At 54.1% G+C, this 115343-nt stretch carries 101 protein-coding genes and 1 pseudogene (1 of these 102 only partly in view); 64 read left to right on the top strand and 38 right to left on the bottom strand.

The features are described 5' to 3' along the window. Positions 1-69: 69 nt before the first annotated feature. Entirely contained in the window at positions 70-375 is a 306-nt protein-coding gene (locus tag I2123_RS23630) for a YdgH/BhsA/McbA family protein (RefSeq protein ID WP_112164552.1), read from the bottom strand. A gap of 534 nt (positions 376-909) precedes the next feature. Here I2123_RS23630 and yncE point away from each other — a divergent pair. Next, positions 910-1977, top strand: a complete 1068-nt coding sequence (gene yncE / locus I2123_RS23625; protein WP_420834355.1) for a 7-bladed beta-propeller protein YncE — start codon at positions 910-912, stop codon at positions 1975-1977. 55 nt (positions 1978-2032) lie between these two features. On the opposite strand, the gene I2123_RS23620 is transcribed toward yncE, so the two are convergent. After that, positions 2033-4318: a TonB-dependent siderophore receptor gene (locus I2123_RS23620; RefSeq protein WP_213052641.1), complete on the bottom strand. Its 2286-nt coding sequence runs from the start codon at positions 4316-4318 to the stop codon at positions 2033-2035. A gap of 279 nt (positions 4319-4597) precedes the next feature. Here I2123_RS23620 and fes point away from each other — a divergent pair, with 279 nt between their 5' ends. From fes to I2123_RS23605, 3 genes are read left to right on the top strand one after another with little or no spacing between them, the layout of a single operon-like run. Then, complete coding sequence (gene fes, locus I2123_RS23615) at positions 4598-5932, top strand: enterochelin esterase (protein ID WP_213052640.1); 1335 nt, start codon at positions 4598-4600, stop codon at positions 5930-5932. After that, a complete protein-coding gene (locus I2123_RS23610; RefSeq protein ID WP_274611828.1) occupies positions 5919-6161 on the top strand; it encodes an MbtH family protein in 243 nt (80 codons plus the stop codon). The genes fes and I2123_RS23610 overlap by 14 nt, the downstream gene beginning before the upstream one ends. Positions 6162-6201: 40 nt before the next feature. After that, positions 6202-10104: an enterobactin synthase subunit F gene (locus tag I2123_RS23605; RefSeq protein ID WP_213052936.1), complete on the top strand. Its 3903-nt coding sequence runs from the start codon at positions 6202-6204 to the stop codon at positions 10102-10104. Positions 10105-10108: 4 nt separating this feature from the next. On the opposite strand, the gene I2123_RS23600 is transcribed toward I2123_RS23605, so the two are convergent. From I2123_RS23600 to fepD, 3 genes are all read right to left on the bottom strand, one after another. After that, entirely contained in the window at positions 10109-10924 is an 816-nt protein-coding gene (locus I2123_RS23600) for an ATP-binding cassette domain-containing protein (RefSeq protein WP_213052935.1), read from the bottom strand. Next, positions 10924-11892 (bottom strand): iron-enterobactin ABC transporter permease, encoded by a 969-nt coding sequence (fepG, locus tag I2123_RS23595; protein ID WP_420834362.1) that lies wholly within the window; start codon positions 11890-11892, stop codon positions 10924-10926. The genes I2123_RS23600 and fepG overlap by 1 nt, the downstream gene beginning before the upstream one ends. 62 nt (positions 11893-11954) lie before the next feature. Continuing rightward, positions 11955-12929, bottom strand: a complete 975-nt coding sequence (fepD, locus tag I2123_RS23590; protein WP_244879960.1) for a Fe(3+)-siderophore ABC transporter permease — start codon at positions 12927-12929, stop codon at positions 11955-11957. A gap of 234 nt (positions 12930-13163) precedes the next feature. On the opposite strand from fepD, the gene entS reads away from it, so the two are divergent. Continuing rightward, positions 13164-14432 (top strand): enterobactin transporter EntS, encoded by a 1269-nt coding sequence (gene entS, locus I2123_RS23585; protein ID WP_213052636.1) that lies wholly within the window; start codon positions 13164-13166, stop codon positions 14430-14432. Here entS and fepB read toward each other — a convergent pair. Continuing rightward, entirely contained in the window at positions 14419-15387 is a 969-nt protein-coding gene (gene fepB / locus I2123_RS23580; protein ID WP_112169534.1) for a Fe2+-enterobactin ABC transporter substrate-binding protein, read from the bottom strand. The two genes, entS and fepB, sit on opposite strands and share 14 nt — an antisense overlap. A gap of 199 nt (positions 15388-15586) precedes the next feature. On the opposite strand from fepB, the gene I2123_RS23575 reads away from it, so the two are divergent. The 6 genes from I2123_RS23575 (at position 15587) to I2123_RS23550 (ending at position 22448) form a co-directional block, all read left to right on the top strand. Continuing rightward, positions 15587-16807: an isochorismate synthase gene (locus I2123_RS23575; RefSeq protein ID WP_213052635.1), complete on the top strand. Its 1221-nt coding sequence runs from the start codon at positions 15587-15589 to the stop codon at positions 16805-16807. Between the two features lie 11 nt (positions 16808-16818). Further along, positions 16819-18465 (top strand): (2,3-dihydroxybenzoyl)adenylate synthase, encoded by a 1647-nt coding sequence (locus I2123_RS23570; protein ID WP_213052634.1) that lies wholly within the window; start codon positions 16819-16821, stop codon positions 18463-18465. Positions 18466-18468: 3 nt separating this feature from the next. Then, positions 18469-19338 (top strand): isochorismatase family protein, encoded by an 870-nt coding sequence (locus I2123_RS23565; protein ID WP_213052633.1) that lies wholly within the window; start codon positions 18469-18471, stop codon positions 19336-19338. Further along, positions 19338-20096, top strand: a complete 759-nt coding sequence (gene dhbA, locus I2123_RS23560; protein ID WP_213052632.1) for a 2,3-dihydro-2,3-dihydroxybenzoate dehydrogenase — start codon at positions 19338-19340, stop codon at positions 20094-20096. The genes I2123_RS23565 and dhbA overlap by 1 nt, the downstream gene beginning before the upstream one ends. Continuing rightward, positions 20071-20793 carry a 4'-phosphopantetheinyl transferase family protein gene (locus I2123_RS23555; RefSeq protein ID WP_213052631.1) on the top strand — a complete coding sequence of 241 codons (723 nt, stop codon included), beginning with the start codon at positions 20071-20073 and terminating at the stop codon, positions 20791-20793. The genes dhbA and I2123_RS23555 overlap by 26 nt, the downstream gene beginning before the upstream one ends. 377 nt (positions 20794-21170) lie before the next feature. Further along, on the top strand, positions 21171-22448 hold the full coding sequence (locus I2123_RS23550) for a PTS ascorbate transporter subunit IIC (RefSeq protein ID WP_112163928.1): 1278 nt from the start codon (positions 21171-21173) through the stop codon (positions 22446-22448). A gap of 78 nt (positions 22449-22526) precedes the next feature. On the opposite strand, the gene I2123_RS23545 is transcribed toward I2123_RS23550, so the two are convergent. Beyond that, positions 22527-23786, bottom strand: a complete 1260-nt coding sequence (locus I2123_RS23545; RefSeq protein WP_213052630.1) for a glycoside hydrolase family 10-like protein — start codon at positions 23784-23786, stop codon at positions 22527-22529. Between the two features lie 490 nt (positions 23787-24276). On the opposite strand from I2123_RS23545, the gene I2123_RS23540 reads away from it, so the two are divergent. Together I2123_RS23540 and I2123_RS23535 are read left to right on the top strand one after the other, a co-directional pair. Further along, positions 24277-25929: a methyl-accepting chemotaxis protein gene (locus I2123_RS23540; RefSeq protein WP_213052629.1), complete on the top strand. Its 1653-nt coding sequence runs from the start codon at positions 24277-24279 to the stop codon at positions 25927-25929. Between the two features lie 19 nt (positions 25930-25948). Then, positions 25949-27268, top strand: a complete 1320-nt coding sequence (locus tag I2123_RS23535) for an ABC transporter substrate-binding protein (protein WP_112163931.1) — start codon at positions 25949-25951, stop codon at positions 27266-27268. A gap of 69 nt (positions 27269-27337) precedes the next feature. Here the strand turns inward: I2123_RS23535 and I2123_RS23530 are convergent, their stop codons facing one another. After that, complete coding sequence (locus I2123_RS23530) at positions 27338-28711, bottom strand: aldehyde dehydrogenase family protein (protein WP_112163932.1); 1374 nt, start codon at positions 28709-28711, stop codon at positions 27338-27340. Positions 28712-28812: 101 nt separating this feature from the next. Here I2123_RS23530 and ptrR point away from each other — a divergent pair, with 101 nt between their 5' ends. Continuing rightward, positions 28813-29697: a putrescine utilization regulator PtrR gene (gene ptrR / locus I2123_RS23525; protein ID WP_213052628.1), complete on the top strand. Its 885-nt coding sequence runs from the start codon at positions 28813-28815 to the stop codon at positions 29695-29697. 517 nt (positions 29698-30214) lie between these two features. Next, positions 30215-30628, top strand: coding sequence for an H-NS family histone-like protein (locus I2123_RS23520; RefSeq protein WP_112163934.1), 414 nt, complete (start codon positions 30215-30217; stop codon positions 30626-30628). A gap of 383 nt (positions 30629-31011) precedes the next feature. Here the strand turns inward: I2123_RS23520 and panE are convergent, their stop codons facing one another. After that, complete coding sequence (gene panE / locus I2123_RS23515) at positions 31012-31935, bottom strand: 2-dehydropantoate 2-reductase (protein ID WP_213052627.1); 924 nt, start codon at positions 31933-31935, stop codon at positions 31012-31014. 156 nt (positions 31936-32091) lie between these two features. Between panE and I2123_RS23510 the strand changes: the two are divergent. Then, positions 32092-32862 (top strand): annotated as a pseudogene (locus I2123_RS23510) (Fic family protein); the annotation flags it as partial. Between the two features lie 80 nt (positions 32863-32942). Here I2123_RS23510 and I2123_RS23505 read toward each other — a convergent pair. The 4 genes from I2123_RS23505 to rhaS (I2123_RS23490) form a co-directional block, all read right to left on the bottom strand. Then, on the bottom strand, positions 32943-33905 hold the full coding sequence (locus I2123_RS23505; RefSeq protein WP_413535610.1) for an ABC transporter permease: 963 nt from the start codon (positions 33903-33905) through the stop codon (positions 32943-32945). A 44-nt stretch (positions 33906-33949) separates the two neighbouring features. Beyond that, positions 33950-34963 (bottom strand): ABC transporter permease, encoded by a 1014-nt coding sequence (locus I2123_RS23500; protein ID WP_213052624.1) that lies wholly within the window; start codon positions 34961-34963, stop codon positions 33950-33952. Beyond that, positions 34960-36471: a sugar ABC transporter ATP-binding protein gene (locus I2123_RS23495; protein ID WP_213052623.1), complete on the bottom strand. Its 1512-nt coding sequence runs from the start codon at positions 36469-36471 to the stop codon at positions 34960-34962. Before I2123_RS23495 ends, I2123_RS23500 begins: the two co-directional genes overlap by 4 nt. Before the next feature lie 62 nt (positions 36472-36533). Continuing rightward, positions 36534-37526 (bottom strand): rhamnose ABC transporter substrate-binding protein, encoded by a 993-nt coding sequence (rhaS, locus tag I2123_RS23490; protein ID WP_213052622.1) that lies wholly within the window; start codon positions 37524-37526, stop codon positions 36534-36536. A 411-nt stretch (positions 37527-37937) separates the two neighbouring features. Between rhaS (I2123_RS23490) and rhaS (I2123_RS23485) the strand changes: the two genes are divergently transcribed. The 4 genes from rhaS (I2123_RS23485) (at position 37938) to I2123_RS23470 (ending at position 42281) form a co-directional block, all read left to right on the top strand. Further along, positions 37938-38756, top strand: a complete 819-nt coding sequence (rhaS, locus tag I2123_RS23485) for an HTH-type transcriptional activator RhaS (protein ID WP_213052621.1) — start codon at positions 37938-37940, stop codon at positions 38754-38756. Positions 38757-38963: 207 nt separating this feature from the next. After that, entirely contained in the window at positions 38964-40403 is a 1440-nt protein-coding gene (aldA, locus tag I2123_RS23480; protein WP_213052620.1) for an aldehyde dehydrogenase, read from the top strand. 74 nt (positions 40404-40477) lie between these two features. Continuing rightward, positions 40478-41059 (top strand): LUD domain-containing protein, encoded by a 582-nt coding sequence (locus I2123_RS23475; protein WP_213052619.1) that lies wholly within the window; start codon positions 40478-40480, stop codon positions 41057-41059. Between the two features lie 145 nt (positions 41060-41204). After that, complete coding sequence (locus I2123_RS23470) at positions 41205-42281, top strand: coiled-coil domain-containing protein (RefSeq protein WP_213052618.1); 1077 nt, start codon at positions 41205-41207, stop codon at positions 42279-42281. Between the two features lie 20 nt (positions 42282-42301). Here the strand turns inward: I2123_RS23470 and I2123_RS23465 are convergent, their stop codons facing one another. The 4 genes from I2123_RS23465 to I2123_RS23450 form a co-directional block, all read right to left on the bottom strand. Continuing rightward, positions 42302-43057 carry an alpha/beta hydrolase gene (locus tag I2123_RS23465; RefSeq protein ID WP_112163945.1) on the bottom strand — a complete coding sequence of 252 codons (756 nt, stop codon included), beginning with the start codon at positions 43055-43057 and terminating at the stop codon, positions 42302-42304. A 159-nt stretch (positions 43058-43216) separates the two neighbouring features. After that, positions 43217-45706, bottom strand: a complete 2490-nt coding sequence (locus I2123_RS23460) for a fimbria/pilus outer membrane usher protein (RefSeq protein WP_213052617.1) — start codon at positions 45704-45706, stop codon at positions 43217-43219. Positions 45707-45716: 10 nt separating this feature from the next. After that, entirely contained in the window at positions 45717-46415 is a 699-nt protein-coding gene (locus tag I2123_RS23455; protein ID WP_213052616.1) for a fimbrial biogenesis chaperone, read from the bottom strand. 49 nt (positions 46416-46464) lie between these two features. Beyond that, the gene (locus I2123_RS23450) at positions 46465-46950 is read right to left on the bottom strand and encodes a hypothetical protein (RefSeq protein WP_213052615.1); all 486 of its coding nucleotides are present in this window, start codon (positions 46948-46950) and stop codon (positions 46465-46467) included. A gap of 725 nt (positions 46951-47675) precedes the next feature. On the opposite strand from I2123_RS23450, the gene pqqU reads away from it, so the two are divergent. Together pqqU and I2123_RS23440 are read left to right on the top strand one after the other, a co-directional pair. Then, complete coding sequence (pqqU, locus tag I2123_RS23445) at positions 47676-49829, top strand: TonB-dependent receptor PqqU (RefSeq protein ID WP_112163949.1); 2154 nt, start codon at positions 47676-47678, stop codon at positions 49827-49829. 184 nt (positions 49830-50013) lie between these two features. Beyond that, positions 50014-52407 carry a glucose/quinate/shikimate family membrane-bound PQQ-dependent dehydrogenase gene (locus I2123_RS23440; protein WP_112163950.1) on the top strand — a complete coding sequence of 798 codons (2394 nt, stop codon included), beginning with the start codon at positions 50014-50016 and terminating at the stop codon, positions 52405-52407. Positions 52408-52477: 70 nt separating this feature from the next. Here I2123_RS23440 and I2123_RS23435 read toward each other — a convergent pair whose 3' ends face one another. Beyond that, positions 52478-53899: an MFS transporter gene (locus tag I2123_RS23435; protein ID WP_213052614.1), complete on the bottom strand. Its 1422-nt coding sequence runs from the start codon at positions 53897-53899 to the stop codon at positions 52478-52480. Positions 53900-54034: 135 nt separating this feature from the next. Here I2123_RS23435 and I2123_RS23430 point away from each other — a divergent pair, with 135 nt between their 5' ends. Further along, on the top strand, positions 54035-54973 hold the full coding sequence (locus I2123_RS23430; protein WP_213052613.1) for a LysR family transcriptional regulator: 939 nt from the start codon (positions 54035-54037) through the stop codon (positions 54971-54973). A gap of 12 nt (positions 54974-54985) precedes the next feature. Here I2123_RS23430 and exoX read toward each other — a convergent pair whose 3' ends face one another. Further along, positions 54986-55645: an exodeoxyribonuclease X gene (gene exoX, locus I2123_RS23425; RefSeq protein WP_112163953.1), complete on the bottom strand. Its 660-nt coding sequence runs from the start codon at positions 55643-55645 to the stop codon at positions 54986-54988. Positions 55646-56071: 426 nt separating this feature from the next. On the opposite strand from exoX, the gene I2123_RS23420 reads away from it, so the two are divergent. The 6 genes from I2123_RS23420 to I2123_RS23395 are packed head-to-tail and all read left to right on the top strand — an operon-like array spanning position 56072 to position 62501. Continuing rightward, positions 56072-57226: a mandelate racemase family protein gene (locus tag I2123_RS23420; RefSeq protein WP_213052612.1), complete on the top strand. Its 1155-nt coding sequence runs from the start codon at positions 56072-56074 to the stop codon at positions 57224-57226. Positions 57227-57278: 52 nt separating this feature from the next. After that, positions 57279-58925: an ABC transporter substrate-binding protein gene (locus I2123_RS23415; RefSeq protein ID WP_112163954.1), complete on the top strand. Its 1647-nt coding sequence runs from the start codon at positions 57279-57281 to the stop codon at positions 58923-58925. Next, positions 58922-59965: an ABC transporter permease gene (locus I2123_RS23410; RefSeq protein ID WP_112163955.1), complete on the top strand. Its 1044-nt coding sequence runs from the start codon at positions 58922-58924 to the stop codon at positions 59963-59965. Before I2123_RS23415 ends, I2123_RS23410 begins: the two co-directional genes overlap by 4 nt. Then, positions 59962-60867, top strand: coding sequence for an ABC transporter permease (locus I2123_RS23405; protein ID WP_112163956.1), 906 nt, complete (start codon positions 59962-59964; stop codon positions 60865-60867). Before I2123_RS23410 ends, I2123_RS23405 begins: the two co-directional genes overlap by 4 nt. Next, positions 60839-61705, top strand: a complete 867-nt coding sequence (locus I2123_RS23400; RefSeq protein ID WP_112164077.1) for an ABC transporter ATP-binding protein — start codon at positions 60839-60841, stop codon at positions 61703-61705. Before I2123_RS23405 ends, I2123_RS23400 begins: the two co-directional genes overlap by 29 nt. Positions 61706-61730: 25 nt before the next feature. Further along, positions 61731-62501 carry an ABC transporter ATP-binding protein gene (locus I2123_RS23395; RefSeq protein ID WP_213052934.1) on the top strand — a complete coding sequence of 257 codons (771 nt, stop codon included), beginning with the start codon at positions 61731-61733 and terminating at the stop codon, positions 62499-62501. Positions 62502-62567: 66 nt separating this feature from the next. On the opposite strand, the gene I2123_RS23390 is transcribed toward I2123_RS23395, so the two are convergent. The 6 genes from I2123_RS23390 to I2123_RS23365 form a co-directional block, all read right to left on the bottom strand. Continuing rightward, the gene (locus I2123_RS23390) at positions 62568-63047 is read right to left on the bottom strand and encodes an HTH domain-containing protein (RefSeq protein ID WP_112163957.1); all 480 of its coding nucleotides are present in this window, start codon (positions 63045-63047) and stop codon (positions 62568-62570) included. A gap of 162 nt (positions 63048-63209) precedes the next feature. Continuing rightward, on the bottom strand, positions 63210-64166 hold the full coding sequence (locus I2123_RS23385; RefSeq protein WP_112163958.1) for an HpcH/HpaI aldolase/citrate lyase family protein: 957 nt from the start codon (positions 64164-64166) through the stop codon (positions 63210-63212). After that, complete coding sequence (locus I2123_RS23380; protein ID WP_213052611.1) at positions 64166-65245, bottom strand: cysteine protease StiP family protein; 1080 nt, start codon at positions 65243-65245, stop codon at positions 64166-64168. The genes I2123_RS23385 and I2123_RS23380 overlap by 1 nt, the downstream gene beginning before the upstream one ends. A gap of 1 nt (position 65246) precedes the next feature. Continuing rightward, on the bottom strand, positions 65247-66041 hold the full coding sequence (locus I2123_RS23375; protein WP_112163960.1) for an HAD family hydrolase: 795 nt from the start codon (positions 66039-66041) through the stop codon (positions 65247-65249). Beyond that, a complete protein-coding gene (locus tag I2123_RS23370) occupies positions 66041-67186 on the bottom strand; it encodes a phosphoribosyltransferase domain-containing protein (protein ID WP_213052610.1) in 1146 nt (381 codons plus the stop codon). Before I2123_RS23370 ends, I2123_RS23375 begins: the two co-directional genes overlap by 1 nt. Next, on the bottom strand, positions 67183-68271 hold the full coding sequence (locus I2123_RS23365; RefSeq protein WP_213052609.1) for an ATP-grasp domain-containing protein: 1089 nt from the start codon (positions 68269-68271) through the stop codon (positions 67183-67185). The genes I2123_RS23370 and I2123_RS23365 overlap by 4 nt, the downstream gene beginning before the upstream one ends. A 322-nt stretch (positions 68272-68593) precedes the next feature. Here I2123_RS23365 and I2123_RS23360 point away from each other — a divergent pair, with 322 nt between their 5' ends. From I2123_RS23360 to I2123_RS23330, 7 genes are all read left to right on the top strand, one after another. Next, on the top strand, positions 68594-69184 hold the full coding sequence (locus tag I2123_RS23360; protein ID WP_112163963.1) for a TerD family protein: 591 nt from the start codon (positions 68594-68596) through the stop codon (positions 69182-69184). Further along, positions 69184-70350: a TerD family protein gene (locus I2123_RS23355; protein WP_213052608.1), complete on the top strand. Its 1167-nt coding sequence runs from the start codon at positions 69184-69186 to the stop codon at positions 70348-70350. Before I2123_RS23360 ends, I2123_RS23355 begins: the two co-directional genes overlap by 1 nt. 43 nt (positions 70351-70393) lie before the next feature. After that, the gene (locus I2123_RS23350; protein WP_056779881.1) at positions 70394-70849 is read left to right on the top strand and encodes a tellurite resistance TerB family protein; all 456 of its coding nucleotides are present in this window, start codon (positions 70394-70396) and stop codon (positions 70847-70849) included. Between the two features lie 28 nt (positions 70850-70877). Continuing rightward, a complete protein-coding gene (locus I2123_RS23345; RefSeq protein WP_213052607.1) occupies positions 70878-71921 on the top strand; it encodes a TerC/Alx family metal homeostasis membrane protein in 1044 nt (347 codons plus the stop codon). A gap of 50 nt (positions 71922-71971) precedes the next feature. Continuing rightward, positions 71972-72550, top strand: coding sequence for a TerD family protein (locus I2123_RS23340; RefSeq protein ID WP_112163966.1), 579 nt, complete (start codon positions 71972-71974; stop codon positions 72548-72550). A gap of 79 nt (positions 72551-72629) precedes the next feature. Next, positions 72630-73205, top strand: coding sequence for a TerD family protein (locus I2123_RS23335; protein ID WP_112163967.1), 576 nt, complete (start codon positions 72630-72632; stop codon positions 73203-73205). Between the two features lie 109 nt (positions 73206-73314). Further along, on the top strand, positions 73315-74562 hold the full coding sequence (locus tag I2123_RS23330) for a VWA domain-containing protein (protein ID WP_213052606.1): 1248 nt from the start codon (positions 73315-73317) through the stop codon (positions 74560-74562). A gap of 254 nt (positions 74563-74816) precedes the next feature. On the opposite strand, the gene I2123_RS23325 is transcribed toward I2123_RS23330, so the two are convergent. From I2123_RS23325 to I2123_RS23310, 4 genes are all read right to left on the bottom strand, one after another. Continuing rightward, entirely contained in the window at positions 74817-75488 is a 672-nt protein-coding gene (locus I2123_RS23325; RefSeq protein ID WP_213052605.1) for an oligogalacturonate-specific porin KdgM family protein, read from the bottom strand. Positions 75489-75839: 351 nt separating this feature from the next. Then, entirely contained in the window at positions 75840-76511 is a 672-nt protein-coding gene (locus I2123_RS23320) for an HAD family hydrolase (RefSeq protein WP_112163970.1), read from the bottom strand. A 188-nt stretch (positions 76512-76699) separates the two neighbouring features. Then, positions 76700-79180, bottom strand: coding sequence for a membrane-bound PQQ-dependent dehydrogenase, glucose/quinate/shikimate family (locus I2123_RS23315; protein WP_213052604.1), 2481 nt, complete (start codon positions 79178-79180; stop codon positions 76700-76702). A 425-nt stretch (positions 79181-79605) separates the two neighbouring features. Next, positions 79606-80496 carry a LysR family transcriptional regulator gene (locus I2123_RS23310; protein WP_213052603.1) on the bottom strand — a complete coding sequence of 297 codons (891 nt, stop codon included), beginning with the start codon at positions 80494-80496 and terminating at the stop codon, positions 79606-79608. A 138-nt stretch (positions 80497-80634) separates the two neighbouring features. Between I2123_RS23310 and I2123_RS23305 the strand changes: the two genes are divergently transcribed. The 9 genes from I2123_RS23305 to I2123_RS23265 all read left to right on the top strand — a co-directional run bounded on the left by I2123_RS23305 (position 80635) and on the right by I2123_RS23265 (position 90701). Further along, positions 80635-82197, top strand: coding sequence for an ABC transporter substrate-binding protein (locus I2123_RS23305; protein WP_213052602.1), 1563 nt, complete (start codon positions 80635-80637; stop codon positions 82195-82197). 93 nt (positions 82198-82290) lie between these two features. Continuing rightward, complete coding sequence (locus tag I2123_RS23300; RefSeq protein ID WP_213052601.1) at positions 82291-83175, top strand: dihydrodipicolinate synthase family protein; 885 nt, start codon at positions 82291-82293, stop codon at positions 83173-83175. Continuing rightward, positions 83172-84122, top strand: coding sequence for a nucleoside hydrolase (locus I2123_RS23295; RefSeq protein ID WP_213052600.1), 951 nt, complete (start codon positions 83172-83174; stop codon positions 84120-84122). The genes I2123_RS23300 and I2123_RS23295 overlap by 4 nt, the downstream gene beginning before the upstream one ends. A 4-nt stretch (positions 84123-84126) precedes the next feature. Further along, complete coding sequence (locus I2123_RS23290) at positions 84127-85089, top strand: nucleoside hydrolase (protein WP_112163976.1); 963 nt, start codon at positions 84127-84129, stop codon at positions 85087-85089. Next, complete coding sequence (locus I2123_RS23285) at positions 85086-86060, top strand: ABC transporter permease (RefSeq protein ID WP_112163977.1); 975 nt, start codon at positions 85086-85088, stop codon at positions 86058-86060. Before I2123_RS23290 ends, I2123_RS23285 begins: the two co-directional genes overlap by 4 nt. Then, a complete protein-coding gene (locus tag I2123_RS23280; RefSeq protein ID WP_213052599.1) occupies positions 86060-86977 on the top strand; it encodes an ABC transporter permease in 918 nt (305 codons plus the stop codon). Before I2123_RS23285 ends, I2123_RS23280 begins: the two co-directional genes overlap by 1 nt. Positions 86978-86979: 2 nt before the next feature. Beyond that, positions 86980-88782 carry an ABC transporter ATP-binding protein gene (locus I2123_RS23275; protein ID WP_213052933.1) on the top strand — a complete coding sequence of 601 codons (1803 nt, stop codon included), beginning with the start codon at positions 86980-86982 and terminating at the stop codon, positions 88780-88782. Positions 88783-89058: 276 nt separating this feature from the next. Continuing rightward, positions 89059-90270 (top strand): MFS transporter, encoded by a 1212-nt coding sequence (locus I2123_RS23270; RefSeq protein ID WP_213052598.1) that lies wholly within the window; start codon positions 89059-89061, stop codon positions 90268-90270. 182 nt (positions 90271-90452) lie between these two features. Beyond that, positions 90453-90701, top strand: a complete 249-nt coding sequence (locus I2123_RS23265) for a hypothetical protein (protein WP_213052597.1) — start codon at positions 90453-90455, stop codon at positions 90699-90701. A gap of 262 nt (positions 90702-90963) precedes the next feature. Here I2123_RS23265 and I2123_RS23260 read toward each other — a convergent pair whose 3' ends face one another. After that, the gene (locus I2123_RS23260) at positions 90964-91299 is read right to left on the bottom strand and encodes a nuclear transport factor 2 family protein (RefSeq protein WP_112163981.1); all 336 of its coding nucleotides are present in this window, start codon (positions 91297-91299) and stop codon (positions 90964-90966) included. A gap of 166 nt (positions 91300-91465) precedes the next feature. Between I2123_RS23260 and I2123_RS23255 the strand changes: the two genes are divergently transcribed. The 8 genes from I2123_RS23255 (at position 91466) to I2123_RS23220 (ending at position 100170) form a co-directional block, all read left to right on the top strand. Next, the gene (locus I2123_RS23255) at positions 91466-91897 is read left to right on the top strand and encodes an OsmC family protein (RefSeq protein ID WP_112163982.1); all 432 of its coding nucleotides are present in this window, start codon (positions 91466-91468) and stop codon (positions 91895-91897) included. A 199-nt stretch (positions 91898-92096) separates the two neighbouring features. Next, entirely contained in the window at positions 92097-93002 is a 906-nt protein-coding gene (locus tag I2123_RS23250; RefSeq protein ID WP_112163983.1) for a LysR substrate-binding domain-containing protein, read from the top strand. Positions 93003-93157: 155 nt separating this feature from the next. Continuing rightward, positions 93158-94621: a gamma-aminobutyraldehyde dehydrogenase gene (locus I2123_RS23245; protein WP_112163984.1), complete on the top strand. Its 1464-nt coding sequence runs from the start codon at positions 93158-93160 to the stop codon at positions 94619-94621. 36 nt (positions 94622-94657) lie between these two features. Continuing rightward, positions 94658-95815: a putative ABC transporter substrate-binding protein YdcS gene (gene ydcS / locus I2123_RS23240; RefSeq protein WP_213052596.1), complete on the top strand. Its 1158-nt coding sequence runs from the start codon at positions 94658-94660 to the stop codon at positions 95813-95815. Between the two features lie 147 nt (positions 95816-95962). Then, positions 95963-96988 carry an ABC transporter ATP-binding protein gene (locus tag I2123_RS23235; RefSeq protein ID WP_213052932.1) on the top strand — a complete coding sequence of 342 codons (1026 nt, stop codon included), beginning with the start codon at positions 95963-95965 and terminating at the stop codon, positions 96986-96988. 15 nt (positions 96989-97003) lie between these two features. Beyond that, on the top strand, positions 97004-97936 hold the full coding sequence (locus I2123_RS23230; protein WP_112164080.1) for an ABC transporter permease: 933 nt from the start codon (positions 97004-97006) through the stop codon (positions 97934-97936). Then, positions 97926-98732 carry an ABC transporter permease gene (locus I2123_RS23225; RefSeq protein WP_112163987.1) on the top strand — a complete coding sequence of 269 codons (807 nt, stop codon included), beginning with the start codon at positions 97926-97928 and terminating at the stop codon, positions 98730-98732. Before I2123_RS23230 ends, I2123_RS23225 begins: the two co-directional genes overlap by 11 nt. 16 nt (positions 98733-98748) lie before the next feature. After that, positions 98749-100170: a gamma-aminobutyraldehyde dehydrogenase gene (locus I2123_RS23220; protein ID WP_213052595.1), complete on the top strand. Its 1422-nt coding sequence runs from the start codon at positions 98749-98751 to the stop codon at positions 100168-100170. Positions 100171-100250: 80 nt separating this feature from the next. Here the strand turns inward: I2123_RS23220 and I2123_RS23215 are convergent, their stop codons facing one another. After that, a complete protein-coding gene (locus I2123_RS23215) occupies positions 100251-100613 on the bottom strand; it encodes a hypothetical protein (protein WP_112163988.1) in 363 nt (120 codons plus the stop codon). 300 nt (positions 100614-100913) lie between these two features. Further along, a complete protein-coding gene (gene tehB / locus I2123_RS23210) occupies positions 100914-101513 on the bottom strand; it encodes a tellurite resistance methyltransferase TehB (protein WP_213052916.1) in 600 nt (199 codons plus the stop codon). A gap of 201 nt (positions 101514-101714) precedes the next feature. Between tehB and I2123_RS23205 the strand changes: the two genes are divergently transcribed. Then, the gene (locus I2123_RS23205; RefSeq protein ID WP_213052915.1) at positions 101715-102347 is read left to right on the top strand and encodes a Vat family streptogramin A O-acetyltransferase; all 633 of its coding nucleotides are present in this window, start codon (positions 101715-101717) and stop codon (positions 102345-102347) included. A 7-nt stretch (positions 102348-102354) separates the two neighbouring features. Here I2123_RS23205 and I2123_RS23200 read toward each other — a convergent pair whose 3' ends face one another. Together I2123_RS23200 and I2123_RS23195 are read right to left on the bottom strand one after the other, a co-directional pair. Continuing rightward, positions 102355-102882 (bottom strand): GNAT family N-acetyltransferase, encoded by a 528-nt coding sequence (locus tag I2123_RS23200; RefSeq protein ID WP_213052914.1) that lies wholly within the window; start codon positions 102880-102882, stop codon positions 102355-102357. 28 nt (positions 102883-102910) lie between these two features. Then, positions 102911-103825, bottom strand: a complete 915-nt coding sequence (locus I2123_RS23195) for a LysR family transcriptional regulator (protein WP_213052913.1) — start codon at positions 103823-103825, stop codon at positions 102911-102913. 117 nt (positions 103826-103942) lie between these two features. Here I2123_RS23195 and I2123_RS23190 point away from each other — a divergent pair, with 117 nt between their 5' ends. The 8 genes from I2123_RS23190 (at position 103943) to chbG (ending at position 111286) form a co-directional block, all read left to right on the top strand. Beyond that, positions 103943-105319: an MFS transporter gene (locus I2123_RS23190; protein ID WP_213052912.1), complete on the top strand. Its 1377-nt coding sequence runs from the start codon at positions 103943-103945 to the stop codon at positions 105317-105319. Next, positions 105316-105705, top strand: a complete 390-nt coding sequence (locus tag I2123_RS23185; RefSeq protein WP_112163994.1) for a DUF4440 domain-containing protein — start codon at positions 105316-105318, stop codon at positions 105703-105705. Before I2123_RS23190 ends, I2123_RS23185 begins: the two co-directional genes overlap by 4 nt. A gap of 304 nt (positions 105706-106009) precedes the next feature. Then, complete coding sequence (locus I2123_RS23180) at positions 106010-106330, top strand: PTS sugar transporter subunit IIB (protein ID WP_112163995.1); 321 nt, start codon at positions 106010-106012, stop codon at positions 106328-106330. A gap of 126 nt (positions 106331-106456) precedes the next feature. Further along, entirely contained in the window at positions 106457-107815 is a 1359-nt protein-coding gene (chbC, locus tag I2123_RS23175) for a PTS N,N'-diacetylchitobiose transporter subunit IIC (RefSeq protein ID WP_112163996.1), read from the top strand. Between the two features lie 63 nt (positions 107816-107878). Further along, positions 107879-108226, top strand: a complete 348-nt coding sequence (gene chbA / locus I2123_RS23170; RefSeq protein WP_112163997.1) for a PTS N,N'-diacetylchitobiose transporter subunit IIA — start codon at positions 107879-107881, stop codon at positions 108224-108226. Positions 108227-108240: 14 nt separating this feature from the next. After that, complete coding sequence (gene chbR, locus I2123_RS23165) at positions 108241-109077, top strand: transcriptional regulator ChbR (protein ID WP_213052911.1); 837 nt, start codon at positions 108241-108243, stop codon at positions 109075-109077. A 62-nt stretch (positions 109078-109139) separates the two neighbouring features. Beyond that, positions 109140-110483, top strand: a complete 1344-nt coding sequence (locus I2123_RS23160) for a 6-phospho-beta-glucosidase (protein WP_213052910.1) — start codon at positions 109140-109142, stop codon at positions 110481-110483. Between the two features lie 44 nt (positions 110484-110527). Then, positions 110528-111286 carry a chitin disaccharide deacetylase gene (chbG, locus tag I2123_RS23155; protein WP_213052909.1) on the top strand — a complete coding sequence of 253 codons (759 nt, stop codon included), beginning with the start codon at positions 110528-110530 and terminating at the stop codon, positions 111284-111286. 54 nt (positions 111287-111340) lie between these two features. On the opposite strand, the gene I2123_RS23150 is transcribed toward chbG, so the two are convergent. Continuing rightward, the gene (locus I2123_RS23150; protein ID WP_213052908.1) at positions 111341-111757 is read right to left on the bottom strand and encodes a winged helix-turn-helix transcriptional regulator; all 417 of its coding nucleotides are present in this window, start codon (positions 111755-111757) and stop codon (positions 111341-111343) included. Positions 111758-111876: 119 nt separating this feature from the next. Here I2123_RS23150 and I2123_RS23145 point away from each other — a divergent pair, with 119 nt between their 5' ends. Then, entirely contained in the window at positions 111877-112731 is an 855-nt protein-coding gene (locus I2123_RS23145) for an SDR family oxidoreductase (RefSeq protein WP_213052907.1), read from the top strand. A 61-nt stretch (positions 112732-112792) separates the two neighbouring features. Here the strand turns inward: I2123_RS23145 and I2123_RS23140 are convergent, their stop codons facing one another. Next, positions 112793-113050, bottom strand: coding sequence for a biofilm development regulator YmgB/AriR family protein (locus I2123_RS23140; protein ID WP_112164003.1), 258 nt, complete (start codon positions 113048-113050; stop codon positions 112793-112795). A 482-nt stretch (positions 113051-113532) separates the two neighbouring features. Between I2123_RS23140 and I2123_RS23135 the strand changes: the two genes are divergently transcribed. Further along, the gene (locus I2123_RS23135) at positions 113533-114090 is read left to right on the top strand and encodes a P-loop NTPase family protein (protein WP_213052906.1); all 558 of its coding nucleotides are present in this window, start codon (positions 113533-113535) and stop codon (positions 114088-114090) included. A gap of 24 nt (positions 114091-114114) precedes the next feature. Here I2123_RS23135 and I2123_RS23130 read toward each other — a convergent pair whose 3' ends face one another. Then, positions 114115-114513 (bottom strand): NirD/YgiW/YdeI family stress tolerance protein, encoded by a 399-nt coding sequence (locus I2123_RS23130; RefSeq protein WP_112164004.1) that lies wholly within the window; start codon positions 114511-114513, stop codon positions 114115-114117. 127 nt (positions 114514-114640) lie between these two features. Then, positions 114641-115343 carry the 3' portion of a LysR family transcriptional regulator gene (locus I2123_RS23125; RefSeq protein WP_112164005.1) on the bottom strand. It continues 209 nt past the right edge of the window, so only the last 703 of its 912 coding nucleotides appear in the window; its start codon lies beyond the right edge, outside the window; it ends in the stop codon at positions 114641-114643.

Below are 115343 nucleotides of genomic sequence, written 5' to 3'. Positions count from 1 at the left end.
TTTAAAGAAACCACTCCCATTGAAAAGTGAGAGTGGTTTCTTTTATTTCGTAACGGCTAACCTGAAACATCAGTCATAAGCCGCTTTATGATTGATATGGTAGAAGGTCGCGGTGGCGGCCATCACGTGTTGATCTTCTTTGCCCGGCTTGTGTGATTCCACATTGGTGATGTGATAGCCGGCAGCCCCTGCGTCTAACGCTTTTTTAACAAATGCGTTATTGAGTTCCTCCATGGAGGTGGCCCAGGAAACCGTGGTCACACCGACGGCTTGCAGGGAGGCGATTTCACGATGCGATAATCCTGTACGAACTAAAACAGGCGTAACCGTCTTAGGGTAGAATATGGATATGATATCGTTCACTAAGTTTTTCATGGATTTACCCCTCATCAGGTCAAGTTCTACATCGGTTATTCCGCGAGTGCCTTTAATCAACCAGGATGAATAACCAGGCTGAAATATTCGTCAGGCACGATCCCAATAGATACCTTTTTGTGTTTCAACCTTTAGCTTTAATTGCTAATTAGTTGTTAAGAAAACTTCCGCCATAATTAACGCACTTTTTAATGAAGATATTTGCAGATGGTTACAGGTCAGGTGTTTTTGAAATGCGCACGAAAGGGGAGAACCAGAGCATTTAATCAGAAGTGATATCAACCTGATCGCGGACACACTGCCAATCCTGCGTTTTTAACCTTGCCCAAAACGTTATGCCATCGCATCCATAACCCTCTGACCTGTGTGCGTTTTTAATCGATGACGTGCTCACTCAGCATGGTCTTTTACGCCAGATTCAATTAGAATGATAAGCATTATCATTTGTGATAATAATTTTCTGGCGCGGGTGGTTTAAAAGGATGTATGAAAGCGCCCGCCGCTGTTGTTTTATCATCTTGTCTGAGAGGATTTATGGCACGCTTCACCTATCCCTTAATGAAGAAACGCATCCTGCCGCTGGCATTGTTAATTTCACTGATCACCTCCGGCACCGCACTGGCCGAAAGTACTTTTACCGTCGATCGCAAACCGGTCAGCAAAGGCGCTTATGAGCTGGTTTATCGCTCACCGCAGGCGCTGTATCTGGCGACATCGGGCAGCCGGAAACTCGATAAAGGTGGTGCGTTATACCGCATTGATCCGACGACCCTCAGCATCACCCAAACTATTCCCAATGAGCTGAAACCTTTTGGTCTGGCGATGAACAAGAAGACGGATACCCTGTTCCTCGGCAATACGGTTAACAGTGCCATCACTGCCGTAGATGCAAAAAGCGGGGAAGTAAAAGGGTCGTTGGTACTGGATAAACGTCCGCGCACCGAAACCGAGCGTCCGCTGGCGCCTCGCGAGCTGGTCGTCGATGAGAGCACCGACACGGTATATATGGGCGGGCTGGGTAATCAAAGCGTGGTATGGGTAATTGACGGCGGTACGCTGCAACTGCGCAAAACCATTGAAGGTCTGGGGAAATACGCCACCGGTCTGGCGCTCGACAGCGCCGCGTCGCGTCTGTATGTCACTAACGCGGACAACGAATTCATCACCATCGATACCACAACCCAAACGGTGATTTCGCGCGTAAAACTGGATGCCGATGCTGAACACTTTTACCTGAATATCGCGCTGGACCCGGCTACGCACCGCGCCTTTGTCACGGACTCTAAATCACCGCAACTGCTGGTGGTGGACACAGAAAATGGCAAAGTGCTGCATAAAATCGATGTGCCTGTCTCACTGGCGGTTCTTTTCAATCCGGTTCGTAACGAAATTTACGTGACCCACCGGGAGGCAGGAAAAGTCAGCGTGATCGACGCCAAAACCTACAAGGTGCTGCACACCATCGACACGCCGGTACACCCTAACAGTCTGGCGCTGTCCGAAGATGGTCAGACGTTATTTGTGAGCATAAAGCAGGCTTCCTCGAAACAGAAAGAGGCCAGCGAACCGGATGACGTTCTGCGCATTCACTTCACCGGTTAAATAAAAAATGCCGCGCGGATGACTCCGTCGCGGCATTTTTTTGGCTCACGTCAGATCAGAAGTGAGTATTGAGGCTCATGTAGTAAGTACGGCCTGGTTCGTTGTAAGTGGCTGCACCTGCACCGTACATATAGGCGTTGGTGGTGGCATTGCCGACGGTCTGGGCATTGCCCTGACGGAACTGACGTTTATCGAACAAGTTGTCGATCCCGGTGGTGACGCTGACATACTTGTTCACCGTATAAGTCCCGCTCAGGCCAAACACCGCGTAAGGGCTGACTTCCTGTTTTTCGCTGCCGCTGATTGCTTCACCTTTGTAGTTGTATTTCTTCGGCTTCTGACGGCCATACCAGGTCATGGTGGATTGCAGTGAGAGGTCTTCCGTTGTCTGCCAGCTCAGCGTGGAGTTGATCGTGAACTCAGGAATGATCGACAGATAATCGCCGGTCTCTTTGTTCTTGCTCTCAATCATGTAAGTGCCGTTGTTATTCCACGTGACGGTCTCTGTCACCGGAATATTCAGCGTTCCTTCCAGCCCCTGAACTACCGCTTTAGGCACATTTTCCCAGCGATATACGTCGGTTTTACCATTGGTTGAGGTGCCGCTCGGCAGATATCCCGCTTCGATCTTGTCGCGATAATCATTGCGGAAGTAGGTCACACCGGCCTGATAACCGTTGCGGTGGAATTCCAGCCCGATCTCTTTATTGATGCTGGTTTCAGCTTTCAGATCGTCATTACCCAGCAGGTAGCAGCCGCCAGCGCTGGCCGCGCAGCCCTGACCTTTGCTGTACAGCACATAGTTCGGGTTTGTCTGGTAGAGACTTGGCGCTTTATAGGCGCGGGCGATCCCCATTTTCAGCGTGAAGTCGTCACCCAGTTCCTGAGAGAGATTCAGGGACGGGCTCCAGTTGTTACCGACGATCGAGTGATGATCAAAGCGCAGGCCCGGCGTCAGCATGGTGCTGTCCGTTAGCTCCATGTTGTTTTCAGCAAATAACGAGAAAATCTCTGCCGAGGAGTACGGGCTGCGGTTGGCACTGTCTACGCCATCAATGGTTCCACCGAGCATCGCCTGGGTATTAGAGGAGGGATCTTTCATTTTTTGCTGATTCCACTCCGTACCCAGTGTCGCGGTCTGCGGGATCATGAAATCGAAAGGCACGCTGACTTCACTGTGCAGCAGCACATCTGTCAGATTGGTGGTGCTGAATCCGTCATTGGCAAAAATACCTTCGGTGCCGCCAGCCAGACCCTCGTTCATGCGCGAGTTTTTGGTCTTTTCGTACTGAACGTAGTTAGTGGTGGTCACCCCGTTGTCCCAGCCGCCGCGATAAGTGACGGCATAGGACTGACGATAAATCCGGTTAGTCTCTTCACCGTACATGCTTTTCACCAGATCGCTGGTGTTGGTATTTTGCGTATCACCGGCATAAAGGTTGCCCTGACGGCCACTTGACGCTTCAAATTCCAGTGACTGCATTCGCGCGAAATCCCAGCGCAGCAGGCCATTGATATTTTTATCGATGACCCCTTCACGTCCCGCTGGCAGGGTATCGGCGTAGGTGCCGGTGCGCAGTGACTGGTGCCCCTGATTGATGTCCTGAGCATCAGCCTGCGTTTTACTGTAGCCACCAAACAGGCGGAAGCTGAACTGATCGCCGAGCGGGCCGGAAAGGCTGAAATCGGTACGTTTGGTCGAACCCTCGTCATCGTGCTGCGGCATATTCATGTAGGTATTCCATGAACCGTGCAGCTCTTTGGTATCGCGTTTAGTGATGATATTCACCACGCCGCCTGCCGCACCGTTGCCGTAACGTGCCGCCGCCGGGCCACGGATCACTTCGATACGTTCAATCATTTCCGGCGGAACCCAGGCGGTGTCGCCACGGGTGTCACGCTCGCCGCGCCAGCCTTGTCTGACTGAGTTTCTGCTGGTGACCGGCAAACCGTCGATCAGCGTCAGGGTATTTTCCGGACCCATCCCGCGAATATCAATCTGACGATTATTGCCGCGCTGGCCGCTGGTGGAATTACCGGTCAGGTTGACGCCGGGCATGGTGCGGATAAGTTCATTGATATCGCGCGCCGGAGGCCGTTTTTTTATCTCATCTGCGGTAATGGTCGAGACGCCCGGTGCCTGTAAATTCTGCTGGGCGGCGGTGACCATAATGGTGTCGCCACGGGCATCTGTGGTTTCACTGCTGTCAGCCGTTTCCGACGTATTTTCAGCAGTGGGGGCAGGCGCCGTCGCGGCGCTAACAGAGGTCGAAAAAGTGGTGGCGCCGAGGCCTAATCCTAAAAGTGTCGCTAAAGAGTAGTGTGACAATTTGTTGTTCATTTGCGTTCCTGGTCCGGTATATCCGTTAACCGCTGGCTGCACAGGCTGCATGTAAAGAGGTAAAAACCAGTGGTGGGATCGGTTGTCGTGTGTGTCGTCAAAACTGCCCAACCCTGATGGGCTGACACACACTATTGCAAATGCAAACAATTATCAATACCATTCCCTTTATCGTTTGACTCAATCCTGACAAATTTCTTGATGATGTAACTCGTTATAAATTATTAAGTTATTGGTATGTTAAACAAAACAACCACAACGGTATTAGGGACGTTTAAAATGGAACCAGAGTCTGAAAGTGGCACACTTCTGGCAAGTCAGCATGCGGGAAGTGACCGCTGGTGGCTGGATATTGCCCGACGCGGAACGCCCTGGATTGAATCCACCGGACGGGGAAACTGGAAGGTGACTTTCTTCTGGCGCGACCCGCAGGGCAGTGAGTTTTCCTCGGCGTATCAGCGCGTGTGGATCAATATTACCGGCAAAACGGATCATCATCAGCCCAACCCTCCGCGCAGTTTGCAACGTCTGAGTGGCACCGATGTCTGGTTCTGGCAAACAGAAATGGAAGCGGGCTGGCGCGGAAGCTACAGCTTTATGCCTTCCACCGAAAGCCGGTCTTTTTCCCCGCAGGATGACGATCCCCGCGCCAATATGATGGCACTACGCCACTGGTGGCGTGACCGCTTTAAGACCGCCACTTCCGATCTTCTCAATGCCCGCCGCAGCTGGTCCGGTGGCCGGGGACACCCCGTGTCCGGGCTGCATATGCCGGATGCACCGCCGCAACCTGCCTGGCGTGATTTCGACCACTTCGCCACCGGTTGCGGCCTGTGCACGCCTGCGCCGCCCACCGTCTTACAAAAACACCAGTGGCATAGCCCGCGCCTTGGCAACAGCCGCACCGTCTGGGCTTACACCACCGGTGAAAACGATCCTGCGTCGCGTCCGCTGGCTATCCTGCTCGACGGCCAGTTTTGGTCCCAGCAGATGCCGGTCTGGGAACCGCTGCATCAGCTGACGGAGCAGGGCGCGCTGCCGGAAGCGGTCTATCTGCTGATTGAGGTGATCGACACCGAACATCGCAGCCGCGAGCTGACCTGCAATGCCGATTTCTGGGTGGCGGTGCAGGAAGAGCTTCTCCCGCAACTGCGCGCGTGGGCACCTTTTCGTGATTCGCCGGAAACCACCGTCATCGCTGGTCAAAGTTTTGGCGGCCTTTCTTCCCTTTACGCCTGCCTGCACTGGCCGCAGACGTTTGGCTGTGCGCTGAGTCAGTCCGGCTCATTCTGGTGGCCACAGCGGGGTCAGTCTGGCGAGGCGTCGGGCTGGCTTTTGCGTCAGATAGAAGAGGGCGTCGGAAAGGGCGCGCCGCTGAAAATCTTTCTGGAAGCGGGCGTGCACGAGCCGTTGATCCACCGGATGAATCAGCAACTGGTGACGTTGCTCCACACGTCTTCGCATCAGGTGCATTACCGCGCCGTGGCGGGCGGGCATGATGCGCTGTGCTGGCGCGGGGGACTGATGGACGGCCTGGCGATGTTGTGGTCGCCACATTTTGTCGCGACTCAACCCGCGCATGAACCGCAGGGAGAATGCTTTGGAAAATTGTAATCCGTTTGATGACGACAAGGCGGTCTGCTGCGTGCTGATCAATGATGAACAACAGTACAGCCTGTGGCCGGAAGCGCTCGCGGTGCCTGACGGATGGCGCATAGCCTTCGGTCCCTCAGTCAGAACGCACTGTGCTGAATGGCTGGAAAAACACTGGCGCGATATGCGTCCGCACTCGCTGCGTCTGCATGATGTGACCGTTGCAAAACAGGAGGCTGCCGGTGTCTGACACGTCCGTATTACCCGTAGCCAGTCAGACTGACTGCGCGATGCCGCTGGTGGCGGCGCAACCCGGTATCTGGATGGCGGATCAGCTTTCGCCGCACGGTAACGCTTACACTGTCGCGCATTATATTGAAATTGATGGCGCGCTTGACGCTGATGCGATGTTGCAGGCGATTGTTCAGGGGCTGAACGAAGCCGATACCCTCACGATGCGCTTTGAAGAGCGTGACGGCATTGCGTTGCAAACACCGTGCGCGCCGTCACCGGCTTTTGCCCCGGAGTGCATCGACCTGCGTCAGTCCGCGGATCCTGAACAGGCCGCGCTGAACTTAATGCGTCAGGATCTGGCGCAAGAACGGCGCATTCTCAGCGGTAAAATGCTGCACCGGCATGTGCTTATGCGGATCAATAACGCGCGCTGGTTCTGGTATCAGCGTTATCATCATATTCAGGTCGATGGGTTCAGCTTTACTGCTATCGCCCGTCGTATTGCCCAACTTTACACCGCGATATCACAGGGGCGGACACCGGTCATTTCGCCGTTTGCACCCTTTCGCGACGTGGTTGAGGAGTATGCGCACTATCAGCAAAGTCCGGCGTTTACACGTGACGCCGCATTCTGGCGCGAAAAAGCCAAAACGCTGCCCGCGCCTGCAACCGTCTGCCCGCAGCCTCTCGCCGGGCAGGTGCCTTCCGTGCGTCTGCACCGGCTGTCATGTCATTGCGAGGCCGCGCAGATCGCTGCGCTGGTCGGGATGGAGACGGCGCAGCAACTGACGGCCAGCGATATCGCCATCGCCCTGTTGGCGCTTTGGGTATCACGTCTCAGTGGTCAGACGGCTTTTTGCAGCGGTTTTATCTTTATGCGCCGTATGGGCTCGGCGGCATTGTGCGCAACCGGGCCGGTGATCAACGTTTTGCCGGTGGCTATGCGCGTCAATCCCGATATCACCCTGACGGAACTTGCCGTCAGCCTGCGCCATGAGCTGAAAACTGTCCGCCGCCATCAGCGCTACGATGCCGAGCAAATCTCGCGAGATCTCGGTCTGGCCGGAGATGTGCAGCCGCTTTACGGCACCGTATTCAACTTCAAAATGTTCGATTATCACCTTGATTTTAACGGTGTAGCGGGCATCACGCATGACCTGGTTTCCGGGCCGGTGCGCGATCTGGAGATTTCACTGCATATCGCGGAAGACGGGGCGTTGACGGTTGATCTTCTGGCCAATGCCGAACGCTATGACCGCGACGAATTGCACGCTCATTTGCAGCGTCTGCCCTTGTTGCTGAGGCAGTTTGCACAGGACGCCACGCTGAAGGTCGGCGCAGCGGATTTGCTCAGTGATGCGGACCACAAGTTGCTCGAAAGGGTCAACGCCACCGGACACGACGTCGTAAAAAGTACCCTGAGTCAGCAACTGGCGCAGCAGGCGGAACGAACGCCGCACGCGCCTGCGTTGGCGGATCAGCACCATCAGTTCAGCTATACGCAAACCCGCCAGCAGGTCGCAGCGCTGGCGCAGCAGCTGATTCAGCAGGGCGTGCAGCGTGGCGATATTGTCGCCGTCGCGCTGCCGCGCTCGGTATTTCTTTCACTGACGCTGATGGCGATTGTCGAGGTCGGCGCAGCCTACCTGCCGCTTGATACCGGTTATCCCGATGAGCGTCTGCGGATGATGCTGGAGGATGCCAGTCCGCGTCTTATCGTGACGCACCCTGACCAGCTTGCCCGCTTTAGTGGTCAGGGGCGGGTATTGCTGGTGGAAAGGCCGCTTGAACTCGCGCAGCCGGTCTTAGCGGTGAACGCCCCGACGCCTGAACACGCCGCTTATCTGATCTTCACTTCCGGTTCGACCGGCCGCCCGAAAGGCGTGGTGGTCGGGCATCAGGCCATCGTCAACCGGCTGCTGTGGATGCAGGATCACTATCCGATCGGCAGTCAGGATGTCGTGTTGCAGAAAACACCTTGCAGTTTTGATGTCTCGGTCTGGGAATTCTTCTGGCCGCTGATGGCAGGCGCGCGTTTAGTGATGGCGCCACCGGACGCGCACCGGGATCCGCAACAATTACTGAATCTGATTGAACAGCATCAGGTGACCACGCTGCACTTTGTGCCGTCCATGCTGGCGGCGTTCGTCAGCGCGCTGGACACGCCGCAGGCCGTCGCTCAATGCGCGTCTCTCAGGCAGGTATTTTGCAGTGGTGAAGCGCTGCCCGCTGAACTTTGCCGCCTGTGGCAGCGCAAAACCGGCGTGCCGTTGCACAATCTCTACGGACCGACGGAAGCGGCGGTGGACGTCAGCTGGCATCCGGCATGGGGCGATGCGCTGGCGGCAGTAAAAGGAGCGAATGTACCTATCGGCCTGCCGGTATGGAACACCGGATTGCGCATTCTCGATGCCCGGCTTCAGCCGGTGCCACCGGGCGTGGCGGGCGATCTCTATCTGACCGGCGATCAGCTGGCGCACGGTTATCTTGGCAGGCCAGATCTGACCGCCAGCCGTTTTGTGGCGGATCCGTTTGGGCATGGCGGGCGCATGTACCGCACCGGTGATGTGGCGCGCTGGCTGCCTGACGGCACAGTGGAATACCTCGGGCGCAGCGACGATCAGCTGAAAATCCGCGGTCAACGCATCGAACTCAGCGAAATTGATCATGCGCTGCTTTCCCTGCCCGGCGTACAGCAGGCGGTGACCAATGCCATGACGTTGGGCGCGGTCCAAAGTGATGCCACTGGCGGCGACGCACGCCAGCTGGTCGGCTATCTGGTCGCTCAGCCGGGAGTCGCGCTGGATGGCGAAAGTCTGCGTGCGGTGCTGGCGGAACGCCTTCCGGCACATATGGTGCCGGTGGTACTGATGACGCTGGAGGCGTTGCCGCTCAGCGCCAACGGTAAGCTCGACAGAAAAGCCTTACCGCAACCGCAAAGCGCGGCGACGGTGCAGGGGCGCGAACCGCTGCCGGGGCTGGAAAGTGACATTGCCGCACTGTTCGGGCGTTTGTTGCAATGCGAACGGGTCTTTGCCGACGACGACTTTTTCGCGCTCGGCGGGCATTCGTTGCTGGCGATGCGACTTGCCGCCGACCTGCGCCGCGAACTGGGTAAACCGGTCTCAGTCGGGCAGGTGATGGTGGCTTCGAGCGTGGAGAAACTGGCGGACCTTCTGGCCGAAGAGCGTTCGCAGGAAGAAGCGGATCGCAGCGGCTTTGATGCCCTGTTACCGCTGCGCACTGGCCAGGGGCCGACGCTATTCTGCCTGCACCCGGCCTCAGGCTTTGCATGGCAATTCAGCGTGCTGCCACGCTATCTCGACGAACACTGGTCGGTAGTGGGTATTCAGTCGCCACATCCGGAGGGGCCGCTGGCGGTCTGTCAGAATATGGAGCAGGTATGCGATGCGCACCTGCAAACCGTGCTCTCGGTGCAACCGCACGGCCCTTATCATTTTATCGGCTATTCGCTCGGCGGCACGCTGGCGCAGGGCATTGCGGCGCGCCTGCAGGACCGGGGGGAAGAAGTGGCCTTTCTCGGACTGCTGGATACTTATCCGCCGGAGACGCAAAGCTGGGATACGAAGCCTGACGACGACGTCTTGCAGGAAATTCAGCGTGAACGCCTTCAGTTCCGCGCTGCGTCTGAACAGACGCTCAACGGTGAACAAATCGCAGCCCGGCAAACCATGTTTGACCATATCGAAGCTAACTACGCGGACTCGGTGCGGCTGCTGTCTGCCACTAAAACGGCGCGATTTCACGGTCAGGCCACGCTGTTTGTCGCCGGTCAGACGCTGCCGCAGGGGATGGATGTGCAGAAAACGTGGGCGCACTATGTCGATGAACTACAGGTTCACGCGCTCGATTGCGCGCACGTTGACATCGTCTCTCCGGCGTCATTCAAAACGCTGGGACCTTTGCTCAACCGCCTCTTAAGAACCTTAGCCGGATAGTGTTTCAGGCCGCTGGCGAAGACGCTCTTCCCAGCGGCACCACCAGCGGCGTATGAGAAACCGGATCGTCGATTATCATGCAGCGCAGGCCAAAGACCTCTTCAATCAGCGCAGTGGTGACAATCTCTGATGGCGCACCTTCGGCGACAATTTTGCCGTCGCGCATGGCAATCAGATGCGTGGCATAACGGCAGGCGTGATTAAGATCGTGCAGAACGACTACCAGCGTGCGGCCAAGTTTGCGGTTGAGATCTTGCATTAATTCCAGCAAATCAATCTGATGCGTGATATCCAGCCAGGTGGTCGGTTCATCGAGCAGCAATAACGGCGTTTGTTGCGCCAGCACCATAGCAATCCACACCCGCTGACGCTGCCCGCCGGAAAGGGTATCCACCGGGCGGTCGGCCAGTTCACTGATGCCGGTCGCCTGCATCGCCTCGCTCACCGCCAGCCGGTCGGCGTCACTCCAGCGGCTGAACAGGCGCTGATGGGGATAACGACCACGGCCCACTAAATCCTCCACCAGAATATCACCAGGCGCGAGCGAACTTTGCGGCAGCAGACCGAGCTCACGAGCCACTTCTTTTGTGGCGTAGTCGCTGATCTGCCGTCCGTTCAGCAGCACGCTGCCGGTTTGTGGCGCAGTCAGGCGGCTGAGCGTGCGCAGCAGCGTAGATTTCCCGCAGGCGTTCGGGCCAATAATCACCGTCAGTTCGCCGTGTGGAATAACGATATTCAGTTCCCTGATCACCACTTTCTTGTCATAGCTCAGGGTCAGGTTTTCACCCTGCAACGGAGCGTTCGGGCGGTCTGTGTTCATCATTTTTTGCGTGACTCACGAATTAATAAGCCAATCAGGTAAATACCGCCGAGGCTCACGGTCAATACCCCGACCGGCAATTGATAAGGAAGGAAAAGTCGCTGGGTGGCGACGTCGGCCGCCAGCAACAGCAGTGCGCCGGTCAGCCCCGCAATCAGCAGCGGCTGTGACTGATTGGGACACAACCGGCGGGCAATCTGCGGGGCCACCAGCGCGATAAAGGAAATGGGACCGGCGACGGCGGTAGCGGCGGCCGTCAGTCCGACACCCGCCAGCATGAGCCACAGCCGCGTGCGCTCTACCGGCACGCCGAGCGCACGCGCCATATCGTCGCCCATTTCCAGCAAATGCATTCGTCGTGAAAGCAGCGCCGCCAGCGCCCACGCCAGAATAATCAGCCCCAATACGGGCAGACTTTTGGCCCAGGTGATGCCGTTGAGCGATCCGGCGCTCCATAATCCGGCGGTCAGCGCCGATTCCAGAGAGGCCGAAATCACCAGCCAGGTATTGCCCGCGACCAGCAGTGCGCGTACGGCAATACCGACAATAATCAGGCGGAAGGTTTCAACGCCGTTGCGCCACGCCAGCAGATAAACCACCAGCGCCGTCAGCAATCCGCCCGCCATTGCCCCAACGGTAATACCGGCAATCGCGCTGTTAAACAGCACGATCGCGACCAGTACGCCGCTGTAGGCACCGGTATTGAAGCCAATGACATCAGGGCTGCCGAGTGGATTGCGCATCAGCGACTGGAAAATCGCGCCGCTGGCCGCCAGCGCTGCGCCTAAAATCAGCGCCATCGCCACACGCGGCAGCCGCCACTGCATGACGATTACCATCAGGTTATGTGGCCCTTCTCCGCGCAGGGCGTCGATCACCTGTAAAGGCGTGAGCGACAGGGTACCGCTGCCCAGACCGTAAATGGCCAGAGCGGCGCACAGGATGATCAGCAAAATGACAGTCAGCATTTGTCGCGAAAAGAACACTAAATGGCGTGAACGGGTCATAACAGCGGTGATTGTCGTCATCTTCAGCTCCGCTTCATCAGGTGGCGGTTTCGCACCAGAAGAATCAGCACCGGTGCGCCGATAAATGCCGTCACGATGGAAACACGCAGTTCACCCGGCACCAGCAGCCTCCCCGCGATGTCCGCCGTCAGCAGCAAAACAGGCGTCAGCACCAGCGTCCACGGCAATATCCAGCGCGGATCCGTTCCGGCCAGATGTCGGGCGATGTGCGGCATAATCAGTCCGACAAAGGCAATCGGCCCAACCGCCGCCGTGGCGCTGCCGCACAACAAGGTCACGGCCAGCAGACCGCAAAGCTGGGTGGGCACAATGCGGGTGCCAAGTGCGGTGGCGAGATCGCTGCCCATGCTCAGGTTATTGAGCGCGCGGGTCATCAGTAAAGCGAGAACAGCGCCGCTAACGACAGGCAGCGTCACGACACGGATCACCGCCATACTGCGAATATCCAGCGAACCGGCCTGCCAGAAACGCAACTGATCAAACACCAGCGGATTAAGCAAAGAAAGGCCGGACGAAAAACCTTCCAGCACTGCGCCGAGTGCCACGCCAGCCAGCGTCAGGCGGATCGGGCTGACTTTTCCGCCGCCCACCGCACCGATCAGCGCTACTATCAGCGTCGCTGCCAGCGCACCGGCAAACGCAAACCACAAATACTGGCTGACGTCGGTCGCACCAAAAAAGGTCATACCCACCACCACGGCAAAACCTGCACCGGCATTGACGCCCAGAATGCCAGGATCGGCCAGCGGATTGCGGGTCAGAATTTGCATCAGCGCGCCGGAAAGACCGAGTGCCACGCCCGCCAGCAACCCGGCCAGCGTGCGGGGCAGGCGCGCATCGCGGATGATCACGCAGTCGGGCAGCAGGGTACATTGGCCCTGTAATGCTGCGATCACCGTATGCAGCGGAACAGATTTCGCGCCAATCAGCAGACTTAATAAAATCACGATGGCCAGCAGGACAATTGCCAGCAGCATGAAAAGCATCCGACGCAGTAATGCCTGCGAGCGCATCGGTTGCCGTGAGTTTTCCGGGGAGGAATAGGGGGCCGAGGGTTCAGTAAGAGACCGTGACATGATGAGTAAAAGCACCAAAGTTAATCTTAATGATATTTATTATCATTATCTATTGCGTTTGGCTATGGTAGCATGAGTTATCCCGCAATAGCACTACATTGACTGTGCCTTTTACCCCTATGTGACGCATTGATAATGAACAAGCCCTCGATTTTACTCGATTTTTCCCTGCTGAAAACGCACGCCACATTTCGCGCCGTCTTCTGCGCGCGCTTTATTTCTATTCTGGCACTCGGCCTGCTCAGCATCGCCGTGCCGGTCCAGATTCAGTCCATGACCGGTTCGACCTTGCTGGTCGGGCTGTCTGTCACGCTGGCCGGAAGCGGCATGTTTATCGGCTTGCTGATGGGCGGTGTGATGGCTGACCGTTACGAGCGGCGCCGCCTGATCCTGTTTGCGCGCAGCACTTGCGGGCTGGGATTTGTCGGGTTGTGCATCAACGCGGCGCTGCCGGTTCCTTCGCTGACGCTTATCTACCTGCTGGCGGTGTGGGACGGTTTCTTCGGTGCCGTTGGCGTCACGGCGCTGCTGGCGGCGACGCCCGCGATTGTCGGAAGGGAAAATCTGGTGCAGGCCGGGGCGATCAGTATGCTCACCGTACGCTTCGGCTCGATTCTTTCACCGGCTATCGGCGGGCTGGTGATCGCCAGCGGAGGTGTGGCGTGGAACTATGGTCTGGCGGCGCTCGGAACCGGTCTGACGCTCATTCCGCTGCTGCGTTTACCGCAGCTGGCGCCGCCGGTGCAAAAGCGTGAACATCCGCTGCGGGCGCTGATTTCCGGTTTCGCTTTCCTGCTGCAAAACCGGGTGATCGGCATGGTAGCGCTGGTCGGCGCGCTGCTGACGATGGCAAGTGCGGTGCGGGTGCTGTATCCGGCGCTGTCCGGAATGTGGCAGGTCAGCGCCTCAGAACTTGGGCTGATGTACGCCGCCGTACCGCTCGGGGCGGCAGTCGGTGCGCTGACCAGCGGACGGGTGGCGAATGTTGCCCGGCCTGGCTGGCTGCTGCTGATGACCGCCATCGGCGCATTCGTGGCCGTCGGCCTGTTCAGCCTGATGCCGTGGTTCGGCCTCGGATTAGCCTTTTTGGTTATCTTCGGTTATCTCAGCGCCATCAATGCGTTACTGCAATATGCCCTGATCCAAAGTCTCACGCCGGATGATTTCCTCGGCAGGATTAACGGCCTGTGGACGGCGCAGAACGTGACGGGGGATGCGCTCGGCGCGCTGCTGCTGGGAGCGATGGGATCGGTGATGTTACCGGCCATCACTTCGGCGAGTTTCGGTTTCACGGCGGCGTTGCTGGGTGTGGTGCTGGCATTTGCGATGCGGGCGTTACGGCATACCGTGACGGGCGGGCAACAGGCTCAGCCTGCGCCCGCCGCTGCGGTCAGTGAGAAGTAAACAGCGTGTCCAGCCGCGTCAGCAGGTTGCTGGCGCTGTAATAATCCAGCCGGAAGGTGTCATTACCCAGTGCATAAACTTGTTTATGCTGAACCGCCGGAAGATGGGCCAGGAAGTGGTTTTCCATCAGCCGCTGCGTATCGCCGTCGTCGCCCGAAAACAGCATCAGGGTGTTGCCGTTCAGGCCTTCTGCCATGTTTTCCCCTGACAGCTGCACGATATCTTTTCGCACGCCCTGACTCTGGCTGCCGTGAAAATTGTCCGGCACTGTGGCCAGCGTAAACCCGAGTTCATGCAGCAACTGTCCCTGCGGGGAAGCGGATGTCCACAAATTGGCGGCCTTGCCATCGGGGCGATAGACCATCGCGGAGACCGGCTGGGCGGGCAATGTCAGCTGTGTTTTCAGCTGTTTAACCCGCTCATCAAACTGCTTCACCACGGCGGCGGCCTGCGCTTCATGACCGGTGGCTACGCCCAGTTGTCGCGCCAGTTCCTGCCAGCTTTTGTCGTCATAATTGACCACCAGTACCGGCGCAATCGCCGAAAGCTGGTCGTACAGTTTCAGTGCAGAATCCCCACCGGTGGCTGAGATGATAATGAGGTCAGGTGCTTCCCCGGCAATGGCTTCGGCATTTGGCTCGCCGATATACAAACGCTGCACCTTACGCTCTGCGGCGATCTGGCCCCACTGGCGGAAAAAGCCCTGCGCGTCCGCAATCCGGCTGTTCGGGCTGGTTGCACCGCTGGCGATCACCGGCGCATCAATGGCCAGCAAAGTACCGGTGACGGTCACGCTGGTGGAGACGATGCGTTCAGGCGCATGGGCCAGCGTAATGCTGCCGTGTTCAGTGTTTATCTCACGAGGCCAGCCGGTTCCGGCGGCCAGACAGGCCTGTGTCAGCAGGGCGAAAAGCCCGCCCGCGAGGGTCAGACGTTGGAGCAGGGTATTCTTCATTAAAGACAATCCTTCACGATAGCGTACTGATAAATAGCCGTTTTTCGGTGATTCTACGTGCCCTGAAATCAGGAAAAAAGCGCAAGACTTCAGGTTTCTATGATTGACACACGTAAAACCGGCGAGTAGTTTACCGCCATCAGATGCAAATGATAATCGTTATTATATTCATTATCATTTTATTAACAGGAGTCGACTGATGGATGCTGTAGTGACGGATGGCAAAAGCAACGGAGCAGGGCAGGTCGGGGAGCAGTGCCCGGAGGTGGTGAAAAACATCGCGGATATCTCTCCTGCCAGCGGATTTTTCTTCACTTCCCCTTTTCGAAGCTTAGCCACGCAGGGATGTTTTACTCAGCTCACGCTGCCTGCCGCTGGCGGTGAGGCGCTGAACGGTGAATTTCAGCAGGCGATTGCGCAGGCATTCATACAGGCGCGAAACGCCGGTATCGCTCATCCGATAGTCTGTGGCGCCATTCCCTTCGATACGCAACAGCCCTCGGCATTGTTTGTGCCAAAAGAAGTGCAGTGGTTTGACCGTCAGCAGTTTCTCGATAATGCACCCGTGAGCCAAAACGCCTTGCCGGAGGTGAAGCGAAAAACGGAATATCCCGCGCAAACTGAATTCATGCAGATGGTCTCTTCAGCGGTTGAAGCCACCGAACGGGGCGCACTGCGCAAAGTGGTGCTGTCGCGCCTGCTGAAGATCGAAACCCGCCAGCCGGTGGATCGCGCCGCGCTGATGGCGCGCATGATCGAGCAGAATCCCGGCGGTTATCACTTCCACGTACCGCTGGCACAGGGCGCGCTGCTGGGTGCCAGCCCGGAACTTTTGCTGCGAAAACTCGGCAACCATTTTCACTCAAATCCGCTGGCCGGTTCGGCGAAACGCAGCGCGGATCTGCGACAGGATCATGCTGCCAGCCAGGCGCTGTTGGTGTCAGGGAAAGATGCCTACGAGCACCATATTGTCACCGACGCTATGCGCGATGTGCTAACCCCACGATGCAGCCATCTGCATATTCCTTCGCGCCCGGAACTGCTCAGTACGCCGACACTCTGGCATCTCGCCTCACCGATTGACGGCGACGTGGCGGACAGCGCTGAAAATGCCCTGTCGCTGGCCTGCCTGTTGCACCCGACACCCGCTTTGTGCGGCATGCCGACCACGTCTGCACGCGAGCTGATTTCTCGTCTCGAACCTTTCGAACGCGGTCTGTTTGGCGGCATTGTCGGGTGGTGTGATGCGCAGGGGAATGGAGAATGGGTGGTCACTATCCGCTGCGGCACGGTGGAGGCAAACCGCGTTCAGTTGTTTGCGGGAGCGGGAATCGTGCCGGACTCTGTCCCTGAATCGGAATGGGCAGAAACCGGCACTAAGCTCAACACCATGCTGCGCGCGTTTGGTCTGGCGTCATAAAGGAGACTCGCATGACGATTGCATTTACCCGCTGGCCGGATGCGCTGGCACAGCGTTACCGCGAACGCGGCTACTGGCTGGGTCTGGCGCTGACCGATATTTTACAGCGACAGGCTGACCGCGATGTCGCGGCCATTTCAGATTCAATCTCCACACTCAGTTACCGTCAGCTGGATGACAAGTCCGACAGGCTGGCCGCTGCGCTGCAACGACGCGGCCTCGGCGCGGGCGATACCGCGCTGGTACAGCTGGGTAACGTCACCGAATTTTACGTGGTGTTTTTTGCGCTGCTGAAAATCGGCGTGGTGCCGGTCAATGCGCTGTTCAGCCATCAGCGCAGTGAACTCAACGCTTATGCTTCACAAATCCGGCCTGCGTTGCTGATTGCCGATACCCATCACGCATTGTTTGCCGAGCACACATTGGTGGCGGCTTTTGTTGAACAACACCCTTCGCTGCGGGTAACGGCGCTGCGCAATGCAGAGGATGACGCGCATTCACTGGCGGCGTGGATAGCAGAGGAGGCGGGCGATTTTTGCGCCTCACCGACTCCGGCGGATGAAGTGGCGTTCTTCCAGCTTTCCGGCGGCAGTACCGGTACGCCCAAACTGATCCCACGAACTCACAACGACTATTACTACAGTATCCGGCGCAGCGTCGAAATCTGCCGTTTCGATTCGCAAACTCGCTATCTGTGCGCCCTGCCGATTGCTCACAACTACCCGATGAGTTCGCCCGGCGCGCTCGGCGTGTTCTATGGCGGCGGGCAGGTAATTCTGGCGACGGATCCGAGCGCGCAGGTCTGTTTCCCGCTGATTGAACAACACGTGATCACCGTAACGGCGCTGGTGCCTCCGGCACTGACGCTATGGCTACAGGCGATGAAGGAGTGGGAAGGGCATCCCTCCCTCGACAGTTTAACGCTGTTGCAGGTCGGCGGCGCAAAACTGAGTGAGACGCTGGCAGCCAGAGTGCCGCAGGAAATCGGCTGCCAGTTGCAGCAGGTATTCGGCATGGCAGAAGGGTTGGTGAATTACACGCTGCTGGACGACGATCCGCAGCGCATCTTCACCACTCAGGGCACGCCGATGTGCCCGGATGATGAGCTTTGGGTAGCGGATGAGCACGGAAATCCTCTTCCCGCAGGTGAAACTGGCCGTCTGATGACGCGCGGGCCTTACACCTTTCAGGGCTATTACCTCAGCCCTGAGCACAACGCCAGTGCCTTCGATGAACAGGGTTTTTACTGCTCCGGCGACCTGATTTCATTGACGGATGACGGTTATGTGCAGGTTCAGGGAAGGTTGAAAGATCAGATTAACCGTGGCGGTGAAAAGATCGCCGCAGAGGAAATTGAGAATCTGCTGTTGCGTCATGAGTGCGTGATTAACGCCGCACTGGTATCGATGCCTGACAACTTAATGGGCGAAAAAAGCTGCGCCTTTTTGGTGACACTCAGCGGTTTCAAACCGGTGCAACTGCGCCGCCATCTGCGTGAGCTGGGTGTTGCCGAATTTAAACTGCCCGACCGCTTTGTGCGGGTCGAACGGCTGCCACTGACGCCGGTGGGTAAAGTGGATAAAAAGCTTTTACGTGAACAGTTAATCGCACAAGAACAGTCTATTTCTCAAGAACACACTGCGCCACAGGGAGAATAATTCATGGCCATTCCTAAACTCGAATCCTACGCACTGCCTGCGGTCAATGAACTGCCCGCCAATAAAGTCAGCTGGACGGTTGAGCCGCAGCGCGCGGCGTTACTGATCCATGATATGCAAAAATACTTCCTCAATTTCTGGGGTGAAGACAGCCCGCTGATTGAGCAGGTGGTGGAAAACATCGCCGCGTTGCGCCGCTACTGTAAATCCGTTGGGATCCCCGTGTTTTATACCGCGCAGCCGAATAACCAGAGTGATGAAGATCGTGCACTGCTCAACGACATGTGGGGGCCGGGCCTGAACAAACATCCGGATCAGCAGGCGGTAGTGGAAGCCCTGACACCGGATACTGACGATCAGGTGCTGGTGAAGTGGCGCTACAGCGCATTTCACCGTTCGCCGTTGCAGGATATTTTGCAGGAAACTGGCCGCGATCAGTTGATCATCTGCGGGGTGTACGCCCACATCGGCTGTCTGACGACCGCGACCGACGCGTTTATGCGCAACATCCAGCCCTTCATGGTGGCCGATGGTCTGGCCGATTTTTCCCGAGACGAGCACCTGATGGCGCTGCGTTATACCGCCGGTCGCTGTGGTCGTGTGGTGACGACGGCGGAGCTACTGCCGAAAGAAACCGTTGCAAAAATCGACAGTAAATCAGCCCTGCGGGCTCAGATTTTGCCGTTGTTAGATGATGACAGCGACGACATTGGCAACGATGAAAACCTGATCGATTACGGGCTGGATTCCGTGCGCATTATGGCGCTGGCGACGGGCTGGCGGAAAATTCGCGGCGATATCGACTTTGTCGCTCTGGCCAAAACGCCGACGATCGATGGCTGGTGGGCGCTGCTTTCCGGGGAAAAAGCCTGATGAGCACAGCATGGGATTTCGCCGGTAAACAGGTTTGGGTGACCGGCGCCGGGCAGGGGATTGGTCTGCACACCGCGCGGGCATTTCAGCAAGCGGGCGCGACGGTAACGGGTTTCGATAAAACCTTCAGCGGTGAGGATAACCCTTTTCGCACCGAAGTGATGGATATCACCGACAGTCAGGCGGTCGCGGCGGTTTGCCAGCGTCTGCTGGCTGAACAACCGGTACTGGATGTGCTGGTCAACGGCGCGGGCATTTTACGCCTGGGCGCAACGGATGAGATAAGTGATGACGACTGGCAGAGTTGTCTGGCAGTGAATGCGGGCGGCGCGTTCAACCTGTTCCGCCATACGCTGCCGGTGTTCCGCCGTCAGCAACACGGCGCGATCGTCAGCATCGCCTCGAACGCGGCCCATGTGCCACGCGTCGGGATGTCGGCCTATTGCGCCTCGAAAGCGGCGTTGCGCAGTTTATGTCTGACTGTCGGATTAGAGATGGCGCCGTTCGGCGTGCGCTGTAATCTGGTGTCACCGGGTTCGACCAATACGCCGATGCAACAGGCCATGTGGCAAACGCACGACGCCGAACAGCGCACCATCGACGGTTTTCCCGATCAGTTCAAACTGGGCATTCCGTTGGGAAAAATTGCGTTGCCGCAGGAAGTGGCTGAAGCAGTGCTGTTTCTGGCTTCCGGGAGCGCCTCTCACATTACGATGCAGGATATCGTTATCGATGGCGGCGCAACGCTCGGTGCCTGAGTCCTTTATCACGGGGGCCGGGTGGCTGAACCTGCCGCCGGAATTTGGGTATTCAGGGAAGATCGCACGCTGCCACTTCACATTGGCCGCCTATCGCGATGATCTGTTTACAGAACTGGCGGTATTTTTCCCGCCCTCCCTGACGCGTGCCGTCCCGAAGCGGCGCGCGGAATTTCTTGCCGGACGCTATCTTGCCTCGATGGCGTTAACTTCCCTGGGCCAGCCACCGTTTACCGTCGGCATCGGCGACAATCGCGCACCGCAATGGCCGGAAAACGTATGCGGTTCGATCAGCCATAACGCCCATATGGCACTGTGTGCGGTACAGACAGGCGCAGGGGTGGGAATTGATGTTGAAACTTTGATGGAAGAGCAGCAGGCGCGGGATTTTTTGCCGATGATTGTTAACGGTGCCGAACATCAGCTGCTGTGCCGTCATCAGCGCGGTTCACTGGCTGCGCTTATGACGTTAACGTTTTCGGCCAAAGAGAGTCTTTTTAAAATGATTTATCCGCAAACGGGTAAATCATTTGGGTTTCTCGATGCACAACTTGTCGCACTTAATGAAGAAGAATGCCGCTTTACGCTGGAGCTAACCCGGTCACTCTCCGTCCGTTTTCCTGCCGGCAGGCGTTTTGAGGGGATTTATCTGTGGGATCAGAAGGATGTCATTACCTTTCTCTCTGCGACAAATTAACCAAATCAGTAATATCCCCAGCCTGACGCTCAATCAACGCCTTATTCATCACTAACGCCTCACTCACTCTTCACCTCTGAAACGTCGCCATATTGCCGTCGTCCCTGCTTTTTTGTGGTGCAGCGTTGTTATGTCCATTCCAAAAAGCATCTAAAAATAGACTGCGGCGCGCTAATTGCGACCTGCTTCACATCATCCCTTTGTAATGATCTATATAAAACGTCGTGCCATATAAAAAGAAACAGCGGTTCATTATTTTAAATCAATATTCAACGTGCCCCTGTTGTTTGATGCATGTTGTTTGACTGTAAATTTAAAGTAATTAAAAAAACAAATCCGCAACATTTATACATGACAATTCAATACAAGAGGGGAAGATGGAAATATTTCTGAGTTTAGTGAAAACACCGGCGGTGATAATTGCGATTATCGCTTTTCTGGGGCTACTTTTTCAAAGAGCGTCTGTCTCAAGAATTATCGCGGGAACGGCCCTTTCCTTTATCGGATTCACCATGATAAAGGTTGGCGGTTCCATTCTCATGAAGGTGCTGACCGCGTTTAGTACGTTGTTTTCCAGTGCTTTTAACATCGTTGGCGTGGTGCCGAGCAATGAAGCCATCATGGCGGCGACTATCGATCAGATTGGTTCAACGGCAGCGATAATTTTGCTGTTCTCCATGGTAATAAATATTGTTTTGGCCCGGTTTACGCGCCTTAAATTTATTTATCTTTCACTGCATCTGGTTCTGTTTATGTCTTTTGCATTGACCGCCGTGCTGATGCAGTTGGGCTACAGCTATTATCCAATCGTCATTATTTCTTCGATATTTATCGGTTGTTATATGGCCGCCGCGCCGTTTTTCCTCAACAAATTTAGCCGTGAAATCATTGGGTCGGATGAATATGCGATCTCTCATGCGGCCATCTCCTCTTATATTATTGGTTCCTATATGGGGAAATGGTTCGGCAATAAAAAAACCGATACAGAACACCTTAAAATCAGTAATAAATTCGATTTTCTGCGTGAACCTAATATTGCGACGCTGCTGACGATGCTGGTTTTGTTGCTGATTTCGTGTGTTTTCGCCACGCAGCCGCAGATTAAAACCGCAATGACGCTGGTGTACGGCGCGGGTGCGGCAGACAAGAATATGGTGATTTTTATCCTTGAGCAGTCCGCCGTGTTTGCCTGCGGACTCTATTTGGCTAAAGCCGGGGTCAACTTATTTACGGCGGAAATCGTGCCTGCATTTAAAGGATTTTCACGGGTATTCGCGCCGGGCGCCGTGCCTGCGGTGGATGTGATGGTACTTTTCACCAAGGCGCCGAATGCGACGCTGATCGGTTTTCTGGTGAGTTTCTGCGTTGAACTGGTCTGTATCCTTATCTTCCCGTTTGTCGGATTGCCGATTATCGTTCCGGGTATCATGGCGAGCTTTATTACCGGCGGCGCGGCGGCGATTTTCGGCAACGCCACCGGCGGATTCCGTGGCGCGATCATTGCCAGCGGCATCAACGGCCTGCTGCTATGCGTATTGCCTGCGCTGACGCTGCCATTGTTTTCCCACCTCGGCGCTCAGGGCGTCACCTTCGCGGATCCCGATTTCACACTGTCGTCACTGGTGCTGGACCATCTGCTGCGTTTCTTTAAATAACGAAAACATCGTGAATAAAAAAGCCGCCTCAGGGAATGAAGGCGGCTTTCTGTTTTCATCGACAGAGCAGAACGTGGCTTAGCTTCCCCAGCGGCTTCTCAAATAATTCACCGCCTGCTGAGTCTGCGGCTGATTAAGATAGTTTTCACGAAAGAGAATGGTGCCGTTAATTTGCGGGACGGATTCATTCATATCGAGCTGCTTTTTCAGCTCCGGCACGCCGCCGTTAATCATCCAGTCCGGTTCATTTTTTGACGGCTCGCCAACTTTATACAATGCGATCCCGATATACAGACGGGTGTGAGTGGGTTTCACCACGTCCGCCCACCAATGGGCTAATACGTCATAACGGGCAGCCTGACGCGAGAAGGGCCAGTAAAGCTGCGGGGCGATGTAATCGAGCAGGCCTTGCTGCACCCAGCGGCGGGTATCAGCATAAGATTCATCGTAAGCCGCCGCGCCGCGCGTATCCGAACCCGCCGGATCGTGCGAAGCATTTCGCCACACGCCCGCCGGACTGACGCCAAATTCGACGTCCGGTTTCATCTGCTTAATGGTGCGTGAAACCTGTTCGATCAGCTGCTGAGTGTTGTTGCGTCGCCAGTCGGCTTTGAACGCAAATCCCTTCCCATATCTCTGAAACGTCAGGTTGTCATTGAGGCTGGAGCCGGGAGATTCGGCATAAAAGTAATCATCGAACTGTACGCCGTCGACGGGATAATGCGCGACGACTTCGGCGACGATACTGGTGATCCAGTCCCGTGCTTCGGGTATTCCGGGGTCAAGCACAAAACGATCGCTGGCAGTGCGGATCCAGTCGCGATGCAGCACAAATACGCTGGCCGGATTAAGCGTTAGCGTTTTATTTAGTTCGGCAACGGTGGAAGGTTTGGTATTGACGGAAACGCGATACGGGTTAAACCATGCGTGGACTTTCATACCGCGTTTATGCGCTTCATCGAGCATAAATTGCAACGGATCGTAACCCGGATCCTCACCGATTTTGCCGGTCATCATATCTGACCACGGAAGAATTTTTGATGCCCAGAGCGCGGTACCGTCAGGCTTCACCTGAAAGAATACGGTGTTGATGCCGAGGGTTTTCAGCTTATCAAGCTTATCCGTCAGCGCTTTCTTCTGCAGACTGATGCGCAAGGCAGGGCTGCTGACATTTACCGACGAAACCGGTGGCCAGTCGAGGCGCGAAACGGTCGTCAGCCAGACACCGCGCACCGGTTCCTTGCTCAGAGCAGATTTTCCGGGAAGGGGTTCTATGCTGACTGGAGGACGTGGGGTCACCAGCGATTTCGGTGGTTTGGATGAGCAACTGGCCAGCATCAGCGCGGCGGCCAGCAGTGCGACACCGGTCTTTACGATTCTTAGATGAGGAAATTTGAGAGAGCAGACGATGGTAGACTCCGATTCTGTAAGTGTGTCGCTCGAAAAGAGCCATTCTCGTAGTATTCAGCACAAAGTCAATTTGTTAGAGGGCTAGCCGCTCATACTTCACGGGGATCAAAATGCTCAGAAAGAAAGGAAACGCCAGGCTCGACGAAGACATCTGCGTGCATATCTTCACTGCGTCGGCGGGGTCATCATCTGGGCGATGACGTTTACCTGAAAGCAGCAGTACAACCTCCCGCGATAAGACAAATTACCAACGCCTGACGTCGCCAACGGCGCGATAACGCGCGCGTCCTATATGATTGAAAACACGCCTAAACTTTCTCCGCTCTTTGCCGATAAACCGTTCAAAGGGCGATCACCACTTTGCCATCCGACGCTGACGCCTTCCTGTAAGATCATTGCTGTTGTCTGAGGAATCGATATGGGATTTACCATTAAGAGCCGGTTGATTGGCATCGTTGGATTATTGTGCATTTTGCTGACCGTCGCCGCGCTGTGGGCGATTTTAGGGCTTCGCGCTGCCGATCAGCGCGCGATATCGGCCTATCGCACCGAATTACTGCCATTACAGCACTCCGCGAAATTATACCGTCTGGCGCAAATGCAGTCGGCGACGCTGTTTGAATCGCTGCGCTACTGGACCGATCCGGCGGAAGTCGATCAACGCGTGGCGCAAATCAATGCTTACGGCCAGCAGATTGTTGCCGAACGCAAAGCCTATCAGGCGACGTTTGCCGTTCCGGGCAGCGAAACGTTGCGCGCGACATTCCTTAACGATCTCAATGATTATCAGGCCGCGATTGTCGATGCAGGCAAACTGGTGGCGAGCGGTAACCCGTCCGGTGCGCTGGTCATGATCGAGACCCGGCTGAAAAATGGCAGTAAGGCGTTGCAGCAGGACATCGACGGCCTGGACAACCTGATGCGCCAGCACGCTGAACGCAACTATGCAGAAAGCTCGCAGGCTTACCTCACTATGCGTAACAGCATGGCCGCTATCCTGGCGGGCGGTTTACTGGTCGCCGGTATTGCAGGCTGGCTGCTGGTGCGTTCGATTACCGGCGCGGTGCGTCGTGCGCGGCGTCTGGCGGAATCAATTTCAGCGGGTGGACTGAATCACCGACTGGGTGCGATCCCGAAAGATGAAATGGGCGAACTGATGCAGGCGCTGGCAAATATGGATGCGCGTCTGAGCGGGATTGTCCGTGAAGTCGGAGAAAGTGCGCTGGCGCTGAGCAGCGCGGCAGGGCAAATGGCCGACGGTAACAACGATTTGTCTTCGCGCACTCATGCGCAGGCCAGCGCGCTGGAACAAACCGCCGCGAGCATGGAGCAGATGACTGCGACGGTGAAATTCAATGCCGATAACGCCGCTCAGGCCAGCCAGCTTGCGCAAACCGTCCGCGAACAGGCGCAGCAAAGCAGCAGCATTCTGACTGACGCCGTCACCGCGATGCGTGATATCGAAGAATCGAGCAATAAGATCGCGGACATCAACCGTGTCATCGATGAGATAGCGTTCCAGACCAACTTGCTGGCGCTGAACGCCGCAGTAGAAGCCGCCCGTGCCGGTGAGCAGGGGCGCGGCTTTGCGGTGGTGGCCTCCGAAGTCCGTCAGCTGGCGCAGCGTTCCGCCAAGGCAGCGCAGGAAATCAAATCCCTGATCCAAACCAGCGTCAGTAAAGTGGATGCGGGAAGTAAACTGGTGATGCTGTCTGGCCAAAACTTGCAGGAAATCAACGGCGGCATGACGAAGATGGTCGAATACGTCGCGGATATTGCCGTCGCCAGCCGTCAGCAATCAAGCGGGATCGATCAGGTCAACGTCGCGATAGTCCAGATGGACAGCGCGACTTCGCAAAATGCCGCGCTGGTTGAAGAAGCCAGCGCAGCCAGCCACACGGTGAATGAGCACGCAGCACGACTGGTCGAGAAAATGTCGTTCTTCCATTTGCGACCAAACCCGCCGTCTCAGCCGGGTTTTCCTGCTGAAGTCAATCACGGGCAGGGCGTTCTTGAACCGCTGCCTGCGCTGAACGCCCCTGCACGTCAACCGCGTCTGGCTAATGCCTGACCTGAGAAGGAGCACCACCATGTCAGGTCTTTTTCACAGACGCATCCTCAGTGTGCTGCTGCCGCTGGCGTTCTGCGCCAGCGCGCAGGCGCAGACCGTGGTAAAAATCGCCACCATCGCCAACGGCGATATGACGATCATGCAGCAGATGTCCGGCGAGTTTGAAAAAGCGCACCCGGACATCAAACTCGAATGGCATGTCATGGATGACGGTGAACTGCGCAAGCAGGTGCTGAGCGACATGAACAGCGGTCAGGCGAACTTTGATGTGATCACCGTCGGCACTTATGAAGCGCCGCTGTGGGGCAAAAAAGGCTGGCTGCAACCGCTCAACAATCTGCCTGCCGATTACAACGTGGATGACCTGCTCAAGCCAATCCGCAGCGCGCTGTCATGGAACGGCACGCTGTACGCTTTGCCGTTTTACGGTGAAAGCAGCATGACTTATTACCGCAAAGACCTGTTTGCGGCGAAGCATCTCACAATGCCCGTCAATCCGACCTGGGATGACGTGAAATCTTACGCCGCGACGCTTACGGACAAATCGCAGGGCGTCTACGGTTTATGCCTGCGCGGGCTGGCCGGGTGGGGGGATAACGTCGCCTTTATCACCACGATGGCCAATGCCTACGGTGCGGAATGGTTCGATCAGGACTGGCATCCGCGTCTGGACAGCGACGAGTGGCGCGCGGTGCTGACCGATTACGTGCAGATGATGCATGACTACGGTCCGCCGGATGCCAAATCCAACAGCTTTGGACAAAATCTCAAGCTGTTCTCGCAGGGCAAATGCGCGATGTGGATCGACAGTACCGTCGCCGCCGGTATGGTTATCAATCCGCAGATTTCCCGCGTGGCCGATAAAGTCGGTTTCGCACCTGCCCCCACGGCGATTTCGACCAACGGATCGCACTGGCTGTGGGCATGGGCGCTGGCCGTTCCACAGCACGCCAGCCATAAAGATCAGGCGCAACAATTTATCACCTGGGCGACGTCGCAGGCGTACATTCAGGACGTGGCGAAAACGGTCGGCTGGGGCGCGATCCCGCCGGGCAGTCGTTATTCGTCCTATGCGCAGGTGAAATACCAGAAACTGGCGCCTTACGCCGAGGGAGTGAAACAGGCGGTTGAAACCGCGACGCCGGAAACGCCGACGCTTTACCCGGTGCCGTATCAGGGTGTGCAGTACGTGAGTATTCCTGGCTTTGATCAGATGGGTGACGCGGTGGGGAAAAATATTTCGGATTTGCTGGAAGGCAAAAAAACCATTGATGAAACGCTGAACGCCAATCAGCAGATAGTTACGACGATTTACGCCGCCACGGTGCAGGCGAATTAGCCTAAGGATTACAAAATCACAGGATGTAATAATCCTGTGATTTTGCCGTACAGGCTAAGCCATTGGCGACTACTTACGGTCAGTCCACACGGTCTGCACATTGCAAAACTCGCGTAAACCGAAGTGAGACAGCTCGCGGCCATACCCGCTTTTTTTCACGCCACCAAACGCCACGCGCGGATCCGATGCGCTGTAACCATTGATAAAGACGCCGCCTGTTTCCAGTTCCTCCGTCATCTCTTTCGCCAGTTCCAAATTGGCCGTATAAATTGTTGCGCTCAGCCCGAAATCGCTGTCATTTGCCAGTTCAACCGCATGTGATGCATCACGCGCCACGGTAATCGCCGCAACCGGACCAAACAGCTCCTGACGAAATGCGGTCATTGCCGGAGTCACGTTTCCGAGCACGGTGGGGGCGTAGAAATTGCCTTTCCCCGCGATTTTCTCACCGCCAAGTAAAAGCGTTGCGCCCTGCGCCAGACTGTCCTGAACCTGTTGATGAAGTTCATCTCGCAGATCGAAACGCGCCATCGGGCCAATGTAGGTGGCGTCATCCAGCGGATTACCCATCACCAGCGCCTGCGTGGCGGCAACAAATTTCGCCGTGAAGTCTTCCAGTACGCCTTCTTCAACGATCATGCGTTTAGCGGCGGCACATACCTGCCCGGTATTCTGATAACGGCCTGCAACGGCGGCGGCCACCGCGTCATCCAGACTGGCATCATTGAGCACGATAAACGGATCTGAACCGCCGAGTTCCAGTACGCATTTTTTCACCGATTTCCCGGCCAGTTCGGCGATCGCGGCGCCTGCCCGCACGCTGCCGGTCACGGTCACGGCGGTGACGCGGCTGTCGGCGATAAGTTCTGCCACAGCGGGTGTATCAACATTAATCACGCCAAACACACCGGCCGGGAATCCCGCTCTCAGCGCAGCCTGTTTGACCAGATACGTGGTGCCCATCACGTTTGGTGCAGGTTTAAGCAGGAAAGTATTCCCCGCCAGCATGGCAGGAACCGCGCCGCGCAGGATCTGCCAGACCGGGAAATTCCACGGCATAACGGCCAGAATCATGCCGGATGGACGATAGTGAATATGTGCTACGCCGTTATCGACCAGGGTCGACTCCGGTGCCAGCATTGCCGGGCCGTTTTTGGCATACCACTCACAAAGACTTGCGGATTTCTCGACTTCGGCCCGCGCCTGTCTGACCGGTTTACCCATTTCCAGAGCAATCGTGCGGGCGATTTCCTCACCGGCATCACGCAGTTCTGCGGCCAGCTGAATCAGTCGGCTTGCACGTTGGTTAATATCTACCTTGCGCCAATGTTTAAATGCGGTGCTGCCCTGTGCCACGGCGGCTTCGAGCGCCAGTGCGGAATCGTAAGGGTATTCGGCGATGCGTTCGCCGTTAAACGGGTTCAGTGAAATGGCCTGAGTCATTTTGTTTTCCTCTTTGAGAACGTTGGAAACAGAATAGCTACTTGCATGGCTCAATAAAAATGAATAAAAATAAGCTTTCCTTTCACATTTTGAGAATGGTTATGAATTTGTCACAACTGGAGATGTTCCGTGCCGTCGCGCAGACCGGCAGTATCAGCGCCGCCGCGCAGCTGGTTCACCGCGTGCCGTCGAATCTCACTACGCGCATCAAACAGCTGGAAGCCGAACTGGGCGTAGATTTGTTTATTCGCGAGAATCAGCGCCTGCGTTTGTCACCGGCCGGGCGCAACTTCCTCAGTTACAACAACCGCATTCTCGATCTGGTGGAAGAAGCGCGGGCATCGGTTTCCGGCGATGAGCCGCAGGGTGTTTTTGCGCTCGGTGCGCTGGAAAGCACGGCTGCGGTACGTATTCCGCCGCTGCTGACGCGATATCATCAAAAGTTCGGTAAAGTGGAACTGGCGCTGAGCACTGGTCCTTCCGGGGAATTGCTGGAGAAAGTGCTGGAGGGCGAACTGGAGGCCACCTTCGTCGATGGCCCGTTGGTGCATCCGGTGCTCGACGGTGTGCCGGTGTTTCAGGAGGAAATGGTGATTGTCGCGCCGGGACATCACGCACCGGTTACGCGGGGGCAGGAGGTGAACGGGGAAATCGTCTACGCGTTTCGTTCCAACTGTTCCTATCGCCGACATTTCGAAAGCTGGTTCAGGGAAGATGACGCATCCCCCGGAAAAATCTATGAGATGGAGTCCTATCACGGCATGCTGGCGTGCGTGATCGCCGGTGGCGGGCTGGCGCTGATGCCGCGCAGTATGCTGGAAAGTATGCCCGGCAGCAGTACGGTCAGCATCTGGCCGCTGGCGGATCATTACCGGTATCTGACGACCTGGCTGATATGGCGGCGGGGAACATTATCGAGAAATCTGTCTGAATTTATCGCGATGGCGTCAGAGGCGAAAATCAGCTCTCCGCCACCTGCAAAATGATTTGCCAGTCGAGCGCCAGCTTTAAAAAAAGACAGGCGGTGAAAACGAAAAAAATAGTTTTGTACATAGATGAGAAAAAAATCCTGCCGTGATGTGAATCACATTCTAAAGCGGAAATTGTTAAATTTTCTAGTAAATTTTTCGTATTAAGGCCCTGTGAGGACGAACGGAAGACATTATGAAGAGCGTAAGCGGGCCAGAGAAATCTGCTTATCTCAATGACCTGAATTATATCGGGGTTATCATTTCACTGGGTGATAGTATTAAAAGTACGAGTAAAATTTGGCTTAGGTAATTGCTAAGGCGGCGAGACGTCAGTCCTTGACCCGATTTTCTTTAGTGAAGATAAGATCTTCCATACGTAAATATGTATTATCGGTTAATACCATGAAACAAATAGACAGATTATTGGATAATAATCAGTAATATTACGCTGGCCCAATTGATATACTTATTTGTTTGTGTAGAATCATATCCACTTTCAAAAAAATTAAACTCTCATACTGGCAGGAACATCATGGACAACGCATTAAACGTTTTGAATAATATCCGTACACTTCGCGCGCAGGCTCGCGAAATGCCACTGGAAACTCTTGAAGAAATCCTTGAGAAGTTAACGGCGATTGTTGAAGAATCTCGCGAAAATGTGAAAGCAGTTAGCGCACAACAGCAAGAGCGTAACGAGAAACTTTCTAAATATCGCAAAATGCTGGAAGAAGACGGCATCGATATCGACGATCTGGTGACTCATCAGGGCGCGAAAGAAACCACCAAAACCAAGTCTAAACGCCAGCCACGTCCTGCTATCTATGAATACAAAGACACCAACGGCGAACACAAAACCTGGACCGGTCAGGGCCGTACCCCATCAGCCATCAAAGCAGCGATGGATGCGGGTGCCACTCTGGAAAGTTTCCTGATCGCACGTTAATAATACGCCCGTATTACTGATGTTCCTGAGATTTCCTGTTTTCTTAACACAAAACAGGGAATCGCTGGAGAGAATAATATTGTCGCAGTCCACCCTTTTTTTTCGCCTATTTAGTAACCCAATAATAACTTTTCCATACGCTCCGCGATCCTGAAAGATCCCTTTTTGGCATCCATCCCCTTTTTGTAAGTAAAATCACTTAAGGTTTTTCGTCTGCACTTAGCCCTGAAAGATATTCTTATAAGCGAATTATGCTGAACTGGCTGATCTTTTGCATACCCGACCTGACATTGTTTATTCACCCTAAATTCATTTACGTATTAAGTTATTTAGAAATCCATCCGGGTAAATAGCCCGCGTCGATAACGGGCGTCAGAAAAGAATTAAGCGGATTTGCGTGTCAGCTGATACACACAAAGATGTGTATAGGCGGCTTGCAACAGGGGAACTTGTATTCCTACCCGAATGGCGCGCTCTACCAGATCGCCGACGATCTGATCGGCTTCCACCGCATTACCCTGCGTCATATCACGATACATCGATGATGTTTGCTGCGAATTTTTATCGGTTACCGCTTCCTTCGTTTTCGCTACCGCAGCCGCGCGCTCTGCGTAGCCAAAGGCTTTCATGGTGGTGAGCGCTTCATTCACAATGCCCAGAGCAAACTCTTTACCGCCGGGCGCTGACGCGACCTGACCGATATTGCCGCGCATGGTGCAGGTGATCGCCCCAAAGCTGGAAAGCAGCAGCCATTTTTCCCACAAATCGCTGATGATGGTTTCGGACAGGAATGCCTCAAAACCGGCATTTTGAAATGCCTGATCGACGCGCAGAATACGCTCGCTCTTGTCGCCTGAGAGTTCACCGTAGAAAATCTGGTGCATGGGGGTCATCTGATGGATATGGCCTTCTGCGTCGAGCGTTGCGTTAATCTTGCATAAGCCGCCGATCAGCGCATGTTCGCCAAAACGCAGGCTCAGCGTCTCCATATGCTTCATGCCGTTAAGAACGGGCAGGATCATCGTTTGTTCACCGACTACCGGCGCAATGTCTTTCATTGCCGCTTCCAGCCCGAAGCTTTTCACCGTAAGCAGGATCAGGTCATAAGGGCCGGTGAGTTGCGAAGCCTGCAGTACGGTCGGTTGAAAATGGAAATCCCCATGCGGGCTATGCACCGTCAGCCCGTGTTCCTGCACCGCCAGGGCGCGTTTTTCACGCAGCAAAAACGTTACGTCCTGGCCAGCCTGCGCCAGCCGCGCGCCAAAATACCCGCCAGTTGCCCCGGCCCCTACCACTAATATCCGCATGCGTTATCCTTTTGTATCAAGACATTCAGAAACCCCGTGTCTGATTAAACTACGGGAGGAGGGCGGGCGGGATCAAGTGACTGTGATGAAAGAAGGTTTTTTGAAGATTTTTCCGCGTGATACTATGCCGCATCACTTTTGAACAAGGAGCACTGAATGGCAGGTTATCAGCCACCGTACAGTATCACGCCACAGATCCTCAACCTGGTCGTGGACGTTGGGGAATTGCTGGGGCGTTGGGCTGCACATGCTGAACAGTCATCCGTGCTGTTGCGAAAAGAAAACCGCATTCGCACTATTCAGGCGTCGCTCGCTATCGAGCACAACAGCCTGTCCATGCAGCAGGTGACGGCTATTATGGAAGGCAAGCGCGTGCTCGCGCCGCATAAGGATATTCAGGAGGTGCGTAACGCTATCCTGACCTACGAGCAGTTACCCGCATGGAAAAGCCATCGTCTTGAGGATGTTCTGAAAGCCCACCAAATACTGATGACCGGACTGGTGGATGCGCCAGGCCATCTGCGCAGTGGCAACGTAGGTGTGTATCGCGACAACCCGCTTATTCATATGGCGCCGCCCGCCGGGCAGCTTGCCCGTCTGATGTCTGATCTGCTGAACTGGCTGAAAGAAACGGATATTCACCCGCTTATCGCCAGTTCGATTTTCCATTATGAATTTGAATTTATTCACCCGTTCGCTGACGGCAACGGCAGAATGGGACGTTTGTGGCAGACACTGATCCTCAGCCAGTGGCGTTCAGAGCTGGCATGGCTTCCGGTAGAAACGCTAATCCATAATGAACAGCAGGATTACTACCGCGTTCTTGGCGAATGCGATCGCGCCAGTAACTGCACGGGGTTTATCAGTTTTATGCTGGATAAATTGGCGCAAGCCTTACGTGAAGGTATCGAAACACAATCTTCACACATTACAAAAACATAACCATTCAAATGCCAATAGCTGTTGTGTAATTGCTCCCCGCCCGAAAGCGGGGATCCTCATCACGATCAATTCCCCCGCGCCAGCACCCGCCGGTACAACACCGGCAATGAGATCACCACGATCAACATTACACCGACAATCACCGACATCACAATGCCCGGCACGTTGAGCAGGCTGAGGCCGAAGGTCAGCAGCCCCATCAGGAATGCGGCGATAATCACGCCGGTCATGCTGCCGGAGCCGCCGAGCACGCTGACCCCGCCGAGCACCGCCATGGTGATAACGCTCAGCTCCCAGCCGAGCGCCAGCGTTGGACGCGTGCTGCCCAGACGTGAGGTTAGCAGCACTGCCGCCAGCCCGGACATCAGGCCAACCAGCACGAACAGCGTCAGATTGTGACGTTTAACGTTAATCCCCGAATACCAGGCCGCGACCGGATTATTGCCGATGGCGTAAGTCCGGCGGCCAAAATTAGTTTTGTGCAGCAGGAAATAAAATACTGCACCGAGCACCAGGAACAGCGCGAATTCAAACGACAACGGACCCCAAACGTAACCCTGTCCGAACCAGGCGAAACTGGCCGGATAATGGTTCAGCGACTGATCGCCAAGCAGTACATAGGTCAGCCCGCGAAACAGGCTCATGGTACCGATGGTGATGACGATAGACGACAGATTCAGGCGCGTCACCAGCAGCCCGTTGACCAGCCCGCAGAGTAATCCGACGCTCAGCCCAACGCCCACTAACGCAGGCGTCGGTAAACCGGCCTGTGCGCAAAAGCCCATGATAGTTGAACTCAACGCCATGGTAGACGCCACCGACAGATCGATTTCACGTGCGATAATCAGCATCGCCATCGGCAGCACGATAATGGCTTTCTCGGTGAAGTTAAATGTCGCGTCCGAGAGATTCCAAATATTGAGAAAATAGGGTGAGGCGAGGGCGTTCACCACGAACACCAGCAGCGTCACCACCAGCAAAAAACCTTCCCAACACATCAGCCGGCGCAAAAACGGCGTGACGGCCATCGACGAACTTTCTCGTGTGGCGGGGCGCGACGTTAAGATTTTAGTCATGATCTTGCTCCGCTTTCAGCATGGGCAGAATGAACAGGGGCCGCATGGCGTAAAATAAGCCGCCCTTTACGTTTATTGGCGCGTTCGTTGAGGATCACTGCAATGACAATCACGCCGCCGGAAATCGCCATCTGCCAGAAAGGCGAGACTTCGATCACCGGTAACGCATTGTTGATCACGCCGAGGAACAGCGCCCCGAGCAGACAACCCACTACCGAACCGATGCCGCCCATGGTACTGATCCCGCCAATCACGCACGCCGCGACAATCTGCAATTCAAAACCGTTGGCGACGTCCACGTAGGCGACTGCAAAGCGCGAAATCCACAGATATCCGCAGAAACCGGCCAACGCGCCGGAGAGGCAGAAGCTGACGAACTGCATTTTTCCGGCGTTGATGCCGGTGTAATACGCGGCTGTCGCATTGCCACCTGCCGTGTATAGCGCACGTCCGGTGCGGCTGTAACGCAGGAAATACGCCACCAGTATCAGCGCAGCAATCGCGCACCAGCCTAACAGTGGCAGGCCGATAAAGGTCGCACGCGGCAGACTGAGAAAGTCCGGGCTCATCTGATGGGCATTGATCCAGCCGCCGTTGGAGAGCAGGAAAATGATGCCGCGATAAATACTCATGGTGCCAAGCGTAACTACGATTGGCGGGATGCCGATTTTCCACACCAACAGCCCGTTTATCGCCCCCATCACCAGCCCGAGCAGCGTCGCCAGTACCACCAGTGCCCACACAGGTACATCCGGATGATGGAAATTAATCAGCGCGACGATCATACCGGTCAGCGCCAGATTCGCCGCCATCGACAGATCGATACCTTTGGTCAGCAGCACCATCATCTGGCCGAGCGCCAAAATGATCAGAATCGAGGTGTCATTGAACATTTCCAGCAAATTGCCGACGCCGATAAACTCCGGTGAACGTGCGCCGACGCCAAATACCATCAGCACAATCACCACCGCCAGCAACAGCTCGCGGTACTTCAGCAGTTTTTTGATCATGCTGCCTCCTCGCCCGCGCCGCTGGCGGCGCTGACAATCATTTCGGCGCTGGCTTCGCCGGCTTTGAATTCTGCCACCATCAGCCCTTCGTGCATCACGATGATCCGGTCTGCCATGCCCATCACTTCCGGCAGTTCTGAAGACACCATAATCACCGCCAGCCCTCGCCCGACCAGCTCGGACATAAACTGATGCACCGCGGCTTTCGAGCCGATATCAATGCCCTTGGTCGGCTCATCCAGAATGATGATGTCCGGTTTGGTCGCCAGCCATTTTGCTATCACCACTTTTTGCTGGTTACCGCCGGAGAGCGTGCCCACGGCCTGTTTCCAGCTCGAAGCTTTTACCTGCAACCGTTTGGCGTAGTCATCGGCCAGCGCCCACTCTTTTTTATCGTTGAGCACACCGCGCGGATTCAGCTGGCTGAGCTGCGGCAGGCTGATATTCTGGCTTATTGGCAAATCAATGATCGCGCCCTGTTTTTGCCGCTCTTCCGGGACATAAACAATGCCCGCGCGGATCGCCTGTGAAGGGCGCGTGAAATGATGTTCTTTGCCGTGGATAAGAATATGGCCGCCGCCCGGCTGCGTGACGCCAAACAGCGCCTGCATCAGTTCGGTCCGGCCTGCGCCGACCAGCCCGTAGAACCCTAGAATTTCGCCTTTGCGCAGTGAGAAATTGATCCCGGCGAATTCGGTCGGATGGCTGAGGTTTTGAACTTCCAGCACCGTCTCGCCTGGTTCGCAGTTCACTTTCGGATAGGCCTGACTCACTTCGCGCCCGACCATCATCGTCACCATGGTTTGCTCGGTGATGTCGCTGATTTTGCCGGAACCGACGTAGCTGCCGTCACGCAGCACGGTGTAATAATCAGAAATCGCGAAGATTTCGTCGAATTTGTGCGAGATAAACAGGATGGCTTTGCCCTCGTGCTTCAGGCGTTCGACTATCTGATAAAACTCGGTGATTTCATGCTGCGACAGTGCGGCGGTCGGTTCGTCCAGAATGACCACCTGCGCATCGAATGACAGCGCACGGGCAATCGCTACCATGTGACGCTGTGCGATGCTCAGGTCTTTCAGGGTGGCGTGCGGATCGATATTCACTTCCAGCCGCGTCAGGATATCGCGTGCCTGCTGATGCATCGCCGGCCAGTTCAGGCGTTTAAATATCCCGGAATACAGATAGTGGCCGACGAAGATATTTTCGGTAACAGAAAGCTCGTCAAACAGCACGGTTTCCTGATGAATCGCGGTGATCCCGACTTTGTGCGCAGATTCGGGATTGGGCAATTTGATCGGAATGGCTTTATAGCGCAGCTCGCCTTCTTCCGGCTGATAAATGCCGGTCATGACTTTGACCAGCGTCGATTTTCCTGCGCCGTTTTCGCCAATCAGGGCGGTGACTTTTCCCGGATACAAATCCACATGCACATTATTCAGTGCCCTGACGCCCGGAAAGACTTTGCTGATCCCCTTTAAGGACAGCAACGGTGTGATATCGGTCATAGATTTCCCCTGACGAAGCACAACAAAACGGCCAACCGGAAACCGGTCAGCCGCATTCAGGATCAGAATATTTTGGAGAATTTGTCGATGTTGCTGGCGTCATAAATGAAGGGCTCAGCCATTGCGCCGCTGCCGTCGGCGTCCAGTTTCACTTTACCTAAACGCCCCATGCTGGCTTCAGTTTTCGTGGCCGTGCCTTTAACCAGATCATCGGCCAGATAGGTGGCGGCGTAACCCAAATCAATCGGATTCCAGATGGCGAAGCTTTTGGTCGCGCCGGATTTTATCGCCCCTGCCATTTCAGAGGGTAACCCAAGACCGGTGACGTACACTTTACCGATTTTGCCCTGATCTTTCACCGCCTGCGCCGCCGCCACGATCCCAACAGAGGATGGCGAGATGATGACTTTCAGGTCGGGATACGACTTCAGCAGGCCAATGGTTTCGCGATAGCTTTTATCTGATAAATCATCGCCATAGGCTGTGGTCACCAGGTTCACGGAAGGATACTTCGGTAGCACCTTTTTCATCTCAGCAATCCACAAATTCTGATTGGTCGAGGTCGGTGTGGCGCTGAGAATAGCAACGTCGCCTTTCTCCACGTTGAGCGCTTTCAGCGCATCGGCGGCCAGTTTGACGTTGGTTTCGCCAATCAGCGCATTATTCGACGGATTGAGATGGATCTGACGACCTTCTTTCGCTACACCGGAATCCCATGACACCACTTTGATGCCACGCTGCATGGCCTTTTTCAGCACTGGCACCAGCGCGTCCGGGTCATTGGCAGAGACGGCGATCGCGTCCACGCCCTGAGCGATCAGGCCATTCAGCACTTCGATCTGCGCTTCGGCGGTGGTGGTGGTCGGGCCGGTGTAAATCACTTTTACATCGCCCAGTTCTTTCGCGGCCTGTTGTGCGCCGACGTTGGCCGCTTCAAAAAATCCGTTGCCCAGTGATTTCGCCACCAGCGCAATTTTCACTTCCGACGATGCCGCGCCGGCCATCAGGATGCTGCTCGCGATCAGGGTAAGGCTCAGTACGTGTTTTAATTTCATTTTTTGTACTCCGCATGCTAATTCGCAAAATCTGCAAAAAGGATAACGACGAAAAGTTGCCGACGCGCCAGGCGCATGATCACGACTCTAGGAGGTTGATGACAAACTGACCTTTCCGCGAGTGCCAGTTGTTAGCCAACTATGGCAAAGGTGCAAAGGTTCGGGAGAACAACCTCACAAATTGATAACAATCTTGTTATGCGCTGGCGAAACGGTCAGAAAAACACGGCGATTTGTCGGTAAAAAGGCGCACTAAAATGAGGCGTAAACCTGCGTCATACGGGGTTTTTCGCAAGATTTAGCAGAGAAAGACGGGTTTTATTCAAAAGCGACTGTCCGGTCACAGTTTCAGCCCGATGACCACGTCATCGCCGACTAAGATATTACGATAATGTTAATAAGGAGTCGGAAATGACGGTGTTACGCAGTAGTGAGTATTTCCCCTCAGGAGATTTCCCGGTCGCCATTGAACCCCGTTATCCGCAGGAGACCTTTCCTGAACATCATCATCAGGATTTTAACGAAATTGTGCTGGTCGAACAGGGCACCGGCACCCATGTTTTTAACGATCAACCGCTGATCCTCAGCGCGGGCAGCGTCTGTTTTGTGCGTCACCGCGACCATCATTTATATGAAGATACCGACAATCTGCACCTGACCAATGTGCTGTACCGCAGCCCGGATGCGTTTCGCTTTCTCAGCGGCGTCGGCGACCTGCTGCCGCAGGAAGTTGACGGGATTTATCCGGCGCACTGGCGCATCAATCCAGGACAGGTCGCGCAGGCCAAAACGCTGATCGACCTGCTGGCGCAAAAAACTGCCAGCCAGTCGCCGGAGTCGCAGGCGCAACAGGAACTTTATTTTATGCAGCTGTTATTACTGCTGCGAAAAGGGAGTCGTGACGTCGGTTATGGCGGGCAGGGCGGCGATCTCAATAATTTGCTCGACTGGATGAACGAACATTACGACGAAGAAATCGACTGGCCGGTACTTGCCGAACGGTTCTCGATGTCGTTGCGCACGCTGCACCGCCAGATGAAACAGCAGACCGGCTGCACACCGCTGAACTATCTCAACCGCCTGCGGCTGATCAATGCCCGCAACCTGCTGAGGTTCAGCGACAGCTCAATTACCGATATTGCTCATCAGTGCGGCTTCTGCGACAGCAACTACTTTTCGACCCTCTTTAAACGTGAATTTGGTTACGCGCCGCGAAATGCCCGCCTCTGACTCCTGATCTCGTCTTTCATCGATAATTTGCAAAAATGTTACGTCGGGCAGCCCGACCATGACATTTTTGCCATTTCCCACGCCCGGCTGGCAGCCACGGAAAGGTAAAACCCCTGCGGATGGAACAGGCTGTTAAAACTTCACAAAAAAGAACTTATTTTTTAACAACTCGTTCATCACTCTATCCGTACTTTGGAGACACCTTATATGGGCACAGTTCAGAAACGTATGTACATCAACGGCGAATTCGTTGAAAACACCGGCGGAAAGTGGATTGATGTTGTGAATCCGGCGACGGAACAGGTGATATCACAGATCCCTGAAGGTTCTGCGGAAGATGCCAGGCGCGCTATCGATGCTGCCGAAGTGGCGCAGCCGGGCTGGGAAGCGTTGCCTGCGGTAGAACGCGGCGTGTGGCTGCATAAAATCGCTGCCGGGATCCGCGAGCGCGAGCCTGAACTGACCGAGACGATTATTGCCGAAGGCGGCAAAACCTACGGTCTGGCGCAAACCGAAGTGTTATTCACCGCCGATTACCTTGATTACATGGCCGAATGGGCGCGCCGTTACGAAGGTGAGATCATTCAGAGCGACCGGCCTAACGAGAACATTTTTGTCTTCCGCAAAGCCATCGGCGTGACCACCGGCATTCTGCCGTGGAATTTCCCGTTCTTCCTGATCGCCCGTAAAGCGGCTCCGGCGCTGATCACCGGTAACACCATTGTGATCAAACCGAGTGAAATTACGCCTAACAATGCGGTTATCTTCGCAGAAATCATCCATAAAATTGGCCTTCCAAAAGGCGTGCTGAACATCGTCACCGGGTATGGCCCGACTGTGGGTCAGGAGCTGGCGGCCAATCCGAAAGTCGGGATGGTCAGCCTGACCGGCAGCGTCGCCGCCGGGATCGCCACCATGACCGCAGCGGCGCAGAACGTCACCAAGGTCTCCCTGGAACTCGGCGGCAAAGCGCCGGCTATCGTCATGAACGACGCAGATTTAGATTTGGCGGTCAAAGCCATCGTCAGTTCTCGTGTCATCAATACCGGGCAGGTGTGTAACTGCGCGGAGCGTGTTTACGTGCAGGAAGGTGTTTACGACGAATTCATCTCACGCATCAGTGCCGCGATGAAAGCTGTTACGTTCGGCAATACGGCGGAGAAAAAAGAGCTGGATATGGGCCCGTTGATCAGTGCTGCTGCGTTACAACGCGTGGAAGACAAAGTCGCGAAAGCGGTTTCTCAGGGCGCGAAAGTACTGTTGGGCGGTAAGCGCGAAAGCGGCACCGGCTTCTTCTATCCTCCGACGTTGCTGGTGGATGTTAAACAGGAAATGCCGATCATGCATGAGGAAGTCTTCGGCCCGGTATTGCCGGTGGCGACGTTTAAAACGCTCGAGGAAGCCATCTCAATGGCCAATGACAGCGAATACGGGCTGACATCCTCTATCTACACCAGCAACATCAACACCGCGATGAAAGCACTGAAACAACTGAAGTTCGGTGAAACCTACATCAACCGCGAGAACTTCGAAGCGATGCAGGGTTTCCACGCCGGCTGGCGTAAATCCGGCGTGGGTGGTGCGGACGGTAAGCACGGTTTGCAGGAATATCTGCAAACGCATGTGGCTTATTTGCAATTCCACTAAGATTTTCACTCAGAGAGCCGGAGCGGGGAAACCTGACTCCGGCTTTGTTTTCCTCCGTCAGATAAGGATAGCGCATGAGCCGCAGCGATTTCCTGACCGCCCTCCGTCAGCATAAATTCATCCACGCGTTGTTCCCGCATGACGACGCCCTGAACGATCCGGTCGACGCCTTTGCCCGCGCGCTAACCCTGACCGGCGGAATATGGGATGACACCTTTCTGCATTCACCGGCCACCGGTTCCGCCACGCTGAGTGCTTATCTTCGCGCCAAATACCCCGCCGGTTCTGTCTTCTGCTCTGCGACACCACAGGTTTACGGTGACCGCATTTTGCATGCCGATACACTGACATCATCTCTGAAAGAGGTGGACGTCGGCGTGGTAAGGGCGCGTTTTGGCGTGTCGGAGACGGGCGCGGTATTTCTGAGCGAGGATCACTTATGCGTTAACGAGCTCAGCACTCACGCCCGCCATTTAGTGGTTCTGCTGGATACGCGAAATATCCTCGACCATCTCCATCAGGCGCATAAACAAAACAGATACTTCAATGCCCGCTACACGCTTTTGATCGCTGGTCCGACAGCGCTCGCCGACAGCGAGAATGCGTTGATATCAGGTGCGAAAGGGGTGGAGAGTTTACGGGTGGTGGGGATGTGAAGTGAGTGCGTTTAGTTAATCACGACTGCCCCTTTCCCCTGGCCAGAATATCTCCGATAAATAAAATAAATCCTATCTGATACAATAAGTAAACCGGTGCAAAACGCGCCTGCCCTGACGTTTACTGCAAATGAGCGCGACAAACATGAGCGTGATACAGAGCCTTATCAAACAAGCATTTGGAACCGGTAACAGCCACGAAGCAGCCACTTTCCTGGCCAGCGCGTGCAACCGGATGAAGGCTATGGATAAAACGACCATCGCCCGCGAAGTGGAAAACGCGCTCAGAGGCGTCAGATTCAACCGCGCCGAGCCGGGTAAGGCAGAAGTAAAAACCGTTTATAAAGACACTGCCGTCACGCTCGAAAGACTCGCCTCTCTGGAAAAACAGCTGCGCAGCCTGACTCACGAACTCGCCGTTGCACGCCACCAGACCGGCAGCAGCAACAAGGAAGATGTTCTACGAATGGAAGCGGAGTTGTACCGTCTGAACACGCGGGTAAGCGAGCTGCTGCGCCAGTCTGACCTACAAAAAAAGCAACACGCCGACGAACTGGCGCTGCTGCGTTCACGTCAGCGTGCAGCCGGGAGCTCCAGCTCTCTAGAAATCGAGGCCGCCAACCGCCTGATTGCCTATACCGGCAGTCAGATGGCCGCCATGGCAGCGGCGCGTGACAGCTTGCAACAGCGTTTAACCGTTCTGGAAGTCGATTCGGCGCGCCGTTTGCGGGAGGAAGAGGATAAACGTCACGCCGCCAATCGTCGTGCTGACGGGAATTACGCCCTGCTGGGGCAGCAAAAGGAACTGACTGCCCAGGCCAACCTTAAAATCAGCCAACTGCGTGCCAGCCTCAAGCTCGAAGAGTATGAAGTGCAGAATGCGAAAAATGAAAAGGCGAAACTGAACAAGCAAATCGCTGAGCTGGAAGATGAAAATAGCCGCCTGGTTGAGCAGTTTCGAAACAACGAAGAAAACGGCGAGCGCCTGAGTAACACGCTGGATCGGACAAACCAGGAGTTTGCCGCCTACAAAGCGAAAAAAGAGCGCTTAACCCGCTGGATCCACATGCCCGGCGCGATGATGGGCATCTCCGTGGTGGCGCTGGTCTTGTACTCAGATGCCCAGCCAGGGCACCTGTATGACAGTCTCGTCCCCGCCGCTTTTCTGGGCAGTGTCGTTTACGCCCTTTCCCTGATGATTGCGTTAACGCGCAGAGCCTAGCGGGGACAGGTTTTACCCTTTTACTTCGCGCCCAATGCCGCCTGTTCAATCAGCGCCGCGACCTCTTTGGGGTGCGATTCATACACCGAATGACTGGCGCCAGCGATTTCTACGGTGTGGCTGTGCGCGCGTTTGGCGTACATACGTTCTAAATCCGGGTTAATGATTTTGTCGGCCTTTGCGACCATGTACCAGCTGGGTTTCACCTTCCACGCCGGATCGGGAATGTTGGCGGTGAAGACGCTGGCGGAGGTAAGCATTTGCGCTTTTGCCTCGAACTCAGCCTGCTTCAAAGGTAAATCTGCGGCGAAGTCAGAAGGGAAATTAACCGGGTTGATGTAGAGGAAACCGTCCGGCGTTTTTGCAAATGGATGCGCCGCGTTAGGAAATTTTTTGCCGTTGATCGCTTCTGTTTCACCGTTATCCAGCGCATGTGCGGCGATGTAAACCAGCCCGGCGACGTGGGGATCGTTACCCGCTTCGGTGATGATCGCGCCGCCATAGCTGTGGCCGACCAGAATCGTCGGGCCGTTCTGCATCGCCAGAATACGTTGGGTAGCTGCCACATCTTCAGCGAAGGACGTCAGCGGCTCTTGCACCAGCGTCACGTTATAGCCGTCGTGGGTAAGAATATCGTAGACCGGACGCCAGCCCGATCCGCCTACAAACGCACCGTGAACCAACACAATATTTTTCACCGGCGCAGCCGTTGCCGCCTGAGAAGCGAAAGCCGCAGCAGCGGCTACTATGAATGTTGAAGCTAAACGAAAACGCATGGCAATTACCTCGTGGAGTCGGAAATAACATCAGTGTGTGCAGCCACGATGCGCGTCTGGCTCTGACAGCGGCGTGACGCACTGATGACATAAACGACATTGATTGCCAGTTGTTTCGATGGCTTCATTCCGGTCTGGGCGGCATATTTTGGTGAAAACCTACAAGCATTGCGCGTTGAGAACATACAGTCCGCTATGTTCGGTTGCCTGCGTTTTGTCGAACGTCACATTGCATTCACTCTTTTCGCCGATGTTAACCGTCAGTATTTGCCTGTCTTTAACGCCACTGACATATATTTCGCCATCACTGTTAGCAATGCTGTTCGCGTCGTTTGCCAGCGTTGAGCCAAAGGGTAAAGGTTTTCCGTTGCGTGTAATGGCGAAAAGTACCCGATAACCGACGCTGGTTTGGAACTCGGCTAAAGCCAGCGCGCCGTGCGTTGGGATCACCGTTTTTTGTGTATCCAATATTTCGGTGTAATCACCAAAAGAGCTGGCATCCAGATTGATATTGCTTTGGCGGTATGCCTGCGCGGTGGGAACGATCGCGTGGCCCTTCCGGTTGGTGACCACATCTCGCCGGTTTTTGACTTTGACCCCTGCACTGCCTTCTGTTTTAACCAGCACGGCGGAAGTTGATTCAGAAAGTATGTTAGGCGCGAGGGTGATGCCATAGGGATGAGCCACCACGGCGCTTTTCCAGCGCCATTGATAGCTCTGACTTTCACTGTTCATGTTGCTGTAACCCAACATGCCTTGCCCGACAGGGGAAGAATAGGTCGCGCTGATGGCCTGACTCCGGGAGTGGCGCCCGTCGGTGGTGCGATCAAAACTCTGCGAAACGCTGTAATCCAGCGGTAAGTCTTTGGCAGAACCGGTTACCCGGCTGGTCAGTGAATTATTACCCCGGCTGGACTGTGTGTAACTGTTATAAAGTCTGGCTGAGGGGGCATTTCTGGAGAAAATGCTGAACGGAATGCTGACGGTGGCACCCATAATATTTTCTGTCACCTGGGTATATTTGTTCTCACTGCGGTTAACGCTCAGCGTCAGCGAGGACCCCAGGACTTGCGTGTTCCAGCTTGCAGAGTAACTCAGCCGGTCGCTCTGCATGTTGTAATATTTCTTGTCATAAGCACTGATGCGCAACGTCCCCCAGTCGGCCAGATTTTGCGAAGCGGAGAGGGAGGTTGTACTTTTTACCGAATTCTTTTTAGAGGTCGTGGAATACTGGTTGATGTCGTCAAAGGTGTAAAAATCTCTGGTGTAGTTTGCCCGGCTCAGGCTCAGATAAGTTTGCGTTGGCGTTAAATACTTCTGGTACGTCAACTGCGTAAAATAACCTTGTTTGTCGCTGCCATCGGCCAGCACAGATTTTGCGCCACCGGCAATCGGCGTCAGCGATCCCAGATTCCCTAAATTAAGACCCATGCCAAGCGCTGCGTGTTGATAATCCTCACTCATCAATGCGCCGCTCAGGACAGTCGCGGTGTTATTCGCGCCATAGATCAGTTCACCCTGCACGAAACGTTTACGGGCATCACGGTGTGTCACGTTGCGGGAACTGCCGTCTGACCAGGTATCCGTATCGTTATCATGCTGCCCGATACTCAGGCTGTATTTCATATTTCCGGGGCGCAGCAAGGTTGCCGATGTGGAAACAGGTACGGTGAAGGTTCGCACCGTGCCATCTTCTTCCGTCACACTCACGTCCAGCTCTCCGGCATTGGACACGCTCACATCGCGAAGAACAAAATCTCCCGGTGGCACGAATGTCTGGTAAATCATGCGGTTATTCTGACTCACCTGTACGGTGGCATTGCTTAAGGCGGTACCCTGAATCTGTGGCCCGAAGCCATTATCACGAGAAGATTGCATGGCTGAGATGGATTCCAGGCTGGCACCGATAAAACGAATACTCTCGATAACCAGCCCTGTGGTTTCCGTTTCACCTGCACTGAATCGTGAGAGCAGGCTCTGAATGTCGCGGCTGACCCAGGTTTTATCTGAAGTAAAAGCCGCCGAGTAAGCGGTCTTCTGATAGTAACTTTTGTTACGTATCCGCCATGCGCCCAGATTTACGCCGTTAGTGAGATTCACGTACTGGTTTTCACTGTCACGTCCGTTCTGGCGTTGGGTCTGATAACCACTGGCATTGATGTTAGTGAATACCATTGGCAGGCCGTGATCCCATTCCTGCGGCAACGTTTCGCCTTTTGGGAGCAAATAATCGGCGGGTACGGTGATGTTCAGGCGTCCGGAAAGCACATCGGCTTCAACACGGGTACCCGGCAGCACTTTGGTGATGTCGCTGACAGGCTGGTCATCTGCCAAGTGTTTAAGGCCCGGCAAGGTATGCGTTCTCAGCCTCATTTCCTGCAATAGCGGCTTCGTTATCTGCGGTATAAATTGTTCATCTTGCTGGATAAATACTACGTTCTGGTGTGTGACAAACTTCCGGTTCACATAAATGTTCACCGGATAACTACCGGGGATTTGCTTTCCCGCGCTCATACGTAAGTCACTGGCGAGATTACGCTTTTCTTCTTCGCTGATCTCGAGGCTGTTGAGATCGAAGAAAGAATCCTCCGCCCACGCCAGGGGCGTAGTGAGCGCACAGGCCATCCATAGTCCTGTTCTTATCTTCACGGTTCAACTCTCAGCGAAGCTGGACGGAACGTGGCGTAAGCAGAGCACCACGATCACCGATGGCCGTCAGCGTGACATTGCGTAATGCCGCATTGTAAGGCAGCGTGACTGCGCCTAAGGGGGGGACCGTCCCCAGAACAGACAGGCCATTTGCACCGAGATTTGCACCGTTGAGTGAGATCTGGCCGATGTTGACGTAATAGGGGGTCGGATTCGTCAACGTAAGATACTTCCCGTCGCTTTTGATTTGTAATTTCTGATACGCCAGAGCAGCATCGTGATCGCTAAGTGATGCAGGACGATAGATAAATTTAATGATGCTCTGATTATTCACAACGAGTTTGGCACCTTCCGCATCAGTCTGAGAGGGGATGCTCAGGAGATTCAAACGGAAAAGTGTCTCTTTATCTTGCGCAAAGTTCTGTCTCCCTGAGTTAATTACCCGTAAATTTGCCGAGCTATTCTGAGCCATCTTGAAGAGTGGAGGTGTGAGCAAAAAAGGTGACGATGTAAGTTTGTTGTTTTCCTGGTCTGACATCCATGCCTGAATAAGGAATGATTTATTGGATGAAGTGTTTTTTAGGCTAAGGGTGGCTTCTTTTTGCTCTTGCTTAAATATAATTCTGCTGGAAGATAATTGTACGGCGGCACTGACGCTCAGAGATGAGCATAATAATAGCGCGGTAAGAAATACATTACGTTTTTTCATTATGTCATCAACCGGAGAAATAAATGAATATTTCCCCGGTTATCCCTCATCAGTTGTAGGAGTGGGCTAAGGTCAGTGTGAAGGTATGATCTTCTACCGCGTTGGCATGGGTGATGCCAGCCTGAGGTGTGATTTGATAGTACAGCGTGGCGGTGGAGCTGCCGCCTGCATCAGCCGTACTGCCAATAAGCGCAACGGGTTCACTTGACGGGTCCGCGTACGTTCCCTCTGCGGATCCTACCGCCATGCTGAGTGCCGAAGAGCTGGTAGCCAGTGTTGAGACGGTAACCAAAGGTGTTTCACCTGCAGCACAGTTCTCAAGCGTCAGTTCCAACGAATCGCTGACCGAAGCCGCGCTGACGAAATCGTTATAACTCATTGCCTCACGCTGATGAGTCAGGCTGTCGGTTGCGACTGAGCACATGCTGGCCGTTATTTCCTGCGTTATATTCAGCGTATCGTCTGCGAAAACAGGGGCTGACATTAACGCGGTGGTCGTCAGTAGCGGTGTTAATATGACAGCGATTTTCTTCATAAAATACTTCCCTTTACTAAGGTATATAAAACTACGTGTTTAAAATGGCAGGTATAAAACTTCAGACCTGGTGTGGTCGCATTAAATATATTCGTACGTTATTTTTATTTCCTCTGGTGTTGAGGGTGAATGCAGAAAAATAGCGTGAACTACATTTTAAATGAATGCTGTTCTTATTTTCTGCAAGAGCAAGGATAATTATTATCCTGCTCAGGCTTCGGGGGGAAGAGTAACAATATTACCCTTGCGGCGCACCCCAAATAGATTATCTTCTTTTTTGTTTACCTTTCATTACTTAACTTTAGACAATCTCTCAAACGTTGTTTTGCAATTAATTTTGTTGTTATGAGACTTAATTAATTTTGTTTATATCTCTGGGAGGTATTCGCAATTTCCTTATAGAGTGGCGAAAATCCTTAACATATACGATGCTCAATAAGTGTGCAGTGTTTGCAGCGGTCAGGATGACTTACCCCGTTAAGGGACATCGGAAGATTGAAAAAACCGTATGAATGCACCTTGCGTGCGGAATTTTGTTAAATAATTACATTCGTAAAGTTACGTATGTACTAACAGGAAGAAAATAACTATAGTTAGCGCCTTCCTGATTCTCCATCAGATTGATGGTTTTTTGTCTACTCCTAAAGTCTAAAAGTGAGATGTGCGTCGTATTTTAGCGCGACCCGTCAGCTCGCACTTTTAGCTAACAAGAAAGAACGCCTAAAGTGAACGCCAAAACCTCTGCTTTTATCATCACCTTTTTGTCATTTTGTAGCCCTGTTTCAGTCAGTTACGCGCTGTCAGCCACCGATACGCCAAAAAGCGACACCGATGACACCTCCGACTCGTCTTCACTGATGATCATCAAAAAACAAGGTGCAACCGGCCTGTCCGAACTGGACACCCCGGCGGCGGTGAGCGTTATCGACGGTGAGGATTTCCGTAACAGCAAAGCGCAGGTCAATCTTTCCGAAAGCCTCGGCAGCGTGCCAGGCCTGCAGGTTCAGAACCGTCAGAACTATGCGCAGGATTTACAACTTTCCGTTCGCGGTTTCGGCAGCCGTTCGATGTACGGCGTGCGCGGTGTGCGGATATACGTTGATGGTATTCCGGCCACCATGCCGGACGGGCAGGGGCAAACCTCGAATATTGATTTGAACTCGGTAGAGCGCGTTGAAGTCCTGCGCGGGCCGTTCTCGGCACTTTACGGTAACGCCTCCGGTGGCGTGGTCAACGTCGACACCCAAACCGGTACCCAACCTGCCACCCTTGAAGCAGGCACTTATTTCGGCAGCTACGGATCATTTCGTAACAGCGTTAAAGCCAGCGGCGCAACCGGCGACGGTACCCACGCGGGCGATGTGAATTACCTGATCTCCGGTTCACGCTTCACCACCGATGGTTACCGCGATCATAGCGGTACGCAGAAAAATCTGGGGAACGGCAAACTGGGTGTGCGTATTGATGACGCCAGTACCCTGACGCTGATGTTCAACAGTGTTTCCGTCGATGCCAACGATCCGGGTGGCCTGACAGAATCTGAATGGCACGATAATCCTAAACAGGCGACACGCGCCGATCAGTACAACGCCCGTAAAAGCCTCGATCAGACGCAGGTCGGTCTGCGCTATCAGCGCCAGATGACCGAGAACGACGAGTTCAGCCTGATGACCTATCACGGCGAACGTCATACCACGCAATACCAGACCATTCCGGCCACGGCGCAGAAAAATCCGCTGAATGCGGGCGGCGTGATCGTGCTTGAACGTAAATACTCCGGTGTGGATACCCGCTGGAAACATGACGATCAGATCGGCTCCGTGCCATTCTCGGTTACCGGCGGTGTGGATTATGAAACCATGACCGAGCGTCGTTTCGGTTATGAGAACTTCAACGACCAGGGCGATTTGGGCGTGAAGGGCAATGAGCGCCGCAATGAAAAGAACGTGATGTGGAATCTCGACCCGTATTTGCAGACCACGTGGAACCTGACGCCGCGCTGGACGCTGGACGTCGGCGCGCGCTACAGCACCGTTAACTTTGATTCTACGGATTACTACATCACCGGCACCAATCCTGATGACAGCGGTTCACGCCGTTATCACAAGCTGCTGCCAATGGCGTCATTGAACTACGCGGTGACACCGGCGCTGAATACTTATATTTCCGCCGGTAAAGGTTTCGAAACGCCGACAATTAACGAACTTTCTTACCGTACCGACGGCAACTCGGGTCTGAATCTCGGTCTGCAACCGTCGACCAGCAATACGGTTGAACTCGGCAGTAAATGGCGTGTTGGCAACGGTCTGGTGACCGCCGCCGTCTTCCAGACAGATACCGACGATGAGCTGATCGTTGCGCAAAGCGTCGGTGGACGTTCGAGCTATACCAACGCCGGAAAAACCCGTCGTCGCGGGCTGGAACTGTCCTTAGATCAACAAATTGAAGAGAACTGGCGCGTGAAAATGGCCTGGACCCTGCTCGATGCAACCTTCCGCAATGAGACCTGTGGATCCGGCGACTGCACGCCTGCGGGCAACCGCCTTCCGGGTATCGCCCGTAACATGGGCTACGCTTCATTAGAGTGGGCACCGGTCGATGGCTGGCACGCCGGGGCAGATGTCCGCTACATGAGCGATATTCAAGTGAATGACGAAAACAGCGAACAGGCTCCCGCGTATACCGTGGCCAGCGTGAATGCCGGTTATCGCTTCAACTGGGACAAAGTGACGCTCGACCTGTTCACCCGCGTTGACAACCTGTTTGACAGAAATTATGTCGGATCGGTCATCGTCAATGAAGGGAATGGCCGCTACTTCGAACCGGCGCCGGGCAGAAACTACGGTGGTGGCGCGACGCTCTCTTACAGCTTCCAGTAAGTTCGTGTTCATGAAATACCGAATTTTCAGTCAGTAAAAGTAAAGCACCTCGCGACGTTGCCGCCAGATTACCTGTGTCAGTCGGCAGCGTGCGCACGGAATGACACCCGGTGAGAACCGGATGTTCTTGAAGATTTAGCTCATCCTAAATCGACGATTATAAAAATCAGTAAGGTCATCAACTATGGAAACGAAAGCCTCGTTATCACGCATCGTCGTAATAATTACCGCTTTGTTCGCCGCGTTAAGCGGGATTTATCTTCTTGTCGGCGGTATCTGGCTGGCAAAATTAGGTGGTTCTCTTTATTACATTATTGCCGGTGTGGTATCGCTGGTTACTGCGTGGCTGCTGTTCCGCCGTCGCGCTTCTGCATTACTGCTGTATGCCGTATTCCTGTTCGGCACCACGGTCTGGGCTGTCTGGGAAGTAGGTACAGATTTCTGGGCGCTGACGCCGCGTCTGGACGTGACCTTCTTCCTCGGTCTGTGGATCCTGTTGCCGTTCGTTTACCGTCAGATGGCGGCTAAAAATGCCTTCGCACGCGGTGCACTGGCGCTGTCACTGGTTTTCACCGTGGCTGTGCTCGGTTACTCCATCTTCAATGACCCGCAGGTGATCAACGGCACGATTAAAGCCGCAGACTCTGCTCCGGCAAAATCTGATTCCGGCATTCCTGACGGTGACTGGCCTGCCTATGGCCGTACTCAGGGCGGTACCCGTTACTCGCCTCTGAGCCAGATCAACGACCAAAACGTCAGCAAGCTGGATGTTGCATGGACTTTCCGTACCGGCGACCTGAAAACGGCCAACGATCCGGGCGAAATCACTGACGAAGTGACGCCAATTAAAATCGGCGACATGCTTTACCTGTGTACGCCGCACCAGAAGCTGTTTGCTCTGGATGCCGCGACCGGTAAAGAGAAGTGGAAATTCGATCCGCAGCTCAAGCCGAACCCGACCTTCCAGCACGTGACCTGTCGTGGTGTGTCTTATCATGAGACCACGCCTGCCGCAGAAGGCACCGCAGCGAACGGCGCAGCACCTGCTGTGTGCGCACGCCGCATCATTCTGCCGGTCAACGATGGCCGTCTGTTTGCGCTGGACGCTGAAACCGGTGCACGTTGCCCGGCATTTGGTAACAACGGTGAACTGAACCTGCAAAGCAATATGCCGAATGCAGTGCCGGGCCACTACGAGCCAACGTCACCGCCAATCATCACTAAGTCTGTGATCATTGTGGCCGGTGCGGTAACCGATAACTTCTCTACCCGCGAGCCTTCTGGTGTGATCCGTGGCTTCGACGTTGAGAGCGGTAAACTGCTGTGGGCCTTCGATCCGGGTGCGGCTGAGCCAAATAAACTGCCAGCTGACGGTGAGCACTTCACACCAAACTCCCCGAACTCATGGGCGCCAGCGTCTTATGATGACAAACTGGATCTGGTGTATCTGCCAATCGGCGTCGCGACTCCGGACATCTGGGGCGGCAACCGTACACCAGAAATGGAACGTTTTGCGAGCGGCCTGCTGGCGCTGAATGCCTCTACCGGTAAACTGGCCTGGTTCTACCAGACTGTTCACCACGATCTATGGGATATGGACGTTCCGGCGCAGCCAACGCTTGCGGATATCACCGATAAATCCGGTAACAAAGTCCCTGCGATTTATGTACCGACCAAAACCGGTAACATCTTCGTGCTGGACCGCCGTGACGGTAAGCTTATCGTTGATGCACCAGAGAAGCCTGTTCCACAAGGCGCGGCGAAAGGCGACCATGTTTCTCCGACTCAGCCATTCTCCAAACTGACGTTCCGTCCGGAAGCCAAACTGACCGGCAAAGACATGTGGGGCGCAACGATCTACGACCAGCTGATGTGTCGTGTGATCTTCCATAAACTGCGTTATGAAGGCACTTTCACACCGCCATCCGAGCAGGGCACTCTGGTATTCCCAGGTAACCTCGGGATGTTCGAGTGGGGTGGTATCTCTGTGGATACCGATCGTCAGGTGGCTATCGCTAACCCGATCGCACTGCCGTTCGTGTCTAAACTGATCCCACGTGGCCCTGGCAACCCAATCGAGCCAGACGCTAACGATAAAGGTGGTTCCGGTTCTGAGTCAGGTATCCAGCACCAGTACGGCGTGCCATTTGCCGTGACGCTGAATCCGTTCTTGTCTCCGCTGGGCTTCCCTTGTAAACAGCCTTCATGGGGTTACATTTCCGGCGTTGATCTGAAAACCAACGACATCGTGTGGAAAAAACGTATCGGCACCGTGCGCGACAGCTCACCGCTTCCGTTACCGTTCAAAATGGGTATGCCAATGCTTGGCGCACCGATTTCCACTGCCGGTAACGTGTTCTTCATCGCAGCAACCGCAGATAACTACCTGCGCGCGTTCAACATGAGCAACGGTGACAAATTGTGGGAAGCACGTCTGCCAGCAGGCGGCCAGGCCACCCCAATGACGTACTCTGTAAATGGCAAACAGTACGTTGTCATTGCAGCAGGCGGTCACGGTTCGTTCGGCACCAAACTGGGCGATTACATCATCGCTTACGCACTGCCAGACGCTAAGTAATTGCGCTGAAGTGCAGGAATGAGAAAGGCCGCGAAAGCGGCCTTTTTTTATGGGTGCTGATCCTGTTGCGTTATTTCTGTTCCTGAACGTGAGTGCGCAGGCTGCCTAAGCGGCTCACGCTGATCGCAATCGCCAGCACCGTCGCTGTCACCGCAATCCACAGACTCAACTGAACGGCGTGACCTTCCTGCATTGCACCTCGGCTTGCCATAATCGAGAGCATCACTCCTACTACCGCCGCGCCCAGACACTGGCCGAAGGTGCGCATAATCGCCAATATGCCGGATGCGTAGCCGCTGTTTTCACGCGACGCGTTGGATAACATCTCACGGTTGTTCGGGCTCTGAAAACAGCCGAAACCGATGCCGCAAATCAGGCTTCGCACGCCGATATCCCACGCTTGTGGATTTTCAGGAAGCTGCGCCAGTAACACCAGTCCGATGGCAAAAACGCTTAAACCCACAGTTGAGATGATCGCTGCCGGATAGCGATCGGCGAGGCGTCCGGCGTGAGGTGCAGCGAGAATAATCCCGATAGGCCAGGGCGTGAAAAGCAGTGCCGAAACAAAGGCGCTATAGCCGTACACGCTCTGAAAGAGGAAAGGCAATGCCACAAAGGTGATGCCCTGACTGACAAATGAAGCCAGTGAAGTGAGCGCCGCCAGCGAAAAGCGTGACGATGCAAACATGCCCAGTGGCAGGAGCGGCTTCGGCGCGCGGCGCTGACGCCAGATAAATGCAAGACCGGCGAGGATGGCGGTCAGCCCGTAGATTACGGCGGTCATCAGGTCGTCATTGCCCGGATGCGAGAAGGCGTCTGCCGCCATGATTAATGCGCCCAGAGTGACCGCCGAAAGAAATGCACCGGCGAAATCAAAAGGTTCACGCGTTTTTGCCGGATTATTTGGAATGACGCGCAGAGTCAGGATCACCGCAATAATTCCTAACGGGATGTTGATCGCGAATAACCATTGCCAACTCATCGCCGACAAAATCGTGCCGCCCAGTACCGGTGCCACTGCGGTGCTGGTGCCAATCAGCAGGGCGTTGATACCGAGTATTCGCCCGAGCAGACGGTTGGGAAAGACCGAACGGAGGATCGCGGGGCCGATACTCAGCGTCGCCGCGCCGCCGATGCCCTGAAGAACGCGCATGGTCACCAGCATATCCAGCGAGGAGGATAACGCGCAGCCCACCGAAGTTAAGGTAAACACCGTCAGGCCGAGGGCGAACAGCGAGCGAAATCCGATACGGGTGGCGAGCGCGGCAAATATTGCCAGCGTCATGGCGGCGGACAGCAGATAGCCGTTCGAAACCCAGACCGTCGCACCGGCGGAAACGTCCAGCGTCCGCGCAATCTGTGGCAACGCAATGTTCACCATCGATCCGTCGAACACGGCCATGGTGGTCATCGTCATCACTGCGGCCATCGCTAAACCGCGCTCGCGGCCCGGCAGCCCTTCATCGCCCGGCTGATCGGTAAATAATGCCATGTCTTTATGCTCTCTCAAAAATGTGGAATGCGGGCACTATAGCCCTGTGTGAGATGCGGCGGAAGGCGCAGCATTTGCACTTAATACCTGCACCAGACGCCTTCTCTCAAAATTCAGCCTGAGTTATCATGAGGCATGACTGAACCCGATTTGAACTTACTCATCGCGCTGGACGTGCTTCTTGCTGAAGGAAGTGTGGCGGGCGCTGCCCGTCGTTTAGGCTTGAGCGCCTCTGCCATGAGCCGGACATTGAGCCGTTTGCGCACGACGACCGGTGATCCGCTTCTGGTGCGGGCAGGGCGTCAGATGGTATTGACGCCTTACGCCGAAGAGATCCGTGAGCGCACACAAAACGCCGCGCACGAAGCGCGCGCGTTGCTTCGCCCTTCGGCATCGGTACTCAATTTACCGATGCTTGACCGCACCTTTATCCTGCGTTCTAACGACGGTTTTGTGCTGGCATTTGGCGCAACGCTTATCGCCGAAGTGGCGGCGGTGGCGCCGCGGGTCTGTCTGCGTTTTGCACCGAAGCCGGAAAAAAGCTCCACGCATCTGCGGGAAGGGCGGGTTGATCTTGAGATAGGCGTGCTGAGTAATATGGGGCCGGAAATCCGTATTCAGACACTGTTCCGTGACCGCTTTGTCGGGGTGGTCAGAAAAGGCCATCCGCTTGAACTCAAGGGCGAGATTACCGCTGCCGACTATGCCGCGTGCGGTCATGTGGTGGTGTCGCGTCGCGATGGTATTCGCGGGCCGGTGGATGATGCGCTGGCTGAATACGGCTTAGAACGTAAAATCTCCACCGTCGTGCCCGGTTTCTCCGCCGCACTGGCGATCGCCCAGGCGTCGGATCTGGTGGCGCTGGTTCCGGCTTCTTTCCTCATCAGCCAGCCGGTAATCGAAAGAAATGGCGCGCAGCCTGCGCTGTGGATTTTTGATCTGCCGGTTAAAACCCGCGAAATCACCATCTCGCAGATGTGGCACCCGCGCTCCGAAGTGGATCCGGCGCACCGCTGGTTGCGGCAGCTGGTGCTGAAAGTATGCCGGCAGAAGGTAGCGGATCAGGCGAGTTAATAATCAACGCTATCAGACGTCAAGGTAATGCTTGAGCGTCATCCGCAAGTCTGGCGTTAACTCTTTGATATTATTCAACATCCAGCGTAAGTACATCGGATCGTCTTGTGCAATTTCCTCAATCTTCTTACCCCGGTATTTACCAAACATCATGGTAGTGACCAGTGCGGGACGCCCGGTAATGCCGACCATTTCTTCCGGCGTCCAGTCTGATTCCTCCATGATGCGGATCAGTAGCGCAGCGGTGATGTAACAGTCAAACAGCGCGCGGTGATGATGCAGTTCCGCGGGGGTTTTCACATCGAGTTTGAGGGATTTGTATAACGCCATGTTGCTGTATTTGATCCCCGGCCACAGGCGGCGTGCCAGTTTGACGGTGCAAATCCAGTCACCCGGCATTTCCGGCAGCATCCGCTGGTCAAAACTGGCGTTGTGAGCAACATAATAAGGGCTGCCGTGGTAACGGGGGATCACCTCTTCAATCCACGGTTTGTCGGCTACCATGGCCTCAGTGATTTTGTGGATCGCCATCGCCTGATGGCTGATAGGGCGATCGGGGCGCACCAGATTGCTCATCGGGTTGACGATTTGTCCATCCACGACATCGACCGAGGCCACTTCAACAACGCCACCCTGCAATCCACAGGTTTCCGTATCAATTACTCGCAACATTTTCCACTCCAGAAGTCACCGGGCGCATGCCAGACCATTGGGCCGATCCTAAGTTATCTTGCCGGTGAGTTCAATCCGGGGGATCCCGGCGCTATTGCGGGGAACATTTCCTTTATCCGTCAACGATATCGTGGGGATATCCCCACACAATCACTCCGCCTATTTCCTGTACAGATCACACTTCGCCCTGCTTTCGTGAAAATGCTCACATTCCCCCGTGCAGATGCCCAAACATACGACGAAATTTTCGGCTTTTAGCCGTGGAAATGTGCAAATAAAGTGGCTAACTTCAATAATGAAACGCTATTTTATTAATGTTGGATTGCGGTTTTAACGAAGTGTGAGTGCGCTCACAAAGCTGACGGAACCCGTAATCCCGGAGCGCCCTGACGGGCAGTCACTCTCTCAGTAATGGCAGGTATCGCTGTGAAAATAAGTTCTGTTGAAGTTTCTGTTTTTACTTATCCGACGCGTCGTGTCTCAGACAGCGCGGGTCATTCACATCCGGGTGAAGAAAGTCTGGCAAAAATGGCGATGTTGACCATTTCCACCGATGAAGGCGATTGCGGTTATTCGTTCGCGCCGCCGGAAGTCGTGCGTCCGCACGTGGTCAATGCCTTCTTTACAAAAGTGCTGATTGGTCAGAATCCGTTCGACCGCGAACGTCTTTGGCAGGATCTGGTTCACTGGCAGCGCGGCAGTGCGCACCAACTGACCGAGCGCGCGCTGTCGTTCGTCGAGCAGGCGCTGTGGGATTTAATTGGCCGCAAACTGAATATGCCGGTGCATAAACTGCTGGGCGGATTCCGCGAAAAAGTGCCGGCCTATGGCAGCACCATGTGCGGCGATGAGCTGAAAGGCGGGCTGTCGACGCCAGACGAGTTTGGGCAGTTTGCCGAAAAGCTGGTAGCGCGCGGCTATCAGGCGATCAAGCTGCACACCTGGATGCCTCCGGTGGCATTCGCGCCGGACCCGAAAATGGACATCAAAGCCTGCGCCGCCGTGCGTGAAGCGGTCGGGCCGGATATCGAACTGATGCTCGACGGCTATCACTGGTACAGCCGCAGTCAGGCGCTGACCATCGGTAAGGCGCTGGAAAAACTCAACTTCGCGTGGTTCGAGGAGCCGATGGAAGAAGAGAGCATGGCGTCCTACGCGTGGCTGGCGGAAAACCTGTCGATCGACGTTATCGGACCGGAAAGCCTGGGCGGAAAACATCACAGCCGTGCCGACTGGGTGAAAGCCGGAGCCTGCGACATTTTACGCGCTGGCGCAAACGGCGTCGGCGGGATCTCGCCGTGCATGAAAGTCGCCAGTCTGGCGGAAGCGTTTGGCATGGACTGCGAAGTTCACGGCAACGGCGCGGCAAGTTTGGCGGTGGTCGGCGCAATCCGCAACTGTCGCTGGTACGAACGCGGCCTGCTGCACCCCTTCCTTGAATACGACGAACCTGCTGCTTATCTCAACAGCATCGTTGACCCGATGGATGAGCAGGGTTTTGTACATCTTTCGAATCGCCCCGGCCTCGGAGAGGACATCAATTTTGAGTACATAGAAACCCATACCGTCAGCCGAGACTGACCTGCGGGCAGAAAAAAATAATAAACCTCTGACTCTACCCGGAAGGTAAATCATGAACACAGGCACACCCCTCGGGGCGTGGATCCTCGCGCTCCTGCTCACGGTGAGCGGCGGGGCGGTACAGGCGAAAACGCCCCCCGACCAGCTGCTTATCGGCATGAACATGAACAACCTGCTGACGCTCGATCCGGCCGCCATGACCGGCAATGACATCGTCGGCATTGTGGTGAATCTCTATGACCCGCTGATTGAACTGGATCCTCAGGAGCTGACCAACGTCCGTCCGGCGCTGGCGACCTCCTGGGAGGTCAACGATGCCCGGGATCTGATCACATTTCATCTGCGCGACGGCGTGAAATTCCACTCCGGAAATCCGGTCACGGCAGAAGATCTGGTGTGGTCGATGCGCCGCATCCTTCATCTGAATCTGGCGCAGGCATCGGTATGGAAATCTTACGGCTTCACCAAAAAGAATGTCGATGAGATGGTGCGCACGCCGTCGCCGGGTATTGTCGAAATTCAGCTTCCCAAACCCAATGACCCGAAACTGGTGATTTACTCGCTGGCCGCGCTGGGCAGTGTGGTGGCGCTGGACAGTAAAACCGTCAAGGCGCATGAAGTGAATGGCGACTGGGGCAACCGCTGGCTGACGACCAACGAAGCCGGTTCGGGGCCGTTTCGCCTCGACAGCTGGCAGGCAAAAGACGTGCTGAACATGAGCCGCAATCCGCAGTACTGGCGCGGTGAGCCGCGTCTTACCCGCGTAGTGTTCCGTCATTTTCAGGAATCCCAAACTCTGCGCCTGATGATCGAAAAGGGTGATCTGGACATTGCCAATAACATGGCGGTTTCCGACGTCACCGCGTTAAGCCACGATCCGGCGATGACCGTCGACACGGTGAAAAAAGGCACCATTTATTACGTGGCGATGAGCATGAAGGAACCGCACTTTGCCAACCCGAAAGTGCGCGAGGCGGTACGCTATCTGATTGATTATCAGGGTATCGGCAAAGCGCTGATGACCGGTTACGGCATTGTGCATCAGCGTCCGATTCAGGTCGGGATGCCCGCGACGTTGCCGGACCCGGGCTACAGGCTGGATATCCCACGCGCCAAAGCCTTGCTGGCAGAAGCCGGTTACCCGGACGGTTTTGACACCACGTTGCGGGTACTGGCCGATCAGCCCTTCCTCAACATTGCCATTGCCGTCCAGTCCACGCTGATGCAGGCGGGCATTCGCGCAAAAATCGTTACCGGCACCGGGAACCAGATTTACGGCGCAATGCGCGAACGAAAATTCGACATGCTGGTCGGGCGTGGCGGCAGTGGTGTGGAACCCCATCCGCACTCCAGCCTGCGGGCGCTGGTCTATAACCCTGACAACAATGACGCCGCGCGCCTGACCAATTTCCAGGGCTGGCGCACCGGATTTTACGATAAACAGCTGAATACGGATATCGATCAGGCGCTGCTCGAACGCGATCCGGAAAAGCAAAAGCAAGATTACTTCGCGATTCAGGAGCGCTACGACGCGCTGATCCCGGCGCTGGTGCCGCTGTCACAGATGGTCGATTCCATCGTGGTGCGTAAGGACGTCAAAAATTATCTGCCGCACCCTTCCGCTACCACTTTCCTGCGTGACGTTTATAAAGATGAAAGTCAGGCAACTGCTCCTTCAGCCGGAGGTAAAGGGTTATGACCACGCAAACGCAAACCTGGCGGTCGGGTATTCCGGCAGGTCGGATCGGCAAACGGCTGGTGCAGGTGGCAGTGACGTTGTTCGGCCTGCTGCTGCTGACGTTTTTCATCGGTCGCGTCATGCCGGTTGATCCGGTACTGGCGATTGTCGGGCCGGATGCCGACCACAGCACCTATCAGCAGGTCTATCACCAGCTGGGCTTCGACAAACCGCTGTGGACGCAGTTTGGCATCTATCTGTCCGGGCTGGCGCACGGTGATTTCGGCAATGCGCTGCTGACCGGTAAACCGGTAACGCAGGACATTCTGCGCGTCTTTCCGGCGACAATGGAGCTGGCGACGCTGGCGATCATTCTCGGCGCGGGCGTCGGCATTCCGCTTGGCGTACTGGCTGCGGCGAAACGTAACAGCGTCGCGGATTATGTGGTGCGCATCATCAGTCTGGCCGGTTATTCCACGCCGATTTTCTGGGTCGGGATGATGGGACTTTTGGTCTTTTACGCCTGGCTCGGATGGGTGGGTGGCGCGGGGCGTCTGGATTTCAGCCTCGACGGACAGGTGACGCGTCACAGCGGTTTTATGCTGATTGATTCGCTGATCGCCGGTAACTGGGAGGTGTTTCGCAACGCACTCAATCACCTGATCCTGCCTGCCTCCTTGCTCGGTTTTCATTCGCTGGCTTACATCAGCCGCATGACCCGCAGCTTTATGCTGGCTCAGCTCTCGCAGGAATTTATTATTACCGCCCGCGTCAAAGGGCTGAGTGAATGGGATGTGCTGTGGAATCATGCGTTTCGCAACATCCTGGTTCAGTTGCTGACCGTGGTCGCGCTGGCCTACGGTTCGCTGCTCGAAGGTGCGGTATTGATTGAAACCGTCTTCTCATGGCCGGGCTTCGGTTCGTATCTCACCAGCAGCCTGATGCTGGGCGACATGAATGCAGTAATGGGCTGCGTGCTGGTGGTCGGCATGATTTTCGTGGTGCTGAATTTGCTCTCTGATCTGCTGTATCAGGTCTTTGACCCGAGGACAAAAGTATGACGATTTCCCTCGATTCTGTGACGCTCAGCGCGGGCGATGAAAAACGTCAGCGCGTGAAACGGGCGTTTGGCCGTATCGCACATTTTCTGTGGCAGATGGCGTGCAATCCGCTGACTGCCATCGGTGGTGCGATTGTGCTGGTGCTGATGATTGTGGCGCTGTTTGCGCCTTGGATCGCACCGTTCCATCCACTGGTGCAGGATTTAAACAATGCGCTCAGCCCGCCGTCGGCGGCGCACTGGTTCGGCACCGACGAGTTTGGTCGCGACATTTTCAGCCGTCTGGTGTACGGCTCGCGGATCACGCTTTACATCGTGCTGCTGGTGTCCGTGACCGTGGGTCCGCTTGGTTTGCTGCTCGGCGTCACTGCCGGTTATTTCGGCGGCAAAATCGACATGGTGCTGATGCGCGTGACGGATATTTTCATTTCTTTCCCGAGTCTGGTGCTGGCGCTGGCGTTTGTCGCCGCCCTCGGTCCGGGGCTGGAGCACGTGGTAATCGCCATTACACTCACCGCGTGGCCACCGATTGCACGTCTGGCGCGAGCCGAAACCCTCTCGCTGCGTCAGGCCGATTTCATCTCGGCGGTACGTTTGCAGGGCGCCTCTCCGCTGCGTGTGCTGTGGCGTCACATTGTGCCGCTGTGCCTGCCGTCGGTCATCATCCGAATCACCATGAATATGGCGGGCATTATTCTGACTGCCGCCGGTCTTGGCTTCCTTGGCCTTGGTGCGCAGCCGCCGGATCCGGAATGGGGCGCGATGATTTCCAGTGGTCGTACCTACATGATGGAGTGCTGGTGGGTGGCAACGATCCCCGGTCTGGCGATCCTGATTAACAGCCTTGCGTTCAACTTTTTAGGAGATGGCCTGCGTGACATCCTCGATCCCCGAAATGACTGACGCTCCGGCGTTACTCGACGTGCGCGACCTGCACGTCAGCTTTGTGAATGGCCGACAGGTCACGCAGGCAGTGCGCGGCGTGTCCTTTCAGCTCGGGCGGGAAAAACTGGCGATTGTCGGTGAATCCGGTTCGGGAAAATCTACCGTCGGTCGCGCATTGCTTCAGTTGCATCCGGCAAAAGCAAAAATTACCGCCGAAAGAATGCAGTTCGGCGATGTGGATTTGCTGAATGCTACGCCGAAGCAGATGCGTCAGGTGCGCGGAAAACGCATCTCGATGATTATGCAGGATCCGAAATACTCACTGAATCCGGTGCTGTGCGTCGGCGACCAGATTGCCGAAGCCTGGCGTTCACACCACGCCTGCTCGTATCAGGATGCCAAACGTAAAGTGTTAAACATGCTCGATGTGGTCCGTATTCGCGAACCGGAACGCGTGTACGGCCTGTATCCGCACGAAATTTCTGGCGGGCAGGGGCAGCGCATCATGATCGCCATGATGCTTATTACCGACCCCGAAATGGTCATTGCCGACGAACCGACGTCGGCGCTCGACGTCTCCGTTCGTTTGCAGGTGCTGGCGCTGCTCGACGATCTGGTGAAAACGCGCGGTCTGGGGCTGATTTTTATCAGTCACGACATCAATCTGGTGCGCAGTTTCTGTGACCGCGTACTGGTGATGTACGCTGGCAGGGTAGTGGAGTCCATCGCTGCGACCGAACTGGATAATGCGCAGCACCCGTACACGCGTGGACTGCTGAATGCGTTGCCGGACATGGATAACCGCCGTTATCCGCTGCCGGTGATGCAACGTCAGGCCAGCTGGCTGACCGATTAAGGAGACTGAAATGTCAGTAAAAACCATGATCGACGTTCGCAATCTGAACCTCACGTTTGGTGAGGGGGCGAAAACCACACAGGTGCTGACGGACGTGAACATTGCCGTGCGCGAGGGGGAGATTTTCGGGCTGGTCGGTGAATCGGGCTCGGGCAAAACCACGGTGCTGAAATGTCTGGCGGGGTTGTTCACTCACTGGAAGGGCGAGCTGGAAATCGACGGGCAGCAACTCGAGCACAAAATTGGCCGGGACCGCTGCCGTCTGGTGCAAATGGTGTTTCAGGATCCTTACGGTTCGCTGCACCCGCGCCACACGATTGGCGATATTCTGGAAGAGCCGCTGCAAATTCACCGCATCGACCAGCGCGACCGGCGCATCAATTCTATTCTGGAGAAAGTCGGCCTGAACCGCGGTTTTCGCAGCCGTTATCCGCATCAGCTTTCCGGCGGTCAGCGGCAGCGCGTCGCTATCGCCCGCGCGTTGATCCTAAAACCGCGCGTCTTGCTGCTCGATGAACCGACCTCTGCGCTGGATGTTTCAGTGCAGGCGGAAATCCTCAATTTGTTGTTCGATCTTCAAAAAGAGGAAGGGCTGACGTATCTGATGGTGACGCACGATTTGGGCGTTATTGCCCATCTCTGCCAGCGCGTTGCGGTGATGAAGTTTGGAAAAATTCTCGAGACGCTGGAGACGGATGCGCTGCTTCGCGGCGATATTGCGCAGGATTACACTCGCGTGCTGGTAGACGCCAGCCGTGATTACAGTCGGGAAATGGCGGCGAAAGTGATGTTGTAAATATTGTCGATGAGGACTTTGCACCGTTCCGGTCAATGCTTTAGAACGGTGCAGAAAGCATTCGGGTTATTTTTGCAGCGTTGTCTGCGGCTGACGCAGCGCAGTCATTAAGTCAGACATGCAGCGATCAACCAGCATTTCAACGGCATCGCTGCGCGACGTGTCCACCAGCATTGCCAGACGGTCGATTTTGCGCAAAACGGACATACGCAACGAAAGCGATACCGGCTTCTTCTTTTCTTTATCCAGCGAGACGTGGCTGACGGTGTCGCTGCTTTTGTGATCATCGCTGGACTGTAGCGCCTGACTCATCTGGCGTAAGACCTTTTTATCCAGCGTGCCTTGTCCGGTCAGTTGATAAGAATGCGTGGCCTTACTGTACTTAATTTCAGCAGAATAAGTTTCGCGTATTTCCTTTAACGCCCTGGTCAGCGTGGGTTCGGAACAGCCAAGCTCGGTGATGATTCTTGTCGCCGACACCGGTTGGGTGTTACCGAGTAATTGCGCCAGTCGGAAAATACGTGCTTGTTTTGTGCTGAGTTGCATGGTTAGTCAGTGCCTGTCGTCGTTTAATGGGCGATGGTGCATGGAAAATTCGGGTTATCTTCATGTGTTTCCCTTCTTACTACCTTTCCATGGCGCCTGCAGGGCCGAAAATCCTAGCAGGGGTTTCCTCAACATCAGGTAAATCAACCTGTGAGAAAATGCTTAATTCAGGTGGTTGGCCGTGAAAAACCGGACGCCATCCTGTGTTTCTTCCTGCGCAATGCCGTAAATTTGCGCCTGTTCGAGCACGCGTGCTGCCCAGCGGCGATGGGTCGCAGGTTCGCACATCGCGCCCTGAGATTTAAAGACCGCCTGACTGGAGTTCAGAATGCGCAGCGCATCGGCGTGATCGGCAGACGTGACCATCAGCGCACGTTCGATTTTGGCGATCTGATTCGGATGGATAGCCGTTTTGCCTACCAGCCCGTGCGCCATATCCAGCGCCAGCTCTTTTTCCATCACGTCGTGATCGTCAATGTGCTCACACACCGGTGAGGTCAGCGCGAAATCACGCGAGCCAAACACCGCCACCAGCATTTTAATCACGTAACCCATCGGGCTGTCATAAAGCGTGAGATTGCGCGGGCGGCGCAGCGAAATCACGTTCATCAGATCGTTACCGCCAATACGCAGCGCGATAATACGAGAATGGCACGGATGCTCCAGCAGCGCCGTCGCGAGCTTGCGCATTTGCATCACGTCAAACACATCTTCGGTTTCCAGCGTCGGCATCATGCACAGGTGCGTGTCTTTCATGATGTCCCACCAGACCGGCAGCGATTCCAGCGTAAACTTCGGTAATACCAACCCGTCAGCAGGGGTGAGATCTTCCGTTTCGGTAAGGAATTTACCCATCTCGGGGTCACGCGGACGGATAAATACCAGCGGCCAGTCTGCACCCAGACCGGCGTCCTTCGCGGATTTCAGCGCGACCAGAATTTGTCGGAGATTTTGCAGCGCCGCAGGAACGTCGGCATCGCTGACCGCATCTTCCAGACAGATAACGATGGAACGCAGCCCGTCGATTTGATTGTTCAGAATGCTGCCCGCAATATCGTTACGGGTGGCGGGCATGTAAAGCGTAGCGCCCAGCCGGTAGGGAGATAGTCTCTTTGTCATCAGTGAACCTTTTTGATAATGGTGACGGCGCGGTACTGGCCGATGCGGTCACCGACTTCAGTGATGGTGATGTTTTTTTCACGTGCCAGATAGACCAGCAGCGCGACGTCCGGATCGTTGACGGATCGCACCAGAACGTGCTCCGGCACCCGGCGAAGCACGGCGCGCGTGGCCTCAGCGATGCCCGGCTTAATCCGGTTGATGCTCGAAATGTCGTATTCGGTCGCCAGCGAAGCAATCACCCGTTCGCTCTGCGTTTTCAGATGTACGTAATTTTCCGGTAACCATGGGCTGGCAGGAATGGCATCGAGATCCAACGCGTTACGGCAGTCGGCCACGGTATCGACCAGCAGGCGGCTGCACTCAAATTCACTCAGGTGATCGCACTTCACGCAGCCATGCAGCCCCACGGATGACCAAATCGAGCGGGAAATGAGCCCGGAAACCGGTGCGCCCATGATGCCAAACGGGATAAGCCAGTCGTCGTCACTGGCGGAAAGCCAGGACACGCCGCACGGGTCGGCCAGCACCACCAGACGCGGATCTTGCGGATAGCCGCTACGCGAGGCGAGCGAGCGGCGCAGTTCGCCGGTGATCGCCCCTTTGCCGGTCCAGCCATCGACAAATACGATGCCTTCGGTACCGTGTTGCGTTTCAATCCAGTCCATCGCTGTTTCGTCGATGCCACGATCGCGGATTATGCTCACGCCGTAATGGTGAGACTGTTTGCCCATCGCCCGCAGTGTTTGCTGCAACATCACGCCCAGCGGCACACCGGCGCGTACCAGACTGACCAGCACCACCGGCGTATCGCCAAAGCGGGCGGCCAGTGCTTTCGCCAGCATCACCACTTCTTTCGCCAGGCGAATCGCGCCCTGATCCAGCGCGCGGGAAAATAAGTCCAGATGCCACGCGGTCGGCTCGGGTTCCTGACTCAGCATCTCGGAATAGTGCTTTTCACCGGACTGAATCAGCTGTTCTTTTTGCTCAACCGGTGTCATTTCCATTTCTACCGGCGTTAAGAGAAAGTGTACGTCTTCTGGCAGGTACGAGCCGGAAAATGGCGTAAATGGCTGCATATTATTTCTCCCCGGCAGAGTGATGACTTTCTGCGAAAATTTTCTGATTAATTTCCTCAGCGAACTGACTCTGTTGTGGCATGCCAAACCAGTTACACAGTTTCATAAAGCGGTGATCGCTCAGGCTGTCGCCGAGCCCGATGACCGGGAACACGCCGCGTTCTGCCCGCAATTTTTTCAGCAGGAACTGCGTCGCCAGGCCTTTTTCGACCGGTGCTGGCAACCACGCAATGTTGTTGCTGTTGCGGTGAATGTAAAAACCTTCCGTAGAGAATGTGGCTTCGATCTCTTTCCCGATGGTATACAGCTCTTCGAGGCGGGTGCTGTCGGTGTGCTTCATCACCAGATACACCGGCGTGTCGCCATATTCGTAATTAATGCGCGCCCAGCCGCTGATATTGCGCTTAGCCATCAGTTCGGTGATGCCCTGTTGCATTGAGAGCAGGCGCTCGCGATACGCCGCCAGACTTTCCAGCATATGCGCTTTCCACTCTTCATCCGGCTCGCCCTGCGGGGTGAGGATCACCGCGCCGTGTGTGGCAATCGCCCATGAGCTGAACGGAATGGTCACGCGGCTGATTTCTTCTGTGCCGCGTGCGGTAACCGGAATAAAATCAGCATGTTCGAGCAGCCAGTCCACCAGCATGGATTGTTCTTCGGTCATGAAACTGCGCGCGGACATTGAACGATCCAGCGCGCCCGGACGGAACGGCTCCAGCGCCAGTTCATCGACCATCTTACGGCGCGTCTGAAACAGCGTATCGTCCAGATCGGAAAAAACGACCGGCTTATTCATTAATAGTCACCTTCATAAACCACTACCTCAACGGTATTCGCCACGCTTTTCAGGGCATCAAGCAGGGAGGCGTCGACGCTGTCGGCGGGCGTTTCCACGCACAGCAATATGCGGTCGAAGCGCTGATGCGCAACGTTGTACACAAAGTTTGGAATGCCAAGCCCGTAGTTGTCCGTAAAGGCAATGGCGGATTGAATGGCATAGCCGGTGGAAATCGGCGAACGTGTGGTGCAGCTGAACTTCACGTCAGCGCCAAGTTTTTCGAGGCGTTCTGCCAGCAGCAGTGGCTCCCAGACAAATTCACCCGAGCCTAAAACAAGCACTTTTTCGCCAGCGGCAGCGGTGATGGTTTTACCCAGGTCGCGCGCCGAAGCGTGCATGCCGAGACGTCCCCAGCTCTGTTTACCCGTGATCGCAACGCTGCCGGTTGCGGTGACGTTCACTGCGGGCATGACCGGAATCGGCGCATCCGGTTTGCTTTCCCAGTGCCAGTCGCCTTGCACCAGAGAAACCGGCGTCACCGGCAGAGGGCAATTGGCCTCAATCGCGTTGCCGCTCCAGTCGGTCAGCGTGACGGTCACCACGCGCTCAAGCTGCGAAAGCCCGGCGTCAGCACGCAAAGCTTCCAGCAGATTGATAAAGGTATTGCCGGTGGTGGCTTCGTCGTCGATCAGCACCAGACTTTTTGCATCCCGCACGCGGGCGCGAAGGACCGGATCCGCCGGGTGATAGAGCAGATGATCTGTCGCGTGGCTGTGATTTTCTTTAAATTCACACAGCAGATCGCCTGCCACCGGATGGCGGGTTGACGTCATATACACAGAATTTTTATAACGGCTTAAGGCTTCATCATAGACGCCAGCACCCAATCCTACCGCCGTTTCCGCCAGGCCGACAAACAACACAGGCTCGGGTAAATCCGACGGAATTTGCAGGGCGAGCTGACGATAGGCAGAGCGCATCACGGAGGGGGCGATCGGAATATGCCGCCCGAGCACTTTGCTGACGAATAAAAACGCGCGCTTAGGATTGCGGCGCTCGGCGATATCAAATAAAGCCTCCAGCGAATGCTGTCCGCCGGTCGGGGTGACGGTCAGCGTACCACCGGAAAGCTCACGGCGATAAACAGCGTTGGGGATAATCATGCGTTTCCTTGTCCTGAAGACAGGTTGTCGAGCGTGGTGTTATAAGGGATCACGTCTGTCATTGACCGTACTACGGCCTGTGAGAAATTCCCGGTTGCCGCGCTCATGGCCTGAGCTTCTGACATCAGACCGAGCTTACGGGCGGCAAAAAGGCCGGGAAGATTGACGCCGCTGTGGCGGGTATAACCGATGCCGCCGCTGGGGCGCATATTAATTTCCAGCAAGACCGGCTCCCCGTGATCGTTATTGCGGGTTTGCACATTCACCAGCCCGTCGGCCTGCATCACTTCGGCGCACATTTTGCCGAGTTCATATGCCGGGCCAGACTGTTCGAGATATTGCAGCGCCCCTTCTTTACGACGGGCGACGGCCGCGATGACTTTTCCGCGCTCCACCAGCATATCGACAGAGTATTCCGGACCGGGCAAATAAGGCATTAACACCAGCGGTTCAAAAGTTTCCATCTGTTCGACTGCATGCAGATACATATCCGGGCGCACTTTGCGGCTGTCCGGATGCGTAAAAGCCGCCATGTGGCTGACGTTGTCATCAAATCGCCAGAATCCCATGCCATAAATACCGACAACGGGTTTCACGCATAGCATGGTGGTGCCGGAAAGCGATTCAGCGCTGGTGTTGTTGGCAAGATGCGCCCGTAATTCCTCGGCTGACTCGATGCGGATCGAGGGCACAACCGGCAGGCCGTGTTGTTGCATGGCGCTGGCGAAATTCACTTTATCGTCGGCCAGTTCAAACATGGCGTTGCTGACCGCGCCGGTGGTGAGCGTGACGCCAGAGGCGACAATTTCGGCGCGATGCGTTTCAAACCACTGGCAGTTGCGGCCAGTATGAATGGCGTTCACGCCGTATTGAGCGACGGTTGAGGTAATAAATGCCAGACGGTCTTCGTCCTCTGGCGGCTCGATAAGTGCGATGTCGGCCAGAGAAAGAATTTCATTTCTGTGATGGCGATGAGAGGCAATGACGGTGACATCTTTATTTTCGAATTTAAAAAAGTCTTTGATGCCTAAAATAATGTCGCGCTGTGACGACAGACCTTCCATTAACCAAATTACGTGACTCATCGGTGTATATATTCCAGAAATGAAGTGGGGAAGAAGAATTCTCTGAGAGTCTATGTAGGGATTTTGAACATGTCAATCATAACATGATTCATATGGTTGTGCTGAGAATTTGTGGTTTTTCCTCAGAATATTGTTATCGGCTAACGTCAAAAAACGTAAATTATCCAAAAATAGATAAACTATATCAATGAGTTGAATTTTAATGGCAAATTAGGAGCAAATTGAGGCTTGTGCAACTACTTCGTCATGATATGATTTTTCAGTACATGGAATTCTGATTCAAAAAAAATAATGATTTAACCTATCTCTGAAGGAATATCTAATGGTTTCATTAAGCAAGAACCAAACTGTTTCACTCAGCAAACAAACGTCTTCGTTAAATCAACTGCAGTTCGGGTTGGGTTGGGATCCTTTAAAAAAGAAAAAAGGATTCCTGGGTGGTCTTTTAGGTGGCGGCGGTAACGATTCAATTGATTTAGACGCAGGATGCGTGCTGTTAGACCGCGCAGGCCAGACCATCGATACCATCTGGTTCCGCAAACTGAAATCAAGCTGCGGCTCCGTTGTCCATTTGGGCGACAACCTGACCGGTGAAGGCGATGGCGACGATGAAGTGATCACCGTTGACCTGACCCGCCTGCCTGCGCAGGTGGAATATCTGGCGTTCACCGTGAACAGCTTCCGCGGTCAGACTTTCAACGAAGTCGACAACGCATTTTGCCGCGTGGTGGATCAATCCCGTAAAGAACTCGCCCGTTATCAACTGACGGAGCAGGGCTCGCATACCGGCATTATTATTGCGTCGCTTTCGCGCAACAACGGCGAATGGGATTTCACCGCGCACGGTAAAGCATCCACCGGCCGCACCATTGATGACATGCATTCCGATATCGTGGCTACGGTGGTGCGCTAATGACTATGACGCCGGGAGGCAATGCCTCCATTCCTTCACAGGTTCTGACGGTGCGCGTGCTTTCTGGCGTCCCGGTCGATGCATCTTCCTTCAGACTTTATGCCACAGGCAAAGTGAAGGGCGATCCTGACATGGTGTTTTACGGCCAACCCGTCAATGACGATGCGTCCGTAAAACTTACCGGTGCAGGCACCGATACTGCGTTTACCGTGGACATTAATCGCCTGCGTCCTGACGTCGAAAAGCTCGCTTTCACGGCCACCTGCGACGGCAACATGACGCTTTCCGGCCTGAAACGTCTGACGATTCAGGTTGAGCACAACGGCAGCGTGCTGCTGACCGGCGATGTCGATGTTAACGGTCGTCAGGAAGCTGCGCTGATTTTGGGTGAAATCTACCGCCGCAATGCAGAATGGAAATTCCGCTTCATTGCGCAGGGATTTAACGGCGGCCTGAAACCGCTGGCCGAGCATTTTGGTGTGGATATTTCAGATGCACCCGCTCCGGCACCCGCACCCGCTCCAGCCCCGACGCCTGCGCCTGCTAAAATTAGCCTGAGCAAAGTGTCACTGACCAAAGAAAAACCGACCATCAGTCTGGCGAAGCGGGATAACTTTGGCGAAATCAAAATTAACCTCAACTGGAATCAGGAAAGCAACACCGGTTCCGGCGGGGGCATGTTCGGCGGTATGTTCAACAAATCCAAAGGCATTGACCTCGATTTAGGGGCATTTGTTGAATTGCAGGACGGCACCAAAGGCGTCATCCAGGCGCTCGGTAACACGTTTGGTCGCCTGAACGCCGAGCCTTTCGTTCAGTTGCAGGGCGATGATCGTACCGGTCAGGTTCGCGACGGCGAGTGGTTGCACATCAATGGCCGCGAGTGGAAGAAAATCCGCGAAGTCCTGATTTACGCGTTCATCTACGAAGGCGTGGCGAGCTGGGATAAAACCGACGGTGTGGTCACGATGCACATTCCTGAACAACCGCCGATTGAAACGCGCTTAACCGAAGGATCGAACCGCCACAATATGTGTGCGATCGCCCGTCTGGTAAACGAAAACGGGACGATCAAAGTAGAGCGTCTGAACCAGTTTTACAGCGGCCATAAGGATATGGATAACGCACTTGGCTGGGGCTTTCGCTGGTCAGCTGGCTCCAAATAGTAGCGTTACTCAACATAATTTTAATAATCCGAGGGCAGAAAAAATGAGTTTCTTCGACAAAGTGAAAGGCGCATTCAACAGTGGTCGTGACGAGCTGACCAAACAGGTTGGCCGTTTCAAAAACAAAAAATTCATGCAGGGTACGGTTGCCGTGTGCGCACGCATCGCCGTCTCCAGCAATGGCGTGAGCTCTGAAGAAAAGCAAAAGATGATCGGCTTCCTTCAGGCCTCTCCTGAACTGAAAGTTTTCGAAACCAAAGAAGTGATCGCGTTCTTTAATGAACTGGTGACCAGCTTCAGCTTCGATTACGAAATCGGTAAAGGCGAAACCATGAAATATATTCTGGCGCTGAAAAGCCAGCCAGAAGCCGCACAGCTGGCGGTTCGCGTCGGTATCGCCGTGGCGAAAAGCGACGGTGACTTCGATCAGGACGAACAAACTGCAGTCCGCGAAATTGCTCTGGCATTAGGTTTCACCCCGGCCGAATTCGGTCTTTAATTTTAACACTCTGGCTTAAGGGCTATTTATGGTATCCACGCATATCGGTTTCCCGGCTGAAACCGTCACGGTATTTGTTGTTCTGGCACTCGGTGCGATCTTCATCGACCTGTTCATGCATCGTCATGACAAGCCGATTTCGCTGAAAAGTGCTGCGCTCTGGACGGTCTTCTGGATCGTTGTGGCGATGGCATTTGCCGGTTTCCTCTATATTCATCACGGCTCTGAAGTGGCCAGCCTGTTTATCACCGGTTATGCGCTGGAGAAAGTCCTGTCGGTTGATAACCTGTTTGTCATGATGGCTATCTTCTCGTGGTTTGCCGTACCGGATAACCTGCGTCACCGCGTTCTTTACTGGGGCGTGATCGGGGCAATTGTCTTCCGCGGTATTTTTGTGGCCATCGGTGCGAGCCTGCTTACACTGGGTCCGTGGGTCGAGATTGTCTTTGCGGTCGTCGTATTGTGGACGGCAGTGATGATGCTCAAAAGCGGCGGGGATGATGACGAGATCGAAGATTATTCTCAGCACATCGCATATCGTATGGTGAAACGCTTCTTCCCCATCTGGCCAAAACTGAAAGGACACGCCTTCCTGTTAAGCCAGAAGGAAGTTGACGCGGAACTCGCGAAACCTGAGAACAAAGACATTAAAGTCGGCCGCGTAGGGAAAGCCGCGCTGTACGCAACACCGCTGATGCTATGTCTGGCCGTGGTGGAGTTGTCTGACGTCATGTTCGCATTTGACTCCGTTCCTGCGGTTATCGCCGTAAGCCGTGAACCGCTGATCGTTTACAGCGCCATGATGTTCGCCATCCTTGGTCTGCGTACGATGTACTTCGTACTGGAAGCGCTGAAACAGTACCTGGCGCACCTTGAGAAAGCGGTTATCGTGCTGCTGTTCTTCATCGGTGTGAAACTGGGTCTTAACGCAACTGACCATCTGTGGCATCACGGTTACAATATTTCTGCTAACGCAAGTCTGTTTGTTGTTCTGGGCGTGCTGGCTGTGGGTATCATCGTCAGCGTATTGTTCCCTGGAAAATCTGATGTAGAGGAAGGCAAGCAGGGCTAAGCCCTTGCCTTCCCGCTTGAAAATTAACGTTAACTATAGAGGCTATTATTATGGGCGTTTCACTCTCTAAAGGCGGTAATGTTTCTTTAAGCAAAGAAGCACCAACAATGAAAAATGTGCTGATCGGTTTGGGGTGGGATGCCCGCTCAACTGACGGCCAGGATTTCGACCTGGATGCTTCTGCCTTCCTGCTGACCAGCGCAGGTAAAGTGCGCGGTGACGCAGACTTCATCTTCTACAATAACCTGAAATCTACCGACGGTTCCGTCCTGCACACCGGCGACAACCGTACCGGTGAAGGCGATGGCGATGATGAAGCACTGAAAATCAAACTGGATCAGATCCCTGCTGAAGTCGATAAAATCGTCTTCGTGGTGACCATCCATGATGCGACAGTACGTCGTCAAAGTTTCGGCCAGGTTTCTGGCGCATTCATCCGTTTGGTGAATGACGACAACCACCAGGAAGTGGCGCGTTACGATCTGACCGAAGATGCCTCAACCGAAACAGCGATGCTGTTTGGTGAGCTGTATCGTCATAACACCGAGTGGAAATTCCGCGCGGTGGGTCAGGGTTATGCGGGCGGTTTGAGCTCTGTGTGTGCACAGTACGGCATCAACGCTTCGTAATTAAGCAAGTTTTATGCAACCCGGCAGGTGGCATTCTGCTACCTGCTGTAATGAACATAACGTATTACAGGAGTTTTAAATGGCAGTTTCTCTGATTAAAGGCGGCAACGTATCCTTAACTAAAGAAGCCCCAACCATGAATGTGGCCATGGTCGGTCTCGGCTGGGATGCACGCGTAACAGACGGCGCAGAGTTTGACCTCGACGCCTCAGTGTTCATGGTCGGTGATGATGGTAAAGTCATTTCTGATGCGAGCTTCATCTTCTTCAACAACAAAACCAGCACCTGCGGTTCCGTGACTCACATGGGTGACAACCGTACCGGCGCAGGTGACGGCGATGATGAACAGGTCAAAATCGATCTGTCCAAAATCCCAGCTGAAGTAAAAAAACTGGTCTTCGCCGTAACGATTTACGACGCAGAAGCACGTAAACAAAACTTCGGTATGGTCAGCAACAGCTTCATGCGTGTATTCAACAACGATAACGGCACCGAAATTGCCCGTTTCGACTTGTCTGAAGATGCGTCCACCGAAACGGCGATGGTGTTTGGTGAGTTGTATCGCAACAACTCAGAATGGAAATTCAAAGCCGTCGGTCAGGGCTTTGCTGGCGGCCTGTCCGCACTGGCATCTCAGCATGGCGTGAACATCTAAATCGCGCGTAAGTCTGACAGCCCCGCTGGTTAAACCGCGGGGCTTTTTTGTATTTATGAGGAATGCAGCCTGCGGGCACAGTTATTCTCAAATACACAGGATGGTCAAAATGGAATTGCAATCCGGACAAAACATTGCCCTGACACAGAACCTACTGCGCATCACCGTTTCTTATCCCAAGGCAGCAACTTTCGGCAGTGATGTCGATGCTTCCGCCTTCATGCTCACAGCACAAAACAAAGTCAGAGGAGATGACGATTTCATCTTCTTCAACCAGCCCGCCGCTCCAAATGGCAGCCTGAGTCTGACGACATCCGGAAAGCGCAGCCTGTTTTCTCTGGATCTGAGTAAGATCGATGCCGATATCACAAAGATTGCGATTACGCTGGTCATCGATGGCCCGGATTCCATTTCCGGTTTGCAGCAGATCCAGTTAAATTTCGAAGGCGTTGCCGTTTTCAATGTCCCGCTCGCCGATCGCAGCGAAAAAGCGCTCATCCTCGGCGAAGTGTATCGCCATAACAGCGGCTGGAAGTTAAGAGCGTCAGGACAAGGGTTCAATGGCGGTCTTGAGCCGCTGGCTGTCAACTTCGGTGTCGATGTTTCGTCTCCCTCGCCGGTTCCTGCGCCAGTCATCACTACGGTCAGCCTTGAAAAACGTATTCAGGAAAAAGCGCCGCGTCTCATCAGCTTGGCGAAAACGGCCACCGTCTGTTTGACCAAACACAATCTTCAGTCAGCCAGGGCGAAAGTGGTCTTTGTAGTGGGTGCCTCAGGTTCCCTGGCGGACGCATTCACGAACGGCAATGTTCAGGCGATGCTTGAACGCGCAGCTGTCTTGGCGATGCAGTTAGAGGGTGTGGATAATATGGAGATGTGGGGATTTGCGAATAAGCATCGTAAGTATCCGAATGTGACATTGGATAATCTTGAAGGATACGTGGCAGGCATCCGCAATTCTGACAGAATTGATGAGTCAGAAGTCTTACCTGGACTGGGATACAGTAATAATGAACCCCCTATACTCGAAGAGATTATCAAGACTTTTCAGCACAGTGATTTACCTGTCTACGTGGTGTTTATTACAGAAGGCAATATCAGCAGAACCCGTGCGATCAAGGATGCGATATCTCGCTCGTCTCATTATCCGATCTTCTGGAAGTTTGTCGGTCTCGGCGGCCGAGATTATGGAATACTCGCGGAGTTAGAGAGCCTTACTGATCGTCGTATCAATAACAGCCACTTCTTTGCTGTCGATGACTTCTCCACCCTGAGTGATGAACGGCTTTATGATCTGCTGTTGGAGGCGTTCAAAGACTGGACTCAGGCGGCGAAGCAGGAACGTATTTTGCGCTAAACGCTATGCGTCCGCAAAAGGGGGCTTTTGCATTAAAGGAAATTTTTTCTGGGGAACCAACATATTCTTGCCGCTTAGCCATTCAAACCCGCTTTCGCGGGTTTTGTGTTTTCAGTTTATTTTGTTTTAACTTTTCTCGATTATTCCACTGTTCTGGATGGAAAAAATTAAATAAGACTGAGTGGTGTTTATGATTGATTGCACTCATTTCCTTTGCGGTTATCAGCAGGCATAACAAATTCTTTTCAAGAAATTTAAAACGTATAACCTAACCCTACACGAAAACGCGTCTGACGCTCATCTGTGGTGCTTCGCACTGAAACATTTCCGACTTCCACAAAGGGCGACCACGCACCAATAAGATAAGCGGTTCTGAAGTTGTATTCATAATTATATTTGCTGTTGTTGTAGAGATCATACTTATCGGCTTTTTTATAGATCCCTTCCAGTGTCCAGTCGAAACTATTCCATTTATAGCCCGCCCAGACATCCATACGATTCACCGTATCATCATTGCGCGAGTCCGAAGAGCGGCGGGTGTACTCAAACCGGTAACGGGCGCCCAGCCACCATGACTGATTAATCGTCCAGGTCGTGCGTAAATAAGGTTTATAAGTGGAATAACCGCTCCCGGTTTCCAGTACAAATCCTGGCTGCCAGGCCACTGCGCCACGGTTAAACTGGTAATTGACCGTGTATTCATTTCCCTGAACCTCAAGGTCATTAAAGGCTTTATTGGTATCATCACCGCCTGATTTAGAAATCGCTTCGACAGCAAACCCGAAGCCGTTACTAAAGCGATTGGAGATATAAAAACGGTCATAATTTGCTTTACTGTCATCAAGATATTCATGGCGCACATCCATATAGACTGCATGCGCATTTGGACCTGCCAGAGATAATAAAACGAGAAGATATTTTTTCATGATAAATCCATTTTAATAATTATAAACAAAGGTTGATTAAATGGGCTGGGCACGAAAGTATCCTTATTGAAAAGGCGTTTCAATAATTTAATTTTGTTTTTATATAAAATTGAATGTTCGTCACAAGTGCACGAAATTTAAAAATATGAATGATAATATCAGGGTTTTATAAATATTATGAAAATGTGAAATAAGAAAGGGCAGTCTTCATTTGACTGCCACTTTATGAATAGAGTTGTCACTATTATAAAGGTATTTAAATAATAATTGAGGGCTGTAAGGAGAGACTCTTTGGGATAGCACCGCAATGAGAAGGCGATGAATTTCGCCTTCTCATCAATTCAATGCATGTCACTTACTCTGCAATTGCTTAATCCGCGCGATCGGTGGATTTCGTTTTGCCCACGAACCGTGGAAGTGACGCCAGTAGGGTTCCTGTGCGGCAGCCAGCATTTCGTAGTCGCCACGGGTGTCGCCCCATGCGCGTAAGTGGTAGGAGGAAAGCGGGCCGTACTCGGCTTCCAGACGCTCAACCTTCTGACCGCAGCGGCAGTTGTGGCCGCTGATGCGCCCAGTCAACACGCCATCTTTTACTTCCAGATTGGTGCCGATAAGACGGATACCCAGACGCTCAGCAAAAGGTTTGAGCACCATCGCCGGGGAGGCTGAGCAGATCGTGACGATTGCACCTGAGTTGACCTGTGTGGCGACGGCGATCAGGCCTGAAGGGCGCATCAGGCGCGTCCAGTAACGTTCGCAAAACTCAGCAGCTTTCTCTTCAATCCATTTGGCATCAACGCCGGTCATAAAAGTGTGGATCAGCACTTCCTTCAGCTCATCGCGGGTCAGCCGACGGCCAACGCATTTCAGCGTAGGCAAAGCTAAACGCACCATACGACGCGCGAAGACGCGTTTACCAAAGGCAAAACGCAGGAAGGGCACGAAGCTGTCGTGTTTTGTCAGCGTGCCGTCGAAATCAAAAACGGACAGGGAATTGCCAACGTTTATTACATCATTAACCATCGTTCAATACGCTCCTTCGGTTGTTCCCGGGGAAAATGCGGGACAACGTAACTCGTTTATAGCAGTAGTGTAATCGCTTTGCGCCTGTTGATCATTGTTGTGTGCTGCTGTGTGGGAGGAGGAACAAAAAAAAGCCCGCCGATTTGCATCAGCGGGCGGTTTTTTTACGACTTATTTGAAGCAGATACTTACTTCTCGTCAGGCAGAGCGTAGGCGATCACATAGTCGCCACGCTCAGGAGACTGACGTGCACCGCCGGCGCTGATGATAATGTACTGTTTACCGGTTTTCGGTGAAACGTAGCTCATCGGGCCAGACTGACTGCCGACCGGCAGACGAGATTTCCAGATCTCTTTACCGTTAGCGGTATCGAACGTGCGCAGATAGAAATCCTGCGTACCGGCGAAGAACAACAGGCCGGATTGCGTTGACAAGCTCGCGCCCAGCGTTGGCATACCTACTTCCATTGGCATACGCATTTTGATGCCCAGCGGGCCGGTGTCTTTCACCGTACCGACCGGCACCTGCCAGACAATTTTGCCGGTTTTCAGGTTAACCGCAGACATCGTACCGAACGGAGGTTTCTGGCAAGGAATGCCCAGCGGAGACAGGAAACGCTCACGCACTGCGCCGAACGGCGTACCGTCCATTGGCACCATGCCCATTTCGATACCGCTTGCGCCAGTTGGCACTTTGGCACGCGGAACCATGTAGTTCGCCAAACCCAGACGCATGTCGTTGACGAACATCAGGGCGTTGTTAGGATCAACCGACACGCTGCCCCAGTTCATACCGCCGAGCGATCCTGGGAATTGCAGGGAACGATCGAGGCCCGGAGGCGTATACACACCTTCATGGCGCATCCCTTTGAACTCGATGCGGCAAAGCAGCTGGTCCATCGGTGTGGCACCCCACATATCAGATTCTTTCAGGGTCTGGTTGCCGATGTTTGGCATCCCGACGGAGAAAGGCTGCGTTTTGGAGTAGCGTTCACCAGGAACATTGCCATGCGGCACTTCGCGGTTTTCAACTTTCGCGACCGGCTCACCGGTTTCGCGGTTCAGCATGAAGATCATGCCCTGTTTGGAGGTCTGCACCAGTACCGGCGTGCTGCCACCTTTGTCATTCGGCAGGTCGTACAGCAGTGGCTGTGACGGCAGGTCGAAATCCCACAGATCGTGATGCGTAGTCTGGAAAGTCCAGCGGACTTTACCCGTTGCAACGTCCACTGCGACGATGGAAGAGCTGTATTTATCGTCCAGCTCGGTGCGGGTGCCCCCGAAGAAGTCCGGCGTTGCGTTGCCGGTAGGCATGTAGATCAGACCCAGTTTTGGGTCATACGACATGGCAGACCAGACGTTCGGTGTACCACGGGTGTAAGTCTGACCTTCCGGTGGCAGTTTGGTGATGTTCGGATTACCCGGATCCCATGCCCAGACCAGAGCGCCGGTGTGGACGTCGAATGCACGTACCACGCCCGGAGGTTCGCCGGTGGAGAAGTTATCTGCCACACGACCGCCGACCACGACGACGTTACCGGCAACCAGCGGCGTAGACGTCTGCTGGTAGTAGCCCGGTTTGACTTCGCCCATGCCGACTTTCAGGTCAACCACGCCGTTATCACCGAAATCAGCGCAAGGCTTGCCGGTGTCGGCGTTGATGGCGATCAGGCGCGCATCGATGGTTGGCAGGAACAAACGACGTTCACAGGTCGCGCTGACTGTACCCCCGGTCGCAGCCGGTGAATGTGGTGCGCCAGGGTGAGTGGCGGACGTTGCTTCTGCCGCCGCGGTGGACGCGTCGGGCGTGGCAGTCGCATCCGCTACAGGCTGTGCGGCTGGCGCAGCAGAGGCGGAGGCGTTCTCGTAATAGCCCAGACCACGGCACCGCTGCCAGTTCGGCGCGGTGGAGTTGGAATCATAGGACCACAGTTTTTTACCGTCATCGACCGACAGCGCCAGCACTTTGCTGTACGCGGTACAAACGAACAGTTTATCGCCTACCTGGAGCGGTGTGTTCTGGTCTTCAGCGCCGGAGCCGTTGCTCTGTGGGATATCGCCAGTATGGGCAATCCACGCGACCTGAAGTTTGTCGATGTTGGTTTTATTGATTTGATCCAGTGCAGCGAAACGGTCACCGGCGGTGGTGTTACCCCAGCTTTCCCAGTTTTTCTGTTCTGCACCCGGTGCGACCGGTTTTACCGGTGCCTGATCGTTGTCGGCGCTGATGATTGGCGTCGGCACGAAGGTGTTACCGAAAGCGGCAATCAGCGCAACGGCCAGCACGGCTGCCAGCGAGAAGCTTGGGCCTTTACGGGCAACCAGCCCCGCGCGTGTTTTCAGCAGCGGATATGCCAGCGCGGTCAGGAAGGCCAGAACGCCGAAGGTGAACAGGCGGGAGAAGAGCGGCCAGAATGCCAGACCTGCATCCCAGACGGCCCAGATAATTGAAAGCACGAAGGCCACGGCGTAAAGCCAGGCACCCGAAGGCTTGCCCTTGAAGATCAGAACGGCTGACATGATCAGCGCCAGACCCATCAGCAGGAAGTAAAGGCTTCCTCCCAACGTGGCCAGATACGCGCCGCCGATGCCCAGCGTCAGACCAATGACGACCATCAGCGCGCTCAGTAGCCAGAGGAGCCAGGTCCATTTACTCTTAGTAGTTGGCATGATTTATCTCACTGCACATGTGTTATAGAAATAGATAGTAGAAAAGATGGGTAAAAGAAAGCTGCGCTGAAAAGGGGTACATTGGATGACCTTTCGCTACCAAATGAACCAGACAGAACAATTTCGCGCAAATAGTAATACTTCTCAACGTGGTTGTGAATGTGTAACGGAGAGTTTGAATTTCGGTAAAGAAATAGCGCGAGAATTAGGATGGAGGGGTTGTGTTTGTATGTTGCTGATTTTAATGTGTAATTATTTATTACATATGCAAATAACAAATGTTTAGTAAGTTAAGTATTCGTTTTTGGTCTATGTAACAGCACGAACGGGGCCGGTTGTTCTGCCACAAAAAGGGATTTGTGACAGATTTCTCACAGTTTTCACTGCCGGTGTGAACCCGTTGGTGAGTTTATGGCGCGGTAAAGTTACAAATAACCTTCAATCAGCATCTTCATTTCCAACGTGATTTGTTCAACCAGACGACTTTTGGGGATCTGCGGCGGGAAAACGGCGAGATAGGCAATGCTGATGTCCGGCGTGAAAGGCTTGATCACCAGATCGCTTTTGTGGCTGCGTGCTGTAATGAAATCCACAACGCCGACCCCAAGATTATTCCCCGCCATGATGCAGCAGTTATTCAGCGATGTTTCGATAGGATTGTTCATATAGAGATCCTGACGGCTCATCACATGGTCCAGTTGCTCACGCAGCGGCGTCTTGCGGCCGGGAATGATAGGGCGGTAGTGGGTAAGATCGGTCGCCGTCACCACGTCCTTTTTCGCCAGCGGATGGCGCGGCGACATTACCGCTACCGCATTCGCCCGTGCCAGCATTTCTGCTTCCAGCCCTTTCACATCTGGCTTGCCGAAAATAAACCCGACGTCGTACTGATTGCTGGTGACCACATCAGTGATGTGCGTGGTACTTTCGATATCCAGAAAAAGAGAGATATCGTCGATGGTTTCAATCAGCGGCGGCAAAATGTGTTCGACGCACAGCGCAGACAACGCCGCAACCGTACCGATCCGCAGCACACTGCCTTTGGAATGACGGATCTCTTCCGCAATGCGTGAAATATGTTCAAGCCCGAGGTACAAACGCTCCACCTCGCGGTACAGCTTAATGGCGTCGTCACGCGGGATAAGCCCGCGGCCATCACGGTCAAACAGCTTCAGATCGACGGCATATTCAAAGTCACGGATAAGCCTGCTGACCGCGGGCTGAGTGATATTCATCATATTGGCTGCTGCTGTAATGCTACCGGTGAGGATCACCTTGTGAAAAGCTTCAACCTGTCGGGGATTAATTTTCGTCATATGTCCTCATGATCCATAACATTTGTTTATGGATGTAACACAAAATACAATTTTCAATTCAGATGTCCACCCCCTAGACTCCAGTTTACGATCTGACACACATAGCCTGAAAATCTAAAATAATTAAGGGTTAAATGCATGAGAAAGTCCGTTCCGGCAGTCGTGTTCTCCTCAGCACTGGCCACACTTTTTGTGTTACACACATCTTCTGTACAGGCTGCCGATCTTAAAATCGGTCTGGCCGCATCAACCACGTCAATGGATCCGCAGTTTTACGTGGGCGGTGCCAACAGCGCCATGGCGCGCAGCATTTTTGACGGACTGGTTAATCAGGACGAAAAACAACATATTACGCCTGCGCTGGCGGTATCGTGGAAAATCATCAACGATACCACCTGGGAATTCAGTCTGCGTCCGGGTGTAAAATTTCACGACGGCAGCGATTTCACGGCAAAAGACGTGATCGCCAGCATCAAACGCGTGCCACTGGCCTCGAAGAATAGCCCGAGCGCGTACACGCCGTACGTCAATGACATCGCGGATGTCACCGAAGTGAATCCTTTAACGGTGAGAATTGTCACCAAAACGCCAACACCACTCTTACTCAACAACCTGAGCCGCGTTGCCATTTTACCGGCACGGCTTGAGAACGTGGCGTCGCACACCCTCAATGAAGGGAAAGACGTGATCGGCACCGGGCCATTCAAATTTGTCAGCTGGACACCGGATGACAATGTCGTACTGGCGCGCAACGACCAGTATTGGGGCGGCAAAGCGCAGTGGGACAACGTTACGCTGCGCGTCTTTAAAAACCCAAGTGCCCGCGTGGCCGCGATCCGTTCCGGCGACGTGGACGTGATAGAAAGCGTACCGACAGCCGATGGTCGCGACCTGGCAAAACAGGCCAGCCTGCATATGGAATCCGTTGCCGGTAACCGCATTCTCTATTTACACCCGGATCAGGATCGCGACGCCTCGCCGTTTGCCAAAGGGCCTGACGGCAGTAATCCGCTGAAAAAACGTGAAGTGCGTGAAGCCATGTCGCTGGCGATCAACCGTCAGGCGATTGTTGACCGGATCATGGACGGGCAGGGCGTTCCGGCCTCGCAGCTGGTACCAAAAGGGTACTTCGGCTATACGCCGTCGATCGCCGCACCGGTTTATGATCCAGCCAAAGCGAAGCAGCTGCTGGCGCAGGCGGGTTATCCGGACGGATTTACCCTGACGTTCCACGCGTCGAATGACCGTTATCCCAATGATTCGAAAATCGCCCAGGCGCTGGGCCAGATGTTCAGCCGAGTGGGAATCAAAACCGACGTGGTGACCATGCCGGGCAGCGTCTATTTCTCACGAGCGTCAAAGCGTGATTTCAGCCTGATCATGGGCGGCGCGGCGATTGAAACCGGTGAGGCTTCCGGGGTGCTGGGGCCGTTGCTCGAAACCTTTGGGCCGAATGGCGGGCAGGGTAACCGTGGCCGCTATTCGAATCCGGAGTTTGATAAAACGCTGGCCGAAGCGCGTTCGACACTTGATGACGGCAAACGCGAGAAATTATTACAACAGGCTACAGAAATAGCGATGAAGGACGAAGGCACGATTCCGCTGCTGTTCCTCTCGTATACCTGGGCGATGAAAACACCTTATACCTACGTTGGCCGTTCCGACGGTTATACGTTGCCGTACTTTGTTCACGAAAAATAAGTCCTGCGGGACGTCATGAACGAAGTGCATACCGAACCCACGCGGGAATAGAGCACCAACACCAGGGTTGTTCTAAGCAAAGAGAGAGAAGCTATGACTTCTTTTAGCGGTGTTTTTCCCTATCTGGTTTCCCCCGTCACCGACGGTGGTCAGATAGACAAACCGGTGTTAACTGCACTGGTCGAGCATCTCATCAACAGCGGTGTGCAGGGTCTGACGCCGCTGGGCAGTACAGGTGAGTTTGCTTACCTCAGTGCAGAACAGCGCACCGAGGTGGTCAAAACAGTAGTCGAAGCCGCCCGGGGACGGGTACCGGTGATTGCCGGGGTCGCAGCCACCACCATTCAGGACGCCGTAGCGCAAACCGCTCGTTATGTCGCTCTGGGTGTCGACGGTATTCTGGCTATTCTTGAAGCCTATTTCCCGGTGCCCGATCAGGGCGTCGAGGACTATTTTCGTGCCATCGCGACCGCAGCCGGTACGCTGCCGGTCGTGCTGTACACCAATCCGCAGTTTCAGCGTTCCGATCTCAGCCTGCCGGTCATTGAGCGGCTGAGCCACGTTGAAAACATCAACTATATTAAAGATGCCTCCACCAACACCGGCAGGCTGTTGTCGATCATCCAACGTACGCAGGGGCGGATGCAGGTCTTTGCTGCATCGGCGCACATTCCGGTATGTGTGATGATGATTGGCGGCGTCGGTTGGATGGCGGGCCCGGCCTGTATCGTGCCAAAGCAAAGTCTGGCGCTGTACGAAGCGGCGAAGCAAGGCGACTGGACAAAGGCGATGGCGTTGCAGCGTCCCCTGTGGCGCATCAATGAAATCTTCGCTAAGTATTCGATTGCCGGATGCATCAAAGCGGCATTGCAGTTGCAGGGTTTTGCCGTGGGCGATCCGCTGCCGCCGCAGGTTCCGCTCGACGCCGCCGCGCGTCTGGAAATCGCTGAAGTTTTACGTTCGGTAGGTGCCTTGTGAAAACGCTGCCCGTTATTATTGATTGCGATCCCGGTATTGATGACGCCATTGCATTGCTCAGCGCGTTTGTTGCGCCGCAGCTCAATATCCTCGGTATCTGCACCGTGTGCGGTAATCAGCCGCTGTCGAATACCTTGCGTAACGCGCTGCAAATCACTGAACTCGGCCAAAGAACAGATATTCCGGTTTTTGCCGGATGCCATCAGCCGATGTTTCGCGAACCGATCCACGGCCAGTTTCATGGCGAAAACGGCCTCGGCAATACCGCCTTTCCTGCACCGCAAAAACAGCCCGAAACGCTCCACGCCGTCAATTTTCTGATTAACAGCTGCGAGCAGGCGATCCGCGATAATCAGCCGGTGACTCTTTGTGTGCTCGGGCCGCTGACCAATCTGGCGACAGCGCTGCGCATGAAACCGCAGATCGCCGCCGGGATTGCCCGCGTGGTACTGATGGGCGGCGCATACCGTGAAGCCGGTAACCGCACCATGACCTCCGAATTCAACATGCTGGCCGATCCTCATGCCGCGTATGTGGTTTTTTCCAGTGAGCTGAATATCACGGTTCTGCCGCTGGACGCGACGCATCAGGTCATTCTCACGCCGGAACACGTGGGGAAATTCATCAATGTTTCCGGGCGGATTTCCCAACCATTGGGTGAACTGATGGCCTTCTGGGATCGCAATGATATTCGCCGTTACGGCTCACGAGGCGGACCCTTGCACGATCCGCTGGTGATTGCCTATGTCCTTGCGCAGGAACTGTTTGGTAGCGAGAAAGCGCGGGTGTTTGTCGAATACAACAGCGAGTTATGTATGGGACAAACCGTGGCGGACTGGTACGGCAAGTCCGGACAGACAGCGAATGTTGATATCGTCACGCGCGTGGACGCCGCAAAGGTGTTCATGCTGTTTTATGAGCTACTTTCACGTTATGCCGGGAACTGACCCTATGAGCCAGCGCATCATTATTGATACCGATCCCGGCGTGGATGACGCCATCGCTCTGTGGCTGGCGTTAGCCTCACCGGAACTTGAGGTGCTGGGCGTGACGGTGGTCGCCGGAAATGTGGCGCTGAAAGATACCGTGCGCAATGCCTGCAAAATCGTCGCGCTGTCGGGCAAAACTTCAACGCCAATTTATGCCGGTGCGCCTGGCCCGCTGGTGCGTGATCAGGTTTACGGCAAATATGCCCACATCGGCGCGTTCAGCAACGAACTGGTGCCGGACAGCGAACTGCAACCTCAGGCGGAACACGCCGTTGATTTTCTGGTGCGAACGCTGAGAAAAGCGGCGCAGGACAACGATCCGATCACGATTTGCGCTATCGGCCCGATGACCAATCTCGCACTGGCGCTGGGTATGCACCCGGACGTTGCCCGCGGCATCAGACAAATCGTCACCATGAGCTGTGCATTTACCGCGCTCGGACATCGCGTGCCGTGGGCAGAATTCAACGTGTATGCCGATCCGCACGCCGCCGAAAAAGTGTTCACCAGCGGCGTCCCGCTGGTGGTGATGCCGCTCGATATGACTTTTCAGGCGCTGATCGGTGCTGATGATATCGACGCGATAAGACAGGACGGCGGCAAGCCGGGGGAATCCATCGCCGCGCTGCTGAGTGCGTTTGATCGCAGCGATCTCACCCGCTTTGGCCGCGAGGGCGGACCGGTTCACGATGCAACGACCATCGCGTATCTGCTGCAATCCGGCCTGTTCTCCGGCCAGAAAGCGCGCGTCGGCGTGGCGGTTTCCGGCAACACAGCCGGTTATACCTATGCTGATTTCTACAACAAATTACCGACGCCGCCGAACGCGCTGGTGATGCAAAAAGTGGATGAATACGGCTTCTTCAGTTTGCTGCGCCGTGTACTTTCCCGCTACGGCGCACATCATGGCGAACAGCAGGCATGAGCCGTTACCTGCTGGGGCGTTTCGGACAAACGTTACTGACGCTGTTCGTGATGTCGCTGCTGGTTTTTGGAGGCGTTTATCTGGTAGGAAATCCGGTCGATCTCCTGCTCAGCACCACGGCCACTCCCGCTGAACGCCTCGGCGTGATCCAGTCTTTCGGCCTTGATAAACCGGTGTGGGAGCAATACGGCCTGTTCGTGGTCAATGCCCTGCACGGCGATATGGGCAACTCTTTTATCTACAACCAGCCCGCGCTGCACCTGATTTTCCAGCGAATGCCCGCCACACTTGAACTGGCGCTGGTGGCGTTTGTTCTGGCACTGATGATTGGTATTCCGCTGGGCGTTTACGCCGGTTTGCGCCCGGACGGCTGGCTGTCGAAAACCATCATGACCCTCTCCATTTTCGGCTTCAGCCTGCCCACGTTCTGGATTGGGCTGATGATGATCATGCTGTTCAGCGTCAAGCTCGGTGTGCTTCCGGCGTCCGGGCGCGGCGAAACGATGGACGTTTTCGGCGTTCCCGTCAGTCTCTTTACCGCCGACGGACTCGCGCATTTGATCCTTCCCGCGTTCAATCTGGCGCTGTTCAAAATTTCACTGATTATCCGCCTGACCCGTGCTGGCGTGCTTGAATGCCTGCAACAGGATTTCATCCGTTTTGCCCGCGCGAAAGGTTTGTCCGAAAGCCGCATCGTGCTGGTTCACGTTCTGAAAAACACGCTGATTCCGCTGATTACCGTCATAGGACTGGAGCTTGGCTCGCTGATTGCCTTTGCCGTCGTCACCGAAACCATTTATGCGTGGCCGGGCATGGGCAAGCTGATTATTGATTCCATCGCGGTGCTCGATCGCCCGGTAATTCTGGCGTACCTGATGATCACCGTGGTGATGTTCAGCCTGATCAACCTGCTGGTGGATGTCCTCTACGTGCTGGTCGATCCGCGCGTGCGGCTGGGGGGCGAAGACTGATGCCGTCGAATTCGGTTCATTCCCGCAATACCACGCCGCAGACGGCGCACTCGGCCTTTTACAACACGCTGATGGCGCTTATGCGCAATAAATTTTCGCTGTGCGGCCTGATTATTTTGGGTATCGCCATTTTGCTTTCGGTACTTGCGCCGTGGATCTCCCCGCAAAACCCCTACGATTTATCGCAACTCGATATTATGGATGGCCGCCTGAAACCGGGCTCTGCCAGCATGAGCGGCATGATTTACTGGCTGGGGACCGACGATCAGGGGCGCGATTTACTGAGTGCCATGCTTTACGGCATGCGCACCAGCCTGCTGGTGGGTGTGTCCAGTGCGGTGATTGCGCTGACGATTGGCGCGGTGCTTGGGCTTGTCAGCGCCTGGGCGGGCGGCAAAACCGACGCGCTGATTATGCGTATCGTCGATATTCAGCTGAGCTTTCCGCCGATCCTCATCGCGCTTATCCTGCTCGCCGTGCTCGGGCAGGGTGTCGATAAAATTATTCTGGCGCTGGTGGTCACGCAGTGGGCGTACTACGCACGCACCGTGCGCGGCTCGGCGCTGCTGGAACGTCGCCGCAGTTATGTGGATGCCGCGCGCAGCATGGCGCTGTCGAATCCGCGAATCCTCCTGCGCCATATTTTGCCTAACTGCCTGCCGCCGCTGATCGTCGTCGCCACCATGCGCATTGCCTACGCGATTATGCTCGAGGCCACGCTGTCATTTCTCGGCATTGGTTTGCCCGTAACCGAACCTTCGTTGGGATTACTTATCGCCAACGGGTTCGACTACCTGATGTCTGGCGATTACTGGATCAGCGTTTTCCCTGGCATCACGTTGCTGGTACTGATCGTGGCAATCAACTTAGTCGGTGATGCCTTGCGCGACATTCTCAACCCGAGGAATAAGGACTGATGATGCGCGATCCGGTGTTACAGGTCGAAAAACTCAACACGGCGTTTTCGGTGGAAGGGGAATGGCTGAACGTGGTGCGCGATCTTTCCTTTTCGATTGGCCCGAAAGAAACGCTGGCGCTGGTGGGAGAATCCGGTTCTGGTAAAAGCGTGACTGCCATGTCAGTGATGCAGCTGCTGGATGCCAGGCAAACGCGTTACTCCGGCAGCGTGATGTTCGATGGTCAGAATTTACTGACTCTCAACGGCAAACAAATGCAAAGCATTCGCGGCAACCGCATCGGTATGATCTTTCAGGAACCGATGACCAGCCTGAATCCGGTATTAAAAATTGGCGTGCAAATCACCGAAGTGCTCAAGCGGCATCGCGGCATGGACGACGCCACCGCGCGTACCGAAGCCGTCCGCCTGCTGGAAAAAGTACGGATCCCGGCTGCTGCATCACGGCTGAATGAATATCCGCTGAGCTTTTCCGGCGGCATGCGTCAGCGGGTGGTGATCGCCATCGCGCTGGCCTGTAATCCACGATTGCTGATTGCCGACGAACCGACCACCGCGCTGGATGTCACCATCCAGGCGCAGATTCTTGCGCTGATAAAATCTTTGCAGGAAGAAGAGGGGATGTCGGTGCTGTTCATCACCCATGATATGGGCGTGGTGGCCGAAGTGGCTGACCGCACGCTGGTGATGCACAGGGGCGAAGCGGTGGAACAGGCGACCACGCGGGAAATTTTCCAGCTTCCGCAGCACGCCTATACGCGTGCGCTGCTGGCGGCGGTACCGCGTCTCGGCGCGATGACCGGCTTCGCCTTGCCCAAACGATTTCCACTGATGGATATCGAAACTGGCGTTCCGCAGCCGGTGGCAGAGTCTGTCGATACCCTGCGTCCGGGTCAGCCGGTGCTGGATGTCAAAAATCTCGTCACACGATTTGATGTGAAATCCGGCCTGTTGCGCCGTGTGTCTGCGCGCGTCCATGCGGTGGAAGATCTCTCTTTCAGCCTGCAACCAGGCGAAACGCTCTCGCTGGTCGGGGAATCCGGCTGCGGAAAATCCACCACTGGCCGCACGATTTTACGGCTGACCGAAGCCACCTCCGGTGACGTGCTGATTACCGGGCAGGATATACGCCGCGCCGATCGGGCGCATCTTGCAGAGATCCGCTCGCAGGCACAGATGATTTTTCAGGATCCGTTTGAGAGCCTGAATCCGCGCATGCGCATCGGGCAGGCAATTGCTGAACCGATGATAAGCCTCGGGCTGCATGATGCCGCCAGCGCAAAAATTCGTGTGGCGCAGTTGCTCGAACAGGTCGGGCTGCAAAGCAATATGGCAACGCGTTTTCCGCATCAGTTTTCCGGCGGGCAACGTCAGCGGATCTGCATCGCTCGCGCGCTGGCGCTGGAACCCAAACTTATTATTGCCGACGAAGCGGTGTCGGCGCTGGATGTGTCGGTGAAAGCGCAGGTCATTAATCTGATGCTCGATCTCCAGCAACAGCTGGGTCTGGCGTACCTGTTTATCTCCCACGATATGGCCGTGGTCGAACGCATCAGCCATCGCGTTGCCGTGATGTATCTGGGGGAAATCGTCGAAATCGGCTCCCGCGCCGATATTTTTGAAAACCCGCAACATGTCTATACCCGCAAGCTGCTGGCCGCCGTGCCGGTGCCGGATCCTACTATTCGCCGCAAGCGCGCCGTCGTTCCGGAAGAACTCGCCAGCCCGCTGCGCCCGGCCACGTATCAGCCACCTGTCCGCCATTATCGCGAAGTCAGCGACGGGCACTTCGTACAAATCCCCTGATTCCCGCCCGTTTTCTCGCTAAATGGGTCATAGCAATAACTTAGTTACAACATACTTAAAACGTGGAAAGATTTCCTGATCGAGTTATCAGGATGTGCCCTGCAAATTTGCGGCGCGGATCCCTCTGTAAGTCGCATCGCAGGCGGGAACTGGCTTAGTTCAATTCGCCATGAGTCATAACGTAACGGTCATGAGTAAACATCTTGACCAGGTGACGGCGATCACGTTTTATGGCAACCGGACAATCCCCTAATTTACCTGCAAAGGATAATAATAATGACTGAGTGCGCATCGCTGGACACCCGGCCACATACTTCTGCTTTCCGCCGATGGCTGGCGGTCTTTTCACTCGCCTGCGGCACCTTCGTGCTGGTCAATACCGAATTTCTGCCGATTGGTTTGCTTTCACCCATCGCCCGTTCGCTGGGCGTTACCGAGGGGCACGCGGGTCTGGCGGTGATGCTGCCGGGACTGATTGCCGCAATTTCTGCACCGCTGATCATGCTGTTCGCCAAACGTATGGATCGCCGTAAGCTGCTGTTATTGCTCTCCGCGACGGTGATTATTGCTAATGGTATTGCTGTGATGGCGGAATCCTTCAACGTTTTGCTGATCGGACGCATTATTCTTGGCGTGGGTGTCGGCGGATTCTGGTCATTCGCCATCCCGTCCGGGCGCAGGCTGGTGCCGGAAGAGCAGGGCGCGCGGGCGATTTCGTTGATCACCGCCGGTGTGGCCGTCGGCACGGTTGCTGGTGTGCCAGCGGGGGCATTTATCGGCGATCTGTACGGCTGGCGTATGGCGTTCACCCTGAATTCGGTGCTGGCGCTGGTATTCTTCGTATTGCAGTGGATTGCCTTACCGCCGCTTCCTGCTCAGCAATCTATCGGGCTGCGCGCCATGCTCGGCGTGATAAAAGTGCCCGGTATCCGCTATGCGTTAATCATCGGCGTGTTTATGGCCGGTGGCCATTTTGCGGCCTACACCTATCTGGAGCCATGGCTGCGTTTCGACCTAGATCTGTCGGCCAGTGATATTTCGTTATTGCTGATGGGATACGGCATTGCCGGGTTATTCGGCACGTTAACTTCCGAATTCACCGTGCGTGAGTTTGGCGTAAAGCGGGCGTTTATGTTGAACATGTTATTGCTCAGCGTGTCGGTGCTGGTGTTATCACTGTTCCCTGTGCCGCTGGCGGTGGCCAGCGCGCTGGTGATCCTGTGGGGGCTGGCGTTTGGTGCATTGCCTGTGTGCCTGAACATCTGGACTTATCAGGCGTCGCCCGCCTTGTTCGAAACCGGTTCTGCGCTGCTGGTCTGCGTATTCCAGACGTCTCTGGCGTTGGGCGCCCTGTTCGGCGGCGTGCTGGCAGATAACGCCGGAGTCAGCAGCGCTTTCCTGCTCGGCGGCGCGCTGACCCTACTGGCAACCATCACCATTTTTCTGTCGCGTCCGCAACCTGCACAGTTGCGCGGATCCGAAGCATAACGTGATTTGTGAACAGGAAATGTTTCCACGTATACATTGTGGTGTTATTTAACCGGTCAGAGCGCCGGTTAAATTTGATACAAAGCAAGGACGAAGTGCTTTTATTAATTTTATTATTCGCCTGAATTGAAGTCTGCTGCTACTTTCTAAGAATTAGCAAACAACTGACGGGAGGGCGTTAAATGAAAGTGCTGAAAAATGAAACAGACTATATTTCCTGGATGTTCGACAACTACTTTCAGCTGTCTAAGGCTACCGTGTCGCCTCTAATGAGTGATGCAGAGATCAGGGAGGTACTTAATGAATTGCATCCTGAGTCTTTCCCTTGTATAGGGTATTTAACTTTATCTTCAAGTGGTTGTATGCCCGAAGTAAATTATATATCACGAGAGATGGTATCAGAGTGGGCGGTTGAACTGGATATAAACTAAACTCAAATTTCCTTCAAACCGTTATCACTGTTTTGGAAGGTCGGGGGTATCTCCCGGCCTTCTTTTCATTGTTGTTATCCATTCTCAAGATACGTTTATCACTCTTTTTGCGTCATGCAGATGCCAGAATAAACATCAGGTTATGCCATCACCTGATGTTTTGAATAAGCGGAAATGAATACTGAAAAGACAAAAGATCATACAATCCCGAGATCATATGATCTCAGGATATATTTTGAGCGGAGGTTTTAAAACTATGGTCTCACTCGAAATAGAACCACGCGGTTTTAATCAGGCTATTTTCTACTTCGAACACCGCGATGCTGTTTACTGGCTGATCGTAGATGCCGTGAATCAGTTCGTGATCAAACACTTTGTTGCCCAGCACGGTTCTCGACAGCAGTTCGGCGCGCAGCGCTTTATTGTTGAAACGATGGTTCCTGTAAAACGTGACTAATGCGTCCTTACCCTGTAAAGACGGCGTCATCGTGGGCATACGATAGGCTGTGAAATCTTCGCTATAGCAGGCGGCGAAAGCCTCCAGATCGTGGGCGTTATAGGCGTCGAACTGCTTTTCAACGGGCGTGGCTGCATTCATGAGCTTACCTTCTTTGAATTTATATGTGAATTAAACGCATAATAATTCATATGGTGCTGTCTGGTAAAGCCTCATTTAAGAAAGTTCCTGCTTTGCTGGCAGAACTCGCGTAACCCTCGTCAGCGTCTATACTTAACCCGAATGTAAAACAAATCGGAGGAAATACATGACCATTCATAAAAAAGGCCAGGCACATTGGGAAGGCGACATCAAACACGGAAAAGGTTACATCTCTTCTGAAAGTGGCGCACTCAAAGATCAGCCGTACGGTTTCAACACCCGCTTTGAAGGCAAACCCGGTACCAACCCGGAAGAGCTTCTCGGCGCAGCACATTCCGCCTGCTTCTCAATGGCACTTTCATTGATGCTCGGCGAAGCAGGGCACACCCCTGAAAGCATCGATACCGTCGCAGACGTTTCGCTCGATAAAGTGGATGGCGGCTTTGCTATCACTAAGATCGCGCTCGACAGCACCGTTAAACTGCCAGGGATCGATAAAGACAAGTTTGATGAAATCATCAAAGCGGCGAAAGCCGGATGTCCGGTTTCCAAAGTGCTTAACGCAGAAATCACTCTGACTTATAAGCTGGAAAACTGATCCGCTTTGTCTGAATGAGTTTGAGTGACTATAAAGCCATGCAAAGTTTGCATGGCTTTTGTGTTTCTGCTCCCAAATATTCAATCCTTTATTCCGCCGGTTTGACAAAAAATCCCCGCATGCCTTAACTCAATCATTCCCCTAAACCGAATGCTGCCCGCATGAGTTCGGTTTTTTGTTGAGATGATGAGATGACCTTATGCTGACGCTCCGCCAGATCCGCCATTTTATTGCCGTTGCTGAAACCGGTTCGATTTCCGCTGCGGCGCAAGCTTCGTTTGTCTCCCAGTCCTCGCTGACGCAGGCCATTCAGCAACTGGAGGTTGAAACCGAAGCGCGGCTGTTTGACCGCCACGCCAAAGGCATGACGTTGACCCATCAGGGACATCAGTTTTTACGCCAGTCATATTTGATCCTCGCCACGGTGGATAACGCCAAGCGCAGCCTGCAAATGGGCACCGAAAGCGTCACCGGGCAGATTACGCTTGGTGTAACCAGTCTGGTGGCCGGGTATTTTTTGGTGGATTTACTCAAACAATTCAACGCCTACTACCCGAATGTGGAAGTCAAAGTCGTCGAGGATGAGCGTCAGTACATCGAGCATTTGCTGGTCAGTGGCGAAATCGACATCGGTGTGTTGATCCTCTCCAATCTTGAAGACCGCGACGCGTTGCAGACAGAAGTCCTGACCCATTCGTCTTATCGCCTGTGGCTGCCGCCATTGCATCCGTTGCTCGAGCGCGAAAGCATTTCTCTGGCGGATATCGCTAATGAGCCGCTGATTCAGCTGAACGTTGATGAAATGGAGAAGCACGCCCAGCGGTTATGGGCACGGGCCGGACTGAAGCCGAATATCGCAATGAAAACCGCGTCGACCGAAGCGGTGCGAAGCCTGGTCGCCGCCGGTCTGGGTGTCTCGGTACAGCCGGACATGGCCTACCGCGCGTGGTCACTGGAAGGCAATATGATCGAAGCCAGCAAGCTGGAAGACTCCATCGAACCCCTGGATATCGGGCTGGCATGGCGTCGCGGCAGCGCGCGGCCTGAACTGGTGACTCCGTTTCTGACCATAGCGCGTGAAAACAGCGCCAAACGAAAACCCTGATAGCCGGGCATTCGGTTTATCCGAACGCTGCCTTCAGTAATTGCTATTTGTTGCCCTCAGTGAAATTACCTAATGTGAATGTAATGTACTTTCTTGTTACGTCCCGATAACAATTACATGAATTAAGGATGATTCTCAAAACTGAGGGTTGTGTGATGTCGGATGCTGAGTTTGTTGCCGGTTTCTCTGAAAAACACGTGATCAATGGCGACCTCTTGCACGGTGAGGGCGCAACGCAGAATATTTTCAATCCTGCGACCGGCGAAGTGATTGCCGAAGTCGCCGAAACCTCACTGGCTCAGGTCGCTCAGGCGGTTAACGCCGCCAATTCTGCTTTCTCCCGCTGGTCGCGCACGACGCCCGCCCAACGCGCCACCGTGCTTTTACGTATCGCTGACGCCATCGAAAAACAGGCGCAGTCGCTGGCGCAACTGGAGGCGATTAACTGCGGCAAACCACTGCATCAGGCATTGAAAGATGATCTTCCGGCGGCAATTGATGTCTTTCGCTTTTTCGCCGGTGCGGTGCGCTGTCAGCAGGGGCAACTCTCCGGTGAATATCTGCCCGGTCACACCTCCATGGTGCGCCGCGATGCGCTGGGCGTGGTGGCGTCCATTGCGCCATGGAATTACCCGTTAATGATGTCAGCGTGGAAAATCGCGCCAGCACTGGCAGCGGGCAATACTGTGGTGTTTAAACCTTCCGAACATACCCCGCTGACCATTCTGGCGTTGCTGCCTGCCTTGCAGGATATCCTGCCGCCCGGCGTTTTGAACGTGATTACCGGCAGCGGCGAAGGTGTTGGCAACGCGCTGGTCAGTCATCCTCATGTGCGCCTGATTTCCCTGACCGGCGATATTGTCACCGGGCAGCGTATTTTGCAGGCCGCCGTCAAAACGGTGAAACGCACGCATCTGGAGCTCGGCGGTAAAGCGCCGGTTATCGTGTGCAATGACGCCGATATTGATGACGTGGTTCAGGCTGTCAGTACCTGGGGCTATTACAACGCCGGGCAGGATTGCACCTCTGCCTGCCGCGTTTATGCGCAGGCCGGGATCTACGAGCGGCTGGTGGAAAAACTGGGCGAGGCGGTTTCGCAGCTGTCCTTCGCCAGAAAGAATGACAGCGACAACTTTATGGGGCCGCTGATAAGCGCCCGGCAACGGGATCGCGTCTCCAGCTTTGTCGAACGCGCACTGAGCCAGCCACATATCGAACGCATCACCGGCGCGGCCTCGCACTCTGGCCCCGGATTCTTTTATCAGCCAACGCTGCTGGCGGGCTGTCTGCAAAGCGATGAAATCGTGCAGCGCGAAGTCTTCGGGCCTGTGGTCAGCGTGACCCGTTTTGACACCATTGAACAGGTGGTGAACTGGGCCAACGAATCCGAATACGGCCTGGCGTCATCGGTCTGGACGCAAAATATCGATTTAGCGATGCAAATTTCCACTCATCTGCAATACGGCACCACCTGGATTAATACGCATTTCTCTTTAGTCAGTGAAATGCCCCACGGCGGATTAAAACGCTCCGGGTACGGCAACGATCTTTCCAGTTATTCGTTACAGGATTACAGCGTAGTCAGACACATCATGGCGAAGTTCAAACCACAATTCTAATAACAGAAAAATACGACGACAGGACAGGGGTAACTCATGAAAATATTATCGCGTAACAGAAAGTTTTCTGCTGTTTGTTTGGGACTGCTCAGTTTTTTAAATACGGCCATCGCTGCAGAAACGCTCACAAGTATTGGTAAAGGCGAAGGTCAGTTAAATATTGTCGCCTGGCCGGGATATATCGAACGCGGCGAAAGTGACAAGAATTATGACTGGGTGACGCAGTTCGAAAAACAGACCAGTTGCAAAGTGAATGTCAAAACAGCGGCGACCTCTGATGAAATGGTCAGCCTGATGGCGAAGGGCGGTTACGACCTGGTGACGGCGTCGGGCGATGCCTCGCTGCGTCTGATTTACGGCAAGCGCGTACAGCCGATTAATCCGGCGCTGATCGCCAACTGGAAGAGTATCGACCCGCGTTTACTCAAGGGTGAATGGTTTAACGTCGCCGGAAAAGTGTACGGCACGCCGTATCAGTGGGGGCCTAATCTGCTGATGTACAACACCAAAACGTTCCCGACCGCACCTGACAGTTGGTCGGTAATTTTCGTTCCGCAAAATCTGCCTGACGGTAAACCCAATCAGGGTCGCGTGCAGGCGTACGACGGACCGATCGCCATCGCCGACGCTGCGCTGTATCTGAAAAGTACGCAGCCTGACCTCAAAATCGAAGACCCGTATCAGCTCAACGAAACGCAGTATCAGGCCGTGCTGAAACTGCTGCGCGGCCAGCATCCGCTGATCCACCGTTACTGGCACGACGCTTCGGTGCAGATGAGTGACTTCAAAAATGAAGGCGTGGTGGCCAGCAGCTCCTGGCCGTATCAGGCCAACGCGCTGAAAGGTGAGAAACAACCGATCGCTACCGTCTTCCCGAAAGAGGGTGTCACCGGCTGGGCGGATACCACTATGCTGGCTGCCGACGCTGAACATCCCAACTGTGCTTATCAGTGGATGAACTGGTCGCTTGAGCCGAAAGTGCAGGGTGACGTCGCCGCGTGGTTCGGTTCCGTGCCAAGCGTTCCTGCCGGTTGTAAAGCCAGCCCGTTATTAGGCGCGGAAGGTTGTGAAACCAACGGCTTTAATAAATTCGCGGCAATTTCATTCTGGAAAACACCGCAATCTGAAGGCGGGAAATATGTCCCATACAGTAAATGGACGCAAGACTACATAGCAATAATGGGCGGTCGCTAAATACGCATTATCCTTTTAGCCGTCTCTGCGTTAGCTGCTTTCAGGAATACCGGATGCATACTTAAGTATGCTCCCGGCATTCCCTCAGTGGCTGCCTTGAAACGCCTCAAATGAATTAGCGTATACCTTATTTATTTTCAGGAGAATATTATGCCCGCCGTGCAATTTATTAATGTTTCCCGTTTATACGGAGAAACAAAAGCCGTCGATAATGTCTCGATTGATATTCAGGACGGCGAATTCTTTTCCATGCTGGGGCCTTCCGGCTCGGGAAAAACGACCTGCCTGCGGTTGATCGCCGGTTTTGAAACGCTGACGTCAGGATCCGTCCGTATTCACGGTAAAGAAGCCTCACAGCTCGCGCCCTATGAGCGCGATGTGAACACCGTGTTTCAGGATTACGCGCTCTTCCCGCACATGACCGTGCTGGAAAACGTGGCGTATGGCCTGATGGTGAAAGGCGTGGGTAAAAAAGAACGCAATATCCGTGCGATGGAATCACTGGAGCGGGTTGCGCTCGGCTTTACCGCAGCGCGTAAACCGGCATTTTTGTCCGGCGGACAACGTCAGCGTGTGGCCCTGGCGCGCGCGCTGGTGAATCAGCCAAGCGTGTTATTGCTGGATGAGCCGCTCGGTGCGCTGGATTTAAAGTTACGAGAGCAGATGCAGGGGGAACTGAAAAAGCTGCAGCGCGAGCTGGGCATCACCTTCATCTTCGTGACACATGATCAGAGTGAAGCGCTTTCGATGTCCGACCGCGTCGCGGTTTTCAACAATGGCCGCATCGAACAGGTCGATACACCGCGTGAGCTTTATCTCAACCCGCGCACCGCGTTTGTGGCGCAGTTTGTCGGTACGGCAAACGTGCTGACTTCAGATCTCTCCCTCAAAATTACCGGCGTATCCGGCAGCCGCTCTATTCGCCCCGAGCATATTCGTCTTGCCCCGCAGCCGCTGGCAGGAAGTCATGCGGTGCAGGTCAACGCGATACTCAAAGACATCCATTTTCAGGGCGCGGCGACCCGCTACGAACTGGCTTTGGAAGGGGGCGAAAAGCTGTTCGTCAGCGAACCCAACAATCTTGCGGCCAGCGCACAGACCACATACCGGCAGGGTCAGCCGGTGGTGGCGTGTTGGGACAGAGATGCAATGGTTGCGCTGCTTGAGGGCTAAACGATGGATATCAGTATGACTCCTTACGAGAAGCGCGCCCGCCGTGGCCGTGCGCTGATAACGTATCTGCATCACCGACCGGGTTTTTATCTGGCACTGCTGCTGGTACCGCCGCTGCTCTGGTTCGGCGCTATCTACTTAGGCTCGCTGTTTGCCTTACTGTGGCAGGGTTTATACACCTTCGATGACTTCACAATGACGGTGTCTTCGACGCTGACCACCGCCAACATCCGCGCGCTGTTTGACCCGGTGAATGCCGACATTATTGTGCGCACGGTGACCATGGCGCTGCTGGTATCGTTTTTCAGCGCGGTGCTGGCGTTCCCGATTGCCTATTACATGGCGCGTTACATCACCGGCAAGAAAAAAGCGTTCTTTTATGTCGCGATCATGTTGCCGATGTGGGCGAGTTACATCGTCAAGGCTTATGCCTGGACGTTGCTGCTTTCCAAAGGCGGCGTGCTGCAATGGTTCCTTGAACATCTCGGGCTGGAACCGCTGCTTTCGACGATGCTGAGCCTGCCGGGCATTGGTGGCAATACGCTGTCGACCTCGGGGATCGGGCGCTTCTGGGTGTTTGTTTACATCTGGCTGCCGTTTATGATCCTGCCGATCCAGGCCGCGCTGGAACGCCTGCCGCCCTCGCTGTTGCAGGCTTCTGAAGATCTCGGTGCGAAGCCGTGGCAGACGCTGCGCTACGTCATCTTCCCGCTGGCGGTCCCCGGTATTGCTGCCGGTTCTATTTTTACTTTCTCTCTGACGCTGGGCGATTACATCATTCCGCAGCTGGTGGGGCCGCCGGGGTATTACATCGGTAATATGGTCTATTCGCAGCAGGGTTCGATCGGCAACATGCCGATGGCCGCCGCGTTCACGCTGGTGCCTATCGTGTTGATTGCCCTGTACTTGTCGATGGTTAAACGACTGGGAGCTTTCGATGCACTCTAAACGCGCACCCTGGTTACTCAAACTCTCCGCGTGGGGCGGGCTGGTTTTTCTCCACTTTCCGCTGCTGATTATCGCGGTCTACGCCTTCAACACCGAGGACGCGGCGTTCAGTTTCCCGCCAAAGGGCTTCACGCTGCACTGGTTTGCAGTGGCGGCCAGGCGCCACGACATCCTCGACGCCATCTGGCTTTCGGTGCAGATAGCCTGTTGCGCCACCCTTATTGCGATGGTGCTCGGCACGCTGGCGGCGGCGGCGCTGTATCGGCGTAACTTCTACGGCAAAAACAGCATCACATTATTGTTTATGTTGCCGATTGCCCTGCCGGGGATCATCACCGGGCTGGCGCTGCTTAATGCGTTTCACGCCGCGCAGATAGAGCCGGGGATGCTGACCATCATCATCGGGCATGCCACCTTTTGTATGGTGATTGTCTACAACAACGTGATCGCCCGCTTTCGCCGCATCACGCACAGCCTCATTGAAGCTTCTATGGATTTAGGCGCTGACGGCTGGCAGACCTTCCGCTACATCATTTTGCCGAACCTCAGCACCGCGCTGCTGGCGGGCGGAATGCTGGCGTTTGCGCTGTCTTTCGATGAAATCATTGTTACGACGTTTACCGCCGGACACGAACGTACTTTGCCGATCTGGCTGCTCAATCAGCTGGGCAGACCGCGCGAAGTGCCGGTGACCAACGTGGTTGCGCTGTGCCTGATGGTGCTCACCATGATCCCGATTCTGGGCGCGTGGTATCTCACAAGAAATGGGTCGGATGTGGCCGGTGACGGCAAATAATAATAAGGAAAAACTGATGCAAACGAACATGTTGATCAATGGTGAGCTGGTTGCCGGTGCAGGCGCGTCATTGCCGGTTTTCAACCCGCATACGGGACAGGAAATTGTACGTCTGGCGCAGGCCAGCGAAGAACAAACCACGCAGACCGTCGATTTGGCGCATCACGCCTTTACAGAATGGGGCCAGACCACACCGAAAACCCGCGCCGAGCTGCTGCTGGCGCTGGCGGATCGCATCGAAGAAAACGCCGAAGCGCTGGCCAAACTGGAATCGCTCAACTGCGGCAAACCGTATCATCTGGTACTCAATGATGAGCTGCCGGCGGTGGTGGATGTCTTCCGCTTCTTTGCGGGCGCCAGCCGCTGTCTGAACGGCTTAGCGGGCGGGGAATATCTCGCCGGACATACGTCGATGGTGCGTCGCGATCCGCTGGGCGTGGTGGCCTCTATTGCGCCGTGGAATTATCCGCTGATGATGGCCGCGTGGAAAATTGCTCCGGCGCTGGCGGCGGGCAACTGCGTGGTGATCAAACCCTCCGAAATCACGCCGTTGACCGCGCTGAAGCTCGGCGAACTGGCGCGCGATCTTTTCCCTGCGGGCGTTCTCAACGTACTGTTTGGCGAGGGGAAAACGGTCGGTAACGCACTGACGCATCATGATAAAGTGCGAATGATTTCCCTGACCGGCTCCGTGGCCACGGGTGAAAAAATTGTCGCGCAGGCCAGCAGCGGTATCAAGCGCACGCACATGGAACTCGGCGGCAAGGCACCGGTGATTGTTTTCGATGATGCGGATATCGCTCAGGTAGTGGAAGGGGTGCGCACCTTCGGTTTCTACAACGCCGGACAAGACTGCACCGCCGCCTGCCGTATCTACGCGCAAAAAGGCGTGTATGCACGGCTGGTCGAGGCGCTTGGCGACGCGGTTTCTACGATCACGCTCGGTACCGATGAAAGCAGTGAAATGGGGCCATTGGTTTCGGCTGCGCATCTGGAGCGGGTCGAAGGATTTGTGCGCCGGGCAAAAGAGCTCGCACATATCCAGGTTGTTACCGGCGGGGAGCGCGTCAGCGGCGAGGGCTATTATTTCCAGCCGACGTTACTTGCCGGTGCGCGCCAGGAGGATGAAATCGTGCAGCGCGAAGTGTTTGGTCCGGTGGTCAGCGTCACGGAATTCGATACCGAAGAACAGGTTCTGACCTGGGCAAATGAATCGAATTACGGTCTGGCATCTTCCGTCTGGACGCAAAACATTGGCCGCGCCCATCGTCTCAGCGCCCGCCTGCAATACGGCTGTACCTGGGTGAATACACACTTTATGTTGGTGAGCGAAATGCCGCACGGTGGCCAAAAACAATCCGGCTACGGAAAAGATATGTCCATGTACGGGCTGGAGGATTACACGGCCATCCGCCATGTGATGTTTAAACACACCTAATCAGAACGGTTTTTTTACGCGGTATTCTTTGAAATGAAACAGGGAGCCTTATGCTCCCTGTATTCTTAGAATGCGATGTTTTATGCCGTCGCTGACGTGGCAATTTTCTTGCGTGCAATATCGATAAAGAGAATGCTGGCAGCAAAAGATATCCCTGCACCAATTATAATGGTGAGCAGATACGAGGTGAGATAATTATATTCTTTATCAATTAATGTGAGTTGTTCGGAAATTAAATCAATGTTGTCAATGACGTAACCTCTGGCAACATAAATGCCGCACCAGAATGCGCTAAAGCCGATCAGGCAGGTATAACAAACATAGCTGAATTTTCTATCAATATATTCAAGGTAAAATTTAGGATCTGAATACGCCATTTTAAGCAGGCCTAAAAAACACCCCAGATAAATACCAATTAACCACTTCATGATGTCCCAGTTCATACGACTCTCTGAATGCTGCCGCTGCCGGCATTGAAGAATAAAATATTAAACGATGCTCTGACGCCCTTTGGGCGAGGGATGAACATGGTCACCAAAATACTAATAAACTGATTTTATTTGGTTTTTGCCTGAAATAACGCGCTGTATTATCACACTCCGCTAACATTCTGGCAAGAATGATGACACTGACGGCAGAGTAAATTTAGCATGAATGAAAGACCGAGTGGGCCGGAGGACGCGGAAGGGCATGTGCGAATGCAATTCGCAGGGCTGGCGGCGATGTCGTCAGCCCTGATAACGTTAGATCTTCCTGGCTAAAAGCGTCGCAAATCTCAGTTTGTAACGGTCACCGTTTTCATCGCGTTTATGCAGTTCGCCGACATCTTCATTGTATTTCACGATTTCCCATCCGCGATAGTAGTCACGCAGTTCTTCCGGTTTGAAGGTGAACGGAAAGGGCAGCGGACAAGGATAATCCGGGCTATCCATCGCCGCGACGATCAGATTGTAACCGCCGGTTTTCGTTGCCGCGTGCATGTCTTCGAGGATGTGGGGGATGCTGTCTCGCTCGAGAAACATCATCACCACGGTAGAAAAGATGAAATCATAGTCGCCACTGAAACGGTGCGCGTTGAGATCCTGCTCGCTGATGTCAATATTGTGCAGAGACTCTGCCGCAATAATCTCCTGCACTTTGGCGACGCTGAGCGGATTGTTGTCCCAGCCCGTCACATCAAACCCTTTAAGGTTCAGATACAGCGAATTTCGGCCGCTGCCGCATCCAAGATCCAGCGCCTTTCCGGGCTGAACGTAATTGGCTGCGTTGATGATTTCTGAATGGGTGCGGGACAGGCCGTATTTGTCGGCATAGTAATCTTCTGGTGCGGGCTGCTGAGTCATTCCCTGTTTTCCTCATAAGTTGAATCGAATGCGAGTGATTATCCTCCTAATTGCGGGGGGCGCTATTACTCTTAGTGGTAATTCAAACTCTTAGTGGTAACGCAAAGAACGCGACGGGCAGTGTTGAGAACCAGGCTTGTATGTTACATGATGAAATCAGAAGGAAATGATGAATCTGTTGATAGCCAAGAGGGAGATACCATGTTTGGTCCTGATCCGAAAAATAAGCATCCGATGGCAGGTTTTCCGCAGGTGTGCTTTATCAAGAATACTGTCGATAATCCGAACATCATCATTGGGGATTACACCTATTATGATGACCCTGAGGATTCAGAAAACTTCGAGCGCAACGTTCTGTATCACTTCCCTTTTATCGGCGACAAGTTAATTATCGGCAAATTCTGTGCGCTGGCACGCGGTGTGAAGTTCATCATGAACGGCGCGAACCACAAGATATCAGGTATATCGACCTATCCGTTTTATATCTTCGGTCAAGGCTGGGAGAACGCCATGCCTGCTGCAGAAGAGCTTCCGTACAAAGGTGATACCGAAATCGGAAACGACGTGTGGATCGGGTATGAAGCGTTGTTTATGCCCGGCGTGAAAATCGGCCACGGTGCCATTATCTCTTCGCGGTCGGTTGTGACCGGCGATGTTCCCGCTTATGCCATCGTCGGCGGCAATCCGGCTAAAGTGATCCGCTACCGCTTTGATGCTGAAACCATTGCTAAGCTGGAAGATATCGCGTGGTGGAACTGGCCCGTGGAGAAGATTTCCCGCAATCTGTCGCTGATCGTTTCCGGGGATATTGACGCGCTGGTTTCATGCGCATAAATCCGCTTTACCGGTAAGCTCTTCTGTCCGTTTGCCGGTAAAGATAACTGCCGACGCCGTGAACCGGATCGCCCTGAAAACCGATCTTCTGCATCCCGATTTTCTCCAGAACGCGCTGTGAGGCCAGATGATTTTCGCGCACGGTGGCGGAAATCTGCGCCAGTCCTAACCGTTCAAAGCCTGCATTAAGCGCCGCGCTGGCAAACTCAGTCGCAAGTCCCTTTCCCCAGACTGCTTTTGCCAGCCGGTAGCCGAGAAATACCCGGTGATTATCGTAACCTTCGCGGACACCCAGCCCGCCAAACCCAATGATCTCTTCCGGATGACTGTGCAACGCGACCGCCCAATGCCCGTGGCCATAAGTTGGCCATTCCAGCAACCAGCCGTTGAGCTTGTCCCGTGCGAATTCCAGATTCGGATAGGGGCCACGCGGATTAAACTCATTGGTCTGCGGATCGCCGTAGATAGCAAAGAGTGAATGTACGTCAGTGTCCGCAACCGGACGAAGCAATAGCCGCGATGTTTCAATGATCATAATGAACGTTTTCCTCCTGTTACCTGAGTTAAATCTTAGCCTGAGTGGTTGAGTCCGCCATCCTCTCACGCAAAAAATCAATAAAGCGTCGCACCTTTTCCGGCACGTGGCGGGTGTTGGGATAGAGCGCAAAAATGCCCTGGGGCGGAAAATGGTGATCGGGCAGCAAATGGCACAAGCGACCGGCGTCGATTTCCGGCTGTACCAGCCAGTCGGGCAGCAGCGCGACACCGGCATCATGCAGCGCAAAAGCGAGCAACGCGGAGGCGCTGTCAGCGGCAATGACCGGTGGCGTATCGACCCGAAAGGGGAGTGTAACGCCCTGATTGTCGGTTATCTTCCAGCTCATCGGCAGGGGCAGGCGACTGTGGGCAATCCATTTCAACTGCGCCAGTCTTTTGGGCGTGGTGATCGTGCCTGCTTGCCGGAGAAAGGCGGGTGAGGCGACCGGCAAAATGCCGAACTGGCCGAGCGGGGCGGCGTGATGGCTGGAATCCTCCAGATGTCCCAGGCGGACAGCCAGATCAAAACGTCCGCTGATCAGATCATCATGATGAGAAGAGGCAACATGCTGGACCCGCAGTTGCGGATGCAATGCGGCAAAAGCCGACAGCGCCGGTACGACCACCCGCGCGCCATACTCTGGCGTACTGGTGATGCGTAACTGACCGCTCAGGCCGCCGTGATCGCGCCGCACGTCGTCGAGTACGGCTTCGGCTTCCTGCAACAACAACTGACAGCGCTTAAAGAAGCGCTCACCGGCATCGGTCAGCGCCACTCGCCGCGTGCTGCGGGTCAGCAGCGCAACGCCAGTTTCACTTTCCAGCAATTTCACATTGAAACTCACCACCGCTTTAGTGAGCCCCAGTGACGCAGCCGCGCCGGTGAAACTTCCTGCAGTAGCGACGGCGACAAAAATCTCCAGTCGTTGCAAATTGAGCATAGTCGGGAACCTGATTGTCAAAATTATTTTGACAGTGTAACGCTGTGCCGGGCGTATATCCTGCAAAAATTATCCGCTACATTCCCGGCCTGACTGGTGAAAGTGGAATTTATAAGTATGAATTATCGGACGCGCGTTGCCGTGGTGTATCTGCTCGGTTTCTTTGTCGATTTGATCAATATGTTTATCGCCAACGTGGCGTATCCCGGTATCGCGCGGCATTTTCAGGCGCCGGTGAGTGCGCTGGCGTGGGTCAGCACCGGGTACATTCTCGGGCTAACGCTGGTTATCCCGCTCAGCCGCTGGCTTACCGCGAGGTTCGGCGCACGCAGAATATTCATCGTTTCTGTGGTCATCTTTATGCTCGCCTCACTGGGGGCTTGCGCCGCTGGAAGCCTGATGTCACTTATCGTGTGGCGAATTGTGCAGGGGCTGGGCGGCGGATTACTGATTCCGGTCGGACAGACGCTCACTTATGCACTCTTTCGCAGCCATGAGCGCGCCAGACTTTCGGCGATGATCATGCTGGTCGGTCTGCTGGCTCCTGCATTATCACCGGCGTTCGGCGGTATGATTGTCGACAGTTTCAGCTGGCGCTGGGTGTTCGTTGCCAGCCTGCCACTGGCGATGCTGACGTGGGTTCTGGCCCTTTTCTGGTTACGTGATGAAGAGGTTAAGGAACCCGCCGGACGTTTTGAACTGTCAGGTTTTCTGCTGGCCGGAGCGGCGCTGGCACTGATATTACCCGGACTGACGCTGCTCGGTGAAACCGGAGATGTTGCGATGGGCGTCTTTTTATTGCTTTGCGGGCTGATCCTGATGACGATTTTTGTGCGCAAATCATTACAACAGTCGCGACCTCTGCTGGAGTTAACGCTGATAAAGGATCCGCTGTTGCGAACCGCTATGCTTATCTATCAGTGTATTCCCGGCATTTTTACCGGTATCAGTCTGATTGCCATGCTTTACCTGCAACAGGAACTGCATTTTTCTGCCGCGCAGGCGGGCGGACTGATGGTGCCGTGGTCGCTGGCCTCGTTTGTCGCCATCAGCGTGACCGGCAAGATGTTTAACCGCGCGGGGCCGCGTGCATTATTCATTCCCGGATGTCTGATTCAGGGCATGGGTATAGGTTTTCTGGCGGTGCTCAGCGTGACACCGCAGCCGTGGCTGGCCGTTACCGCTTTCTCGCTAATGGGATTTGGCAGCAGTTTGTGCAGCAGTACTGCGCAAAGTTGTGCATTCCTGCAGGTTCGGCAGAATGCGCTGGCGGATGCCAGCGCGCTGTGGAATATCAACCGCCAGCTCAGTTTTTGTCTCGGCGTGACAGTCGTCAGCGTCATGCTCAACGTTTTGCAGGTTTATCTCCCGCAGCACGCTTACCGGCTGAGCTTTATTATCGCCGCTGCCAGCGTGTTGTTGCCGGTGATGTTATGCCTGAAATTGCCGGGTCGTGAAATTGTCCAGGCATTCAATCTGAAGGAAAAAAGATGAATCGTTATATCAAAGAAGTGTTCGACGCCCACGAGCTGATCCAGCGCTGGTTCACTGATGCCGCAGCGCCGCAAAGCGTTTGTGACGAATTACTGGCACGTTTTAGCCCGGCGTATTCCATGGTGACACTGACTGGCCACCTGCTTGATTATCCGAAACTGTGTGGATTTTTCGCCGCACAGCGTGGAGCCAAAGCCGGTTTACACATTGACGTCGGGCAGCCGGTTTTAATTGCGGAAAGCGCACAGCATGGCGTGGTGACCTATCAGGAGCGCCAGCAATTACCGGGGCAGGCGGCAACGTTACGATATTCAACAGTTGTGTTTGAGGTGGACGCACAGGGGAACCTGTTGTGGCGGCATTTGCATGAGACGGCGGCGGCGTGACAGTTAAACTCAATCTTTCAGCATCATAACGTCAGTCCATCCCCCAGGCCCTGCCCCTTTTGCAGGGCGCTATCTTATTTCCCATCGCGAATTATTTGCCCAAAATGTGAAGGGAGTCATAAGCGATGGTCAAGGAGAGACGATTTTCTGGTTCGTAAAATTATCCCCCTCTGAAGTCATGCCGTATACTCCCTTCAAGCAGAGACAATCAGCATTCTATCTACATCATTTTTGTACCCGCTATTGTCGGCGAAGCAGGATCTCTTATCGGACCTGCAATCACTTAGGATATGAGGGTTTCGTTATGGATAAGAAAGTCATCTATTTGTTTTGTTCCGCAGGAATGTCTACCTCATTGCTGGTTTCGAAAATGAAAGTCGTGGCTGAGAAATACGAAGTGCCGGTCATTATTGAAGCATTCCCGGAAACGCTGGCGGGGGAAAAAGGCGGTGCGGCTGATCTGGTGCTGCTCGGTCCGCAAATTGCTTATATGCTGCCAGAAATTCAAAAAGTATTACCGGGTAAACCTGTCGAAGTGATTGATTCAGTCATGTACGGAAAAATTGATGGGCTGGGCGTGCTGAAAGCTGCCGTCGCGTCTATCAAGAAAGCTGCAACTGCATAATGTACGACCTTGCTTTATTTTGTTTTAAATTTTTGTATTAGCGTTTATTTAAGTCAAAGAGAAATCCAGTCAAAGAGCGAATTTCATACCCTGGCCGCCGGATGGCGGCATTAAAGGAAAAATCGAATGAGTAAAGCTATTGATTCCCTGGAAAAGATATTACTTCCTTTTGCCGTCAAAATTGGTAAGCAACCCCATATAAATGCCATTAAAAATGGTTTCATCAAATTAATGCCACTGACCCTTGCCGGGGCCATGTTCGTTTTAATTAATAACGTCTTCCTTAATTTTGGCGACGGTTCTTTCTTTTATTCTTTAGGTGTGCGTTTAGATGCCTCTACGATTCAAACACTGAACGGTTTAAAAACGATCGGTGTGAATGTCTACAACGGGACATTAGGCATAATGTCACTGATGGCGCCGTTCTTTATCGGCATGGCCATGGCGGAGGAACGCAAAGTAGACTCGTTGTCAGCAGGTCTGCTGGCGGTCGCTGCCTTTATGACTGTTACACCTTATAGCGTCGGTGAAGCTTACGCGGTAGGCGCGAACTGGTTAGGCGGTGCGAATATCATATCCGGTATGCTTATCGGTATCGTCGTCGCTGAAATGTTCGCTTTTATTATTCGCAGAAACTGGGTGATTACTTTACCGGCAAGCGTCCCCGAATCTGTCGCACGTTCATTCTCCGCATTAATTCCGGGCTTTATTATCCTGTTTATTTTCGGGGTAATTTCCTGGCTGCTGGGATTATACGGTCATAACTTCCACCAGATTATTATGGACTCCATCTCTAAGCCTCTGGCTTCGATGGGCAGCGTCGTGGGCTGGGCTTACGTCATATTCAATTCCCTGCTGTGGTTCTTTGGTGTGCACGGTTCACTGGCGCTGACTGCGCTGGACAACGGCATCATGACCCCCTGGGCACTGGAAAACATTGCTCTCTACACCGAATACGGGTCAGTGAGTGCGGCGATTGAAGCGGGTAAAACCTTCCACTTCTGGGCCAAACCTATGCTTGATTCCTACATCCTGCTGGGCGGTTCCGGTGCGACGCTGGGTCTGATTATCGCGATCTTCATCGCGTCACGCCGCGCGGATCATCGCCAGGTGGCGAAACTGGCGCTGCCTTCTGGCATCTTCCAAATTAACGAACCGATTCTGTTTGGTCTGCCGATTATCATGAACCCGGTGATGTTTATTCCGTTCGTTCTGGTGCAGCCGATTCTGGCGGCTATCACGCTGGCGGCTTATTCCATGGGGATTATTCCGCCGGTGACCAACCTCGCGCCCTGGACGATGCCAACCGGTCTCGGTGCCTTCTTTAACAGTAACGGCAGCATCGCTGCATTGTTAGTTGCGTTGTTCAACCTCGGGATCGCCACGTTGGTGTATATGCCTTTCGTCATATTGTCTAACAAGGCGCAGGCGATTATTGAGGAAGAAGAGAGCGAAGAGGATATCGCCGCAGCACTGAAATTCTAATCTGAACCGGTGCAGGGCGGGCCTCCGGCCCTGCGTTTTTTCCGCAATCATGGAGAGATAAAGATGATTGATTTAGACAGCATCACTGATACGCAAGACGACATGCAGGAACTCGAAGAAGTGGTGATGGGGTTAATAATTAACTCCGGACAGGCTCGCAGTCTGGCTTATGGCGCATTGAAAAAAGCCAAAGAAGGCGATTTTGAGCAGGCCAAAGCGTTAATGGATCAGTCGCGTCTCTCGCTCAATGAAGCGCATCTGGTGCAAACCAAACTGATTGAAGACGACATGGGCGAAGGCAAAATGAAAGTCAGCCTGATTCTGGTTCACGCGCAGGATCACCTGATGACATCCATGCTGGCGCGAGAGTTAATCACGGAACTCATTGAGCTTCACGAGAAAATAAAATAACGTAGGAAGCGATAATGCAGCCACCGGTACTGAGTATGGAAATCAAGACAGCACGCGAGAATCAACTTTTCGACGGTCAGAATTTCCATATGTTTATCTACAACAAAGTAGAAAGCATTTCCGGACTGCATGAGCATGACTACTACGAATTTACAGTCGTACTGACTGGCCGGTATTATCAGAATGTGAACGGGAAAAGGGTGCTTTTAGAACGCGGCGATTTCGTTTTTATTCCGCTGGGTTCCAATCATCAAAGCTTTTATGAATTTGGCGCGACGCGGATATTAAACGTCGGGATCAGCAAAGCGTTTTTTGAACAGCACTATTTATCTTTATTACCTTCACATTTTGTCGCATCACAAGTGTATAAAATTAAGACTGAGTTTCTGACCTATATTGAGTCGGTGATAGCTTCTCTGAATTTCCGCAATGGGGAGTTCAATGAGTTTCTGGAAATGGTGACGTTTTATATCGTCAACCGGTTACGTCACCACCGGGAATCTGAAGCTACAACGGATGCGCCAGTCTGGCTGAAGACGGCCATTGAAAAAATGCATGATAAAGCGCAGTTCGGTGAAAAAGCATTATCGAACATGGTGGAATTGTCCGGTAAGTCGCAGGAATATCTCACCCGCGCCACGCAGCGACATTACGGCATGACGCCCATGCAGATTATCAATGAAATCCGGATTGATTTTGCGAAAAAGCAGCTTGAAATAACCAACTACTCGGTCTCGGATATTGCATTTGATTCCGGATATAGCAGCCCGAGTATGTTTATCAAGAACTTTAAAAAGCTAACCTCATTCACACCGAATCATTATCGAAAGAAATTATGCAGTATTAATTAACTCTTAACCTTAAATAAATTTCTGTTTTCATTTGCAGTGCAATAGATTGCACGGGAGTTCCTATGAGCAAAAAACTGAAAGTCGTCACTATTGGTGGCGGGAGCAGCTATACCCCGGAATTACTGGAAGGCTTTATTAAGCGTTATGATGAATTGCCAATTTCCGAATTATGGCTGGTGGATGTCGAAGGCGGAAAAGAGAAGCAGGACATTATTTTTGACCTCTGCGTGCGCATGGTAAAACGCGCGGGCGTTCCTATTGAAATACATAAAACACTGAACCGCCGCGAAGCCTTAGCGGATGCCGATTTCGTCACTACGCAGCTGCGCGTAGGTCAATTAAAAGCACGCGAACTGGATGAACGGATCCCGCTGAGCCACGGCTATCTGGGGCAGGAGACTAACGGCGCAGGCGGCTTATTCAAAGGGCTGCGCACTATTCCGGTCATTTTCGATATCATCAAAGACGTCGAAGAAATCTGCCCGAATGCCTGGGTGATTAACTTCACCAATCCGGCGGGCATGGTCACGGAAGCGGTCTTCCGTCATACAAAATTCAAAAAATTCATCGGCGTATGTAACATCCCTGTTGGCATGAAAATGTTCATTCAGGACGTACTTAAACTCGCGCCGCAGGACGATTTATCCATCGACCTGTTCGGTCTTAATCACATGGTGTTTATCAAAGATGTGATCGTTAACGGCGAATCGCGCTTTGCTGAATTGCTCGACGGCGTGGCGTCTGGCAGGCTTACCGCCGGTTCGGTCAAAAATATCTTTGATTTACCGTTCAGCGAAGGGCTGATCCGCTCTCTGAACCTGCTGCCGTGCTCGTATCTGCTGTATTACTTCAAACAGAAAGAAATGCTGGCGATTGAAATGGGTGAATTCTACAAAGGCGGCGCGCGCGCAACCGTGGTGCAAAAGGTTGAGAAGCAGCTGTTTGATCTCTATAAAGACCCGGAACTGAGCGTAAAACCGAAAGAACTGGAACTGCGCGGCGGCGCGTATTACTCCGACGCCGCGTGCGAAGTGATCAGCGCGATTTACAACGATAAACAAACTGAGCAGTACGTTAATTTCCCGCACAACGGGCATATTGACAATATTCCGGCGGAATGGGCTATCGAAATGACCTGCACCATCGGGCGCAACGGCGCGACGCCTCATCCGCGGCTGACCCACTTTGATGATAAAGTCCTTGGGCTAATCCATACCATCAAAGGCTTTGAAATCGCAGCCAGCGAAGCGGCGCTCAGCGGCAAATTCAACGACGTGTTGCTGGCGCTTAACCTCAGCCCACTGATCCATTCCGACAAAGATGCCGAAATTCTGGCGCGTGAACTGCTGCTGGCGCATGAAAAACATCTGCCCAACTTCGCGGAAGCTATCGCAGCACTGAAATAACCCGTCTGCCTTCCCGAAAGGGAAGGCAATGCCAAGGGGGAAAAATGGATAAATTACTGATAGTCAACGCCGATGATTTCGGGCTTTGCAAAGCGCAAAACTACGGCATTATCGAAGCATTCAGAAACGGTGTTGTCACTTCTACCACGGCAATGATGAATGCTGGCGGTGTTGAACATGCCGCCGCACTGAGCACTGAGAACCCGGCTCTTGCGGTAGGAATGCACTTTGTACTAACGCTCGGAAAACCTTTATCGCCAATGCCAAATCTGGCGCGAAACGGCGAGCTGGGCAAGTGGATCTGGGAAGTGGCGGAGCAGGGGGCGTTGCCACTTGATGAAATTGCGCAGGAACTGAAGTGCCAGTTTGTACGCTTTACCGAAATTTTTGGCCGCAAGCCGACGCACATTGATAGCCACCACCACGTGCATATGATCCCGAAAATCTTCCCGATTGTGGAAGCCTTTGCAAAGGAGCAGGGCATTCCTGTGCGCATTGACCGCGAGGATCTCCGCAAAGGTGAGATCGCGCTAAACGGTGCAAAAAGTACGCAAGGTTTTGAAAGCGGATTTTATGGCGATGCGATTTCGGAAACACTCTTTCTGGAAACGCTGGATAGCGCGCTGAAACGTGGCGATTCATCACTGGAAATCATGACCCATCCCTCGTTTATTGATAATACGATTCTGGCGAGTAAATACTGTTATCCCCGCCTCGCCGAGCTTGATGTACTGACCTCTCCGACGCTTAAAGAGGCGATTGCGGAACGCGGATTCCGGCTGGGAACCTTTAAGGATCTCTGAGTTATCAGTACGAAAAATGACAAAGGCCTGAAGGAATATTCGGGCCTTTGTGAATCATTCCTCTCCCACCACCCGCAGACTCCGCTGTTTCATCACGCGGTGAAGATTGGATTCAAGCCAGTTGGCGAGCCCGGAGATTTGATCTTTCACCTCAATGCCAAGTGGTGTCAGGCGATACTCAACATGTGGCGGTACCACCGGAAATGAACGACGATCGACAAACCCATCTTCTTCAAATGACTGTAACGTCTGTGCCAGCATTTTCTCACTAATGCCACCCACTTTGCGGCGCAGTTCGCTGAACCGCAGCGTTTCTTCGCTCAGGGCTATCAGCACCAGCAAACCCCATCGGCTGGTGATATGGCGCAAAATCTCGCGTGACGGGCAGTTAGGATCCAGTACTTCTCCGCGACGGATTTGTTCGGTGAGCGGTAATTTCTCAGTGGATTTATCGGACGAAATTATTTTCATACTTACCTTTTGGTACGTACTTACGAAAGGTAAGTATATCGCATAGGATGTTTCAACGGCGACGCTTTTAGCGCCTTTCAGAACATAAATCTTGTGTCTTAAACTTTTGGAGAAAAAACATGATCGCAATTACCGGTGCCACCGGCCAGCTTGGCCGCCTTGTTATCGCTGCATTGTTGAAGAAAATCCCGGCGAATCAGATTATTGCTGCCGTTCGCAGCCCTGAAAAAGCGAAAGATTTAGCGGATTTAGGTGTTGAATTGCGTCAGGCGGATTACAGCCAGCCCGCAACGCTCGACAGCGCTTTTAAAGGCGTAGAAAAAGTGTTGCTGATTTCCTCCAGTGAAGTGGGCCAGCGCGAAGCGCAACATGGCGCGGTGATCGCAGCGGCGAAACGCGCAGGCGTGAAACTCCTGGCTTACACCAGCGTGCTACATGCTGATAAAACTCCGCTGGGCCTGGGAGTAGAACATCGCGCAACCGAAAAAGCCTTAAGCGAATCAGGTGTCCCGTTTGTGTTACTGCGTAACGGCTGGTACACCGAAAATTATGCGGCGAGCATCGCTTCGGCGCTGGCGCACAATGCGTTTATCGGTGCGGTGGGCGAAGGGCGTATTTCCTCTGCGGCACGTCAGGACTATGCCGAAGCAGCTGCGGCGGTACTGAGTCTGGATAATCAGGCAGGTAAAGTGTACGAACTGGCGGGTGATGAGTCTTATTCGCTGGCGGAATTCACGGCGGAAATTGCGCAGCAGTCAGGCAAAAAAGTAGATTACATCAACATGACTCAGGCAGATTTCGCCAACGCGTTAAAAGGTGCGGGATTACCGGACTGGCTGGCGGAGATGCTGGCAGATTCTGATGCAGCCGCTGCGAAGGGGGCACTGTTTGATGATTCTCATACATTGAGCAAGCTAATTGGTCGCCCGACAACGCCGGCGAAAGAAGTGATAGCTGCCACGCTTAAAGCTTAACGCATTGTTATAATGTTTGTTTCCGGCCTGTTAGCAATGTGCTTAACAGGCCGTTTCTATTTTAAATCACGTCGTCTTGCGTGGATAACAGCACTAATTCCAGCAGATTGCGACAACCCTGCTGATTACTGACATTGCTGTCTTGCTCAAGCTGACGGATTAGCCCTTCAATAATGGCTTTGTTGGTCACCGGGTAGCGGCTGTACAAAAGGCTGGAAACGACCCTGCCAAGGATCTCCACTTCGCTTAAGGTCTGAGTTTCTTGCTGATTGAAGTATTCACTAATTTCTGTAACTGTTTGTTCTTCTTCGAATTGCATGTAGACCTCCTTAAACTTCGCATGTAAAGGGTGACATGGGAAGTGTCTGTTGCCAGTCAGAGAACATAGAATTGTGTAGCAACGCTTCACAATAAACCTCCCTGTTTCATCTCAACGCTATGGCACAAATCTAAAAAAACCAGCCATGAAAAATTGTCTTTGGAGGAGGGGAAATCCACGTTCTCCTCCAAAGACCAGGCTGAATATGCCCGTAAATGACGGACTAATGATAAAGCAGGGGTATAAAGAAGTTATACAAAGATTACAGATTTGTACAGGTTCGCCTGAGAAATATCTGAATAACAGGTTGCTAGCAATCGTAAACAGCACGAATTGTACTGTTCGAATTACGATCGATACATTCACGCAGTGATTTAGTTCAGTTTGTAATGATCATTCTGGTTGCATTTTAACCGCTGTACAAAATGCCTTTGCTGCGTCAGAATGCCCGCCCAAAAAAACAGCGTATAGGGAGCGGGACGGTGAAAATCAATGTCATTGGAACCAGCGGAAGCGGTAAATCCACTGTAGCGCGCGGAATTACTCAGAAACTGAATATTCCTTATATCCAGCTGGATGCATTGTTTTGGCGTGCTGACTGGCAGGGCACCCCGGATGACCTTTTTTTTGCAAAAATTGAAGCGGCGCTGGCGGGTAAAAACGACTGGGTGATTGACGGAAATTACAAAAGGACGCAATCCATCAAGTGGCGTGACGTGGATATGATTGTCTGGGTGGATTACTCATTTTTGCGCACGCTGTATCAGGCTGTACGGCGGGCAGCGGTGCGGGCCTGGCAGCAGGACGAAATCTGGGCAGGAACCGGCAACCGCGAGACGTTTCGTAAAAGCTTTTTCAGCAGAGATTCGATCATCTTGTGGACGCTGAAAACTTATCGCAACAACCGTCGCCAGTATGAGACGTTGCTGACGGATGCCCGCTGGCAGCACGTCCGGTTTGTGCGGTTGCGGTCACCCAAAGAGACTCAGTCGTTTCTCAGTGACTTATCCCTGTTAAAGCCGTCTACAGGCTTGCTTTAGCTATCCCTGCGAATGGCGTGAATATTATTGTTTTCTCACATACTTCGCGTTGAGCACTATTTCTTTGCCTTTCTTCACCGTCTGACCGCTGATACTGATCAAATCCGAAGGATTAATTTCCTGCCCATCCCAGGCAGTGGCAGGAATATGCGTTTCAATCGTGCCGGTTTTATCGCGGAAGGTATAAGAGTCAGCACCGTTCTTTTTGATGATGAAACCTTCCAGCGTGACCCAGTTTAACGACTGCGTTTTTTTGATGCGCTCGATGGTATTTTCGTGAGCATCCTTGGTCCCGCGCTGGCCGCTGTCTTGCTTGTGCTGCGGCGGTGGCGTGTCATCATTTTTGAAACCACCGCCAGTATCTGCCATGACCTGACTGCTCATTGCAAACGCGCCCAATAATATAAGAGTCCATGTTTTCATAGCGAGATCCTCTGCCTTGATTGTTTGTTTTCAAAACACTTGTATTCAAAAGCATGGCAGAAAATGCGTGTTTCTCCAGCGAACAGGTAAGAACCAGATAATTCCAGAAATGCACAACAGGAGGGAATTAATATTCGATACCGGTATGAACCGGTAAATCCAGTCCGTGCGCAATCGCCGCCGCAAAGGCATCAATTGCAGGGATTTGACTCGCCGGGACATTTGGATAGACCAGCCACAGCTGGCTGCGCGGGGCGAAATCCTTCAGCGCATACAGTTCCAGTTCGGGGCGCAGCGCGTGATGTTCCACCAGCGCGCGCGGCATCAGCCCGAGACCCCGTCCTTCAGCGATAAGCGAAAGCTGTAACGTCACTCCAAAAGCCTCAAGATTGATTAACAGCGGCAAACCTTGCTCGATCAGCGCCCGTTGCAGCGCGGCGCGAAAACCGCAGCCCTCGGGATTGAGGATCCAGCCATGCTGATAACATTCCTCCAGCCGTTGCGGCAGTTCTGCCGGGGCTTTCGGGCCGACTACCACTAAATCCACCGCGCCGAGAGGCTGATTCTCAATACCTGCCGGAAACTGTTTACTGGCCGGAAAGAGCACCACTGCGGCCTCCAGCTCCTGGCGCTGAATACGCAGCAATAACTCTTCTCCCCAGCCGCTGGATAACCGGGGCTGGATCTCAGGAAACTGTGCCGAAAGCATTTTCAGCGCAGGCAGCAGGCTGCTTTCACTGAGGCTTTGCGGAACCGCCAGACGCAACAGGCCGGAAGGTGGGCTGTCGGCGGCCACCAGATCGCTGAGTGCATCGACTTCGCGCAGAATA

Origin of the sequence: Rahnella inusitata, assembly GCF_018288855.1 — a bacterium.
Taxonomy (GTDB): Bacteria; Pseudomonadota; Gammaproteobacteria; order Enterobacterales; family Enterobacteriaceae; genus Rahnella; species Rahnella inusitata.
Note: the sequence above shows the minus strand (reverse complement) of the source record. Positions and strands in the feature narration are given on the sequence as shown.

What these genes read in the sequence shown, in the direction of transcription:
- I2123_RS23380 (WP_213052611.1), bottom strand. Translation starts at nt 65,245, where the DNA reads ATGCAGCCATTTACGCCATTTTCCGGCTCGTACCTGCCAGAAGACGTA.
- I2123_RS23415 (WP_112163954.1), top strand. Translation starts at nt 57,279, where the DNA reads ATGAACACAGGCACACCCCTCGGGGCGTGGATCCTCGCGCTCCTGCTC.
- I2123_RS23505 (WP_413535610.1), bottom strand. Translation starts at nt 33,905, where the DNA reads ATGGCCGTCACGCCGTTTTTGCGCCGGCTGATGTGTTGGGAAGGTTTT.
- I2123_RS23180 (WP_112163995.1), top strand. Translation starts at nt 106,010, where the DNA reads ATGGATAAGAAAGTCATCTATTTGTTTTGTTCCGCAGGAATGTCTACC.
- I2123_RS23545 (WP_213052630.1), bottom strand. Translation starts at nt 23,786, where the DNA reads ATGCTGGCCAGTTGCTCATCCAAACCACCGAAATCGCTGGTGACCCCA.
- I2123_RS23225 (WP_112163987.1), top strand. Translation starts at nt 97,926, where the DNA reads ATGCACTCTAAACGCGCACCCTGGTTACTCAAACTCTCCGCGTGGGGC.
- I2123_RS23475 (WP_213052619.1), top strand. Translation starts at nt 40,478, where the DNA reads ATGAGCCGCAGCGATTTCCTGACCGCCCTCCGTCAGCATAAATTCATC.
- I2123_RS23275 (WP_213052933.1), top strand. Translation starts at nt 86,980, where the DNA reads ATGCGCGATCCGGTGTTACAGGTCGAAAAACTCAACACGGCGTTTTCG.
- aldA (WP_213052620.1), top strand. Translation starts at nt 38,964, where the DNA reads ATGGGCACAGTTCAGAAACGTATGTACATCAACGGCGAATTCGTTGAA.
- chbR (WP_213052911.1), top strand. Translation starts at nt 108,241, where the DNA reads ATGCAGCCACCGGTACTGAGTATGGAAATCAAGACAGCACGCGAGAAT.
- tehB (WP_213052916.1), bottom strand. Translation starts at nt 101,513, where the DNA reads ATGACTCAGCAGCCCGCACCAGAAGATTACTATGCCGACAAATACGGC.
- I2123_RS23345 (WP_213052607.1), top strand. Translation starts at nt 70,878, where the DNA reads ATGGTATCCACGCATATCGGTTTCCCGGCTGAAACCGTCACGGTATTT.
- I2123_RS23500 (WP_213052624.1), bottom strand. Translation starts at nt 34,963, where the DNA reads ATGATCAAAAAACTGCTGAAGTACCGCGAGCTGTTGCTGGCGGTGGTG.
- I2123_RS23540 (WP_213052629.1), top strand. Translation starts at nt 24,277, where the DNA reads ATGGGATTTACCATTAAGAGCCGGTTGATTGGCATCGTTGGATTATTG.
- entS (WP_213052636.1), top strand. Translation starts at nt 13,164, where the DNA reads ATGAACAAGCCCTCGATTTTACTCGATTTTTCCCTGCTGAAAACGCAC.
- I2123_RS23370 (WP_213052610.1), bottom strand. Translation starts at nt 67,186, where the DNA reads ATGATTATCCCCAACGCTGTTTATCGCCGTGAGCTTTCCGGTGGTACG.
- I2123_RS23600 (WP_213052935.1), bottom strand. Translation starts at nt 10,924, where the DNA reads ATGAACACAGACCGCCCGAACGCTCCGTTGCAGGGTGAAAACCTGACC.
- fes (WP_213052640.1), top strand. Translation starts at nt 4,598, where the DNA reads ATGGAACCAGAGTCTGAAAGTGGCACACTTCTGGCAAGTCAGCATGCG.
- I2123_RS23280 (WP_213052599.1), top strand. Translation starts at nt 86,060, where the DNA reads ATGCCGTCGAATTCGGTTCATTCCCGCAATACCACGCCGCAGACGGCG.
- I2123_RS23365 (WP_213052609.1), bottom strand. Translation starts at nt 68,271, where the DNA reads ATGAGTCACGTAATTTGGTTAATGGAAGGTCTGTCGTCACAGCGCGAC.
- dhbA (WP_213052632.1), top strand. Translation starts at nt 19,338, where the DNA reads ATGAGCACAGCATGGGATTTCGCCGGTAAACAGGTTTGGGTGACCGGC.
- I2123_RS23230 (WP_112164080.1), top strand. Translation starts at nt 97,004, where the DNA reads ATGACTCCTTACGAGAAGCGCGCCCGCCGTGGCCGTGCGCTGATAACG.
- ydcS (WP_213052596.1), top strand. Translation starts at nt 94,658, where the DNA reads ATGAAAATATTATCGCGTAACAGAAAGTTTTCTGCTGTTTGTTTGGGA.
- I2123_RS23450 (WP_213052615.1), bottom strand. Translation starts at nt 46,950, where the DNA reads ATGAAGAAAATCGCTGTCATATTAACACCGCTACTGACGACCACCGCG.
- fepB (WP_112169534.1), bottom strand. Translation starts at nt 15,387, where the DNA reads ATGAAGAATACCCTGCTCCAACGTCTGACCCTCGCGGGCGGGCTTTTC.
- I2123_RS23565 (WP_213052633.1), top strand. Translation starts at nt 18,469, where the DNA reads ATGGCCATTCCTAAACTCGAATCCTACGCACTGCCTGCGGTCAATGAA.
- I2123_RS23340 (WP_112163966.1), top strand. Translation starts at nt 71,972, where the DNA reads ATGGGCGTTTCACTCTCTAAAGGCGGTAATGTTTCTTTAAGCAAAGAA.
- I2123_RS23220 (WP_213052595.1), top strand. Translation starts at nt 98,749, where the DNA reads ATGCAAACGAACATGTTGATCAATGGTGAGCTGGTTGCCGGTGCAGGC.
- I2123_RS23285 (WP_112163977.1), top strand. Translation starts at nt 85,086, where the DNA reads ATGAGCCGTTACCTGCTGGGGCGTTTCGGACAAACGTTACTGACGCTG.
- ptrR (WP_213052628.1), top strand. Translation starts at nt 28,813, where the DNA reads ATGAATTTGTCACAACTGGAGATGTTCCGTGCCGTCGCGCAGACCGGC.
- I2123_RS23385 (WP_112163958.1), bottom strand. Translation starts at nt 64,166, where the DNA reads ATGACAAAGAGACTATCTCCCTACCGGCTGGGCGCTACGCTTTACATG.
- chbG (WP_213052909.1), top strand. Translation starts at nt 110,528, where the DNA reads ATGGATAAATTACTGATAGTCAACGCCGATGATTTCGGGCTTTGCAAA.
- I2123_RS23245 (WP_112163984.1), top strand. Translation starts at nt 93,158, where the DNA reads ATGTCGGATGCTGAGTTTGTTGCCGGTTTCTCTGAAAAACACGTGATC.
- I2123_RS23335 (WP_112163967.1), top strand. Translation starts at nt 72,630, where the DNA reads ATGGCAGTTTCTCTGATTAAAGGCGGCAACGTATCCTTAACTAAAGAA.
- I2123_RS23550 (WP_112163928.1), top strand. Translation starts at nt 21,171, where the DNA reads ATGGAAATATTTCTGAGTTTAGTGAAAACACCGGCGGTGATAATTGCG.
- I2123_RS23395 (WP_213052934.1), top strand. Translation starts at nt 61,731, where the DNA reads ATGATCGACGTTCGCAATCTGAACCTCACGTTTGGTGAGGGGGCGAAA.
- I2123_RS23290 (WP_112163976.1), top strand. Translation starts at nt 84,127, where the DNA reads ATGAGCCAGCGCATCATTATTGATACCGATCCCGGCGTGGATGACGCC.
- I2123_RS23390 (WP_112163957.1), bottom strand. Translation starts at nt 63,047, where the DNA reads ATGCAACTCAGCACAAAACAAGCACGTATTTTCCGACTGGCGCAATTA.
- I2123_RS23150 (WP_213052908.1), bottom strand. Translation starts at nt 111,757, where the DNA reads ATGAAAATAATTTCGTCCGATAAATCCACTGAGAAATTACCGCTCACC.
- fepG (WP_420834362.1), bottom strand. Translation starts at nt 11,892, where the DNA reads ATGCTGACTGTCATTTTGCTGATCATCCTGTGCGCCGCTCTGGCCATT.
- I2123_RS23330 (WP_213052606.1), top strand. Translation starts at nt 73,315, where the DNA reads ATGGAATTGCAATCCGGACAAAACATTGCCCTGACACAGAACCTACTG.
- I2123_RS23575 (WP_213052635.1), top strand. Translation starts at nt 15,587, where the DNA reads ATGGATGCTGTAGTGACGGATGGCAAAAGCAACGGAGCAGGGCAGGTC.
- I2123_RS23255 (WP_112163982.1), top strand. Translation starts at nt 91,466, where the DNA reads ATGACCATTCATAAAAAAGGCCAGGCACATTGGGAAGGCGACATCAAA.
- I2123_RS23620 (WP_213052641.1), bottom strand. Translation starts at nt 4,318, where the DNA reads ATGAACAACAAATTGTCACACTACTCTTTAGCGACACTTTTAGGATTA.
- chbC (WP_112163996.1), top strand. Translation starts at nt 106,457, where the DNA reads ATGAGTAAAGCTATTGATTCCCTGGAAAAGATATTACTTCCTTTTGCC.
- exoX (WP_112163953.1), bottom strand. Translation starts at nt 55,645, where the DNA reads ATGTTGCGAGTAATTGATACGGAAACCTGTGGATTGCAGGGTGGCGTT.
- I2123_RS23320 (WP_112163970.1), bottom strand. Translation starts at nt 76,511, where the DNA reads ATGGTTAATGATGTAATAAACGTTGGCAATTCCCTGTCCGTTTTTGAT.
- chbA (WP_112163997.1), top strand. Translation starts at nt 107,879, where the DNA reads ATGATTGATTTAGACAGCATCACTGATACGCAAGACGACATGCAGGAA.
- I2123_RS23310 (WP_213052603.1), bottom strand. Translation starts at nt 80,496, where the DNA reads ATGACGAAAATTAATCCCCGACAGGTTGAAGCTTTTCACAAGGTGATC.
- I2123_RS23410 (WP_112163955.1), top strand. Translation starts at nt 58,922, where the DNA reads ATGACCACGCAAACGCAAACCTGGCGGTCGGGTATTCCGGCAGGTCGG.
- I2123_RS23470 (WP_213052618.1), top strand. Translation starts at nt 41,205, where the DNA reads ATGAGCGTGATACAGAGCCTTATCAAACAAGCATTTGGAACCGGTAAC.
- I2123_RS23535 (WP_112163931.1), top strand. Translation starts at nt 25,949, where the DNA reads ATGTCAGGTCTTTTTCACAGACGCATCCTCAGTGTGCTGCTGCCGCTG.
- I2123_RS23605 (WP_213052936.1), top strand. Translation starts at nt 6,202, where the DNA reads ATGCCGCTGGTGGCGGCGCAACCCGGTATCTGGATGGCGGATCAGCTT.
- I2123_RS23140 (WP_112164003.1), bottom strand. Translation starts at nt 113,050, where the DNA reads ATGCAATTCGAAGAAGAACAAACAGTTACAGAAATTAGTGAATACTTC.
- I2123_RS23455 (WP_213052616.1), bottom strand. Translation starts at nt 46,415, where the DNA reads ATGAAAAAACGTAATGTATTTCTTACCGCGCTATTATTATGCTCATCT.
- I2123_RS23375 (WP_112163960.1), bottom strand. Translation starts at nt 66,041, where the DNA reads ATGAATAAGCCGGTCGTTTTTTCCGATCTGGACGATACGCTGTTTCAG.
- I2123_RS23355 (WP_213052608.1), top strand. Translation starts at nt 69,184, where the DNA reads ATGACTATGACGCCGGGAGGCAATGCCTCCATTCCTTCACAGGTTCTG.
- I2123_RS23195 (WP_213052913.1), bottom strand. Translation starts at nt 103,825, where the DNA reads ATGCTCAATTTGCAACGACTGGAGATTTTTGTCGCCGTCGCTACTGCA.
- I2123_RS23160 (WP_213052910.1), top strand. Translation starts at nt 109,140, where the DNA reads ATGAGCAAAAAACTGAAAGTCGTCACTATTGGTGGCGGGAGCAGCTAT.
- I2123_RS23190 (WP_213052912.1), top strand. Translation starts at nt 103,943, where the DNA reads ATGAATTATCGGACGCGCGTTGCCGTGGTGTATCTGCTCGGTTTCTTT.
- I2123_RS23440 (WP_112163950.1), top strand. Translation starts at nt 50,014, where the DNA reads ATGGAAACGAAAGCCTCGTTATCACGCATCGTCGTAATAATTACCGCT.
- I2123_RS23250 (WP_112163983.1), top strand. Translation starts at nt 92,097, where the DNA reads ATGCTGACGCTCCGCCAGATCCGCCATTTTATTGCCGTTGCTGAAACC.
- fepD (WP_244879960.1), bottom strand. Translation starts at nt 12,929, where the DNA reads ATGCTGCTGGCAATTGTCCTGCTGGCCATCGTGATTTTATTAAGTCTG.
- I2123_RS23465 (WP_112163945.1), bottom strand. Translation starts at nt 43,057, where the DNA reads ATGCGTTTTCGTTTAGCTTCAACATTCATAGTAGCCGCTGCTGCGGCT.
- I2123_RS23530 (WP_112163932.1), bottom strand. Translation starts at nt 28,711, where the DNA reads ATGACTCAGGCCATTTCACTGAACCCGTTTAACGGCGAACGCATCGCC.
- I2123_RS23130 (WP_112164004.1), bottom strand. Translation starts at nt 114,513, where the DNA reads ATGAAAACATGGACTCTTATATTATTGGGCGCGTTTGCAATGAGCAGT.
- I2123_RS23145 (WP_213052907.1), top strand. Translation starts at nt 111,877, where the DNA reads ATGATCGCAATTACCGGTGCCACCGGCCAGCTTGGCCGCCTTGTTATC.
- I2123_RS23315 (WP_213052604.1), bottom strand. Translation starts at nt 79,180, where the DNA reads ATGCCAACTACTAAGAGTAAATGGACCTGGCTCCTCTGGCTACTGAGC.
- I2123_RS23350 (WP_056779881.1), top strand. Translation starts at nt 70,394, where the DNA reads ATGAGTTTCTTCGACAAAGTGAAAGGCGCATTCAACAGTGGTCGTGAC.
- I2123_RS23520 (WP_112163934.1), top strand. Translation starts at nt 30,215, where the DNA reads ATGGACAACGCATTAAACGTTTTGAATAATATCCGTACACTTCGCGCG.
- I2123_RS23360 (WP_112163963.1), top strand. Translation starts at nt 68,594, where the DNA reads ATGGTTTCATTAAGCAAGAACCAAACTGTTTCACTCAGCAAACAAACG.
- I2123_RS23435 (WP_213052614.1), bottom strand. Translation starts at nt 53,899, where the DNA reads ATGGCATTATTTACCGATCAGCCGGGCGATGAAGGGCTGCCGGGCCGC.
- I2123_RS23570 (WP_213052634.1), top strand. Translation starts at nt 16,819, where the DNA reads ATGACGATTGCATTTACCCGCTGGCCGGATGCGCTGGCACAGCGTTAC.
- I2123_RS23200 (WP_213052914.1), bottom strand. Translation starts at nt 102,882, where the DNA reads ATGATCATTGAAACATCGCGGCTATTGCTTCGTCCGGTTGCGGACACT.
- I2123_RS23430 (WP_213052613.1), top strand. Translation starts at nt 54,035, where the DNA reads ATGACTGAACCCGATTTGAACTTACTCATCGCGCTGGACGTGCTTCTT.
- yncE (WP_420834355.1), top strand. Translation starts at nt 910, where the DNA reads ATGGCACGCTTCACCTATCCCTTAATGAAGAAACGCATCCTGCCGCTG.
- I2123_RS23555 (WP_213052631.1), top strand. Translation starts at nt 20,071, where the DNA reads ATGGCGGCGCAACGCTCGGTGCCTGAGTCCTTTATCACGGGGGCCGGG.
- I2123_RS23305 (WP_213052602.1), top strand. Translation starts at nt 80,635, where the DNA reads ATGAGAAAGTCCGTTCCGGCAGTCGTGTTCTCCTCAGCACTGGCCACA.
- panE (WP_213052627.1), bottom strand. Translation starts at nt 31,935, where the DNA reads ATGCGGATATTAGTGGTAGGGGCCGGGGCAACTGGCGGGTATTTTGGC.
- I2123_RS23630 (WP_112164552.1), bottom strand. Translation starts at nt 375, where the DNA reads ATGAAAAACTTAGTGAACGATATCATATCCATATTCTACCCTAAGACG.
- I2123_RS23300 (WP_213052601.1), top strand. Translation starts at nt 82,291, where the DNA reads ATGACTTCTTTTAGCGGTGTTTTTCCCTATCTGGTTTCCCCCGTCACC.
- I2123_RS23270 (WP_213052598.1), top strand. Translation starts at nt 89,059, where the DNA reads ATGACTGAGTGCGCATCGCTGGACACCCGGCCACATACTTCTGCTTTC.
- I2123_RS23325 (WP_213052605.1), bottom strand. Translation starts at nt 75,488, where the DNA reads ATGAAAAAATATCTTCTCGTTTTATTATCTCTGGCAGGTCCAAATGCG.
- I2123_RS23205 (WP_213052915.1), top strand. Translation starts at nt 101,715, where the DNA reads ATGTTTGGTCCTGATCCGAAAAATAAGCATCCGATGGCAGGTTTTCCG.
- I2123_RS23260 (WP_112163981.1), bottom strand. Translation starts at nt 91,299, where the DNA reads ATGAATGCAGCCACGCCCGTTGAAAAGCAGTTCGACGCCTATAACGCC.
- rhaS (WP_213052622.1), bottom strand. Translation starts at nt 37,526, where the DNA reads ATGAAATTAAAACACGTACTGAGCCTTACCCTGATCGCGAGCAGCATC.
- I2123_RS23185 (WP_112163994.1), top strand. Translation starts at nt 105,316, where the DNA reads ATGAATCGTTATATCAAAGAAGTGTTCGACGCCCACGAGCTGATCCAG.
- I2123_RS23495 (WP_213052623.1), bottom strand. Translation starts at nt 36,471, where the DNA reads ATGACCGATATCACACCGTTGCTGTCCTTAAAGGGGATCAGCAAAGTC.
- rhaS (WP_213052621.1), top strand. Translation starts at nt 37,938, where the DNA reads ATGACGGTGTTACGCAGTAGTGAGTATTTCCCCTCAGGAGATTTCCCG.
- I2123_RS23265 (WP_213052597.1), top strand. Translation starts at nt 90,453, where the DNA reads ATGAAAGTGCTGAAAAATGAAACAGACTATATTTCCTGGATGTTCGAC.
- I2123_RS23215 (WP_112163988.1), bottom strand. Translation starts at nt 100,613, where the DNA reads ATGAACTGGGACATCATGAAGTGGTTAATTGGTATTTATCTGGGGTGT.
- I2123_RS23405 (WP_112163956.1), top strand. Translation starts at nt 59,962, where the DNA reads ATGACGATTTCCCTCGATTCTGTGACGCTCAGCGCGGGCGATGAAAAA.